106 protein-coding genes, 1 pseudogene and 1 riboswitch (2 of these 108 only partly in view) are annotated in these 115,343 nt (G+C 51.5%); of the genes and pseudogenes, 18 read left to right on the forward strand and 89 right to left on the reverse strand.

Translation table 11 applies throughout. From position 1 onward, the window contains the following. A protein-coding gene (locus tag MKY59_RS26620) for a nucleotidyltransferase-like protein (RefSeq protein ID WP_339274626.1) crosses the window boundary here: on the reverse strand, nucleotides 1-471 show its 5' portion. Its footprint begins 411 nt before the window's first position; the window shows 471 of its 882 coding nt (coding positions 1-471); it begins with the start codon at nucleotides 469-471; its stop codon lies off the left edge, out of view. A 121-nt stretch (nucleotides 472-592) separates the two neighbouring features. On the opposite strand from MKY59_RS26620, the gene MKY59_RS26625 reads away from it, so the two are divergent. Beyond that, entirely contained in the window at nucleotides 593-988 is a 396-nt protein-coding gene (locus MKY59_RS26625) for a DUF2614 family zinc ribbon-containing protein (protein WP_236420578.1), read from the forward strand. Between the two features lie 150 nt (nucleotides 989-1,138). On the opposite strand, the gene MKY59_RS26630 is transcribed toward MKY59_RS26625, so the two are convergent. From MKY59_RS26630 to MKY59_RS26710, 17 genes are all read right to left on the reverse strand, one after another. Further along, complete coding sequence (locus MKY59_RS26630) at nucleotides 1,139-2,872, reverse strand: glycosyl hydrolase family 18 protein (protein WP_339274629.1); 1,734 nt, start codon at nucleotides 2,870-2,872, stop codon at nucleotides 1,139-1,141. Between the two features lie 114 nt (nucleotides 2,873-2,986). After that, nucleotides 2,987-3,412 carry a peroxide-responsive transcriptional repressor PerR gene (gene perR / locus MKY59_RS26635; protein WP_236420576.1) on the reverse strand — a complete coding sequence of 142 codons (426 nt, stop codon included), beginning with the start codon at nucleotides 3,410-3,412 and terminating at the stop codon, nucleotides 2,987-2,989. 166 nt (nucleotides 3,413-3,578) lie between these two features. After that, the gene (locus tag MKY59_RS26640; protein ID WP_339274632.1) at nucleotides 3,579-4,991 is read right to left on the reverse strand and encodes a DUF4097 family beta strand repeat-containing protein; all 1,413 of its coding nucleotides are present in this window, start codon (nucleotides 4,989-4,991) and stop codon (nucleotides 3,579-3,581) included. A gap of 24 nt (nucleotides 4,992-5,015) precedes the next feature. After that, entirely contained in the window at nucleotides 5,016-5,609 is a 594-nt protein-coding gene (locus MKY59_RS26645) for a hypothetical protein (RefSeq protein WP_339274633.1), read from the reverse strand. 153 nt (nucleotides 5,610-5,762) lie between these two features. After that, the gene (locus tag MKY59_RS26650) at nucleotides 5,763-6,473 is read right to left on the reverse strand and encodes an MgtC/SapB family protein (RefSeq protein WP_339274634.1); all 711 of its coding nucleotides are present in this window, start codon (nucleotides 6,471-6,473) and stop codon (nucleotides 5,763-5,765) included. Between the two features lie 30 nt (nucleotides 6,474-6,503). Beyond that, nucleotides 6,504-6,971, reverse strand: a complete 468-nt coding sequence (locus MKY59_RS26655) for a GNAT family N-acetyltransferase (protein WP_236420572.1) — start codon at nucleotides 6,969-6,971, stop codon at nucleotides 6,504-6,506. A gap of 104 nt (nucleotides 6,972-7,075) precedes the next feature. Next, a complete protein-coding gene (gene gatB / locus MKY59_RS26660) occupies nucleotides 7,076-8,515 on the reverse strand; it encodes an Asp-tRNA(Asn)/Glu-tRNA(Gln) amidotransferase subunit GatB (protein ID WP_236420571.1) in 1,440 nt (479 codons plus the stop codon). 26 nt (nucleotides 8,516-8,541) lie between these two features. Further along, the gene (gatA, locus tag MKY59_RS26665; protein ID WP_339274636.1) at nucleotides 8,542-9,999 is read right to left on the reverse strand and encodes an Asp-tRNA(Asn)/Glu-tRNA(Gln) amidotransferase subunit GatA; all 1,458 of its coding nucleotides are present in this window, start codon (nucleotides 9,997-9,999) and stop codon (nucleotides 8,542-8,544) included. A 28-nt stretch (nucleotides 10,000-10,027) separates the two neighbouring features. Further along, entirely contained in the window at nucleotides 10,028-10,315 is a 288-nt protein-coding gene (gene gatC / locus MKY59_RS26670) for an Asp-tRNA(Asn)/Glu-tRNA(Gln) amidotransferase subunit GatC (RefSeq protein WP_236420569.1), read from the reverse strand. A 176-nt stretch (nucleotides 10,316-10,491) separates the two neighbouring features. Beyond that, nucleotides 10,492-10,875, reverse strand: coding sequence for an ATPase (locus tag MKY59_RS26675; protein ID WP_236420568.1), 384 nt, complete (start codon nucleotides 10,873-10,875; stop codon nucleotides 10,492-10,494). Between the two features lie 149 nt (nucleotides 10,876-11,024). Continuing rightward, the gene (locus tag MKY59_RS26680; protein WP_236420567.1) at nucleotides 11,025-11,243 is read right to left on the reverse strand and encodes a sigmaY antisigma factor component; all 219 of its coding nucleotides are present in this window, start codon (nucleotides 11,241-11,243) and stop codon (nucleotides 11,025-11,027) included. Then, on the reverse strand, nucleotides 11,236-11,577 hold the full coding sequence (locus tag MKY59_RS26685) for a YxlC family protein (RefSeq protein ID WP_236420566.1): 342 nt from the start codon (nucleotides 11,575-11,577) through the stop codon (nucleotides 11,236-11,238). The genes MKY59_RS26680 and MKY59_RS26685 overlap by 8 nt, the downstream gene beginning before the upstream one ends. Continuing rightward, nucleotides 11,574-12,107, reverse strand: a complete 534-nt coding sequence (sigY, locus tag MKY59_RS26690; RefSeq protein ID WP_339274637.1) for an RNA polymerase sigma factor SigY — start codon at nucleotides 12,105-12,107, stop codon at nucleotides 11,574-11,576. Before sigY ends, MKY59_RS26685 begins: the two co-directional genes overlap by 4 nt. Nucleotides 12,108-12,219: 112 nt before the next feature. After that, on the reverse strand, nucleotides 12,220-12,345 hold the full coding sequence (locus MKY59_RS26695) for a hypothetical protein (protein WP_339274639.1): 126 nt from the start codon (nucleotides 12,343-12,345) through the stop codon (nucleotides 12,220-12,222). A 460-nt stretch (nucleotides 12,346-12,805) separates the two neighbouring features. Further along, a complete protein-coding gene (locus MKY59_RS26700; RefSeq protein ID WP_339274641.1) occupies nucleotides 12,806-13,438 on the reverse strand; it encodes an MBL fold metallo-hydrolase in 633 nt (210 codons plus the stop codon). Nucleotides 13,439-13,444: 6 nt separating this feature from the next. Next, nucleotides 13,445-14,014 (reverse strand): thioredoxin family protein, encoded by a 570-nt coding sequence (locus tag MKY59_RS26705; protein ID WP_236420562.1) that lies wholly within the window; start codon nucleotides 14,012-14,014, stop codon nucleotides 13,445-13,447. 1 nt (nucleotide 14,015) lies between these two features. Further along, on the reverse strand, nucleotides 14,016-14,630 hold the full coding sequence (locus MKY59_RS26710; RefSeq protein ID WP_236420561.1) for a DedA family protein: 615 nt from the start codon (nucleotides 14,628-14,630) through the stop codon (nucleotides 14,016-14,018). Between the two features lie 161 nt (nucleotides 14,631-14,791). Here MKY59_RS26710 and MKY59_RS26715 point away from each other — a divergent pair, with 161 nt between their 5' ends. Then, nucleotides 14,792-15,139 carry a dehydrogenase gene (locus MKY59_RS26715; RefSeq protein WP_339274643.1) on the forward strand — a complete coding sequence of 116 codons (348 nt, stop codon included), beginning with the start codon at nucleotides 14,792-14,794 and terminating at the stop codon, nucleotides 15,137-15,139. 252 nt (nucleotides 15,140-15,391) lie between these two features. On the opposite strand, the gene MKY59_RS26720 is transcribed toward MKY59_RS26715, so the two are convergent. The 5 genes from MKY59_RS26720 to yyaC form a co-directional block, all read right to left on the reverse strand. Next, nucleotides 15,392-17,725 carry an O-antigen ligase family protein gene (locus MKY59_RS26720; RefSeq protein ID WP_339274644.1) on the reverse strand — a complete coding sequence of 778 codons (2,334 nt, stop codon included), beginning with the start codon at nucleotides 17,723-17,725 and terminating at the stop codon, nucleotides 15,392-15,394. A gap of 187 nt (nucleotides 17,726-17,912) precedes the next feature. Beyond that, the gene (locus MKY59_RS26725; RefSeq protein ID WP_339274646.1) at nucleotides 17,913-19,169 is read right to left on the reverse strand and encodes an SAM-dependent methyltransferase; all 1,257 of its coding nucleotides are present in this window, start codon (nucleotides 19,167-19,169) and stop codon (nucleotides 17,913-17,915) included. A 210-nt stretch (nucleotides 19,170-19,379) separates the two neighbouring features. Beyond that, complete coding sequence (locus MKY59_RS26730) at nucleotides 19,380-20,069, reverse strand: DUF6483 family protein (RefSeq protein WP_339274647.1); 690 nt, start codon at nucleotides 20,067-20,069, stop codon at nucleotides 19,380-19,382. A gap of 153 nt (nucleotides 20,070-20,222) precedes the next feature. After that, the gene (locus tag MKY59_RS26735) at nucleotides 20,223-21,014 is read right to left on the reverse strand and encodes an alpha/beta hydrolase (RefSeq protein ID WP_236420556.1); all 792 of its coding nucleotides are present in this window, start codon (nucleotides 21,012-21,014) and stop codon (nucleotides 20,223-20,225) included. A 107-nt stretch (nucleotides 21,015-21,121) separates the two neighbouring features. Next, complete coding sequence (gene yyaC / locus MKY59_RS26740; protein WP_339274649.1) at nucleotides 21,122-21,664, reverse strand: spore protease YyaC; 543 nt, start codon at nucleotides 21,662-21,664, stop codon at nucleotides 21,122-21,124. Nucleotides 21,665-21,818: 154 nt separating this feature from the next. Here yyaC and MKY59_RS26745 point away from each other — a divergent pair, with 154 nt between their 5' ends. Beyond that, nucleotides 21,819-22,043 (forward strand): DUF1128 domain-containing protein, encoded by a 225-nt coding sequence (locus MKY59_RS26745; RefSeq protein WP_339274650.1) that lies wholly within the window; start codon nucleotides 21,819-21,821, stop codon nucleotides 22,041-22,043. A 165-nt stretch (nucleotides 22,044-22,208) separates the two neighbouring features. Here MKY59_RS26745 and MKY59_RS26750 read toward each other — a convergent pair whose 3' ends face one another. Next, nucleotides 22,209-23,237, reverse strand: coding sequence for an asparaginase (locus MKY59_RS26750; protein ID WP_339274651.1), 1,029 nt, complete (start codon nucleotides 23,235-23,237; stop codon nucleotides 22,209-22,211). Nucleotides 23,238-23,405: 168 nt separating this feature from the next. Between MKY59_RS26750 and MKY59_RS26755 the strand changes: the two genes are divergently transcribed. The 3 genes from MKY59_RS26755 to MKY59_RS26765 all read left to right on the forward strand — a co-directional run bounded on the left by MKY59_RS26755 (nucleotide 23,406) and on the right by MKY59_RS26765 (nucleotide 25,151). After that, nucleotides 23,406-24,089 (forward strand): phosphatase PAP2 family protein, encoded by a 684-nt coding sequence (locus tag MKY59_RS26755; RefSeq protein WP_236420552.1) that lies wholly within the window; start codon nucleotides 23,406-23,408, stop codon nucleotides 24,087-24,089. 179 nt (nucleotides 24,090-24,268) lie between these two features. Continuing rightward, on the forward strand, nucleotides 24,269-24,676 hold the full coding sequence (locus tag MKY59_RS26760; RefSeq protein WP_236420551.1) for a YtxH domain-containing protein: 408 nt from the start codon (nucleotides 24,269-24,271) through the stop codon (nucleotides 24,674-24,676). 103 nt (nucleotides 24,677-24,779) lie between these two features. Beyond that, complete coding sequence (locus MKY59_RS26765) at nucleotides 24,780-25,151, forward strand: DUF5665 domain-containing protein (RefSeq protein WP_236420550.1); 372 nt, start codon at nucleotides 24,780-24,782, stop codon at nucleotides 25,149-25,151. Nucleotides 25,152-25,177: 26 nt separating this feature from the next. Here the strand turns inward: MKY59_RS26765 and MKY59_RS26770 are convergent, their stop codons facing one another. From MKY59_RS26770 to MKY59_RS26820, 11 genes are all read right to left on the reverse strand, one after another. Next, complete coding sequence (locus MKY59_RS26770; RefSeq protein WP_339274653.1) at nucleotides 25,178-26,188, reverse strand: magnesium transporter CorA family protein; 1,011 nt, start codon at nucleotides 26,186-26,188, stop codon at nucleotides 25,178-25,180. 129 nt (nucleotides 26,189-26,317) lie between these two features. Beyond that, nucleotides 26,318-27,088: a sigma-70 family RNA polymerase sigma factor gene (locus tag MKY59_RS26775; protein ID WP_236420548.1), complete on the reverse strand. Its 771-nt coding sequence runs from the start codon at nucleotides 27,086-27,088 to the stop codon at nucleotides 26,318-26,320. Continuing rightward, nucleotides 27,085-27,537 carry an anti-sigma B factor RsbW gene (gene rsbW / locus MKY59_RS26780; protein WP_236420547.1) on the reverse strand — a complete coding sequence of 151 codons (453 nt, stop codon included), beginning with the start codon at nucleotides 27,535-27,537 and terminating at the stop codon, nucleotides 27,085-27,087. Before rsbW ends, MKY59_RS26775 begins: the two co-directional genes overlap by 4 nt. 18 nt (nucleotides 27,538-27,555) lie before the next feature. After that, nucleotides 27,556-27,891, reverse strand: a complete 336-nt coding sequence (locus MKY59_RS26785; RefSeq protein WP_236420546.1) for an STAS domain-containing protein — start codon at nucleotides 27,889-27,891, stop codon at nucleotides 27,556-27,558. Between the two features lie 85 nt (nucleotides 27,892-27,976). Beyond that, a complete protein-coding gene (locus MKY59_RS26790; protein WP_236420592.1) occupies nucleotides 27,977-29,653 on the reverse strand; it encodes a response regulator in 1,677 nt (558 codons plus the stop codon). Nucleotides 29,654-29,670: 17 nt separating this feature from the next. Beyond that, nucleotides 29,671-30,543, reverse strand: a complete 873-nt coding sequence (locus MKY59_RS26795; protein ID WP_236420545.1) for a protein-glutamate O-methyltransferase CheR — start codon at nucleotides 30,541-30,543, stop codon at nucleotides 29,671-29,673. A gap of 73 nt (nucleotides 30,544-30,616) precedes the next feature. Further along, entirely contained in the window at nucleotides 30,617-34,357 is a 3,741-nt protein-coding gene (locus MKY59_RS26800; protein ID WP_339274657.1) for a response regulator, read from the reverse strand. Further along, on the reverse strand, nucleotides 34,354-35,526 hold the full coding sequence (locus MKY59_RS26805) for a fused response regulator/phosphatase (protein ID WP_339274659.1): 1,173 nt from the start codon (nucleotides 35,524-35,526) through the stop codon (nucleotides 34,354-34,356). Before MKY59_RS26805 ends, MKY59_RS26800 begins: the two co-directional genes overlap by 4 nt. A 376-nt stretch (nucleotides 35,527-35,902) precedes the next feature. Continuing rightward, nucleotides 35,903-36,247, reverse strand: a complete 345-nt coding sequence (locus tag MKY59_RS26810) for a general stress protein (RefSeq protein WP_236420542.1) — start codon at nucleotides 36,245-36,247, stop codon at nucleotides 35,903-35,905. Between the two features lie 280 nt (nucleotides 36,248-36,527). Further along, nucleotides 36,528-37,064 (reverse strand): hypothetical protein, encoded by a 537-nt coding sequence (locus MKY59_RS26815; RefSeq protein WP_236420541.1) that lies wholly within the window; start codon nucleotides 37,062-37,064, stop codon nucleotides 36,528-36,530. Nucleotides 37,065-37,127: 63 nt separating this feature from the next. Further along, entirely contained in the window at nucleotides 37,128-37,634 is a 507-nt protein-coding gene (locus MKY59_RS26820) for a DUF948 domain-containing protein (RefSeq protein ID WP_339274662.1), read from the reverse strand. Nucleotides 37,635-37,852: 218 nt separating this feature from the next. Between MKY59_RS26820 and MKY59_RS26825 the strand changes: the two genes are divergently transcribed. Next, on the forward strand, nucleotides 37,853-38,023 hold the full coding sequence (locus MKY59_RS26825; protein ID WP_236420539.1) for a DUF1328 domain-containing protein: 171 nt from the start codon (nucleotides 37,853-37,855) through the stop codon (nucleotides 38,021-38,023). Nucleotides 38,024-38,365: 342 nt separating this feature from the next. Beyond that, nucleotides 38,366-38,878 (forward strand): hypothetical protein, encoded by a 513-nt coding sequence (locus tag MKY59_RS26830; RefSeq protein WP_236420538.1) that lies wholly within the window; start codon nucleotides 38,366-38,368, stop codon nucleotides 38,876-38,878. Nucleotides 38,879-39,010: 132 nt separating this feature from the next. On the opposite strand, the gene MKY59_RS26835 is transcribed toward MKY59_RS26830, so the two are convergent. Continuing rightward, nucleotides 39,011-39,925: a cation diffusion facilitator family transporter gene (locus MKY59_RS26835; protein ID WP_290371494.1), complete on the reverse strand. Its 915-nt coding sequence runs from the start codon at nucleotides 39,923-39,925 to the stop codon at nucleotides 39,011-39,013. A gap of 270 nt (nucleotides 39,926-40,195) precedes the next feature. Here MKY59_RS26835 and MKY59_RS26840 point away from each other — a divergent pair, with 270 nt between their 5' ends. Next, nucleotides 40,196-40,387, forward strand: coding sequence for a hypothetical protein (locus tag MKY59_RS26840; protein WP_236420537.1), 192 nt, complete (start codon nucleotides 40,196-40,198; stop codon nucleotides 40,385-40,387). A gap of 127 nt (nucleotides 40,388-40,514) precedes the next feature. Here MKY59_RS26840 and MKY59_RS26845 read toward each other — a convergent pair whose 3' ends face one another. The 6 genes from MKY59_RS26845 to MKY59_RS26870 form a co-directional block, all read right to left on the reverse strand. Further along, entirely contained in the window at nucleotides 40,515-42,140 is a 1,626-nt protein-coding gene (locus tag MKY59_RS26845) for an ATP-binding cassette domain-containing protein (protein WP_339274664.1), read from the reverse strand. 219 nt (nucleotides 42,141-42,359) lie between these two features. Next, on the reverse strand, nucleotides 42,360-43,457 hold the full coding sequence (locus MKY59_RS26850) for an MBL fold metallo-hydrolase (RefSeq protein ID WP_339274665.1): 1,098 nt from the start codon (nucleotides 43,455-43,457) through the stop codon (nucleotides 42,360-42,362). A 57-nt stretch (nucleotides 43,458-43,514) separates the two neighbouring features. Beyond that, entirely contained in the window at nucleotides 43,515-43,676 is a 162-nt protein-coding gene (locus MKY59_RS26855) for a hypothetical protein (RefSeq protein ID WP_236420534.1), read from the reverse strand. Next, the gene (locus MKY59_RS26860) at nucleotides 43,673-44,707 is read right to left on the reverse strand and encodes a cytochrome d ubiquinol oxidase subunit II (protein ID WP_339274667.1); all 1,035 of its coding nucleotides are present in this window, start codon (nucleotides 44,705-44,707) and stop codon (nucleotides 43,673-43,675) included. Before MKY59_RS26860 ends, MKY59_RS26855 begins: the two co-directional genes overlap by 4 nt. Then, nucleotides 44,704-46,050 carry a cytochrome ubiquinol oxidase subunit I gene (locus MKY59_RS26865; RefSeq protein WP_236420532.1) on the reverse strand — a complete coding sequence of 449 codons (1,347 nt, stop codon included), beginning with the start codon at nucleotides 46,048-46,050 and terminating at the stop codon, nucleotides 44,704-44,706. Before MKY59_RS26865 ends, MKY59_RS26860 begins: the two co-directional genes overlap by 4 nt. 353 nt (nucleotides 46,051-46,403) lie before the next feature. Continuing rightward, nucleotides 46,404-49,250, reverse strand: a complete 2,847-nt coding sequence (locus MKY59_RS26870) for an ATP-binding protein (protein WP_339278484.1) — start codon at nucleotides 49,248-49,250, stop codon at nucleotides 46,404-46,406. A 417-nt stretch (nucleotides 49,251-49,667) separates the two neighbouring features. Here MKY59_RS26870 and MKY59_RS26875 point away from each other — a divergent pair, with 417 nt between their 5' ends. Beyond that, the gene (locus tag MKY59_RS26875; RefSeq protein ID WP_236420531.1) at nucleotides 49,668-50,372 is read left to right on the forward strand and encodes a response regulator transcription factor; all 705 of its coding nucleotides are present in this window, start codon (nucleotides 49,668-49,670) and stop codon (nucleotides 50,370-50,372) included. A 27-nt stretch (nucleotides 50,373-50,399) separates the two neighbouring features. Here MKY59_RS26875 and MKY59_RS26880 read toward each other — a convergent pair whose 3' ends face one another. Continuing rightward, nucleotides 50,400-50,807, reverse strand: a complete 408-nt coding sequence (locus MKY59_RS26880; protein ID WP_339274668.1) for a hypothetical protein — start codon at nucleotides 50,805-50,807, stop codon at nucleotides 50,400-50,402. 207 nt (nucleotides 50,808-51,014) lie between these two features. Between MKY59_RS26880 and MKY59_RS26885 the strand changes: the two genes are divergently transcribed. Both MKY59_RS26885 and MKY59_RS26890 read left to right on the forward strand, forming a co-directional pair. Then, nucleotides 51,015-52,157 (forward strand): virulence factor, encoded by a 1,143-nt coding sequence (locus tag MKY59_RS26885; protein ID WP_339274669.1) that lies wholly within the window; start codon nucleotides 51,015-51,017, stop codon nucleotides 52,155-52,157. Between the two features lie 140 nt (nucleotides 52,158-52,297). Next, nucleotides 52,298-52,513, forward strand: a riboswitch (Lysine riboswitch). 189 nt (nucleotides 52,514-52,702) lie between these two features. Further along, complete coding sequence (locus tag MKY59_RS26890) at nucleotides 52,703-54,100, forward strand: amino acid permease (RefSeq protein WP_236420589.1); 1,398 nt, start codon at nucleotides 52,703-52,705, stop codon at nucleotides 54,098-54,100. Nucleotides 54,101-54,189: 89 nt separating this feature from the next. Here MKY59_RS26890 and MKY59_RS26895 read toward each other — a convergent pair whose 3' ends face one another. The 6 genes from MKY59_RS26895 to xylA all read right to left on the reverse strand — a co-directional run bounded on the left by MKY59_RS26895 (nucleotide 54,190) and on the right by xylA (nucleotide 62,947). Next, on the reverse strand, nucleotides 54,190-55,317 hold the full coding sequence (locus MKY59_RS26895; RefSeq protein WP_236420528.1) for a transglutaminase domain-containing protein: 1,128 nt from the start codon (nucleotides 55,315-55,317) through the stop codon (nucleotides 54,190-54,192). 145 nt (nucleotides 55,318-55,462) lie between these two features. Beyond that, nucleotides 55,463-57,871: a YcdB/YcdC domain-containing protein gene (locus MKY59_RS26900; RefSeq protein WP_339274671.1), complete on the reverse strand. Its 2,409-nt coding sequence runs from the start codon at nucleotides 57,869-57,871 to the stop codon at nucleotides 55,463-55,465. A gap of 180 nt (nucleotides 57,872-58,051) precedes the next feature. Then, nucleotides 58,052-59,017 carry an alpha/beta fold hydrolase gene (locus MKY59_RS26905; protein WP_339274673.1) on the reverse strand — a complete coding sequence of 322 codons (966 nt, stop codon included), beginning with the start codon at nucleotides 59,015-59,017 and terminating at the stop codon, nucleotides 58,052-58,054. Nucleotides 59,018-59,100: 83 nt separating this feature from the next. Next, nucleotides 59,101-59,739: a bifunctional 4-hydroxy-2-oxoglutarate aldolase/2-dehydro-3-deoxy-phosphogluconate aldolase gene (locus tag MKY59_RS26910; protein ID WP_339274675.1), complete on the reverse strand. Its 639-nt coding sequence runs from the start codon at nucleotides 59,737-59,739 to the stop codon at nucleotides 59,101-59,103. 318 nt (nucleotides 59,740-60,057) lie between these two features. After that, complete coding sequence (gene xylB / locus MKY59_RS26915) at nucleotides 60,058-61,551, reverse strand: xylulokinase (protein ID WP_339274677.1); 1,494 nt, start codon at nucleotides 61,549-61,551, stop codon at nucleotides 60,058-60,060. A 79-nt stretch (nucleotides 61,552-61,630) separates the two neighbouring features. Continuing rightward, nucleotides 61,631-62,947, reverse strand: coding sequence for a xylose isomerase (gene xylA, locus MKY59_RS26920; protein WP_236420524.1), 1,317 nt, complete (start codon nucleotides 62,945-62,947; stop codon nucleotides 61,631-61,633). Nucleotides 62,948-63,144: 197 nt separating this feature from the next. Here xylA and MKY59_RS26925 point away from each other — a divergent pair, with 197 nt between their 5' ends. Together MKY59_RS26925 and MKY59_RS26930 are read left to right on the forward strand one after the other, a co-directional pair. Then, a complete protein-coding gene (locus MKY59_RS26925; RefSeq protein ID WP_339274680.1) occupies nucleotides 63,145-64,311 on the forward strand; it encodes an ROK family protein in 1,167 nt (388 codons plus the stop codon). A 145-nt stretch (nucleotides 64,312-64,456) separates the two neighbouring features. Next, a complete protein-coding gene (locus MKY59_RS26930; protein WP_236420522.1) occupies nucleotides 64,457-64,654 on the forward strand; it encodes a hypothetical protein in 198 nt (65 codons plus the stop codon). A gap of 136 nt (nucleotides 64,655-64,790) precedes the next feature. Here MKY59_RS26930 and MKY59_RS26935 read toward each other — a convergent pair whose 3' ends face one another. Next, nucleotides 64,791-65,021 (reverse strand): glutaredoxin family protein, encoded by a 231-nt coding sequence (locus MKY59_RS26935; protein ID WP_236420521.1) that lies wholly within the window; start codon nucleotides 65,019-65,021, stop codon nucleotides 64,791-64,793. 86 nt (nucleotides 65,022-65,107) lie between these two features. Beyond that, complete coding sequence (gene trxB, locus MKY59_RS26940; RefSeq protein WP_236420520.1) at nucleotides 65,108-66,049, reverse strand: thioredoxin-disulfide reductase; 942 nt, start codon at nucleotides 66,047-66,049, stop codon at nucleotides 65,108-65,110. Between the two features lie 260 nt (nucleotides 66,050-66,309). Here trxB and MKY59_RS26945 point away from each other — a divergent pair, with 260 nt between their 5' ends. Continuing rightward, nucleotides 66,310-67,041: a ZIP family metal transporter gene (locus tag MKY59_RS26945; protein ID WP_236420519.1), complete on the forward strand. Its 732-nt coding sequence runs from the start codon at nucleotides 66,310-66,312 to the stop codon at nucleotides 67,039-67,041. Between the two features lie 133 nt (nucleotides 67,042-67,174). On the opposite strand, the gene MKY59_RS26950 is transcribed toward MKY59_RS26945, so the two are convergent. The 26 genes from MKY59_RS26950 to MKY59_RS27075 all read right to left on the reverse strand — a co-directional run bounded on the left by MKY59_RS26950 (nucleotide 67,175) and on the right by MKY59_RS27075 (nucleotide 101,966). Then, nucleotides 67,175-69,121, reverse strand: coding sequence for a heavy metal translocating P-type ATPase (locus MKY59_RS26950; RefSeq protein WP_339274684.1), 1,947 nt, complete (start codon nucleotides 69,119-69,121; stop codon nucleotides 67,175-67,177). 353 nt (nucleotides 69,122-69,474) lie between these two features. Further along, on the reverse strand, nucleotides 69,475-70,782 hold the full coding sequence (locus MKY59_RS26955) for a homocysteine synthase (protein ID WP_339274686.1): 1,308 nt from the start codon (nucleotides 70,780-70,782) through the stop codon (nucleotides 69,475-69,477). A 253-nt stretch (nucleotides 70,783-71,035) separates the two neighbouring features. Then, entirely contained in the window at nucleotides 71,036-71,881 is an 846-nt protein-coding gene (locus MKY59_RS26960) for a sugar phosphate isomerase/epimerase (protein WP_339274687.1), read from the reverse strand. A gap of 45 nt (nucleotides 71,882-71,926) precedes the next feature. Next, complete coding sequence (gene kduD, locus MKY59_RS26965; protein WP_339274689.1) at nucleotides 71,927-72,679, reverse strand: 2-dehydro-3-deoxy-D-gluconate 5-dehydrogenase KduD; 753 nt, start codon at nucleotides 72,677-72,679, stop codon at nucleotides 71,927-71,929. A gap of 97 nt (nucleotides 72,680-72,776) precedes the next feature. Next, the gene (locus MKY59_RS26970) at nucleotides 72,777-73,535 is read right to left on the reverse strand and encodes a DeoR/GlpR family DNA-binding transcription regulator (protein WP_236420515.1); all 759 of its coding nucleotides are present in this window, start codon (nucleotides 73,533-73,535) and stop codon (nucleotides 72,777-72,779) included. Nucleotides 73,536-73,595: 60 nt separating this feature from the next. Continuing rightward, a complete protein-coding gene (kduI, locus tag MKY59_RS26975; RefSeq protein ID WP_236420514.1) occupies nucleotides 73,596-74,435 on the reverse strand; it encodes a 5-dehydro-4-deoxy-D-glucuronate isomerase in 840 nt (279 codons plus the stop codon). Between the two features lie 145 nt (nucleotides 74,436-74,580). Beyond that, a complete protein-coding gene (cyoD, locus tag MKY59_RS26980) occupies nucleotides 74,581-74,910 on the reverse strand; it encodes a cytochrome o ubiquinol oxidase subunit IV (RefSeq protein WP_236420513.1) in 330 nt (109 codons plus the stop codon). Nucleotide 74,911: 1 nt separating this feature from the next. Further along, nucleotides 74,912-75,532 (reverse strand): cytochrome o ubiquinol oxidase subunit III, encoded by a 621-nt coding sequence (gene cyoC / locus MKY59_RS26985; RefSeq protein ID WP_236420512.1) that lies wholly within the window; start codon nucleotides 75,530-75,532, stop codon nucleotides 74,912-74,914. Beyond that, complete coding sequence (locus MKY59_RS26990) at nucleotides 75,532-77,505, reverse strand: cbb3-type cytochrome c oxidase subunit I (protein ID WP_339274691.1); 1,974 nt, start codon at nucleotides 77,503-77,505, stop codon at nucleotides 75,532-75,534. Before MKY59_RS26990 ends, cyoC begins: the two co-directional genes overlap by 1 nt. Before the next feature lie 21 nt (nucleotides 77,506-77,526). Further along, nucleotides 77,527-78,516 (reverse strand): ubiquinol oxidase subunit II, encoded by a 990-nt coding sequence (gene cyoA / locus MKY59_RS26995; RefSeq protein WP_236420510.1) that lies wholly within the window; start codon nucleotides 78,514-78,516, stop codon nucleotides 77,527-77,529. Between the two features lie 365 nt (nucleotides 78,517-78,881). Further along, on the reverse strand, nucleotides 78,882-79,145 hold the full coding sequence (locus MKY59_RS27000; protein WP_339274692.1) for a hypothetical protein: 264 nt from the start codon (nucleotides 79,143-79,145) through the stop codon (nucleotides 78,882-78,884). Between the two features lie 324 nt (nucleotides 79,146-79,469). Beyond that, complete coding sequence (locus tag MKY59_RS27005) at nucleotides 79,470-80,813, reverse strand: GH1 family beta-glucosidase (RefSeq protein ID WP_236420508.1); 1,344 nt, start codon at nucleotides 80,811-80,813, stop codon at nucleotides 79,470-79,472. Next, nucleotides 80,810-83,212: a glycoside hydrolase family 95 protein gene (locus MKY59_RS27010; RefSeq protein ID WP_339274693.1), complete on the reverse strand. Its 2,403-nt coding sequence runs from the start codon at nucleotides 83,210-83,212 to the stop codon at nucleotides 80,810-80,812. Before MKY59_RS27010 ends, MKY59_RS27005 begins: the two co-directional genes overlap by 4 nt. A gap of 287 nt (nucleotides 83,213-83,499) precedes the next feature. Then, on the reverse strand, nucleotides 83,500-85,194 hold the full coding sequence (locus MKY59_RS27015; RefSeq protein WP_236420586.1) for an ABC transporter substrate-binding protein: 1,695 nt from the start codon (nucleotides 85,192-85,194) through the stop codon (nucleotides 83,500-83,502). Between the two features lie 340 nt (nucleotides 85,195-85,534). Next, nucleotides 85,535-87,235, reverse strand: coding sequence for an ABC transporter substrate-binding protein (locus MKY59_RS27020; RefSeq protein ID WP_236420506.1), 1,701 nt, complete (start codon nucleotides 87,233-87,235; stop codon nucleotides 85,535-85,537). 385 nt (nucleotides 87,236-87,620) lie between these two features. After that, entirely contained in the window at nucleotides 87,621-89,306 is a 1,686-nt protein-coding gene (locus MKY59_RS27025) for an ABC transporter substrate-binding protein (RefSeq protein WP_236420505.1), read from the reverse strand. Between the two features lie 219 nt (nucleotides 89,307-89,525). Then, nucleotides 89,526-90,428 (reverse strand): carbohydrate ABC transporter permease, encoded by a 903-nt coding sequence (locus MKY59_RS27030; RefSeq protein WP_236420504.1) that lies wholly within the window; start codon nucleotides 90,426-90,428, stop codon nucleotides 89,526-89,528. Nucleotides 90,429-90,443: 15 nt separating this feature from the next. Beyond that, complete coding sequence (locus MKY59_RS27035) at nucleotides 90,444-91,424, reverse strand: sugar ABC transporter permease (protein ID WP_339274695.1); 981 nt, start codon at nucleotides 91,422-91,424, stop codon at nucleotides 90,444-90,446. Nucleotides 91,425-91,770: 346 nt separating this feature from the next. Beyond that, nucleotides 91,771-94,665, reverse strand: coding sequence for a sugar-binding domain-containing protein (locus MKY59_RS27040; RefSeq protein WP_339274696.1), 2,895 nt, complete (start codon nucleotides 94,663-94,665; stop codon nucleotides 91,771-91,773). Between the two features lie 263 nt (nucleotides 94,666-94,928). Further along, nucleotides 94,929-96,500 (reverse strand): response regulator transcription factor, encoded by a 1,572-nt coding sequence (locus MKY59_RS27045; protein ID WP_236420501.1) that lies wholly within the window; start codon nucleotides 96,498-96,500, stop codon nucleotides 94,929-94,931. Next, a complete protein-coding gene (locus tag MKY59_RS27050) occupies nucleotides 96,493-98,283 on the reverse strand; it encodes a histidine kinase (protein WP_339274697.1) in 1,791 nt (596 codons plus the stop codon). The genes MKY59_RS27045 and MKY59_RS27050 overlap by 8 nt, the downstream gene beginning before the upstream one ends. A gap of 154 nt (nucleotides 98,284-98,437) precedes the next feature. After that, a complete protein-coding gene (locus MKY59_RS27055; protein WP_236420499.1) occupies nucleotides 98,438-98,860 on the reverse strand; it encodes an OsmC family protein in 423 nt (140 codons plus the stop codon). 32 nt (nucleotides 98,861-98,892) lie between these two features. After that, nucleotides 98,893-99,639, reverse strand: coding sequence for an amino acid ABC transporter ATP-binding protein (locus MKY59_RS27060; protein WP_236420498.1), 747 nt, complete (start codon nucleotides 99,637-99,639; stop codon nucleotides 98,893-98,895). Nucleotides 99,640-99,653: 14 nt separating this feature from the next. Continuing rightward, on the reverse strand, nucleotides 99,654-100,298 hold the full coding sequence (locus tag MKY59_RS27065) for an amino acid ABC transporter permease (RefSeq protein ID WP_339274700.1): 645 nt from the start codon (nucleotides 100,296-100,298) through the stop codon (nucleotides 99,654-99,656). Nucleotides 100,299-100,328: 30 nt separating this feature from the next. Further along, complete coding sequence (locus MKY59_RS27070) at nucleotides 100,329-101,165, reverse strand: transporter substrate-binding domain-containing protein (protein WP_339278485.1); 837 nt, start codon at nucleotides 101,163-101,165, stop codon at nucleotides 100,329-100,331. A gap of 168 nt (nucleotides 101,166-101,333) precedes the next feature. After that, the gene (locus tag MKY59_RS27075) at nucleotides 101,334-101,966 is read right to left on the reverse strand and encodes a TetR/AcrR family transcriptional regulator (RefSeq protein ID WP_339274702.1); all 633 of its coding nucleotides are present in this window, start codon (nucleotides 101,964-101,966) and stop codon (nucleotides 101,334-101,336) included. A gap of 189 nt (nucleotides 101,967-102,155) precedes the next feature. Between MKY59_RS27075 and bacA the strand changes: the two genes are divergently transcribed. Continuing rightward, complete coding sequence (gene bacA / locus MKY59_RS27080) at nucleotides 102,156-102,998, forward strand: undecaprenyl-diphosphate phosphatase (RefSeq protein WP_236420495.1); 843 nt, start codon at nucleotides 102,156-102,158, stop codon at nucleotides 102,996-102,998. An 84-nt stretch (nucleotides 102,999-103,082) separates the two neighbouring features. Here bacA and MKY59_RS27085 read toward each other — a convergent pair whose 3' ends face one another. The 5 genes and pseudogenes from MKY59_RS27085 to MKY59_RS27105 form a co-directional block, all read right to left on the reverse strand. Next, nucleotides 103,083-103,265 carry a hypothetical protein gene (locus MKY59_RS27085; RefSeq protein WP_339274704.1) on the reverse strand — a complete coding sequence of 61 codons (183 nt, stop codon included), beginning with the start codon at nucleotides 103,263-103,265 and terminating at the stop codon, nucleotides 103,083-103,085. Between the two features lie 174 nt (nucleotides 103,266-103,439). Then, nucleotides 103,440-103,784: pseudogene (locus tag MKY59_RS27090) on the reverse strand (thioredoxin family protein); the annotation flags it as partial. A gap of 76 nt (nucleotides 103,785-103,860) precedes the next feature. Beyond that, the gene (locus MKY59_RS27095; RefSeq protein ID WP_339274706.1) at nucleotides 103,861-104,769 is read right to left on the reverse strand and encodes an aldo/keto reductase; all 909 of its coding nucleotides are present in this window, start codon (nucleotides 104,767-104,769) and stop codon (nucleotides 103,861-103,863) included. A 419-nt stretch (nucleotides 104,770-105,188) separates the two neighbouring features. Continuing rightward, nucleotides 105,189-105,932, reverse strand: a complete 744-nt coding sequence (gpmA, locus tag MKY59_RS27100; RefSeq protein ID WP_236420491.1) for a 2,3-diphosphoglycerate-dependent phosphoglycerate mutase — start codon at nucleotides 105,930-105,932, stop codon at nucleotides 105,189-105,191. 71 nt (nucleotides 105,933-106,003) lie between these two features. Next, complete coding sequence (locus MKY59_RS27105) at nucleotides 106,004-106,588, reverse strand: DUF420 domain-containing protein (protein WP_236420490.1); 585 nt, start codon at nucleotides 106,586-106,588, stop codon at nucleotides 106,004-106,006. Between the two features lie 376 nt (nucleotides 106,589-106,964). Between MKY59_RS27105 and MKY59_RS27110 the strand changes: the two genes are divergently transcribed. Together MKY59_RS27110 and MKY59_RS27115 are read left to right on the forward strand one after the other, a co-directional pair. Then, complete coding sequence (locus tag MKY59_RS27110; RefSeq protein ID WP_236420489.1) at nucleotides 106,965-108,161, forward strand: cation:proton antiporter; 1,197 nt, start codon at nucleotides 106,965-106,967, stop codon at nucleotides 108,159-108,161. 315 nt (nucleotides 108,162-108,476) lie between these two features. Continuing rightward, nucleotides 108,477-109,130 carry a transcriptional regulator gene (locus MKY59_RS27115; protein WP_339274709.1) on the forward strand — a complete coding sequence of 218 codons (654 nt, stop codon included), beginning with the start codon at nucleotides 108,477-108,479 and terminating at the stop codon, nucleotides 109,128-109,130. Between the two features lie 294 nt (nucleotides 109,131-109,424). On the opposite strand, the gene MKY59_RS27120 is transcribed toward MKY59_RS27115, so the two are convergent. The 7 genes from MKY59_RS27120 to MKY59_RS27150 all read right to left on the reverse strand — a co-directional run. After that, nucleotides 109,425-109,910 (reverse strand): DedA family protein, encoded by a 486-nt coding sequence (locus tag MKY59_RS27120; protein ID WP_339274710.1) that lies wholly within the window; start codon nucleotides 109,908-109,910, stop codon nucleotides 109,425-109,427. A 13-nt stretch (nucleotides 109,911-109,923) separates the two neighbouring features. Continuing rightward, on the reverse strand, nucleotides 109,924-110,478 hold the full coding sequence (pssA, locus tag MKY59_RS27125; RefSeq protein WP_236420487.1) for a CDP-diacylglycerol--serine O-phosphatidyltransferase: 555 nt from the start codon (nucleotides 110,476-110,478) through the stop codon (nucleotides 109,924-109,926). A 19-nt stretch (nucleotides 110,479-110,497) separates the two neighbouring features. Next, nucleotides 110,498-112,261 (reverse strand): HAMP domain-containing sensor histidine kinase, encoded by a 1,764-nt coding sequence (locus tag MKY59_RS27130; RefSeq protein ID WP_236420486.1) that lies wholly within the window; start codon nucleotides 112,259-112,261, stop codon nucleotides 110,498-110,500. After that, nucleotides 112,258-112,938, reverse strand: a complete 681-nt coding sequence (locus tag MKY59_RS27135; protein ID WP_236420485.1) for a response regulator transcription factor — start codon at nucleotides 112,936-112,938, stop codon at nucleotides 112,258-112,260. The genes MKY59_RS27130 and MKY59_RS27135 overlap by 4 nt, the downstream gene beginning before the upstream one ends. A 227-nt stretch (nucleotides 112,939-113,165) precedes the next feature. Next, nucleotides 113,166-113,981: a bifunctional hydroxymethylpyrimidine kinase/phosphomethylpyrimidine kinase gene (gene thiD / locus MKY59_RS27140; RefSeq protein ID WP_236420484.1), complete on the reverse strand. Its 816-nt coding sequence runs from the start codon at nucleotides 113,979-113,981 to the stop codon at nucleotides 113,166-113,168. Nucleotides 113,982-114,086: 105 nt separating this feature from the next. Further along, a complete protein-coding gene (locus tag MKY59_RS27145) occupies nucleotides 114,087-114,785 on the reverse strand; it encodes an ABC transporter permease (protein ID WP_236420483.1) in 699 nt (232 codons plus the stop codon). Further along, nucleotides 114,778-115,343, reverse strand: partial view of an ATP-binding cassette domain-containing protein gene (locus tag MKY59_RS27150; protein ID WP_339274712.1) — the 3' portion only. 358 nt of this gene lie beyond the right edge of the window; 566 of the gene's 924 nt are visible here — the last part of the coding sequence; its start codon lies off the right edge, out of view — the gene reads right to left on this strand; its stop codon occupies nucleotides 114,778-114,780. Before MKY59_RS27150 ends, MKY59_RS27145 begins: the two co-directional genes overlap by 8 nt.

Raw genomic sequence — 115,343 nt, forward strand, 5'->3', positions numbered from 1 at the left:
AGCTTCAAGGACGTTATAATACGCATCAACCACATGACCTTCCTGAATGTACCGTTTGGCTTCAACATACATCCGTAAAAAACAGGCGAACTCATGAAGCAGCTTCTGCTCCTGTAGTTTCGGACCGAAAGCCAATAATTCCTCCCTTAATGCACTCAATGTACCGTCCGATTCCCAAATGATGTCTCCATCAGTCAAACATTTCAGCAGATTGTTGTTCTCTCCCGTAATGATACTGCTTTTAAGTTCATGCAGCCCTGCATATACGATTTGGTAACGAAGATCCCCCGATTTGTAATGGCCGATTCTGGAAGCAATCTCTTCCGTATCGCACACAACCAATACTACCAATTCGAAATCCTGAATCAGGGAGCCGTGGAATCGCTCTCCCGAGCGTGAATAGGCGATGGCCCCCACTGCTGCCGTCCCTTCCGATTGACCGGACAATAAATCCATGTTCTTTAATTCCACGATTCCCTCCATACATTCATGGCGGACTAGCGCCAAGTCAGTTATAATGTAATTCTACATCCAGACTGAAGTTTCCTTCTTTTCCAGGTACGATACTACTCATACGATGGGAGCATTTTTTATGGTTTTTAAAACGGCTAAAATTAATGCTTTTCGCACTTGGGGGCTGCTGCTTACCATGTTAGGCATGGGACTAATGGTACTGGGAACCGCCGGCATCGTATTCTGGGGACATGCAGGCAAAATCGTGGCAGCCGTGGGTCTCGTCATCGGGCTTGTTGCGATGGTTGCGAGCGTGGCCATCTACTTTTGGGCAGGAATGCTCTCCACAAGCGCCGTTCAATTGGAATGTCCCGAATGCGGCAAACTTACCAAAATGCTTGGCAAGACGGATCGGTGCATGTTTTGCCACACCATCCTCACACTCGATCCGGCGAAGGCCAATACTCACCCAGTACTGAAAGCGCCTTCCACAATGAGCTCAGGCAGCCATTCCCACACGGAGCCACACACCTGAGCCGTCCGATTTCCAATCAGCTGACAACTTAGATATGCATACAAAAAGCCCGGCTGTTATGCCGGGCCTTCCTTTTTCTCATGCCGCAACTCTGCCAAGCGGCGCAGTACATCTCGGTTCAGATTAAATGATAAATGATTCCAACAGACTTTATTTCGTATAACCCGCCTTTTGAAGGGTCTCCCAAGCCGATGCATTTGCAAAACTTCGGTTCCATGCAGCCACGCCGCCAAGCTTCAGTTCGGCAATCAAATCCACCCGGGCCTGAAGGGAAACTTGATCCTCGATCCATATTTTCTTGGTTGCATCCTCTTCTTGATACTCCACATAGTTCTGCCCGCTCTCTTTGTCGAGCTTAGGTTTAAGCTTCTTTTCCTTGATCAGTTCCTGCACGGTATCCATGCCAACAGCCTTGGACGAAACTTTAACCTCTCCGTTCTCGTCCTTCTCCTCGGTCCAAATGCGCGTATATAAAGGAACTGCCATAATCAGTTTTTTCGAAGGAACTTCGTCTTCTTCAAGAATGCGTCGCATCGAGGCTTCCGTCCACGGAAGCGAAGCAACTGAACCTGCCTCCGGACTTGCAGCCCAATGCTCGTCATAGGCCATAACGACAATGTAATCCGCGTATGCGCCAAGCGCACGGCGATCCAGGAAGGCAGACCACATTTCGCTATTGGATTTTGGCGTTACGTCGACGGACAGCATCAACCCATAAATTCGAGCCATCGCTTTGATTTCCCTTACGAACTGGGTCACGTTAGGTCCGTCCACCGTCTGCACGTTTTCAAAATCGATGTTGATTCCATCAAGGTGATACGTTTGCGCGTATTCCAACATTTGCTTAATGATATGAGTGCGTGTCTCGTACGTGGCCAGAGCCTTTTTCGTGATCTCGGGGTCAAAGCTGTTGTCCATCAATCCCCATACTTCCATCCCTGACCGGTGAGCCCAGTTGACATAGGTCTTGTCCGCTTTGCTGCTTACGCTGCCTTCGCCATCCGTAATATGGAACCATGTCGGACTGACCACATTAACCCCCTGCATCCTGCCGATCGAGCCAACGTCAGGTTGGCGATTGTACACTGCTTCCCACACCAAATTGACGGGTTTGGTCTTCCACTTTTTCTCCGCCGCCGTCGGAGTTGACTTCGGCTCATCCACCGTCTTTTTCTCCGTTAGCGAAACATGATCATTATCGACATATCCGGCATATCCATTATCCGTTTGTACAAAGCTCTGTTCTGTTCCGGTGCGCCATACGCGCACGCGAACGCCGTTCTGCAGATCCGCAATGATCGGGGATCGCTCTTCATCGCGTTTGTACATCGGAACCGTTTGGTCTGCCTTGGACGACTTTGCATCGATCTTGGCATATTGGATCGTTTCTCCTCCACGCATCAGCAGTACCGCACCAGTGGAGGAATCCTCCTGCACAGCAATGCCGTACACTTCCTTCAATGGTTTTAGCGGAATATACACTTCATTACCTTCCGCCTCCGGAGCAACCGTCAGGGGGTAGTTTTTGTGGTTCAGCTCCGCCTGAGTGCTGCCTTCCTTCATATGCAGAACGCGTTCTGGCGATGCAATGATGATATCTCCCGTGTCCGCTTCGTAACGAATGCCCGGATCCACAGCTTCCTGCAGAACCGTGAGCGGCAGCTTGAGCTGATCTCCCGCACCCGAAGCCTCTTCATCCATCAGCTGCCCTTCGACAAATATAGGCTGCTTCATGCCGACCCAATCCGGATCTTCGTGAAGCTGATTTAACCATAGATTTGTAATCAACCAATATGCGCCTCCAGCGACCAAACAAATCCCCAACAAAACAGGCAAGGCTGAGCCCCGCCTTTTTCGACGTGTATAGCTGTTTCTTCTACTCAAACGTTTACCTCCGTTAGTGTAACTCATTCCTATGTCATGCATGAATCGTCCGTGAACAAACAAAAAACGTGTAGAATCCAATCGAATTCTGCACGTTCATATTGTAATTCATCTCTATTGTGCCCTGCAACTCTTACAAACCCCATATACTTCCAGCCGATGCCCGTGGACTTCAAATCCCGTGCTGGCTTCAGCCTGACGCTCGACACTGTCCAGATATGGATGGCTGAAATCTTCTATCTTGCCGCATTTATCGCAGATGACATGGTAATGATCCGTCACGTTGGCATCAAAGCGACTTGAATTGTCGCCGTATGTCAACTCTCGGACCATGCCCGCTTCCAAAAACATCTTCAAATTATTATATACAGTCGCCACGCTCATACTGGGAAATTGGGGTTCAAGCGCACGGTAAATTTCATCGGCTGTCGGATGCCCCATCGATTCCATCAAATAATTCAATATGGCATGACGCTGGGGTGTAATACGGACACCGGTCGTTTTCAGATGCTCCAACGCATGTTGGACTCGTGTTCCCATAAAACCCACCGCCTTACCTTTCGTTCTCTCAGAGCAGAAACGAATTTCGCCGTTTCCTCATTCAGAGTTGATTCTTGGCCCGTTGAACGGCCACGATCTCTCCAGCCATGTTAACTTGCCTTATTTTCATTGTACGGCGATACCAAGTTTATTGTCAACGCGACGGTTACAGAACTTCGGACGAATCACCTTGGGAATTTTGCCCGTTTTCCCCGTTCGAATGGCCTTCGTTATCCGAGGTATCCTCTCCTCCGAGATCAGGCTCATCTTCTCCCGGCAATGGAAGACTAGGGTTACGATTAATGGCGAGGTCGCTATTGCCCTCGATTTTGACCGTATATTCCCCTTCGCCAAGCTGCCCTTCAATCGTCTTGTTCTGCACCTTGAACGGCAGGTCTGTCCGTAATTCTCCATAGCTGCTTGATCCGCTAAGGCTGTAATCGCCTTGATGAGGCAGCAGAATATTGATGGCCCCCACCGCGCTGTAAACGTCCCAATCCCCGCCGATCTTCGTCGAAACGATATTGATGCTGCCGTTCAGCGATTGCGCTTTGACGCCCAGATTGGCCCCGTCCATCGTGATGTTCCCGTTCCGAGTATCCGCGATAAAGCTGCCCGTTGAATTCGTGATGCTAATGCTCCCGACTTGCGTGGTCAAGTCCACGTCCCCCGTAATGTCGCGGGCCTTCATGTCCCCCCGGTTGCTGTCCAGATCGACATTGCCGATGGCTCCTGCCACGATCACGTCCCCATTCAATGTTTTTCCGGAAATATCGCCTACTGCGTTGTTAATACGAATTCGACCATTCCCCGTTTCGGCCGAAATGGTGCTGATGGCTTCCGCACGGTTCAACAATATCGCCCCGTTGGATGTCCGGATATCCAGATTGAATCTCCGATCTTCCGGAATCGTAACGGTCAAGTTCATTCGCGGCTGGGTCTTTTCGTTCTCTCCATAAGCTTTCCCCGTTGCCGTAATATGAATAACCTGTGTACCTTCCGCCGTGACGAAAGAAGCATCGGCCACCGCCTTGGCCTGTACCTCCGTCGTTTGATCGACCCAAACTACCGTGCGAATTTCGATCGAATCGGTATCGCCCCGCTGCAGCGAAATATCCCCGTTCACGCCTTGAACGACGACATCGGACGTCTCCATGCCTACCGGGACCCGGATGGTCCCTTTATCCTGCATATACCCTGCTGCAGCGCTGTAATCCATGGAAGCCGCTCCCAGGTTCAGGCTGACCCTGTTCCACAAATGCATGTAATGGTCCTGCTCAGTAACGATGAACACCACTGCAGCCAAAAGCAGCGACGACAAAATACCCTTCGCATCCGGCCGAAACCGCATTTTGGCCTTCACTGCATTCTCCGCGCCCGACACGGATCGGCTTCGTCCCCGCATAAGCAAAAACAGCAGTATGTATTCTAAGCCTAAGGCCACCAGCAGCAGCGGCCACCAGTCTACCATGCCGTAGAGATAATCCGTTCCCGATTGTTTATCCATAATCAGCAGTACGCCCACGACAATGAGCAAAGCGGCGGCCGTATAGCGGCCGACCCGAATTTTGCGGTTCATTTCATTCCCTCCTTGCCCTGCCTGCTACAATTTCTTTCTCTGCAGCGTGGTCCAGATCTCGCGCCCAAACAGATTCAGCCCGGTCACGATCATCAATACGGCAAATGCATACCCACCGTACATGCCAATCAAATCTTGAAACCAGCGAGGCCTGCGAAAAAACATGATCATAAGCGCGCCGCCAACGACCAGCAGCAGGCCAAACGATATGCCTTTTTCCCACATCATCAATGCTTCGACTGCGGTTCGCTCCTTACTCCCGGCTTGGTCCAAATCCGGCGGGGCACTTCCCTTGCGCTTGCGTAACATCACCCGATCCGCAGACTGCAGCACGTCAAACACGTTGTAGAAGTAAAGGACGGGAATGAAGAGCGCGAGCAGAATCAGCAGAGGAACATTGATTTGTATGCCGACGGACGAAAAATACACCAGCGCCGACAGGTCGAGCATCACCAGCATCATATACGTCAGTCCCCTTAAATAGAGCCGCAAATACAAATGGCCCAGTCCTGGAACGATTGCACTCATCAGTCCGGCCACAAATTTGTGGGTTCTCACCCGAACCGCTCTTGTCGGCCGTCTTTTAAGCACCATTTTTGCCCGATGCTTTTTCTTCAAACGATCTAGCTCCTTTCGCGATGGAGTGTCCGGTTTCTTTTTTCAAGCGTTTGGTTAGATAGTACCCTAAACCGACATTCGAGTAACTGGCAAAAATATGGATGAATCCCAAAAACCCCTGTGCCCATAAGGCCTGAAGGGGTTCGATTTTATTTATTCCATGGAAACTTTGGTCATATGTTCCCACCGTCTCAGTTTCGTCACCAGCTGCACCGTATCCAAATCATGCGGCATGTAAACATGCAGCACAATTTCGATTTTGCGCTCCACCGATACCACCTCGGAAAAGGCCAGCTCCTGCTCATTGACCGTGATCTTGCGTATTTTGATTTTTTCCTGTTCCAAGAACGAGGAAATCTGCTCGAGGCATCCGGGCTCGGATAAAGTATGGAGCGTAATGACATGCAGCTTGTTTCCCCGAATATACCTGAGCTCCAACTTGTTAAATACCCAAAGGTTCAACAACACCAGAACCGTGGAAATGATGGAGGCAAAAAAGAAGCCCGCTCCCGCAGCCAGCCCGATGGCTGCCACGACCCAAATCGAAGCTGCCGTGGTCAGACCGGTAATGGACTTTCCGGTAAACAGGATCGTTCCCGCTCCCAGAAAACCGACGCCCGTAATCACGGCCGTTGCCAAACGCGCCGGATCGATGCGCACGTTTATTTCATTCGCAAAATCTTTAAAGCCATAAATGGAAAGCATCATAATCAGCGCCGATCCGAGGCAAACTAAAATATGAGTTCGCAGGCCGGCGGCATGATTGGAGCGCTCGCGTTCCAATCCGACGAGGCCGCCCAGCAGCATGGCAAGCAGCAGTCTCAGCAAAATGTGCCATTCGTCAATAATCCAGGGATTGCCCAAAAGCGATAGTCCTCCTCCATGTCATTAATGTCATTCATCTTTATTCCTGTGAAAGGTCTTTAATTCCACGCCTGGGGCAAGCTGTACACGATCCACGGGGACAAAACCAAACTTGCTGTACAGCTGCACCGCAGGTTCATTCAACGTTCCGGTAGATACGATGTAGCGCGGATATTCCGGATACGTTTCAAAAATATGCGCAATCAGGGCAGAGGCGATTCCTTTGCGAAAATAATCCGGATGAACCATCATCCGCGTAATCGTAAGGGCATCTTTTTCCTCCTCGGCCACAGCGATCGCCCCGATCAACTCCCCATCGGAATCCATGTATCCGTAAAAACTCTCCCCGCACTGCTGCAGCGTTTCAAGCGTATCCATTAACGGCGGAATTTCCTTAAATCCGATCATTTCCGCTTCCAGCCGGTAAGCCACATGCTGTAAACGCCATAACTGACCCAACTTGTCCGGGTCATTCAATGATATCGATTCGATGGTCATGTGAAGCTTCTCCTTTCGCATTAACGAGTGAGCGATGCCTGCAATACAAAAAAAGAAGGCTGTCACAGGGACGAGCCTCCTTCTGTTTGACCTCTCCCGAAGGATTAACGGTTCAGTACGTCTGTAAGCAGTTTGTTCGCCAAGCCAGGGTTGGCTTTGCCCTTGCTCTCTTTCATGACCTGTCCGACCAGGAAGCCGATGGCCTTCTGTTTGCCGGCCTTATAGTCCTCTACCGATTGGGGATTATTCGCAACGACCTGTTCCACGATGGCAAGAATAGCACCTTCGTCGCTGATCTGCACGAGCCCTTTCTCTTCAACGATTTGCTGTGGAAGCTTGCCGCTTTCCAGCATTTCCTTGAATACGGTTTTGGCAATTTTGCTGCTGATCGTGCCCTTTTCCAGCAAGCCGATCATTTCTCCGAGCCCTTGGCCCGTAAGCGGGACCTGGGATAACTCCAGATTGTTCGTGTTCAGGTAACCAAGCAGATCGCCCATAATCCAGTTCGAAACGGATTTGGCGTCTTTGGTGTAGTTAAGGCTGTCTTCGAACAAGTCCGCAACCGCTTTGGACGAGGTAATGACCTCAGCATCGTAGCTCGGCAAACCGTAATCTGCCGCATAACGCGCTTTGCGTTGGTCCGGCAATTCAGGAATCGAAGCCCGGATGCGTTCTTTCCACGCTTCGTCGATGTGTATTTTCACCAAATCCGGGTCCGGGAAGTAGCGATAATCATGCGCTTCTTCTTTGCCGCGCATGGTCAGCGTTTTTCCTTGGGCTTCGTCCCAACGGCGAGTCTCCTGCACCACTTCGCCGCCATCGTCCAAAATTTCCGCCTGGCGGTATTCTTCGTACTCCAACCCGCGCTGCACGCCTCGGAAGGAGTTCATGTTTTTCAATTCCGCACGGGTTCCCAATTTTTCCTGACCGTGAGGGCGCAAACTGATGTTGGCGTCGCAACGCATGGACCCCTCTTCCATTTTCACGTCGGACACTTCGCAATATTGCATGATTGCACGCAGTTTCTCCAAATACGCGCGCGCTTCTTCCGGGGAAGAAATTTCAGGCTCGGAAACGATCTCGACGAGCGGGGTTCCCACGCGGTTGAAGTCGACCAACGATGCATAACCGCCGTCCACGTGGGTCAATTTGCCTGCATCTTCTTCCAGATGGAGACGCGTGATGCCGATTCGTTTCGTTTCGCCGTTCACTTCGATATCGATCCACCCGTTCTCGCCGATCGGCTGATCGAATTGGGAAATTTGATACGCCTTCGGCGAATCGGGATAGAAATAGTTTTTGCGGTCGAATTTGCTGACATCGGCAATGGTGCAGTTCAGCGCCATCGCTGCTTTCATCGCATAGTCGACCGCCTGGCGGTTCAGCACAGGCAATACGCCTGGATGTCCGAGACACACCGGACAGGTGTGCGTATTCGGCGGAGCCCCGAATTCCGTGGAGCAGCCGCAAAAAATTTTGGATTGCGTGTGCAATTCTACGTGGACTTCAAGTCCAATGACGGTTTCGTATTTTGATGCGGGCATTTCTCTATTCCTCCGTTCCGGTCAGTCTACAGCTGCGGACGCTGTTTGTGATATTCCGTATGTTGTTCAAACGCATGTGCAACGCGCAAAACGGTCGTTTCGTCAAACGCTTTGCCGATGATCTGCAATCCGACAGGCAGCCCCTCGGAGAAGCCGCATGGGATGCTGACGGCAGGCACGCCAGCCAGGCTGACAGGAATGGTCAAAATGTCGTTGAGGTACATGGTCAACGGGTCGTCCACCTGGGTACCCAGTTTGAACGCCGGCGTAGGAGCCGTAGGTCCGATCACGACGTCGTATTTTTCAAACACGTTGTCGAAATCCTGTTTGATCAGGGTACGCACCTTTTGCGCCTTCAAATAATACGCATCGTAATAGCCGGAGCTGAGCGCATACGTGCCCAACATAATCCGGCGCTTCACTTCCGGACCGAAGCCTTGGCTGCGGGATTGGTGGTACAGGTCCAGCAGGTTGTCCGGATTGTCGGCGCGAACGCCATAGCGAACGCCGTCGAACCGCGCCAGGTTGGAGGAAGCCTCGGAGGAAGCCAGCAAATAATACGTGGCTACCGCATATTCGGTATGAGGCAGCGATACCTCTTCCCAAGTTGCGCCGAGCCCTTCCAGCACCTTCAACGCCTCAAGCACGCGTTCCTTGACGTCAGGGCTTACGCCTTCGCCGATGTATTCTTTCGGCACCGCGATGCGCAAACCTTTAACGTCGCCGGTCAAGGAGCTCAAATAGTCGGGAATGTCCACGTTCGCGGAGGTTGAATCTTTCGGGTCATACCCCGCAATCGCTTGGAGCACATAAGCGGAATCCTCGACGTTTTTGGTGATCGGTCCGATCTGGTCCAGCGATGAAGCAAACGCCACCAGCCCGAAACGGGATACCAGCCCATAGGTAGGCTTCAATCCGACCACGCCGCAATACGATGCAGGCTGACGGATGGAGCCGCCGGTGTCCGACCCCAGCGTAAAGTAGGCTTCTCCCGCAGCCACGGCAGCAGCCGATCCGCCGCTGGAACCGCCGGGCACGCGATCCAGCGCCCACGGATTGCGCACAGGAGCGAAGCTGGAGTTTTCGTTGGAACCTCCCATGGCGAATTCGTCCATGTTCAATTTTCCGAGCGTTACGGTGTCGGCCGCTCTCAATTTTTCGACAACGGTCGCGTCATATACCGGGTCGAAATTGCGCAGGAATTGGCTGGCACACGTCGTGCGCAATCCGTTCGTAACGATGTTGTCCTTGATGCCCACAGGCAAGCCAAACAGCAGACCTCTTTCCCCGCCGCTGACGAGTTGATCGTCCAGCTGGCGTGCACGGGAGCGAGCGCGCTCTTCGTCCAGCGTCAGGTATGCCTTGACCTTTTCGTCATGGGCACCGATGTTTTGATAAGCCTGTTCTACCAGATCGCTGACAGACAACTCTTTCGCGTTCAGCTTGTTATGTATTTCAGGCAACGATTGTTGAAATAAACTCACGTCATTTTTCCTCCTTCCGGTTTATCCGCTATTCCATCACGGCAGGCACTTTGAATTGCCCGTCTTCTTCCTCAGGTGCGTTGTGCATAACCTTCTCGATCGGCAAGCTACCCTGCACCTCATCTTCGCGCATCACATTGCTGACATGCAGAACGTGGGTTGTTGGTTCAATGTTGTCCGTATCCAACTCATTCAGCTTCTCCGCATATTTCAAGATGGCATTCAGCTGTCCTGTCAGCAGCTGTTCTTCTTCTGCCGTCAAGTTAAGCCGGGCCAATCTGGCCACATGCTGAACGTCGTTATTCGAGATACTCATGTTTCGGATGCCTCCTTCATTCGCTCAACTTTCCGGAACCGCCGATGCGGCTCGCCCGTTTAACGGGCTAAAGTCCCGTGATAACTTTTTTCATTATAGGTGAGTTGGTTCGACAATTCAATGCAAATGCCCGGACTTTGGAGCTAATCAAAAAAGAGCCAGCTTTCGCCGGCTCCTTAAATCCATGCACGCAGGTTAACCTGCTTTATAAAATCCGCCTGTGACATCGTTTCCTTCGCGGTTTCTTCTTCCTCTTCCACAGCTTGAACGTCTCCGTTCATCAAATAACGGAACAGCTTCTCGTTGTGTGTCGCAAGGGCGTAATCGATCAACGCTTCACGCTCAACCTTCTCCGCTTCCTGTTTCAGCAGAACTTCTTCCAGATCTACGTCGCCGGAAGGAACGAAAAAGTTCCGGTTCACCTGAGGCACGCGAAGCACGTAGTCAAACGCATTGTCCGGGTTCCGGTCATAAGCGATGATGAATCCATATTCCCCCACAGGAAGATTTTGCTCAAACGTATCCGCGACAATGATTACCTTTTCTCCCAATCGCAGCATCGTCTAACCTCCTGGTAGTCTATCTTTATATATTGTGGTCTGTCTAGTCTACTAGAAAAGAATAGCGATGTCTACGATTAACGGCATGAAACAAATCATTTGTGTAAAATCAATATGCTTCCTTTGTTACCGTGCAAACCATAACCATGTCATCTTTTACGTGTTTTCTCTTTCCGGACAACCACAAACCAGTAAACAACAAGCGGGGTCGGAACCCCCGTAATCCCCCACAATCCCCACAGCCACGGGAAACGTCCCCGTTTCCTTGCATCGGTGAACATCCACGTGCCCTGAAGCAGCAAAACCAAACCAATCAGGCCAAGCCATATTGGCGGCACTTCGTTCAATGAATAATGCAGATCATTCATGACGCATCTCCTTCCGTTGTCGGCGCACAGCCCAGATGATGACGATCCCGATAGCCAAACCCGTTCCGACAGCCTGAATGCCCAGATAGAAAATCGGTGCGGATTGGAACAACATGACCCCGGCAGCAAGTACAAGCAATGCCAAGATCCAGAACATGATCAACTCCAGCCGGTTTGCCCGTTTTCTCATTTGTCGCCGTTCCTTGACCTGAGCTGCCAACGAGGCGATTGAGGGAATATTCGTAGGCTCATATGCATCATCCAATATTTTCAACTGCTGCTGCAGCTGCTGCACCAGTTCGAGCTCTTCCTTTTCACTCGATCCACTGCTCATGATCCCTCCATCTCCTTCCTCAATTGACGAAGTCCGTAAGCTGTACGCGACTTGGCCGTCCCAGACGGAATACCCAGCATATCCCCGATTTCATCGTATCCGTACCCATAATAGTGCTTCAACAGCACGGCGATCCGATGCTCCGGCGATAACCGGGTCATCGCTTCCATGACATCCGTCCACGTCTCGTTACGACTCTCGAACTGCCATCGCAATTGTCTCGCAACCTGGTCTTTGGCCAATTTCAGCCAGTTCTTCTCCCTTTCCCTGCGCCTCGCCTTGTCGATATAAATCCGGGTGGCAATCGTAATCATCCAGGATGAAAAGGCTGACGTACCATCATAACGATGAATGTTTTCCATGCAACGAATCATCGTATCCTGAACCACTTCTTCTGCCGCATGCGGATCCATCGTCACTTTGATGATATATTTGTACACAAAAGCATAGTGGCGCTGCAATAGTGACGCAAGGGCAGCGTCATCGCCTTTTGCGGCTCGGAGCGCTTCCTCCAGTTCCGCTGTTTTCATCCGGCATTTCACCTGCTTCCCGTTCAATCTGAAAGATAATACGATGGACGTACTCCAAACGTTCAAATGAAAAAAACTCCATGCCGCATCAAAATAAAGCGGAAGAAGGTCATCATGCGACAATTTCCCGGGCAATCAGACGGCTATCTCCTGTGCTGCTGCAGCCTGTCGAACCACGGCTGACCGTGCGCTCCTTGATGCAGCAATCGACTTTTCCAAATATTATGTCTGAATTCAAAATGCTCATTCTCTTTCTGAATACACTCAAGGTTATGTAAGGATGTTGTTTCTAAATATGCCTGTCTCTCGATATTTTCCATACGCCTTTGATCGACGGTCTGCCGCTTGCCCTTGAACTCCAACCGTTCTTCTCCATTGGACGACGGAATGAAACGTATGATCTCCACCTCCCGCTCCCTCCCCCTGCTCATTTTTGAATGAATGCAAATGGTTGCTGCCCCGGATACCGACTCTAAGTCTCCCCAAAAATCGCCATAAACAAAAAAAGAACGCAAACCGGGTAAAAACCACAGTCTGCGTGCTTCGCGAGTTAGGGTGCTGCATATTCAAATACTTCAGTGAAGTGATGCCTTAACGCTTGTAACAACTAATAGCTATTCTAATGAAAAACATGTCGTTTGTCCAGACTTTCTTGCCTATTTTGTCCGATTTTTTTCAAACGGAACAAAACAATCCTTTCATCTTGCGGACACGTAAGGATTATGCTGTTTCTCGTATCCGATCGTCGTTTTGGGACCATGGCCGGGAAATACGACAACCTCATCGGGAAGGGTGTACAGCTTGTTCTGGATGGAATCGATCAGGTCCCTCTCACGCCCGCCGGTCAGGTCGGTTCTGCCAACGCCCATTCGGAAGAGCGCGTCTCCGGCAAACAGGTCATTACCGCACAACAGGCTGACACTGCCGGGCGAATGGCCAGGCGTGTGATACACCCGGAACGTATGGCCAATCAGTTTCAATTGCTGGCCTTCAGCCAGTGCGTATTCAGCAGGCTCTGCAGAAATGGGCGGCGTGACCTGCGGCCAATTCAGTGACCCGTTTAATTTCGGAGTCGTCAGCCACTCGCTCTCCAAGTCGTGCAAATAAACCGGGCAGCCCTTCGCTTGGCGAATCTCTTCCACGCCGCCGATATGGTCGAAATGTGCATGCGTCAGCAAAATAGCTTCAATTTCAAGATCCTTGATCGCTTTGACCAAGGGAGCAGGATTCATGCCGGGATCAATGATGACCGCCTTCTGCGGATCTTCTCCCTGCAACAAATAGGCATTGGTCTGGAGCGGACCAAGGTTAAATGTTCGGATGTTTAACATATCGGCTCAGAAACCCGAAATCAGTTCACGCAGCTCACGCAAAATGGCTGGGTGCGACTCCGATCCTTCCCCGTAACGTTTGACCATTTCCTGACGGGCCACGGCCATCTTCTCCTGGTAATCCGCCGCTTCGCGATCCGGATTGTTGCGTTTGAACTCCACCATCACTTCTTGAACATGCTGCGGACGGGGCCCCCACTGTCCGAGCACATGTCCACCAGTATCGGCAAAAATGACCACAGGCACGGATCGGCCGCCCATCGTCAGAAATTCGTCCATCACTTCCGGATGGTTTTCCATAATCAGCACCTCGGTCGGCACGCCGGAAATTTCGAGCGCCCTGAAAACGACCGGAATGTTCCGAACGACGTCACCGCACCAATCAGCGGCCAAAATCAATACACGAAGATCGTCCCGATGGTTGAGACTTTCAAAAAACTCGCGGTCCTCCTCGCTCGGCCATGCAAAATGGTCGTAATTCGCCTGGAATTCGCTTTGATTCTTGGTCATTGCGTCAATGAACTCCTGAGGTGACAGGCCTTTGCCAAACTTGTGAGACAGGTTAGGTTTTGCCATGTTAGACACTTCCTTTCTTTTTGCGTGTATTCATCCATTTGATCAGGAAATAAACAATCATAAGACCCAGGGCAACGAGCAGAATTGGAGTCACATAAGGCGCTGCCGTTTCATCGATATCCTTCCATTTGTCGCCAAGGACCATTCCCAAATATATAAACAGTACGGACCAAGGTATAACAGCCAGCGTGGTGAGCAGGATAAATTTGCCGACCGGCATTTTCGATATGCCTGCCGGAATGGAGATCGCATGTCGTACGACAGGCACAAACCTTGCCGTAAAGATCACGCCCGTACCGTACTTGCGGAACCATTCCTCGGAATGGTCGATGTGTTTTTTCTGAATCAGTATGTATTTGCCATAGCGTTCAAGTACAGGTCTACCGCCATAACGACCGATCCAGTAGATAAACAGCTGTGCCACCACGCCGCCAACCGTGCCAAAAATGACGGCTCCCAGGAAATTGATTTGCCCCTGCGACACGAGGAATCCCCCGTAGGCCAGAACGATTTCGCTCGGGATGACTTCCAGCATCAGCCCCAGCATGATTCCGAAATATCCAAGACCTTGAATCCAGTCGAATAATTGACCGACAATGTTATGAATTACGTCCATCTCGACCCTCTTTCTTTATTCAGTATGGCGGTGCCTCAGACACCATGAACGACTCGTTCCTATCTTATCACAGGGTCGTGTCCTCTTGCCATATTGCCGGCTGCCGGTTGTGTCCCATGAGGAACGATCCGCATATGGTATCGTGAAAGGAGCGTGGAGCGATGCAAGCCAGAACGAAACCCGGACATCCGCCTGTCAAACATCGTACACCCGGCAAGCAGCTGCCTTCCGCAAGAGGAATCCGCAGAGCATGCAGCAAAGAGCTGTACCGGACCGCCAAACGGTTGAAAACATATATCTCTCCCGATCTGATGCAGCAGGCCGAAGAACTCTACTACAAAAAGGTCATCGAGAATTTGCTGTGGATCGGAGAAAACAAGGATAACCGCAAATTGTTATGCGAGTGGTGGAATGAAAACGTCTGCCCGGAGATCGCCGCCCTATGGGAAACGGAGGAGGCGCCGCTGCAGGAAGCCTTTCGCCAGGCATTCGGAGGATATCGCCTATAAGCGATACACACAGCCAAAAAAACAACTTGCGGGTGTGCGAACCGCGCTTCGCATTCCCGCAAGTCAAGAGAGCACTTCGTGATCATGTCTTTGCCGTCAAAAACAAAACTTGCATCGTTGATAGAGTACACCTGCATAATCCTTTAACTTCTATCCGGAGGGAGCTCAGAAAGAAGTAACTGCACCACTCTCGCTAATTTGGAAACGTTCGATCCAGCGTTCTGATGCTCTTTATGGCAACGACGATAATACCTAGCGCTTGTCTGCCATTTTCCAAGTCGAATATTGATTCGCTGTCAGCTGCCGCAGCTGCTCTCCATACATCCGCGCGACTGGTGTCACTGCGAACGAGCGATCGTTTCGTCCTCCTTTTTCCTTCACCTTCTCGACCTGCCATAGATAATGCTCGTACATTCGCACGCCCATGGCCGCAGTGCGTCTTGAACGAGCCTCCAGACCCAGTGCGCGTTCCTGCTTTGCGGCCTGATCCATCCAACGCAAAGCGGATGTCCGAAGCACGGGATCGTACCGGTTGTTTGCAATGGCCCGGGCGAAAAACGAAGCTGCCCTTTCCCCCTCCCCGGAAACAGCGGCGCATCTCCCCAACTCGTAAAGCAGCCGCCAGTCGCCCGAAGCATGGGACAGGCTGTATTGCAGTATATCTTCTGCCTGGCGGACTGGAACGCTTCTGGCCAGCTCCAGGGCAAGATCCGGCATGAACGGGGTAAGGCGCAATGCCGCGAGCAGCGCCTCCCGGCGCATCCCCGCATCGTCTTGGTCCAGTGAAGACCATGCTTGACGATACTGCTGCCCGGCCGAGATATGCCGACCGACAAGCATACCCATACCGCCAAGCCACAGCAGCAAGGCGAGCAAGGACGCGACCGCCGGCAACAACGGCTGGCCTGTGCCTGGTCTTCTGCTAACGCTCCGAGACTGCCCGTTTCTCATATCTGGCGCTGCGCTCTTGCGTTCAGCTGCACTCGCCCAAGCCCCAAGCCAAATAAACAGCATCCAGGGCAGCGCATAACTCCAGTCGAAGTCCATGGCTCCATGCAGGATAAAGACCATAAAGGGCGGCACCCAACGGGCCGCGCTGCCCCGAACGCTGCGCAGGGTAAGGCATATCCAGCCGAACACGAGCAGCAGTCCGATCAAGCCCGTGTCGAGGGCAAGATCCAGGGGACCGCTATGCACCTCGCCGCCCACGTACGGCGAGGTCTGGATGGCGCGATATCCGTCGCGCCACGTCTCTCCGCCGTGGCCGGCCCAAGGGGCCGCGGCCCAGTGTTTCAGGGCATCCCGCCACATTTCCAGGCGGGACAAGCCCGTGCCCGCGCCGGCGGCGAATCGTCCGGCGACGGAGCCTGCGGCCAGCGCTGCGGCGGATGCGCACGCCAGCGCCATGGCCGCCAATGCGGCAGCGCGCGCCCATGCGCCGCTATGCCGCAGGCGGTGCAGCAGCAGCGTGCCCAGCAGCGCTGCCGCCCACGCCCCGGCCAGCGCGAGCAGGCCGGGCAAAGGCGCCGGCGCCAGCTGCGCGGCAGCCAGCTGGCGGTACAGCCAGGCCGCGCACGCGAAGGGCGCGGCCGCGGCCAGCAGCAGCGGCAGGCGGGCACCGCGCCGCTGCAGCCCCCAGGCGGCGACCGCGGCGCAACCGGTCGCCAGCCAGGCGCCGCGCGACTCGCTCAGCAGGAGCGCGAGCAGCGCGGGCATTAGCGGCAGCGCTGCCGCGAGAAGCCGCCCGGCCCGGACAGGCCGGGCGAGCACCGCAGCGGCGGCAGCCAGCCGCTCAAGCGCGTACATGCCGACGACGGCACCGTACGCGTTCGGGTACTGCAGCAGTCCGCCGAGCCGGGCACCGGCGAAGCTTAGTTCGGGGTCAGCGGTGCGCATGACCCCGCCGGGCAGCGGCAGCATGCCGCACACGGCCAACAGGCCGCTTAGCACAAGCACGCCGCCTGCCAGCTGCCAGCCGCAGGCAAACCAGCGCGCGCCGTGCGGCTGTCTGGCCAACATGGCGGCCAGCAGCGCAAAGGCGGCCAGCAGGCTCCAACGGAACAGCTCTTCCATGCTGCCCTGCCTGCTTCCGGGGCCTAACCATGCATGCAGCCCGAACAGCATCGCCAACGCCAGCGGCCAGAGAGAAGTGCGCAGTTCCGCAGAATGCATCCACGCCATGCACTGCTGAGCAAATGCAGTCCATTTCAGCTTGCGTCCAGTCCGCTGTCCGCAGCGTCGCATTTTTATCATGCCTTCGTTCACCGAAGTGGCAGCCATGCAAATGATCGTGCCGGCAAGTATAACGATCAACAGCTCATTCACATCTGCCGAAAAAAACAATCCATGCTTCAGGCAGGCAGCCACCAATATTGCGCAGGTCATCCCTCCCAGCAACCATAGGTTAAAATGCTGCAGCACTTCCCGATCCCGTCCCATAAAGAGCCTTCTTCTCTCACCAGCCCCCGGCTGCATCCCCGTCACCTCCTTTTCTGCCCTCATCCAACGCCTGCTCCAAAACCAAAAAGGCGGAAGCCCTGATACAGGGTCTCCCGCCTTATGTCGATAAGATGTTGCTGCGTCCATAAGACGCGTCTGCTTTAACATGCCAGATGGCCAACAAACGATGCTCATTTTTCGCGATGCAGGACCCTTTTCCCAAGTATGCCCGCATCATCGCCGCGATAGACGATGGCCGATAAGATTCACCGCTTCTCCATCCTCGCCCCGGCTCATTCCAATGAGATTCCAATAGGCCGAATGCCTTGATGGTCTAACAGTGGTCGCAGCTTCCCGCCTCGGGTTTGCGCTTGCCGGATTCCGCGTCTTCCGTAATCTTTTCCGGTTTATTCCCACCGTCACCGGGCAACAAATCGGCGCAGGCACGCTCCAAATACGGGTCTGCATGAATGAAATCGCGGAATGCCGTATACTCGCTCCACAATGCCTCCGTCTGGCCGGCTTGTCCGCGGACGGCGCGAATCAGGATGTTTTTCGGCGTATGTTCCATATCGATGAATTCGAGCAGCTGCGTTTTGTACCCAAGCAGGTCGAGCAGTTTGGCCCGAATGGCATCAGTCGCCAGCGCCGAGAAACGTTCCTTCAGGATGCCATGCGACAGCAGCGGCTCCATAACGGGAGCTTCGATCTGGTTAAACAATTCATGCTGGCAGCAAGGCACCGACAGAATGACTGAAGCGCCCCAGCGAACCGCCTTTTCGAGCGCAGCATCCGTAGCCGTGTCGCAGGCATGGAGCGTGACGACCATATCGACTTCCTGCAGTTCGTCATAGTCGGCAATATCGCCCACCAGAAACTTCAAATCGCCGTAATGCAGACGTTTGGCCAAATCATTGCAATGCTCGATCACGTCCGCTTTCAAGTCGAGGCCGATGATGCGCAGCGACCTGCGCTGCTGAATCGACAGATAATGGTACAGCGCAAAGGTCAGGTACGACTTGCCGCAGCCGAAATCGACGATCGTCAGCGGCCGTCCTTCCGGCAGATGCTGGATCACGTCCTGCACCATTTCGAGAAAACGGTTGATCTGCCGGAACTTGTCGTACTTGCGGGCCAGCACGCGCCCTTCTTCGTTCATGATGCCAAGCTCCACCAGGAACGAAACGGGAATGCCTTCCTCCAGCACATACTGTTTCTTTCGGTTATGCGACAGGTTCGCCGCCGTTTTGGACGGGGATTTGGTCAAAATGGATACCTTATATTTTTTGCTGATCAAAATCTGATAGTCCGCCTCCACCGTGCAGAGCATCCCTTGGCGGAACGTCTCCTCGCACAGTTGAATCATGCGTTCCTCCGCCTCGTCCGGCGTCAAATTTTCATGCAGCACTTTATTGCTATGATGAAATGCGAATTGATAATGCAGCTGATTTTTAATCGACACCGGCTTGACCTGCACTTTGGTAAACGACACGTTGTCTCGTCTGCGCAGCTGGCTCCAGGTCGCCGTGATCAGCGAATTCTGCTCAAAGATGTCATGTATTAGATTTCGCAACGAATCCACGGGGTACATCTCACTTTCGGTTTGGTTTGGTCAACCGTTACCATACCATAATTCCGTTTCCTCTCCAAGTGAAGACCGCTAACAGCCCGCCATGGCAAAGCATTCCGTTTCATCAAGGATGCTCAGGGCGCCATGAACGGTTGTATAGCTCGGGTCGGCCCGTTTCAAGCTCGCTTGATCCAACTTGGGCAGTCGTTCATTTCTCCCGCATAACCTTCCTTACTTGTGCAGCTCGGCGAGTCCCTCTTCCACTTCGTCCCGCGGCAAACCTCCGTTCGCCAATTGTTCATCCTCAAGCTGAATCAAGCGCTCATAAAATGCGATCACGTCGCCGCGATAATCCTGCGGCAGTTGTTCCTGGGAACGAAGAATGCGATACCAGCTGTTCTCGGCCAGATCAAACTTTCCCTGATGTTCCCGATATAATGCCAGCTGTTTTTCCGTCTTTGGCGGAAGTGCATATTCCTTCGTTTGCTCCAGAATGGCCTCAACCCGTTCAGGTGCGTCCAGCAGCTTCTTGTCCGCACCATGATTCAAGGCATACAGATAAAAATGGAGAACTTTCATGAAACGGATCCATTTTTCATCCTCCGCATCCCGCCGCTCCTGATCATCGATGCCCTCCACTTTGGCCTTTTCCCCGAAAATATGGGCTTCTTCTTCGATCAGCCGTGCCGCTTGTTGCAAATTATCGACTTCTATGACACCGCGAAAGCGGAACATTTCGATCACGTCATCCACCGGAAGGGAATTCAGCAGCGAAGAGTTCATGCCAAACTGCCTCCGCAGCAATTCATCCAGTTCGGTCAATGCCTCCGTATGTTTGCGCTGTTGTCTAAGCGTAAATGCTTTGCCGATTGCCTCGGTCATTTCCTCCATCATACGGAGCAGATAGTCTTTCCTGAACATCGCGCAGCCCCCTCGTCCATCCCTTGTTCATAATCCGAACCCGACAGGATCGGTCCTTGGTCATTATTGTAATTCATGATTTGCCAAAAAGCCAAAGCCCCCGCAAACCCTTCAAGGGGCTGCGGGGGCTAAGCCAAGCAAATACTTGCTATTTTATCGGGAAAGCCCTGACATAAATTGTTTAATGACCTGAATCAATGATTCGGGGGCTTCGTACATGCTCATGTGCCCGGCTTCGGCAATGACGTGCTGAACGATATTCGGCTTATCGCTCGTAAACATCCGCTCGGGCGGAACGACGGCATCCTTCTCGCCGGCGACCAGCAATACCGGAAGCGACGCAGCCGACAGCACATCCCTTCGGTCCGGACGCTCCCTCATCGCCATCGCGGCTCCGGCTGCGCCTTGGGGAGGGGTTCGATAACCGATTTCTTTAACGCGCTGAACTTTTTCCGCAAACGACTTGACGTGCTCTGGCGCAAACAGACCGGGAACAAGCCCGTCCACGAAGCTTACAATCCCGTCGTTCCGAATCGTCGAGACGGCGCGCAGCCGCTTCTCTTTGGCCTCTTCCCCGTCCGGATATGCGGTGGAATGAACCAGCCCGAAGGCTTGCAGCCTCTCCGGATGCTGCTCGGCAATGGCCAAGGTGACATAACCGCCCATGGAATGGCCCAGCAGGACCGCTTTCTCAATATGCAGCTCGTCCATCAGGCCAAGTACATCGTTACCCATTTGTTCAATCGTATAGGGCCCTTCGGGAGCATCGGTTGCGCCATGTCCACGAAGATCGGGTACAATACAACGATATTGGCGTGCCAGCTCGGGCACCACTTCTTCCCAATAGGATGAGCTGCCGCAGAAGCCGTGCAGCAAAATAAGAGCCTCGCCTTCTCCCTGATCGGCATAACTTATCTTTGTCCCATGACATATCACTTGTTCCAATGTTCGTTCCTCTCCTTCTGCGCGTATCGTTTATGACATCCATTATAACCCATTTCCATGCATTCAAGCTGTTAATCATGAACCCCCTGAAGGAACGGATGAAACAGCTAACGCCGTCTCGCAGCATCGGCTGCCGCTTCGGCAATCGTTTGGGCCATGCCCATGACCAGGTGAAGCGAAGTCATCTGCAGAATCGAATAGGGCCTGGGACCATTCGCATTGACGACGGCCGCAATGCTGTATTGCCCAACCGGTGGCAGCTTTCCGCCAACCGACTCGGCCGGAAGCAGCGGTTGATCCGAAAGAAAATAGGTATTTATCGCCTCTCTTGGTCCCAAGCAGGCGTCAATCGCAACGATGGCATGATTGGCCGGAATCAGAGCCAGTCTTTTTTCCAGCGTATCGGCATCACAAGGAGATTCCAACGTTCCCACGACATGAGCCATCCCGCGTTCGGCGAGATAGGTTCCGGTCAACGGCCCGAGAGCATCCCCTGTGGAACGATCGGTTCCGATGCACGCAAAAGTGACCTCATCCGGTGGATGCTGCTTATAAATATCGCTGAAAAAGAAGAACAGCTCGTTCCCGGGCACTCCCTTGCGGGGATTCCGGCCCTGTCCGCGAATCCATTCCCTTTTATACGTAGGCAATACGCTTCTCTCCTTTGCACATGCATGTTCCGTGATGTTTGTTCTGCCATCCATTGTAACCGAAGCCCAGATTCGCCGCAAAAGCATTGGCCTCCTTCAGCACGTCATGATACAATGACAAGAGCTTTCGATACGGAAGGGATGAACAATAACGATGGATCTGACGCAAGCGAATGCAGAAAATATCGAATATATGATTGAAGCGATCAAAAACAAACTGCGGATGGCCAGCGGAGCTGCCATGCAGGCCTCTGCCTTCCCGCTGGACAAGTATGAGGATTTGTTTGACCTGTACGAAATGGTCATGGGCAAGGAGCATTTGAGCATCTCCGAAGTGGAGGCCGTTGCGTCCGAGCTCGGAAAACTCCGCAAAGCCTGATCGTAACGTACCATTTTCTAACACGATCACAAAATGAGGACCTGTTCGCCCCCTTCGGGCAAACAGGTCCTCTTGGCATGCAGCGGGGTGCTCAAAAGCAGGAGCATGCTGCTACAGTCAGCAATCGTTGGACGTTCGTCCGGTGTTTCAATCCTACCCGCCAAATCAGCTTTTGATTCCCGCCTTATTCAGGCCAGTCAGCACAAACTCGGCTTCCGCTCTGCCAACGATAGTCCCGGCGTCATTGCGGATGTCTAATGGGTATGCTTCTGACAGACGGTCGAGCAGCTTTGTGTTGGCATAGCCGATTTGCCGCAGGATGGACTGGACAATCCATGCCCATTCTTCCTCGGAGCCGTCCAGCACCTTAAACGTGATGCCCAGTCTCTCCTTCTTAAGCGCAAAGCCAAATACGCCTTTGAATCCGCCCTTGGCTACGATGTTCTCGTCTTCCAGCAGTACCGAATCCACGCGATCGGTTCCACCCACCATCAATGGATGCTGGTGCATGGCCGACGTGATGGTTTCCACGGCGCGCCGGGTCGCTTCATCCTTGATCAGGTCGGGACAGGCCAGCTTCAAGTATGCTTGGCCGAGTGCCGACAGCGGCAGCGAAAATACCGGAAAGCCGCAGCCATCCGTCCCCAATTTGATGTCATGCTGTTCAATGCCGGCCAACTCGGACAGCGTCTGCAAAATTTCGCGCTGCACAGGATGTTCGGGCTCGGCATAGGTGCCCAGATCCACTTGTTTCATCTGGCTGTACCCCAGAATTCCCAAATGCTTGCCTGAGCAATTATGCAAAATCCGCCGTTTTTCTCCCTGATTCCGCAACCATTGATTCCGGCTCTCTTCATTCAATGGATAGCTTGGGGCGCAAATCAGGCATTCCTCGCCCAGACCGATTTTGTGCGACAATTGCCCCAACACCTGGATGTGTTCAGGCTCTGAGCGATGGGAAGATGCCATGATGGCGATCTCGCGGGCAGTCAGCCCATAGTGTTCGGCCATTCCCGCCCGGATTCCCGGAATCGCCTGAAACGGCTTCGCCGACGAACGGGTAAATGCTCTGAAATGAGGATCGCCCGCCGAGTAAACGACCCGGCCATTCTCATCCGTGATGCTTATGTGTCCATAATGGGCGCATTCCATGACGCCGGCCCGATATTCTTTAATCAACAAAGCACTCTCCATGCGAGTCTCTCCTTTATGCTTTCGTTTCATCTCTGCTTTGCGTCTAAACGCCGCATGGGATATCTTTAGATAGTATAGTACAAATGCGCCGTTTTTACAGTTTTTTTGCGATACCGCACCCCGGTGCCGGGTAACATTTCTCCATTCGACATCAAAGGAGGCGTCACCATGCTCCGCAAAATGTATGCATTTCCGTCAGGCTCTTCGTTTCCGCTGCTTCTATGGGGCGTTTACGCCATTGCTGCCAGCTCGCTGTCCGTCATCTTGATCGCCGCGATCGGAGCCTTGTTGGGAACCGAAACCATTATGAGCTGGGACAATCGCATCCAGCAGCTTTTGTACTTGCATTCGGAATCCCGCCTGCGGCTGCTTCCAACGATTTCGTTGATCAGTTCCCTTGGTTCATTCAAGATCACGACCGTGATCGCAATCGTGTTATTTCTGCTGTTCTTTGGAAAACGCACAGCCCGGTTCCTCATTTATGGATATGCGGTGTTAGGCAGCTTTGCGATGATGTGGATTTTAAATACGGGGCTCAAGTCCATATTTCGGAAAGACAGGCCGGAGCTTGAACATCTGTCGACCGTAACCGGATTCAGCTTTCCGAGCGGACATGCCATGATCGCCATGGGATTTTACGGCATGCTGTTCATCATCTGGGCCATTGAACGCCAGAGGCAGTCCAAAAGCATCCTCCTGCCCATCGCCTGCGGAACGACCTTCATTGCATTGCTTGGATGTAGCCGGATTATGCTGGGTGTTCATTTTCCGACAGACATCATGGCCGGTTATGCTGCCGGACTGGCATGGATGTTGTGCATGACGCAAGGGATCAAGCGGTCACTGTCCTAATCCATTTCGCGGAGGAAGCCTATTTCAGGTAAAGGAGACTCCCTCCGGCTGTTTCATCCCGCCTTCCCCGTGTTTATATACGAGTAAGCCAACGTTGATAGACGATTCGTTGCAATGTCAGACAAGATTGGTTCGTCCCTTTAACGTTATCGTTCAATTTCGAAGAAGGAGTGATTGACATGAATAAAGCTGAAGAACAATATCCTGTACAGAGCGGTTCGACCTTTGCCAAAGGTTTGTTCATCGGGGGCCTGTTGGGCGCGGCGGCTGCGCTCCTGTTCGCGCCAAAACCAGGACGCGAGCTGCGCGGCGAACTCAGTGAAAAAGTCGGCATCGTGACCGACCGTACGAAGGAAGTTGCCGCGGTTGTCAGCGACAAGGCAACCGAGCTGGCCAAAACCGTTTCTTCCAAAACGTCGGACTTGGCCAAAACGGTCAGCCAAGGACGCGACGAGGTCATGGACTCCGTTCGCAAGGCTTCTGCCGACGTTGCCGAGGAAGCAACCAAAGCTACCAGCCAGGTGGCAGCCGCTGCGGAGGATGCGAAGGAAGATACGCGCAAGGAGCTTAATTCGACCAGCATGTAATAATCCTGGAACGAAAGCTACCTCAGCCAGCTGGACTCCAGCTGGCTTATTTTCGTTGCGGAATGCGAAGAAACGATTCGTTGTAGGATGAGGAGGATTAGCGATGAACAAAGTTACGATTAACGGAAAGGCTCCTCGCCATCAGGAGCCAGGCAACGCGCCACGGCTGTATGACACGGCAGATCACCCCTTTGAGCTGAGACATGAAGTCAAGAAGCTGAACACACGGCTGGACCAAATTGCGGACAGTCTCGAAAAGTCCCAGATCAAAGATATCATTGAAAACTACTCCAATCCGAAAAAACGCATCATCACCAATTTTACCGCCGGTTTATCCCGGGGGCTCGGGCTTACGCTCGGCACGTTTGTGTTTCTGGGTCTGCTTGGCTTGATCCTGAGCCAGTTTGTGAACATGCCGATTATCGGGCAATACATTGCCGATCTGCTCAGTTACATCGACGATTACAAAAAGTAATTGCAAACCTCCTGCTCCTCCCGACCTTAACGGCGTTTATCGGTATCCTCCGCCGTGGGCCGGGAGGATTCCCCTTTCAGCAAATCTCCCGTCCATCCTCTCATCATCATCCATCCGTACATCCCTGCCATGCTGGCCAAAATGAGCGCAATGATCAGAACGACTCCCCAAGTTTTATCGATGAAAGGCAAATTTTCAAAGTTCATGCCCCACACAGCTCCCGCTACGGTTGCCGGCGTGCAAACCGAAGTCACGATCGTCAGCGTTTTCATAATTTCATTTCCACGTATGCCTGAAGCCGCATTGTCGATGGAAATCAAGGTGTCTATCTCCTTTTCGTAATGCTTGAACAGGCCATCCATTCGTTCGACCCGGTATGCCAATTGGCGAAAGAATCGACTCTCTTCCAGTTCCTCCAGAAAGGCCTCCCTGGATGCAGCGATCAACTCCGCAAAAGGGATAAAATGGTTGCTCCAATATAGCAGCTCAAAACGGGCAGCAAGGATCTGGTCCATTAAAGTTCGGTTGTTGCGCGATTCCATTTTGCGTTCCAACCCGCGCAGGTTCATTTCGAATTGATCCATCCCGACATGGTAATAATGCAGGATCGCCCTGAACAAAATGAACATGCCTTCCCGTGCATCCTTGGCTTGCTGCAGCATCGCTGCACGTTCGCCGGTGCACATGATTCCCCTGGTGTTATCGTCCAAATTGAGCGTAAACAGCCTGCCCCGATCCATATAAAAATACATTTGGTACTCCTGACGCTCGCTGGCTCTCTCATTCTTGACCGCATACAACAACGATCCGAAAATGACCGGTACTGTTCCATTCATGAAACGGACGGACAAATAGTTGGATTTTACTTCGGGAATTTTGCGCAGCCAGTGCTGCATCTCGGGATATATTTCAATGAGATCGTCCAATGCATCCCGCAAGCCGTCCTCGTCTGTAGCAACCCAATCCCACCACTCCCAGTTGTTCGAAAAAAATTGCCTGTCCCGCCTGAATTCCGGCTTTGCCTTCTCTTTGCTCATACAATCACTCCCGTATCGCATTCCTGTTCGTTCATCGGTTTGCAGCTCCAAAAAGGACACGCTTCCATGATGCGGAATGACGTGTCCTTTTTTATAGCCTCCATCTCGCCAACTGTGCAAACGCTCTGGTCACAGCGGTGTGTTGGACATGATTTGTTTTAATTTTTCGGTCGCCCTCTTCTGGATCCGAGAGACGCTCATCTGGGATACACCCAGCTTCTGCGCAATGGCCCGCTGCGACTGTCCATCCTGGAATGCCAATATCAATACTTTCTGCTCCTGCTCTTTCAGTTGTCCCAGTGCCTGCTGCAGGTCCATGCGTTTCTCCACGGAATCGAAGTCATTGGCATCCGTGCTGATCAGTTCGCCCAACGTTGCCGCGCTCTCGTCTTGGGACAACGGGGAATCGAGAGATACATAGTGGTAACATTCCCGGCCTGCCAACACTTCGATGGTTTCCTCGGGAGACAAATCGAGATACTCCGCAATTTCCTCCACGCTTGGCGATCGCTCCATCTTGACGGTCAACTCATCGATCGCATGTTGGACCAAGGCACCTTTCTCCTTAATCCGCCTTGGAACCTGGATGTACCACGACTTGTCCCGCAAATAGTTTTTCATGTGCCCGATCATGCTCTTCATGGCATACGGTTCGAAAGGCACGCCCAAATTGATATCGTATTGCTGCAGCAACCGAATTAAAGCCATTTGTCCCGTCTGATACAGATCCTCATACAGATCAGGGCGGTTTCGCGCGATTTTTCCGGCCGCCATTTTGACCATCGGTTCGTATTTGCGGACAAGGACGGTTGCGATCTCGTTATCCTTGGTCTGCTGATATTCCCAGATCAAACCGACGGATTCAGACATGGACTCTGGAGGAGTCACTTTTTCGCTCATACTTTCTCCTCACTTCTTGCAAGGCGTTTGACAAGGATGACCTTGGTGCCTTTCCCCGCTTCGCTTTCCACGCTTACGTCATCCATTAGGGCCTGCATCAAATAAAAGCCGAGGCCCCCTACCTGAGCATCCTCCAGATGCGTGTTGTGAAGGCCTGCGCGCGAAACAGCCGGGTTTACGTGAGTAAAGCTTTCTCCTTCGTCTTTGACCGTGATGGCCAGCTTTTCCTGATCCACTTCAAACACAACTTCGACCATGCCGCCCTCATGCGCGTAGGCATACAATACGGAATTGTTGCACGCCTCGGATACGGCTACCTTCATATCTTCAATATCCTCGTAAGAGAAACCCATTTTGGACGCCACGCCATAAAGATTCAACCTTACGATATCAACATACTCAGCCGTCGCAGGCAAATTTAAAGTAATTCTCTGAACTTCTGCATTCATTCCTTTTTCGATCCTTTCCTATTGGAGATTCTTCTGGGAAACAAAGAACTTGGCAATGCCCGTCATATCGAACAGCTTCTGAATCTGCGTCGGAACGTCCCGTACCTCGAAACAACCTTTGCCGTGCCGTGCCTTCAATACCGATAACAGGATACCGATCCCCGTACTGTCGATGTAGTTCAAATCTTTCATGTTGATGATCAAGTCCTGATCCTGGTTCACGACCAGCGGTTCCATCACCAGGCGAAATTCAGGAGCAACCGACAAATCCAGTTCACCCGTCAAATAAACGGTGCATACGCCATCCTGTATCTCGGTTCTTGCATTAAATTTCTCGTTTTTATTTGTATTCATTAGACATCTCTCTCCTGATTAATGGTTTCCTTACCTAATAACCGAATTGCGGCCGGATGAAACAACCTGTCCAATGGAAAACAATTCAATTCGCTTGGTTCATCGCCGATGCGGCTGTTTCGATCTTCAAACGTTGTTCCTGAAATCGGGACAGCTTCGTTCTCACGCTCCCCAGTTTGACAGGCTTGCTGATATAATCGTCCATGCCGGCATTGAAACAGCGCTGCTGAACTCCTTCCATCACGTTGGCCGTCATGGCAATGATGATCGGCTGTTTATCCCGTGGCACCGTTTCCCGGATCCTTCGGGTGCATTCCAGCCCGTCCATAACAGGCATCTGCAGATCCATGAATACGTAGTCGTATCGGGGAGAAGCCTGAATCATGTCCAGCGCCTTTTGCCCATTCTCGGCCACTTCGGATCGCAGGCCTATTTTACTGAGCATAACGGACATCAACTTCAAATTGATCGGATGGTCGTCGACGATGAGCACAGCGGGATGCATCTCATCCTTTCGTACATCTTCCATCCTGTCTTCGCCGCCTGCCACGAACGATTCGTCTTCTTCATAACGACGCGCGCTAATCGTGAATACGAACGTAGCTCCCCGTTTCTCGGCCGTGTCCAGATAGCGGATGCTGCCGCCCATCATTTCTACCAGCGTTTTGCAAATGGCAAGGCCAAGTCCCGTCCCCCCATATTTGCGCGTCATAGACGTATCCAGCTGCGAAAAAGGTTGGAAGAGCAGCTCGGCCTTATTCGGTGCTATGCCGATTCCGGTATCCTTCACCGCAAACTCCAGCGTAATCCCTTGGTCTGACTCTTCATTGACTGACACGATGAGGTAAATGCCGCCTTGATCGGTGAATTTGACCGCATTGGCGATGAGATTCATCAACACCTGGCGAAGCCGGGCCATATCGCCTTGAATCAGTTTGGGTACGGCGTCGTCTATGAAGTAATCCAGCTCCAGATTTTTTTTGCCGGCTTCCGCAGTGAAAAATTCAAACACTTCGCGCACGCAGGAAAGCAGCTCGAACGGGTGCTCCTCCAGCTCCATTTTGCCGGAATCCATTTTCGTAAAATCAAGAATGTCATTGATGACGGTGACGAGGGTGTCGGCGCTGCGCCGTATAATCCCCGCATATTCCTTCTGATCTTCCTTCAACTCGGTTTCCATCAACAGATCCACCATGCCAATGACTCCGTTCATGGGGGTGCGAATTTCATGGCTCATCATCGCGAGGAATTCCGTTTTGGCTTTCGCGGCGATTTCAGCCTCCTCTTTGGCGCGAACCAGCTCTTGGTTCATTTGTTCGAGTTCCATCGTTTTCTGGTGCAGCAGCATCGTCTGTGTTTTCAACCTTTTGTTCGAAATGAACATTTCTACGAATCCGTCAATTTTGGACTTCAAAATTTGCGGGATGAACGGCTTCACCATGTAATCGATCGCTCCGGCAGAGTACCCTGCAAACAGATGCTCGGCTTCCCTGCTGTTGGCGGAAATGAAAATAATCGGCACATCCTTGGATTTATCCCTGGCTTTAATCAGCCGGGCCGTCTCGATCCCGTCCATCCCAGGCATCTGCACATCGAGCACGATGACCGCGAATTCGTCCTTTAGCAAGCAGCGAAGGGCTTCTTCTCCGGAAGTTGCCTTAACCAGGCTATACCGCTCCGACTCCAGAACCGCCTCCAGCGCGAGCAAATTCTCGGGGCGGTCATCTACCAATAAGATATGGATTGGTTCTTTGAGCCCCATCGTCAAAACCTAACCCCCTATTTTATCTTCCGATATATTTTTTCTGTTCGGTCCAACGGCTCGTAGGCCTCGCTGAATTCCGTGAAATGCACGGACTCCTTGGAACCCAAAACAAGAATGCCGAAATGGCTCAGGCTTTCGTGAAACAACCCGTGCACGCGATTCCGCAATTCATCGTTGAAGTAGATCATGACGTTCCGGCAAAAAATGACGTTAAACTCGTTAAACGAGCGGTCCGTCGCCAAGTTGTGTTCGGCGAATATGATGTTTTTCCGCAAGAACGGGTGGAACATGACCGAATTGTATTTGGCCGTATAATACTCGGAGAAAACCCCTGTCCCGCCGGCCTCCAAATAATTCGTCGTATACAGCTTCATTTTTTCAATCCCGTATACTCCTTCCTTAGCCTGCTGCAAGGAGCGGTCGTTCATGTCCGTAGCATAAATTCTGGCCTTGTCGTACAGCCCTTCCTCATGCAGCATGATGGCCATGGAATATACTTCTTCTCCCGTCGAACACCCCGCATGCCATATCCGGATATATGGATACGTGCGCAGCACGGGAATGATCTGTTCGCGGAACAGCCGGAACAATGACGGGTCTCGAAACATTTCGGTTACAGGAATGGACAGGGTATGGACGAACCGATCGAACGAGGAACGGTCATGGAGAATGCGTTCCTGCAACCCCGATATCGTTCCGACGCCCTCGGCATGGGCATAATGCCATATTCTTCGTTTGAGGGATGGCAGCGCGTAATTTCTGAAATCGTATCCGTACAATCGGTGCATCCCTTCCAGCAGCAGCTGGATTTCGATCAGTTCCCGCTCTTCTTCCTGAGGCATATTTGAAGGGCCCGTTTCCTTCTCCCTTGATTCCCACGATGTCATAATTTTTCTCCACTTCTATGTTTATGGTTGCACGTCATGGTACTGTTGTTTCTTCATTACCCCGTCCTGAGGCCTACGAATACAACCATACCCGCATTAATGACAATAATTGATCGGTCTGGATCGGTTTTTTCACATAATCGGAAGCCCCTGCCTCGATGCATTTGCCGCGGTCGTCCTTCATGGCTTTGGCCGTAAGGGCAATGATCGGCAGCTTCTCGAATCTCGGCATCTGGCGGATTCGCGTCATCGCTTCATAGCCGTCCATTTCCGGCATCATCATGTCCATCAGGACCAGGTCGATGTCTGGATTGGCTTCCAGAATGTCCAAGGCCTCCCGTCCGTTTTCGGCGAAAATGACCTCCATCCGATAGCCTTCGAGAACGCTGGAAAGCGCGAACACATTGCGGATATCGTCATCGACCAGCAATATTTTTTTGCCTTCGAACAATGTCTCCTTGTTATGCAGCTTCTGCAGAATCTTGCGTTTGTCTTCCGGCAGATTGGCCTCGACCCGATGCAAGAACAGCGTTGTCTCATCCAACAGCCGTTCCGGCGATTTCACGTCCTTGATAATAATCGATTCGGCGTATTTGCGAAGTCTCGTCTCTTCTTTGGTATCCAGATCTTTTCCCGTATAAATAATGATCGGCAGGTCATTCAGACCTTCATCGTCCCGAATTCGATCCAGCAGCTCAAAGCCGGTCATGTCGGTCAGCATCAAATCAAGCACCATGCAGTCGTACCGTTGACCATGGAGTTCATTCAACGCATCCTGCCCGGTGGAAACGGCCGTGATCGCTACATCGTCATGACCGATCAGCTCGATGATTGACTTCCGCTGCACCTCGTCGTCCTCAACGATCAGCAATCGTTTCAATTGTTGTTCCGTATAGGATTCAATATGGGAAAAAGCTTTATCCAGCGCTTCCTTGCTCGAAGGTTTTCGCAGGTAAGCAATGGCTCCCATCATTAAACCTTGTTTGACATCATCGATGACGGAAATGACATGTACCGGAATATGTCTTGTTGCGGAATTGCTTTTCAGCTCTCCCAGAATGGACCAGCCGTCCATAATCGGCAATTGAATGTCCAGAATGATGGCGTCCGGCAAATAGTGACGGGCCATTTCGAGCCCTTTGTCCCCCTGCAGCGCGACGATCGCCTTGAATCCGCGTCCTCTCGCCATCTCCATCAAAATATGAGCAAATTTCACATCATCCTCGATGATCAGCAATACCTTGTCGCCTGCCGTGATATGCTGTTGATCATCGTCGATGGCCGCCTCGGCTGGCGGGTGTGGAACGTTCCTGCTGATGACAGGGCTTCCTTGTGTCCCCATCAGGCGGTTGTCCACGTTGTTCATCGCGGAGGTCCGGTTCTCGAAAAGCCTTGTTTCGCTTTCCCCCGCCTCCTGTAACGCACTCTCGGCGGAAGGCGCTGCCTCAGCCAATGCCCGATGATCAATCGACTCTGCGTTGTTGTCGGGAAGATACAGCGTAAAGGCGCTGCCCACGCCTTCCGCAGATTCCACCTTGATGGCTCCGCCCAGCAAACGCGCCAGTTCCCGGCTGATGGATAACCCCAGTCCCGTGCCGCCGTATTTGCGGCTTGTAGTGCCGTCCACTTGCTGGAAAGCCTCGAAGATCAGATCGGTCTTGTCCGGCGCGATGCCGATCCCTGTATCCTGCACGGTGAAGCTGACGTAATCTTGGTTCGCGTTCAAATATTCCGGAATTTCTCCGGCTTTCAGTTTTTTGGCGATCAGACTGACTTGGCCGCGATTGGTGAACTTGAAGGCATTCGACAGCAGATTCCGCAAAATTTGTTTCACGCGATGGCCGTCCGTATAAATCCAATCCGGCAGATTGGCGTCGAATTCGACGTTCAATCCGAGTTCCTTTTTGCTCGCGACCGGCCCGAAATTTTGTTTGGTGAACAGGGCCAAATCCTCCATGTGGACGGTCTCGTAGTTGATATCCATTTTGCCGGCATCCACTTTGGACAGATCCAGTATTTCATCGATCATCTTGAGCAAGTCCGCACCGGACATGTATATCGTATGTGCATATTCCCGCTGCTTTTCGGTCAGATTGCCGTCCTTGTTCTCGGACAACAACTGCGACAAGATGAGCAAACTGTTTAACGGGGTGCGAAGCTCGTGCGACATGTTTGCCAAAAACTCGGATTTGTACTTGCTTGTCATCGACAATTGCATCGCTTGCTGCTCCAGCTGCACCTTGGTCTGTTCGATCTCGTCGTTCTTCTCTTCGACTTCCCGAACCTGCTCTTCCAGCGCGCGCGTCTTGGCAATCAGTTCGGTATTAAAGTGTTCCAGCTCTTCCTGCTGCCGCTGCAGCAGCTCCTCCGAACGTTTCAGCGCGGCCGCCTGTTCCTCCAGGTTTTCGTTCGATCGGCGCAATTCCTCTTGCTGGGTCTGCAATTCCTCGGATTGCACCTGCAGTTCCTCGGTCAACGCCTGGGACTCGCGCAGCAGTTCTTCGACCCGCAGCCGTCTGCGAACGTTATTCAGGATAACTCCCAGATTGGAAACGAGCTGCGTGAACAGATTTTTTTGAAGGTCGCTAAAACCGTTAAAGGAAGCCAGTTCCACCACCCCGATCAATTCATCCTCAAACACGATGGGATGGATCATGATGCTTGTTGCCTGGGAATGGCCGGTCGCCGACGTGATGCGCACGTAATCCCCCGGGGCTTCTTCAAGCTGGATCGGCCGTTCGTCCAAAGCTACCTGACCAATGAGCCCTTCGCCGATCCGGTACGCTTTTTTGCCTGCTTCGCTCGTTTCTTCAAGCGCATAGACTCCGTAACGCCGGATTTCGTCGGGATGTTTCTCCTCGTCTATCAAATAAACGGCACCTGCCTGGGCACCGAGAACCGGGGCGAATTCGCTGATAAACATCTGCGAGATCTGGCGGATGGATCCGATGCCGCGCAGCAGCTCGGGAACCCTCGCGATGTTTGAGTTCGTCCAGTTCAAATCCTTCTGGGCCTGTAAATAGGCTTTCTCCACTTCCAGCTTCTCTTCCAGATCGCCCGATACGGCCTTGAGCACTTCGGCGACCTGGCCGATCTCGTCGCTGGATTTCACCCGAATGCGCCGGACCGTCCGGTAATGCCCCTTGCCCAAACTGGCGATCATCATATTAACGGTATTGAGGCCTTTGGTTATGCTGGGCAGCACCCAAAGGATAACTCCCAGAGCCAGCAGCAAACCGGCAATCGTAATCCCCGACGTGATCTGGACCGCGCGGGTATACTGTTCATTGGCCTGCGTAATTTGCGTATCAATCTCCTGATCCTGGTACCGGGAGAGGGCATTCATGCTGTCCATTGCTTCTTGCTGGACCTGCAGCCCGGTCGTATTGCGATATTGGTTCGCTTCCTCCACGCGTCCTTGGGACAACAGGTTGATCTGCCTTTCGGCGTACTTCTCGAACGCGTTCCAAGCCTCCTCCACCCGGTCGACCAGTTGGTGCTCATACGCACTGCCTGCCCGTTCACGCACTTGCGCAAGAAACCGTTCGGCGTCCTCCACCATTCCACCCAGCTGATTGTTGGCCGTACTAACCGAATTGCTAGGGTTGAGCAGCAAATTCGCCAGCACTTTGGCCACTTCGTTCACTTCGCCTCTTATCCCGGTCGAATACCTTACTTTCAGATAACGCTCTTGGTACATCTGGTCCAACTGCTGGTTGCTGTTGTGCAGCCGTTCATAACTGACAAACGTCAACACGATCAATATGGCCATCAGAGCGGTGAATCCGATCAGCAATTTGTTCCTGATTTTCATTCTGTCTCCGCTCCTTTATTTTTCAATGTGATCCATACCAGGCATTTGTCGTCGTCCCGCTCGGGCGGAGCTTCGGTTTCGAAAAACAAGGATTGCATTGCCGGCTCATCCCATTGGTGCGCACCCTTTAGGCGGGTTTTGAGAAACTCAAGCTGTGTGTCCTGGTCTCCCTGTACCGTCTCCAGCAGCCCGTCCGTATATAAAGCGATATGCCCTTCCCCCTCGTAATGGACCGTCTGCGGGTCAATTTCCATCTTGTCGAACAAGCCCACAGGGCAGCACACGCTGTCGAACGTATCCACAGTCCCGTCTTCCTGGAAAAAAAGCGCCGGCGGATGCCCTGCATTCACGTAATCGATCCGCTTCATCCGCGTATCTACGACCAGATAGATCGCGGTAAAATAGTACTGCACAAGCTGTTTTTCCAAATGCAGTTGATTGAATCTTCGGTTCAGCTCTTGAATGACTTTTTCCGGATCCACATACGTGGTTACGGTATCTTTTAACACGGATGCGATAAACATCGTAAACAGGGACGATGAGATGCCGTGCCCCATCATGTCCAGAAGCAGCACGCCGTAACGTCCTTCTCCCAACGGGTACCAGGAGTACAAATCTCCCGCCAGCTCGAACGAAGGTTTGTAGATCGCATTGACGTGAAATAAAGGATCTTCGATGGCAGGGCTCAAAACAGCATTCTGGACCATCGCTGCCAGCTTCAGCTCATCCTGAATTCGCTGATCGCGCTCCTTGTGCCAGTCCTTCTCCTGCTTCAACCGCAGCGCAAGCCGGATGCGGGCCATCAATTCGACTTTGTTAATAGGCTTGGTTACATAGTCGGACGCCCCGGCGTCAAGCGCTTCGGCCAGCTTTTTGGAATCGCCGATCGCGGTGACCATAATAATCGGAATATCTTTCAGATTATCGTATTTTTGCATGATCCGGCATGCCTCGATGCCATCGATCTCGGGCATCATCATATCCAGCAAAATCAGGTCGATATCCGATGGTTTGGAACGAATCTCGCCTCTCTCTTCGCCAATTCCCAGCACGTCGAACATTTCCATGGCGGAACTTGCGGCAACGACGTCACGATAATTCTCTTTTTTCAAAATCTCTCGAATGATGATGATATTTGTCGGATTGTCGTCAACAATAAGTATGCTCATTAGGATCTCCTTATCTGTGGCGTTCCGTATTTGTCGTTTCGAATCAGGTTATGCAAAGGTCCAAAACATGCATGATTCCACATTTTTCGGGATGGTCAACATAACATTTCCTACTATAACCATAAGCCAAAATGAAGGAAAGTGCATGGAGTGAAACGTTGCCAATCAACATTTTCCAGTCAAAAGAGTGCTTCTATGGAGCAGCTCTTCTCTCTCTATTAATGATATTTTGCGCTATCATGGGCCGCAACCCATATACTCGCAAAAACATAGCTAAGGAATGAGGATACCCCCATTCCTTAGCTATGTTTTTGATAAAGTCCGCTGCAATACCGCTAACAAACTTATGTTTACGTATCGATGCGGCAGAGCGATCCTACTCTTCCTTTTTAGCGATGACGAGCACCTTGCCTTTGTCCAGCTCGCTCTCGTAGAAGTCGGCCTCTGCTTGGGTGAAGCCCATCGACTCGATTTTCGCTCGCAGTTCATCGCCCCGGGATCTGAACAGATTGGCAATGGAGTCAAACAGACCTTCTTGCTTCATGCCGATTTCTTTGGCGTCCGCCGTATCGGCAATGCGGTCCGTGCGGTCCTCTTCATGGGCGAGAACGAAGATTTGATCAGCAAGGTAGCCGGCGCGCTGCAGTTCTTTCACTGCTTCTACCGCTTGAACTCCGTTTTCCACCACTTTGGCATATGCTTTTGCGTTGGTTGAATTCATCGTTTCCACTCTCCTCTGAACATCTTCATTTTCGGCCTCTAAGTTGAACCAATGATTTTTACACGGAGTTACTACGTGGTCAGAACCATCTTCCAATCGCTGTTATCCCCAGATTTTTTGAATCCCCTTATTTAAGGGGAACATCCGGTGATAAATGCGAACGCTTTGCTTCTCCAGATTCTTTCTGCCCTCTCCGTTAACGTGTAAATGTCTAGTTCAACATATATAGTATATAAACATGCCATCTTGTATTGAAACATATCATTCGATTCCAAAAAAATCAGGTAACGGATTCATCAAATAAATCAATGCCCAGGATGCGTTCTGTTCCGGGAGCCATATACACTTTTAACGCCCGGTCTCCCCGCACAAACACCTCGCCGTCCTGCGCCTTGGAATAGGGCTGCCCCAGAGCATTCCGAATGGAGTCGATATCCATGTCAATCCATTGTTGATTTAGCATGAAGCGCTTCATGCGGCCTTCGACATGGATGTATTGAATGACATCCTCGTCCTGGCACACCCCGATGCGGGCATCCTCAAAATCAAATTCCGGGCAACCCAGATAAGGATCGTCCAAGCGTTTCAGCGGTTGTCCCTTTCGGGCCATGACGTCGGCCAGTCCGTGATCCAGCGAGATGCCGTTCAACGTCCTGAACGACCCGAACTGCCCGGACCTTTCATCCGCAACGGTAACAACCTCTGTCACCTGCGGCTCCACTGCCGTCCATGACGTTTCGGGGGCAACCGGAAGAGCTGCCACCTGAACGGAAAAGGGAGAAATCACGCCAAACATCAGAAGCATCAGTTTCATCATTATTCTCACCCTCCATCGGTTTCGCTGGTTCACCGTCCTGACGAGTTACCCGAAATCAAAAATTTATTTTCTTATGCGCTGCCATATGCTTGCTGCAAGGTCGACGTATTTGAGCCACTCCTTACCGCCCTTTGCCCCTTGGTTATATGTAGCATCATAACTGTTCACCGTCCGGTCGACAGGCGTTGATGGCTGCTGGGCGGGATGCACGACGGACTTTTGTTCCCGTTCCTTCTCTGCGCGCTTGGTTTGAAACCGCGAAATCATCGTGGTCGACACCTGCTTTGCCGCAGCACTGACTTCATTCAATACGTCTCCCAGGTTTTGCACCGACTCCATGACCGGATCGATCTGCTTCATTTTGTGCTGTACGTCCGCAGTGATGTCATTGGCATGCCTTACCGTTTGTTTTACCTCGTAGCTCAACTCATCAATCGTTGTTCGTACCTCTTGCAGCGTTTGCGAGACATTGTCAAGCGAAGCCTGAGCGGACTTCAATGTACGAATCAGAAAAAACACAAGCACAGCAAATGCCACGGCAATGATCGCCACGCTAATTTGGTAGATCATAATCCAACCTCTCTTTCCTAATTGCATATCGATTTGTTAATGCTTTAGTTACCCGGCCGTTTCTGCGGCGAAACAATGGCATACGGCCGTTTCGTATCACACCTGCCGCTGCTCGCGTCGTGTGATTCAAGCGCTCCGGGCCCGGTTAAAGACAACTACACAAGGGCGGGGAGAGACTAAACGGCCCTTCCCATTCCAAAATGAAAGGATGATGACTTATGCTGAAATGGTCGGTCGTTTTTCTGATTATTGCTCTGATTGCAGGCATTTTCGGTTTCTTCGGCATCGTTGAAGCTGCAGCTTCCATTGCCAAGGTCCTGTTCTTCGTTTTCGTGGTGTTGTTCATCATTTCCCTGATTACGGGACGAAGCGGCATGCGACGAAGCTAAACGGAATACCCGTTTCACTCGCTGTTCATTGTACGCACAAGGCCTGCCATGCTTGGAAAAGCGGCAGGCTTTTGCTGTGCTGCTTCATATGTATTTCCCTCCTTTTCGCTCTATTCCGCTGCCGCTGACCCCATTTGCAAATAGGACCTTTTTGTCATAGCCATCCCGGTTTTATGCCTCTCTGGTACGATAAAGATTCGGACCCACTTCTACCCAAATTTGACCAAAATGACTCTAGAGAATAAAAGAAAGTATTGCTAAAATTGTGATTCACAGGTGACCTTGCTTGGTTACTTTTATCACAGACAACATACTACATATCTAACCGAGGAGGAGTAACAAATGAAAAAAATCGTAAGTTTCGCTGCTGCCCTGACGCTGATGGGTTCCATGGCTGCCGCTGCGGGTGCCGAGGAAGCGGTTACCGGCACAACGACTCCGACAAGTTCCGAAGCAACGACTTCCCCTGCGATTGAGGTGAATGCCCCTGTCGTGGAAACGATCCAAGGCACCGTCGAAACGGCTCCGGGCTCACAAACCGCTTCCGAAGAAAGCGAGGGTGTAACCGGCCAAACTGCGGAGGGTACAACAACGGAAGCATCCACGTCTACGACAGACAAAATGTTCGACGAACCACTTGTTAAACCCGGCGACGAGGTTCAAGCGCCTACGATGCTGCTGAAGCTTCTGGAGCGCACATGGTTCTATGACGCCCCTAATGGCAAGCCGATCGGAGCGTTGGGCACCCAAATTGTCGACACCACAGGCGAAGTCGTGAATGGGTTCGACGGCGGCGAATGGGTTCAGATTTACACATGGAAAGGAAAAGGCTGGATTCACGTCTCCATTCAATAGTATCGTATTATCGTTGGAACGATAAGTCAAAAAGAGGATAGCCGCATTCGCGGCTATCCTCTTTTTCATCATGTATGCGCACCCCATGAAAAAGGGGTTTCAGTTATAGTAAACATCGCTTTGGAATGTCGGTTAGGTTCCCTGGGGAAGATTGTCCATTTTGGGTTCTACATGCACGTGAACATGCATGATATTATGCTTGTGTTTCAGACGTTCCTCGACCCGGTCACAGATTTGATGGCCTTCGATCAAACTGAGCCCGCCGTCCACTTCAATGACGACATCCACGAGCACATGGCTTCCATGAACGCGCGCCTTGACGTCCTTGATCAATTCCACGCCTGGCACGCGCGATACCGTCGTGCGAAGGTCTGTGAGCTGGTCTTGATCGAATCCGTCGGTCAGGCTATGCGTCGCATCCCTGAAAATATCCCATGCGGTTTTGCATATCATTAAACCAACCACGATGGCGGCGACCTTATCGAGCCAAGGCAAGCCGAATTGCGCGCCGACGATGCCCACGGCGGCCCCGATGCTGACCAGGGCGTCCGAGCGATTATCCTGGGCGGCAGCCAAGAGCGCCTGGCTGTTGATTTGCCGGGATAACCGGTAGTTGTAGCGATACACGCCCATCATCACCAGCGCACACACTGCCGCCACTCCGGCGGCCCACAGATTAGGCGCGGTGAACTCCCCCTGATACCAGGATCGAACCGCTTCGAAGAGTACTTGCAGGCCGACCATGGCCATGATGAAGGAAGCAATCAGTGCGGCAACCGTTTCTGCGCGAAAATGACCGTAAGCATGGTCGGAATCGGGCGGCTTTTGGGATATGCGCAATCCGATCAATACAGCCACGGAGGCCACGATATCGGTAAGGTTGTTGAAACCGTCCGCGAGCAAGGCGCTGGAAGCAAATATATATCCACAGATCAGCTTGAAAGTGGACAGCACGAGATAAGCAGCGATGCTAACCCAGGCTCCCCGCTCTCCCTTGCGTATTTCGTCATAAGCGTTCAACTTCAACGACACTCCTTTAACTTTCATAATACGTTGTTCCATGTTATCAAACGAAACTCGTGTGGGTCTACAGAAACAGTGTTGCCAAGCCGCAGTGCTGTAGGGATACCGAAAAAAAGTTGCAAAGCGTCATGGCTGTAAGCTTTGAGAAACAAAGTTTCATTAAGGAAAAATGGACACGTTCCGAATGATCACGCATTTTAACAGGTTGCCCTTGTACAGGCTTCGCAAAACGTATAAAATGGGAGCATCCCGTCCTTATTCGGACGGCTTATTGCAAGACCGGGAGGGATTCACATGAGCGACAATACGAACGAACCGCGCAAGATCAGTTTGCAGGATGCCATACGCCAAAAGCTGGCACAAAAAAAGGAGCAGGCCAAGAACGGCAATCAGGCCGGAGCTTACTTCGAGGGCGGAACCAAAACATTGAAAAGCCAAAACAACAAAAAGCCGAACAATCAACGCCGCCGGACAGGCGGGTCCTAGCCTCAAAATTCACAATGAACGTTGCTTTTATGGCAAACAAAAAGAAGCGCCATTCTCCTTTCGGAGATTTGGCGCTTCTTTTATTATAAGGCAGAACAGAAATCAATTCCGTTGAAAGACCGATTGTTTACGCTTCGGCAGGGTACAGCTTTTGACGAAGCTCTTTGATTTCATCGCTTTCCAGATACTCGTCATAGCTCATTTGACGGTCAATAATGCCATTCGGCGTAATTTCGATAATGCGGTTCGCGATCGTCTGAATGAACTGATGGTCATGGGACGTAAACAGCATCGTGCCGTCGAAATCGATCAATCCGTTGTTCAATGCCGTGATCGATTCGAGATCCAAGTGGTTCGTAGGCTCATCAAGAATCAGCACGTTTGCGCCGGTTTGCATCATTTTCGCCAACATGCAGCGAACTTTCTCGCCCCCAGACAATACGTTTGCTTTTTTCAGCGCCTCTTCGCCGGAGAACAGCATGCGACCAAGGAAACCGCGCAGATACGTTTCATCCTGATCCTTCGAATACTGACGCAGCCAGTCCACCAAGCTCAATTCCACGCCATCGAAATACTTGGAGTTGTCTTTCGGGAAATAGGCTTGGGAAGTCGTAACGCCCCATGTATACTCGCCGCTGTCCGCTTCCGTTTCGCCCATCAAGATATCGAAAAGAAGGGACTTCGGAAGGCCGTTGGGTCCAACAAACGCAATTTTGTCGCCTTTGTTCACTACAAAGCTTACATCGTTCAACAATGGCTCGCCTTCCACCGCTTTGCTGATGCGATCGACGGTGAGCAGCTGCTTCCCGGCTTCGCGTTCCGGCTTGAAGTTGATGAACGGATATTTACGGTTCGACGGACGGATGTCGTCCAGCGTAATTTTATCGAGCTGTTTCTTCCGGGAAGTGGCCTGCTTCGATTTCGAAGCGTTCGCGGAGAAACGCTGGATGAATGCCTGCAATTCCTTGATTTTTTCTTCTTTCTTCTTGTTCGCGTCGCGTTGCAGGGCGATCGCCAACTGGCTGGACTCGTACCAGAAGTCATAGTTTCCTACGTACAACTGGATTTTGCCGAAATCGATATCCGCGATATGCGTACACACTTTGTTCAGGAAGTGACGATCGTGGGATACGACGATAACGGTGCCTTCATAATCCATCAGGAAGTTCTCGAGCCATTGGATGGACTCCAGATCCAAGTGGTTGGTAGGCTCATCGAGCAACAGGTTGTTCGGACGGCCGAACAGCGCCTGAGCCAGCAGGACACGGACTTTTTCGTTACCGCTCAGCTCTGCCATTTTTTTGTCATGCATGTCGCGGTCAATGCCAAGGCCAATCAGGAGTGCAGCCGCATCCGGCTCGGCATCCCAGCCGTTCAATTCTGCGAATTCACCTTCCAGTTCACCCGCACGCAAGCCGTCTTCCTCAGTGAAGTCCGCTTTGGCGTAAAGCGCATCTTTTTCCTTCATGATGGAGTACAGACGGCTATGACCCATGATTACCGTTTCAAGAACCGGGTACTCATCGTATTCGAAGTGGTTTTGCTTCAATACGGCCATGCGCTCGCCTGGGGTGATGTGCACCTCTCCCTGGTTTGCTTCGATTTCGCCTGACAAAATTTTGAGGAACGTTGATTTGCCGGCCCCGTTGGCGCCGATCAGGCCATAGCAGTTGCCTGGCGTGAATTTGATGTTCACGTCTTCAAAAAGTGCACGTTTTCCGTAGCGGAGCGTGATGCCGCTTGTACTGATCATTAAGCATTACCATCCTTTTTATTTGTTAATCTGCATATTGCATGAATAGCAGCTCGTATACTTATGGATTCAATGACCCTAAGCCTATTCCGGCACCATATTATAACACAAAAAAACGGCTAATTCGAAGATTGGCCGCTTTTTTACGCATTAAATATTTGGCATGGGACTGTTTCCGGTTCAGATGAACCATAAATCCATGTTGATGTGGAAAGAAAATCAGGTTTGCTCGTCCTCGCCATGGCGAATGCGCAGCGTCTCGCCGTGACCGAGAACCTGAATGCGCTCGGCGGCGATGCCAAGGCGCTGCCGTTCGGCTTCCAGGCGATCCAGCGCCTCCCGCGGCGTATCGTCTGCCAGCCTGAACGTGCCGTAATGCATCGGCACCATCAGTTCGGAACCCGTTTCAACGAACCCCTGCAGCGCTTCTTCCGGCGTCACGTGCTGGGACGTCATGAACCATTCGGGTTCATAGGCCCCGATCGGCATAAGAGTGATGTCGATGTCGAAACGTTCTCCGATCGTTCGAAAACCGGGGAAAAATCCGGTATCCCCGACGAAATAAACGGTGGGCGGAGATACGGAAAAGTGGTGGGCCGCTCCGCCTTCCGGTTTGCGAATGCCGCCTTTATTCCGGTGCTCTCTTGAACCCGATCCCGCTGACGTTCGAGGGCTCCCCTCATTCGAAGCTTTAGCAATCGCGCTTTCCGCTGCTGCAGGCGAAACCGTCGCAGCGCTCTCCAGAACATACCCGCCCCAATGGGAAGTATTCGTGTCGAACAACGTGCGGCGCGTCCAGTGCTGGGCAGGCACAAACGTAATTTTCACGCCGCCGACGGACAGATGCTCCCACCATTTCAGTTCGTGGCAGCGGTGAAACCCCTTGCGCACCATTTTTCTTTTGAGTCCGTCCGGCACGATCAGCAGCGTTTTGGCGGACACCAGTTTGCGCAAGGATGCCAAATGCAGGTGATCATAATGAGAATGGGAGATCAGCACCACATCCAGCGGCGGAATGTCCCGGATCGGAATGCCCGGAGGTCCAAGCCGACGCTGGAACCCCATCTTTTCGGCCCAAACCGGATCGGTGACGATGTTCAGACCGTTATATTGAATGAAAAAGGTGGAATGCCCCACCCACGTCACCGTTGTCTCTTCCCGGTTGGCATGCAGGAAATCCAAGTCAGGCGGGTGATGCGGCACCTTGAACGTATAATCCTTCGACTTTCTGCGCCGTTCCTCCCTCCACTGCCTGAATTCCTTCAACGTTTTGTCTGTGCTTACATTATCCAGATTGTTATAGCGGATTTTAGGCATGAAAGGACCTCCTCCCTTCACCTATTTTAACCCATATTTCGCCGAATTGAAAAAAGGCTAGTCCTTCGGATTGCCGCTTGCCGCCATATAGATGAACAAAAAAGCGATCGCTGCGACGATAATAAGCGGCGGAGCGTACATGATCGTGAACGTTTCGAAAAAACTTAATCCCGTTACGCCCGGAATGCCGGATACGCCTTCTGCATACATCGTATTCATCCTTTCTTTTTCCCCGTTCGGCCTCGCACGTAATCGGCATCGAACAGGAACAGTCTCATGATCAGCACCAGCGACGGAATCAGCACCAACAGCCCCAGACTGAACGCGGTAATCAGCGCGATTCCCATCGTGCGGTTCGTGAAGCTGTCGTAAATGTTAACGTACGGATACAGGATGTAGGGCAAATGCGAGCGGCCATACCCGTACCAGGCAAAAGCAAACTGCAGCATGACAGCTACGAAGCACCACCCCATGTACTTGCGTTTCCATACGAGTGATACCGCAATGACGAAGCAGACGAAGGAGGCAATAAACATCCATGAAATGCCCAGCATGTTCTGAAAATGCTGCGGGTTCTGCTTGTTGATTTGCAAAAACGCCAGAAAGCTGGCAAAGATGGTAGGCAGGCTCCATAGCAAGGCATATTCCCTCAATACTTCAAACGCTGTCTCATCTTCCGCTCTCTTGGCGTAGTAGGACAGGAACATGGCGGAAATATAAAGCACGCTCACCAATGCCAACAGCACGACAGACCATGTGTAAGGATTGGTCAAAAATTCGCCCCAGCTAAACAAAACCCTCTCTCCCGACTGCTCGATAATCCCCCCTTCGGAGATCGCCAAAATGGTGGAGAACACGGCGGGAATCAGCAGCCCTGTCGCCCCATACAAGGCCATGTATATCCGGCTGTTCTGGCCGTTGTTTCCATAGGTGTTATAGGCGTAATATACGCCGCGAATCGCAAGCAGCACGATGGCAAGCGAGCCGGGCACCAGCAGCGCAGTTCCATAGTAAAACGCGCTGTCCGGATAAAATCCGACCAATCCGACCACGAAAAAGATGAGAAAGACGTTCGTCACTTCCCACACCGGCGAGAGATAGCGCTGTATGATGTTGTGGATTTTATTCTCATGCCCGGAGAGTACACTGTAAAAGCTGAAGAACCCTGCGCCAAAATCGATCGACGCAACGATCAGGTATCCGAACAGAAACGTCCACAAAATCGCAATGCCCGCAATTTCAAAGCTCAATGCACGATCCCTCCCTCAAGCCCGAGCGACTCCAGCTCCTTCTCCGCTTCCTTGTTGCGGAACAGCTTGCTGAGGACACGGATGCAAGAGAAACAAAGGACCAGATACAGCAAAATGAACAGAACAAGCATCCAGCCTACGGAAGTGGACGTCGTGGCAGCCTCGGATACCTTCATGTATCCGCGCAAAATCCACGGTTGGCGTCCAACCTCCGCGAACATCCAGCCGAGCTCGATCGCAATCATCGCCAGCGGTCCCAGAAACACGATGCCCATGAGCAGCCATTTCGGATACGGTTTGCGTCCCGGAAGCCAGCGCCGAAACACGTACAGGACAGGAATCAGGAAAATGATCACTCCTGTCGTCACCTTCAAATCGAACATATAGTGAATCGAGAGCGGCGGCCTCAGATCGGCCGGATACTCCTCAAGCCCCTTCACTTCGGTATCCGGCCGATTTCCGGCAAGGATGCTTAGCGCGTAGGGAATTTCAAGCGCATACTTGACTTCGTTGTTCTCGTCCAATATGCCTCCATATACGAGCGGTGCTTCTTTCATCGTTTTGAAATGCCATTCGGCCGCGGCCAGCTTCTCCGGTTGGTATTTGGCCAGAAATTTGCCGGAGGAATCCCCGAGCATAATAGTGCTGACGGCAAATACAAGTGCGCTGACGGTCGTCAGTTTCAATGCCTTTTTATAATAAACATGGCCCCTGCCCCGCAGCATGCTGAAAGCGGCGATGCCTGCAAGCAAACCCGCGCTGAGCGTATAGGAGGATGCAAGCACATGGGTTACCTTGGTTGGCGTAGCGGGATTCAGCATGGCCGCTATAGGATGAATGTCCTTCATGATGCCATCGATCAGGGTGAAGCCCTGCGGCTGGTTCATGAACGAATTGACGGTAGTGATAAAAATGGCCGATGCCGACGAACCGAGCGCAACCGGGATGAGCAGCAGCATGTGCGTGTATTTATTTTTGAAACGATCCCAGGTGTACAGGTATATGCCAAGGAATATCGCCTCTATGAAAAAGGCGAACGTCTCCATGAACAGCGGCAGGGCAATCGCCTGTCCCGCCACCCGCATGAACATGGGCCATAACAAGCTGAGCTGCAATCCAATCGAGGTGCCGGTTACTACGCCGACCGCTACGGTGATGACAAAGCCTCGCGCCCACCTGCGGGCAAGCAGGGTGTAGTGCACGTCGTTCTTGCGCAATCCGCGCCACTCCGCAAGAGCGATCATGAGCGGCACGCCAACGCCGATCGATGCAAAGATAATATGTACAAACAGGGTTAATCCGGTCAATATCCGGCTTAGCAGAACAGGGTCCAGCGTTGTCATCAGGGTGACACTCCTCACTGTTAGTCAATGATAGGTTCCGGGCATCGCCCTTCTTCCTTCGAACAACTAATAATTCATGATGCGAATGATGCTCTTCACCACGGCGTAAAGTACGACGACCGCGGCAACCAGACAAACGATCACAAGCGTTTTCTCTTCTTTGCGAAACATATCACGCCTCCTCCCTTTAACGGATGCGAATGTCGTTTACCTATACCGTTTGCAAAAGATTCCTTTTTTATCCGCTTTTATCCGCGAATGTGAAAACTGACACAAAGAAGCCTTAACCGCTACTTGAATGCGATGCATCCAGTAGGGGTTAAGGCTTTATTATCCCGTCAGCCGTCAATTATTCATACGAGCGCCTCTTGTTTGGGAAGCCGGACCTTGAACGTGCTCCCCTTGCCTGGCGCAGACATCACCGTCAGCTTCCCATGGTGATCTTCCACGATTTTACGCGAAATATATAACCCCAGACCCGTTCCGCCAATCTGGCGATGGTCCGAATTGTCCACCCGGTAAAACTTCGTAAACAGCATGTCCTGCACCTCTTCGGCAATGCCGATGCCGTAATCCCTTACATCGATGCATAACCACTTCTTCTCTTCCCATAACGTAATATCGATGCGATCGGCACCAGGCGAGTATTTGACCGCATTGCCAACGAGGTTGTGCAGCACCTGTGCCATCCGGTTCTGATCAGCATAAGCGAAGAAGTCCCCGTTAAAGGCATGCACATATATGCGTTGTACTGATTTGATGTTCCACTGTTCGGCCACGCCCTCCACCAGTTCCAGCATAGGAACATAGGTCATGTGGTAGGTCAAGCTTCCGTTATCCAATCGTTGGATATCCAGCACGTCATCCAGCAAACTGCTGAGCCGGGCCCCCTCGGACGTAATTTTCCCTAAAAATTCAAGGCGCTGCGAGGCGGGAAGATCATACAGCATCATCAGTTCCACATACCCCATAATAGTGGCGACTGGCGTGCGAAGTTCATGTGAAACAACGCTGATCAGCTCGTGCTTCATGCGGTTAAGATGTTCTTCTTCCGTCCTGTCCCGGAACACCAGCAGGAAGCCATGGTTTCTGCCGGGTACGTCAATCTGTTTCATATATAGAGAAAAAACACTTTTGGACGCATTATCCAGAACAAATTCGGTTTCCGCAAAAGCCTGCTCGCCTTTCAGAAACGCGCGCGTCTGATCGAGCAGGTTGAAATTATCCGTGAGCACGGACCGCTCAATGGACAGGGCCAGATCTTCGATGGAGCGTCCAAGGAAATCCCCCAAACCGAACATCTCCTCAATGCGGCGATTGACGATCGTGATCGTTCCAGACCGGTCGGACATGACCAAGCCTTCGCGGACCGATTCAATGAACTGCTCGCTGATGTCGCGCTGTTCCTGAATGGCCTGTTTCTCGCGCACCAATTCGGCGTTCAGCTGTTCCAGCGCAAGCGCATCGCGCACGCGATCCTCTTCAGCTCTTGTTCGCTCGGTAATATCCTTGATAAACAGATTGTATAATGACTCTTTGTTGCCTAAGCGAATCTCGACAATTTTGTATTCGATCGGAAAAACGGATCCGTCGCGCCTGATGCCGTAAATTTCCTCGATGTGGGTATGCCGCTTGCCTGTATTAAACTCGCGACGTTCAAGCTTTTGCTTGATTTCATCGCAAGTGGCTCCCTGAAACAGGGAAGGGGCATTTTTCTGATATACCACGTCTTCCCTCCGCAGCCCGAACATGCGCTCGGCCTCGGGATTGAACTCAATGATTTTTCCGCATGCATCGACAGCAATGATGGCCTCGATGGATGAATCTACGATGGCCCGCTTGATTTCTTCGCTGTTTCTCAGTTCCTTGGTACGCTCCCTTACACGGTCCTCCAGCGTTATCTTGTCCTGGCGAATCTGCTCGAACTGCTCAAGCAGCACGTCGGACATTTTGCGCAAGTTGCCGATCAAAATCTGGACTTCCGTTACATGGCTTATCGGCCATTTCATTTCCCCTTGTCGAATCAGCAGTCTGGAGAGTGCACTCGTCATAAGCGTAATCCGTTTCAATGGGCTTACGACTTTTTTGCTGATCGGCGCGGCAATGATCATGGATACCAAAATAATGACCAACAGGGATTGGATCGTGGTCAGATAGATTGATGCAATATGAGGATAAAACTTGGAAGGGCTTGACAGTACGATAAGACGATACCCCTCGGCCGGCGCCTGCCATTTCTCATTGATGAAAACCGCCTGCCTCCAGTAATCCAAAATATCGCTGGATGCCACGGCATCCGAGAGTAACAAGGGGTCGCCCCCTGCCTGCAAAACGCGTTCCTGCTTCGCTGGCAATGCTGCACCAACCGGGTAAAGCTCGGAGGACGAACCCACCACACGATCGTCTGATCCCAAAATGATGATGCCGACATCCATAAATTCGCTATATTGCCTCAGGGTTGATTGCAATTGTCCCGAAGGAACCACTGGAACCCCCACTTTCTTGTCAATCAGATCGGTAGCATGTCTTAGGCTGGTCACAATGGCATCCCGAATTTGATCCAGCTGTCTGCGGCTATCCGCCGACAGCAGTACAAGTGAAACGGATACAACAAAGGCAACCACGTATTTAAACGCGATTCTGTGAAGAGGAATCGCGCCCGCACGCTTCATTGGATGCTCGCTGTGCGTAATCCAGAAGTCGACGACGATTCCCGCCAATAGCGCATTCACCATACCGACCAGAGCGGCATGGATATACGCAAATCTCAAATCATCCATTTCCATACCAAAGACAAAGTGGCCGAGACCGACAATCGGCAAAAACAATACTAGCCAAAACGTGGCGTTGGCCGTCATCATGCTGCCGTTTTTCCAACGCTTCTGCCACCCCAGCATCCAGATGAATTCCAAAGCATGGATTGCTGCACCGACCCAAATGCTGTAAGGCATGTCTAAGAGGAGACATTTTAAACCGAAAATGCCCACCAAAGCCATGCCGCCATACTTTCCGCCATGCAGGCGCAAGGCAACAAGCACTGCCGCACCGCCGAGCATCAATTGAACGCCGTAGAACATCGTGATGGCGTATACGCTGCCCAATGTACCCAGCACAACAAGCACCATCGTGGCGATCCAAGGAATGCGCAGCCGCGACAGCGTCCAATCCAGCACCGTTTTTCCGATTTTTGTACGAATCATAGGCAATGTTTGGCCCAACCTATCATTTTACGTCTATTTTTTAGCAACTTCGTTTCCTCCCCATGCAAACAAACTGTTTCATTAACGCCCTATTTGACGAAAATACGTTAGGCTTCCGAATTGCGCTTGATTTGTCGAGTGTTTTTCGGAGTTCCCTTTTCTTCTCCAAATCGTTCTGATCCATTATACTGTAAATATGACATGGCATAGTTTTGGTAAATGTTGATGGATTTGCAAAAACTTCATACATGATAAAATGTTGAATTTGCGGTGCGTGGAATTGGGACAAGTCATCATATATACATGTACATGGGATGACCAAAACCGATCCGTACTCCATGCTTCGGCAATCTCTAACAAACTACATCCATTGGATTCCGTGTTTCTTTATAAATTTCCACCAGGAGTGTGACCTCTATGTCTATCAAAGTACTTCTTATAGAAGATGAAAAAAATCTTGCCGACATGATTGCTTTCTTTCTTGAGGAGGAAGGATACATTACAGAACGGGTTCATCATGCCCGCGAGGCACTTCAGCTTTTCCCCCGATTCCAGCCGGATATCGTCGTGACGGATCTGATGCTGCCCGAAACGGACGGAAATGCGCTGGTGGATGCGTTTCGTCAGCATTCGACCGTTCCGATTCTCATGATTTCGGCCAGCACGATGCTGAATGACCGTCTCAAGGCGCTTCATAACGGTGCCGATGACTTCCTGTGCAAACCGTTCAGCCTTAAAGAGCTGGATGCGCGGATCAAGGCACTCTTGCGCAGGTCTGCTCTCTCTTATTCGGGGAAAACGGTTCAAGACAGCAAGGAAGACACGCCAACGAATGCCGGTCATGTCAGTGTGAACGAGTATAGCCGAACGCTGTTTGTGGACGGAGAAGAAATCGAGGTTACGCACATCGAGTTTGAAATCATGAAAGAGCTGTATAAAAATCCTGGCAAAGTATTTACCCGCAACGAGCTGATGGACCGGATCAAAGGTTCGGAACGGGCATATCTGGACCGAACCATTGATGTCCACATTTCAAGCCTGCGCAAAAAAATCGAGCCTGATCCCAAAAAGCCCCGTTACATCAAAACGGTGTGGGGCACGGGATACAAATATGTCATATAGCCCGTTTGTTGAAAGAGCCTGTTTGATTCATTTCGCTCTGGCATTCCCATGTTCTTGCGAAAGGTTCTGTCTGTTTACGGATTCAAGCCATTTCCGCATCTCTGACGCCATTTGCTGAGGATGTTGCACGTCCCAAAGAAACATTTTCATCGGTCCCACACCCGTGATTTGCTGAAGATGGCGCTTGCGAATCATGGATTGAAAATCCGTAACGATCAACAATGGAACGTCCGGCATGAAAGCCCTGATCGCATTGGATGCCGAAACGGCCTGACCCGACTCCTGATAATCAATGATACAATAACGAGTCGTGTCCCACCCGGAGTCAGGGCTCTCATGCGAGTCCTCTCCTTCCATCCAGTTCTCAAGCTGTTCCATGATGTCGTCAAACGCAATACCGCGACTTTCGTCGGAGAGCACTGTAATGGATCCCATCGATTCATAACCTCCCGTAAAGATATTACACTATTGTGTCATGGTTGGTTTAAAAATGTTTGTGCATGATCATGAAAGAAGTGTTAACAAAATTCGCAATCTTCACATATTTCGCAGTTTGCACCCATTCATGTAAAATAGAGATATCCCTTTTTTGGGACAGGCATTTTTAAATCATTACCACACGGTACAGGAGGTTTATACCCTATGAATATTGTGTCTGTTGAACCGACACCAAGTCCGAATACAATGATGCTTCGTCTGGACGAACGTCTGGAGGACGGTATCCGCCGAACGTACACGCTAGATAATGAGCGCTCGGCGCCTGCCTTCATCCGGCAAATGCTTCACATTCCCGGCGTGAAAAGCGTTTTTCATACAACTGATTTCGTGGCCCTGGACCGTAAAGGCAATGCCGATTGGGCCGCCATTCTGGGCGAAGTGCAGAGCCGTCTTGGCCAGGAAGGGCTTGATCTGGAATGGATCGAATCCGAAGACGCAACCGGCGAACATTATGGCGAGGCCCAGGTATTTGTACAGTTTTTCCGGGGAGTCCCTATGCAAATTCGCGTAAAAGCCGGTGCGAAGGAGGAGCGCATCTCGCTCTCTGACCGTTTCGTGCAAGCCGTGACCGAAGTAGCCAGTGCCACACTGATCAAAGAACGAAAATTGACGGACTATGGCGTTCGTTACGGCGAGCTGCCGGATATTGCCCGTGAAGTGGAACAGGAGATTGAAGCGGCATATCCGCCGGAACGGCTGAACCAAGTCATTAAACAAGCGATCGAGCATGGCACCAAAACGGAGGAGTTCGTTGAACGTCGCCGGCAGCTCGAGGGCGCAGAACTTGAACAAGCGCTGCGCGACGAAAACTGGAACGTTCGTTATGCTGCATTGGACGGCATGGAACCTACACCGGAGCGGCTTCCACTTATCGCACAGGCACTTGAGGACAGCAAAATGCAGATTCGCCGCCTGGCTGTCGTATATCTCGGCGATATTCGCACCCCTGAAGCCATGGAACTGCTGTACAAGGCGCTGAAAGACAGCTCCCCGGCAGTTCGCCGCACGGCGGGAGACACGTTATCCGATATCGGCGACCCTGCGGCGACTCCGGCCATGACGGCCACCCTTACCGACAGCAGCAAGCTGGTCCGATGGCGCGCCGCCCGTTTCCTGTATGAAGTGGGTACGGAGGAAGCGGAAGAGGCACTGCGCAAAGCTGCCGATGATCCGGAATTCGAAGTCAGCCTGCAAGCCAAAATGGCACTGGAGCGCATCGAATCGGGAGAACAGGCCGCAGGCACCGTATGGCAGCAAATGGCCGGACGCCACCGGAAAACCGAATAGTTTGTGCCCATTCCAACTTTTGTTATTGCGCTCGAAATCGATGAGCGTTATACTGAATGTCTGTTTGGATTATAGAACATCGTCTGTCATGTTCTGTTGTCAATAATTGCATACACATGTAGATACGCCTCATCCATGAATGGTGAGGTAGAGGTCGCGGATGCAATCAGTAAGCTGAGCGAGGCGTCAGGAAACCGCCGATGAACTCAGCCGAAAGGTGCATCCGCCGAAGCTTGCCGGACGTTTCCGTTCGAGATCCGGCAGAGCTGGGGCTGTCGCCGAAAGGCACAGAACTGTCACGGAACGATTATTATGCCGCATTGGCATGAATTGTTCCGTGTTGAGCTATCTTAAACATCAGGGACAAGGTGGATTTTGGACGATATAAGACCGCCGGCTCAGAGCCTGTGGTCTTTTTTCATGTATTTGCGCCATTGATTCAGTTCATTATCAGTACGCGAAATGAAGGAGTGTTTTCATTGCAAGACCGCGACAAACAAGGTGCGGCCGGTTCTTCCTTGAAGAAAGGGTTGCGCGCAAGACATATGACCATGATCGCCCTTGGGGGCTCTATCGGTACGGGGCTGTTCCTGGCCAGCGGTACAGCGATCTCAACTGCAGGACCTGGCGGAGCGTTAGTCGCGTACGCGGCTGTGGGCATCATGGTGTATTTCCTGATGACCAGTCTGGGAGAACTCGCCACGTTTATGCCGGATTCCGGCTCATTCAATACGTATGCTGCCAAGTTCGTCGATCCCGCCCTCGGCTTTGCCATGGGATGGAACTTCTGGTACAACTGGGCGGTCACGATCGCTGCGGAGCTCGCAGCGGCGACGGTGCTCATTAAATATTGGTTCCCGGACAGCAATTCCATGCTGTGGAGCCTGTTGTTTCTCGTCCTGATCTTCGCACTTAACGTTTTATCGGTCAAAGGTTACGGAGAATCCGAGTACTGGTTTGCCATCATCAAGGTTGCCACGGTTATCATTTTCCTAACGGTAGGCGTGCTTATGATTTTCGGCATTCTGGGCGGAGAAGCGGTCGGATTTTCCAACTTCACCGTAGGAGATGCTCCATTTAGCGGCGGTTTCTTTGCCGTTTTGGGGGTGTTCATGGCTGCCGGCTTTTCCTTCCAAGGCACGGAACTGATCGGGGTTGCCGCCGGAGAGAGCGACAATCCGCGCCAAAACGTGCCCCGCGCCATTCGCCAGGTATTCTGGCGCATCTTGATATTTTATATTTTGGCAATCACCGTGATCAGCCTGATCATTCCGTACACACATCCCAATCTGCTCAAAAGCGATCTGGAAAACATCGGAGTCAGCCCGTTCACGCTTGTGTTCGAAAAAGCAGGCCTTGCCATCGCCGCTTCGGTGATGAACGCCGTTATATTGACCTCCGTGTTGTCGGCAGGCAACTCGGGCATGTATGCTTCGAGTCGAGTGCTTTATGCCTTGGCACGGGATGGCAAAGCCCCGAAGTTTCTAGGCCGGTTGAACAAAAGAGGCATTCCGATGAATGCCCTCCTGGTTACGACCGCGGTCGGAATGCTCGCTTTTCTCGCTTCGCTGTTCGGAGACGGCATCGTGTACACTTGGCTGCTTAACGCATCGGGCATGTGCGGGTTCATAACGTGGCTGGGTATCGCCATCAGCCATTACCGCTTCCGGCGGGCTTATGTGGCTCAAGGCAGAGACTTGAATGACCTGCCATATCGTGCGCGCTGGTTCCCGTTCGGTCCGATTTTTGCGTTTGTGCTGTGCATCATCGTCATTCTGGGACAGAACTACCAGGCCTTTACGGGTGATCGGATCGACTGGAACGGAGCGCTCGTGGCTTACCTGAGCTTGCCGCTTTTCCTGATCCTATGGCTGGGGTATAAATGGATCAAGAAAACCAAAGTGGTTCCGCTTCAGGAATGTGACTTCACTTCCAACGATTAAGATCATCGTAGCGCAGCTTGAACGGCTGCTCTAATAAAATACAGGCAGCATCCTCTCTGACTGGAGAGAATGCTGCCTGTTTATTTTGCTTATAAAGTCCAATTGATTCTGACGCGCAGATCGGCCGTATCCTCCATCTTGGAAATATAGTAGGAGATCGTCTTCATCCCGAGCTGGTACAGATCCTGCAAATCCTCCACTAACCCTTCCTCGGTTCCCTTATACCTGAACGTCAGCGTAGTACTGCCCTCTTTCAACACGTTTTGAACTTTCTCCAATAAAGCCTTATCGCTGCTGATGGCGTCCTTCTCATCATACAAGGAGTACTCCAGGGAGTGGTACAGCTTCCGGTATGTTTCCGCTTTCCCCCCGTCCGATTGCGCCAGATTAAACAAGGCTTGGCGATAGGGTTCGGGCGCAGCCGGGTAATTGTTGTTGTTCGTCCAAATATGATCCCGCGCCATCTCATCATCGCTAAGCAAATAGTATCGATGGCTCACCTTCCCTTTGCGATCCGGCGTGGGATCGTCCCAAGTCGTGTCCAGATGGTACCACTTCCCGTCCAAATTCACCAGATTCCAGGCATGAAGCTGCTCACCGGCCGTGCCTTCCACGATCCGATTTTCAATGCCCGCTTGTTCAAGCATCCGATAAGCCAACAGCGTATATCCCTGACATACCGTACTGCCGGTAACGAGTCCGTCATATGCCGTATATTTTTGCAGCGTTGTATCGTACGAAAGGTGGAGCACGATCCAGTCGTGAATGGCCTTTACTTTCTCATGGTCCGTCATGCCCGGTTCAATGATCCGATCCAGCACCTCGGTCGCTTTCCTGTTAACGTATTCCGTTTGCTCCTTCGTCTCCCGATACGTCAGTTTGACATGAACGTTTGCTGTGATGTTTGAGCCTTTGTAGTTAAATGCATAGCTTTTGACGGTATATTGGATGTAGGGATCGCTTTTCATGGCTGCATCGATGGAGATCTGCAACTGCTGTTTGAGGTCCTTCACATTGCCCCGGTACGTAAAATCAAGCTCTTCCGTTCGCTCAGCCATCGCGTCAAGCAACGTCTGCTGCAAATTCGAATTCGTGGTCGTGATTGACGTTTCCGATGCGGCAACCAACTGGTTTAAATCAACCGTGCGCGGAAGGGCTACGGCAATCAGGCAGCCTGCCAGCAGAATGGTAATGATGCGTCCTCCATTTTTGCCCATGAAAGGATACCACCTCTCTTCGCCAATATCTATTGACTCATTGTATCATAAAAGCCGTCCATTGCCGGGTTCTAGTTTTGTCGAAAAACAGGAAAGGGACCTCCCCCCGGAAGGTCCCATAACCATATTGAAATTACAGCAAAATTCAGTACAGGCGGCTGCCGTCCATAAACGTATCCGTCTTACCTTGAAGCTTGGCCAACCGCTCCAGCACCTGAGCCGCTTCGGCCACCGTAACCTTGCGAGCAGGCATGAAACGGCCCTCGATGGAAGGCAACAGCCCTAATTTCAGACTGAGGGACGCTGCCCCCTTATTGGTAATGGATCCCGCATCGGCAATGTTCGGAAGGTCTGACGGCAAGGTATAAAATCCGGCCAGCTTCTCATAGCGCAAAATGCGTACGAGCAGAACAGCCAGTTCCTCCCGCGTCAGCTCCTCGTCGGGTTTCAAGCTGATTTCCGGATCTGAACCCGCAATCCAGCGTTGGTCGATCAGTACACGTATGGCTTGATAATATGGACTTTCCGGCGTGACATCCGCAAATAGATTGCTTCCATCTCCGCTATGATAAATATCGAGATTCGGCTGAAGCGCTCGCGCCAAAACCGTGAACCATTCCCCGCGCGTAATCACACGGTCCGGCATCACCCGGCCCTGATCATCCGGAATGGTCACTCCATGCTGCAGCATATTCCGGATCGAAGCCTCTGCCGCGTGTCCCTCGATATCACTCGCTTCTGCCTTCCCTGTGGAAGCATCGCTGCCGTACTGTTTCTTCCACTCACCCGTATTGGCATCCAAAACATCCATCAGAGGGGAGATGGATGTTTCACTGCTGGAAGGAACATAAGCAAGTTTGACCCCGAAAGGTACGGACTCTGCTCCTCCCAAAGAGTATCCTCCATATCGGGAGAAAGCCAGAACTAAATGGAGTTGCTCAAGGTAGCTTGCCTTGGCCTTTTCATAAGAAATGGCCGGCTTCGTGTCTGTCGGCAATTGCTCCGGAGCAGCCAGCGCTCTGGTGTAGAATTCGCTGATCGTCCCATCCTCCAGAACCTGCAATTGGACCATATCATCCTGCACGACAATGTCTCCTACGTAGCGCTGGAAAACGAAGGTTGTCGCTCCCTCCAGTTCAAGCACCTGAGACAACTTGAATTCTTTTGCGGCATTCGGAACAAGCTCGATGACCTTATTCATCGCCAGCTGCTCGGCTGCCTCCTGATCCATCGTCTTGCCCGCCGCTTCCTCTGCCTGCTGTTCTTCCTTGATGCCCGTCATGTTACGCTGGTATACGTTGTAGCTATAAATCTGTCCCGTTGCAGCATCCACCTGTGCAGAAATGTCCCGCATGAACATATAAGACGCACTCGCATTACGATTGCTCCAGCTCAAGCTCCACACCTGACCGTTTGGATTCATATATTGGCTTTTATTTAGTTGGCTGTACTCCAGCTGGTAATTTTCAGGAATGTCAAAATGTTCTCTAACCCGTTCCTCCGCCTGCTTGGCAGTCAATTTCTCCCCGCTGTGGGCGGCAAAAGCATTGGCGCTGCCTTTCAAAGGCCGGTCTTTACGGGTCGATTCCTTGGTCGATGCCTTGCCTGTCATAGCATTGATGTGCTCGAGCGTACTCGCATCCATCGGAGTAAGGGTCATCCCTGCGGGAACATAGCCCAGAACGTATTTTTGCCCTGCGCGGGAAGAATACCGTTCTTTCGGAATGTATGCAAGCTGTACGTCAAATTGTTTCTCAAACTGCCGTCTCGCTTCTTCGGCGGTTGCTCCCGGTTTCGAAGACGGGTATTCCTTGCCGAGCGTTGATCTGGAAAATCCGGTAACGCTGCCCCGACTGTCCACGCTGACGTTGGCCGTCTCGGCATCGGACAGCAAACCGTCGCGTTTCAACTGGTAACTGTAATGATATTCGGTTCTACCGAACAGCGCTTGCGGCGAGGCAGAAACGTAGCTCTCCTGAACGGGGACGTAATCTGTTTCTTTCAGCCCTGGAATGGCTTTGTACAGAAACTGTTCAGCCAACTTGTCCGCCTCGTCCGAAGTCAGGTCGTTCCCCGGTTCGCCATGCTGTCTGCTTAACAGCTCCGAAGGCAGATGGGCGCTGAGTACTTCGCCTGTCACGGCGTGCACGGTAGCACTGAAGCCCAGCGTATGATTACCCTCCGTAACCGAAAAGCCGATTTCCCATGTCTTGTACTCCGGCTGGGGGTATACGTGGCTTGAACCGAATTGCACGGATGCAATGGTTGCCCTTTTCAACACAGGGAATAGCTCAAGTATATGGTTTCTGGCCTGTTCCGAGGAAATCTTGGCTCCTTCAGGCACTTCATTGCTCGTTGAATCGGAACCTACCGTCGCCTGTACGGCAACGTCTGTAACTGGTTCCGCTTTAGCTGCATACACGCTGCCGGCAAATCCCGGAGCTTGCGTCGCCAATAGCCATGCCGCCATCGTTGCGGCAGCTGCTTTGGCCGTCCCCCTTCTCAAACGGTCGTTCAAAAACAATGCTGGACCTCTCCCTTCAATTTCAGGCAAGTACAGGACATGCCTCCCTAAAAACTCGCACGAATATTGACAGTCTACTCTATGATACCATAAGCTTCCTTTTAGAAGGTCGTTTTCCCAAAAAGTTTACAAATGTTCATTTTCTGAGAACGCTCTGCACAACAAAAAAACGCCAACCAGCCAGGTTGGCGTCTATCGCTCGGCCTCATACTATGTAAATGCAGGCCGTTCCGAAGCCCCACATTCCATCTCCTGTGGGTTAACTGGATCTGAAGCAGACTCCTTTTGAACCCGGACATGGCTTTGAATAAACGGTATTACCGCTGCCCAAAATGCGGGATCTTCTTCAGAGCAACTGTGCCCGTCACTGTTAACCCAGAGATGCTCGACGGGTGGATCGGCTTTGGAAAGAAAGTATTCCAGCTCGCTTGGCGGAATAAAACGGTCCCCCTTGGAATGCACCATAAGGATCGGCAGCTGCATCATTCTGCGCCGTTCGTTCAGCAACAAAATCGGATCGTGCTGACGGTAGGTTTTGAGAGATTCGCCGAGCCGCCAAAACCAGATTCGGGGAATCACCTGAGCGAGCGGAAACTGGGGCAACCTCCGCCTGCGCAGCTCTGAGCTGACGATGACCTCGAACTGGGCAGGCATGGAATCCGTAATGACTGCCGCCACCGGAATTCCTTCCGTGAGGGCCATGATCGTTCCAAGGCCTCCCAGCGAATGTCCCAGCACTCCGATGGCTTGGGGATCAATTTCCGTTCTGGCGGAGGCATACCGCACTGCAGCCAGCAGATCATCCCTGAACAAATAAGCCGACGCGGCCTTGACCGGATCGCTGGCACCATGGCTTCTTACGTCGTACATGAGCAGCGCATACCCCGCTTCCCAAATCGGCCGGGCGTAGCGCAGCACCCGCGATCTGTTGGAACCCCAGCCATGGGCAATAATAACCAATGGCCAAGGTTGAGGCACCGAAGCATCTGCCGGTATAAACCATCCATGCACGTTGCCGTCGCCGCTCTTAAAGGTGACGTCTTCGAACGGCATGGGTGGTTTCAGCGTAATGGGTATTTTCTTCGGCGTCTGGCTTTTCACCGCTGCTCTCCATAACCCTCCCGCAGTGACCGCAGCAACCGCGATCATTCCGCCAATCATCGTTTTGGCCTTCATGGGCACACTCCTCTCCGGCTATTGCTTACGTTCAGCATACGAAAGTATCATCATCGCTCTTTAAAGCAAAGCATCATTTTATGTCAATCCTCTCGATCGCCCGACGCTGCCCGGACAAAGGCTTTGGCCTGTTTCGCGATCTGCTCGCTGTTCCCGGCGGTCAAAGCCTGCTTGGGAAGCAATGCACTGCCAAGTCCAACCGCGGCCGCACCTGCTTCATAATACTGGGCGATATTGTCCAGATTGGCTCCGCCTGTCGCTAACAGTGGAATATGATTCAAAGGAGCTTTGACCTCTTTCAGGTAAGAGAGCCCCAAACTGGCCATCGGAAACAGCTTCACGACCCGGGCTCCTGCTTCGTGCGCCGCGACGATTTCGGTGGGCGTCATGGCGCCAGGCCAAATGTCTATCCCTTGTTCTACAGCATATTCAATGACGGAGAGATCGACATTGGGAGACACCAGAAATTGCGCTCCCGCCGCCACTGCCTCTTTGGCCATCTGCACATTAAGCACCGTGCCGGCGCCGATGTAAGCCTGTCCTTCATGGCGTGCTCGCCAGTCGGCAATGATGTGCTGCGCACCTGGCGTGTTCAAGGTAACCTCCATCAAGCGGATTCCGCCATCGGCCATTCCTTTTCCAGCGGTTACCGCTTCTTCACGGCTGATGCCGCGCACGATCGCTACAAGCCTGGATTCAATCAATACCTCTGATAAATTCATCATATCTACCCCTTAGTATGTAAATTTGGCACCAGAATTCATGCATGCTTCGAAAATCCGGTGATAAGTTATTGCTTCCGACGCCGCTTTCTTTCAGAAAAGCTTTTAGCGAACACTTCGCTTCTTCAGATTGGTTCTGCCTCTCCGTTAACATATATTTGTTCATTACGGCTTGTATAGATTCATTGTAAAACATCTGCTTGCCCTATTGGAAATTTTTCGTCAAACCGCGGCATTGGCAAAATGCAAAAAGGCATCCGCCAATGCGGAAGCCTGCTGCATGAATCTCTTCATTTAGTATAATAGCGAAGCCACGAATCAACGATATTGCGCCAAACGATCATTCAGACTGCGGGTTTGGCCGTATACTTCCTGATACAGCGCAAACAATTCATCGTATACCGCAACCGTCTCCGAATTCGGCTCATACGACTTCGCAGGACGGATAAATGCTGCCGCGCATTCCTGCAACGATGGGAACCAGCCGCAGCCGTAAGCCGCAAGCATCGCTGCACCCATTGCCGGGCCCTGCTCGCTTTCCAGCTTCACCACTTTGGCGTTGAATACGTCAGCCTGCATTTGCAGCCAAGCTTCGTTCTTCGCGCCGCCGCCGATGGAGATGACTTCTTTGACGTCTTTGCCTGCGCCACGCAAAATGTCGATCGACTCGCGCAGCGAGAACGTAATGCCCTCCAGCACCGCGCGTCCGAAATGCTCCAGCTTGTGTCCTGCGTCCATGCCGATGAAGCTGCCGCGAATGTTGGCATCCGGATGCGGCGTGCGCTCTCCGACGATGTACGGCGTGAACAACAGCCCGTTGCTTCCGGCCGGAATGGCATCAATGCCCTGCAGCAACAGATCAAAGGACTTATCCGCAGCAAATGTATCTTTAAACCAAGAAAGGCTGTAACCTGCAGCCAGCGTCACGCCCATAATATAGAAAGCATCTTTCTCGCCGTGATTGAAAAAGTGGACTTTGCCCTCGAAATCGAGATCCTTGCGCTCCTCGTAGGAAAGCACTACCCCGGACGTACCGATGCTGCACATGGTCTGTCCTTCGCTCAGAATGCCTGCGCCAATGGCACCGCATGCGTTGTCCGCGCCGCCGCCGAACACTTTCGTGCTCGCTTGCAGACCCGTCTGGTCGGCGATTTCCGGCAGCAATGTGCCCACTTCCTCGAACGACTCAACCAGTCGCGGACAGAGCGAGAACGGCAAATCAAAAGCGTCCGCGATCTCTTTGCTCCACTGTTTGCCCGCAACGTCCAGCAAAAGCGTACCTGCTGCATCCGAGTAATCCATGGCGTAATCGCCGGTGAGGCGATAACGAACGTAATCCTTTGGCAGCAGGAACAGCGCTGCCTGCTTCAGCAGCTCCGGCTCATTCTCTTGCACCCACAAAATTTTCGGCAGCGTAAAACCTTCCAAGGCACGGTTGCGTGCAATGCTTAACAATTGTCCGCCCAGCACCTTTTCGATGCGGCGGCATTGCGCCGTCGTGCGCGTATCGTTCCACAGGATGGCATTGCGCAGCGGCTTGCCTTCGCGATCCACCAAGACGAGGCCATGCATCTGTCCGGAGAAGCTCAGTCCTTCGATTTCGGATGGGTGAACACCGGAGACTTCAAGCAGCTTACGCAGGGACACAATGGTTTGCTCTACCCAATCCTCCGGATTTTGCTCACTGTATCCGGCTTTTGGCTGGTACAGCGGATATGCCTCGGAAGCTTCAAACGCCACTTTTCCTTCACGGTTGACCAGCACGGTTTTGACCGCACTTGTCCCCAGATCGACACCAATTACATAACTCATTACGATATGCTCCTCTCTAATCCAAAAACCGTCCCCGCCTTCCCAGGGGAAAGTCGGGGACGGTCCGAATGTCCTGTAATTAGTCAGCCAAGATGTACTGGTTCAGTTTTGCTCTCAGCAATTCTTGACGTCCGGATTGGTTTTTGCGTGGGCTTTCGTTGTTCAATGCATATTCAGCCAGGGAAGCAAGCGTAGCTTTGCCTGCGACAACGTCAGCACCGATGCCTTCTTTGAAGCTGCTGTAACGCTGCTCGATGAAGTCGTCGAATACACGATCCTCGATCAATTTTGCAGCGACTTTCAGACCTTTGGCATACGTGTCCATACCAGCGATATGTGCCAGGAACAGATCTTCAGGCTCGAAGGAACCACGGCGAACTTTTGCATCGAAGTTGACGCCGCCACGGCCAAGACCGCCGTTTTTCAGCACTTCATACATGGTCAGCGTAGCATCGTACATATCAACCGGGAACTCGTCTGTATCCCAACCGATCAACAGGTCGCCTTGGTTCGCGTCCAGGGAACCGAGCATGCCGTTGATGCGTGCAACGCGGATTTCATGATCGAACGTATGGCCTGCCAGTGTAGCATGGTTCGCTTCAAGGTTCAGTTTGAAATGTTTGTCCAAACCGTATTTTTGCAGGAACGCAATGGATGTTGCCGCATCAAAGTCGTATTGGTGTTTCGTTGGCTCTTTTGGTTTAGGCTCGATCAGGAATTGGGCGTCAAAGCCGATTTCCTTCGCGTAATCTACAGCCATGTGGAACATGCGGGCGATGTTGTCTTGCTCCAGCTGCATGTCTGTATTGAGCAATGTGTCGTATCCTTCACGACCGCCCCAGAATACGTAGTTTTCCGCGCCAAGGCGTTTACCGACTTCCAGGCCTTTTTTGATTTGTGCCGCAGCGTGAGCGTACACGTCAGCGTTGCATGTGGAAGCCGCGCCGAACATGAAACGTGGGTTGGAGAACATGTTCGCCGTGTTCCAGAGCAGTTTCTTGCCGCTGGACTTCATGTGCTCTTCGAGCAAATCAACGATGGTGTCGATGTTGCTGTAGAATTCGCGCAGCGTTGCGCCTTCCGGAGCGATATCCACATCATGGAAGCAGTAGTAAGGCAGGTTCATTTTTTCCATGAATTCGAAAGCCGCTTCTACGCGAACTTTCGCTTTGTCCAGACCGGAATAGCTATCCCAGGAACGTACAGCTGTTTCTGCGCCGAACGGGTCGCTGCCGCCTGCAGTCAATGTATGCCAATATGCCATGCCGAAACGGAAATGCTCTTCCATCGTTTTGCCGGCTACAACTTCTTGAGGGTTATAGTGTTTAAACGCAAACGGGTTCGTGGAATCTTTGCCTTCAAATGCAATTTTATTAACGGATTCAAAATAGGCCATGTAAAATGCCTCCTCGGTAGTTTTAAAGAAATCGTTTACACCGATATCCTACCACATCGTATTCACTTTGTCTATTGGTTAAACAAAGTAAAAATAAAAATGTTTTTTCGTTGGAAGTTTGCGCTATAATAGTCGAATAGCTTGCGCTCGGATGTTATGTTAACCCCTTTATCCAAAGAATAGGAGTGCCTTTACATATGAAAATTACCGGAGACCAGATGCTGGTCAAAAAAATAAACAAGTCCATCGTGCTGGACACGATTCGGCGGAATGCCCCTCTCTCCCGCGCCCGGGTATCCGAAGTGACAGGCCTTAACAAAGCAACGGTATCCAACCTCGTCGCTGAACTGATTCAGGATGAACTGGTGCAGGAAATCGGTCCCGGCGAGTCCAGCGGAGGCCGCAAACCATTAATGCTGTTATTTCGGGCTACCGCCGGATATGCCGTGGGCCTGGAATTGAGCGTCTCGCATTTGAAGGGTGTGCTTACCGATCTGGAAGGAAACGTCGTCGCCGAATCTACGGCGAAGCTGGAAGCCCATGATGTGCCTGCCGTCTTCGGTCAGCTGAAGCTGGCTGCATCGGAGCTGATTCAAGCTGCTCCCGCCTCGCCCCACGGCGTCATCGGGATCGGAATCGGCGTGCCGGGTATGGTCGACGAGGACGGCACCGTTCTGTTCGCGCCCAATCTTGGTTGGGAAGGCGTTCCGCTCCGTTCCATGCTGGAAGAAGCGTTCAACGTGCCGGTCACGATCGACAACGAAGCCAATGCCGGCGCTCATGGCGAACTGAATTTCGGAGCGGGCGTCGGTGTGCGTCACCTGATCTATATCAGCGCAGGCATCGGGATCGGGTCAGGCATTATGGTCGATGGCGAACTATACAAAGGCGCTTGGGGATATGCTGGCGAAACCGGCCACATGTCCATCGAAGCGGAAGGCCGTGCCTGCTCTTGTGGAAACCGCGGTTGCTGGGAGCTATATGCTTCGGAAAAAGCCTACGATCACCCCGAGCAGAAACTTAACCTGCCTGCCCATACGACGCGAGAACTGATCGAGTACGCCAAACTGGGGAACAGCTCCGTGCTGGCTCTCTATGAAGGAATCGGACGCAAGCTTGGCATCGGCATTACCAACATCGTCAACAGTTTCAACCCGGAACGGATCATCATCGGCGGCCCGTTGTCCGAAGCCGGTCCCTGGATCGAATCTTCCTTGAAACAGGTGGTGGAGGAGCGCACGCTGCCGTACCACCGCCGCAGCCTGCAAATCGAATGGGCCGGGCTTGGCAGCCGTTCGACCCGGATCGGAGCCGCGTATTCGGCAATATCCCAATTTTTAGGAAAAATAAAAGTGTCTGTGTAATACAGGATGAAAATTGACAACATTTCGCCCCATTTTCTCCCTTTTTGCCAGAGAATTAGACGAGTATAATGGGAATATGTGATTTTTGTCATGGCAACATCATCGTTGCTGTGTTATACCCCTAACGAAACGGAGTTGAACACCTGTGACCTACGTGGATACATCAGATATCTCGGCGCAAATGTTTGTCACCGTACTCCTGTTCCTGATCGTCATCGCGCCTCTGTTCAGCCTTGGCATCCTGCGCTTGTTCCAGAGCAAAAAGAAGGCTGGTTTCATGTACATGCTGTCAGGCGTAGCGGTATACGTTGTGTTTCAGACCTTTATGAGCGTTGTATTTTAGCCTTTGCAAGCGAACATCCCGTAATATACACAAAGAACCGTACCATCGATGGTACGGTTCTTCCATATACAAACGGCTCGCGCGGGCCGGAAAGTTTCATGGTTCGCTTGTCGATCCAATCCCGTTATGGGGAGGATTAAGCGTCCAGCACTTTTGCGAATTGCGTTTTGTTCATGCCCAGGATGCGGTGCTCGCCGATCACTGTCAGAGGTACTGCACGCACGCCCATATCCCATACTTGTTGCGCGAATTCATCGTTGGTTTCGATGTTGCGCTCTTCGTAAGAGATGCCTTTCTCAGCCAAAAACGTTTTAACCGATTTGCAGTTCGGGCAGTTGGTCGATGTATATACAATTACGTTTTCCATGTTCTCGTCACCTCATATTGTTTTTTGGGTTTTCAATGTGTATCCCATTGGAGACCGGTGTTACCGGCCTCCGAGGGGTTTTATCATTATTTGGTTACTGCAGCGTGCTCCAGACTTTCAATAAATTTCTCCACGTCCATGGCTGCCATACATCCGCTGCCTGCTGCGGTGATCGCTTGTTTGTAACGAGTATCCTGCACGTCTCCGCAAGCGAATACACCCGGAATGTTCGTTTCGGAAGTGCCTGGAGTCGTCAGGATGTATCCATGATCATCCGTAGTCACTTGTCCATTAAGGAAACCGGTGTTAGGCGTATGGCCGATAGCCACGAACACGCCGCTCGCCGTAATGATTTCCTCTTCGCCTGTTTCGTTGTTGCGGACTTTCAATCCGGTCACACCCGCGTCTCCGGCAATGACCTCCAGTGGCGTGCGGTTCAATGCCCAGTCCACTTTTTCGTTGCTGCGTGCACGATCCTGCATGATTTTGGAAGCGCGCAGTTCGTCACGACGGTGTACCAACGTTACTTTGGACGCAAAACGTGTCAGGAAGTTCGCTTCCTCCAGCGCGGAGTCCCCGCCGCCGACAACGATGATTTCTTTGTTGCGGAAGAAGAATCCATCGCAAGTGGCACATGTGCTGACGCCGCGGCCCACGTTGTTTTCCTCGCCAGGAATGCCGAGATATTTCGCGGAAGCGCCTGTGGACAACACGACTGTTTCGGATACCAGTTCACCCATGCCTTCAACGGTCAGTTTGAATGGACGCTCGCTCAGGTCGATGCTGTTTACCCAGCCTGTGCGGAATTCCGCACCGAAGCGCTCTGCTTGTTTACGCATGTTGTCCATCAGTTCAGGTCCCATGATGCCTTCAGGGAAGCCCGGGAAGTTCTCCACTTCGGTTGTCGTTGTCAACTGGCCGCCTGGCTGCGGGCCTTCGATGACGAGTGGGTTCAGGTTGGCGCGTGCCAGGTAAATTGCTGCTGTCAGCCCCGCAGGGCCTGTTCCGATAATAATGGATTTATACATGTATAGTTCCTCCCCTGTCTTCTGCAAAAAGGTCATGCTCCATAAGGCATCAAATGTAAATGACTCAGCATACACTAAAGCGGAAAGTCCACCGTCATGTCCACTAAACCGGCCTATAGGATAACCAATGCCCTATGCAGAAATGGAAATGTAATTTATAATCATTCTAATCTGTTGTTCATTATGATCTGTTTTCTGAAAGGTGTCAATGCTCGGCAGCGATTATGAAGAAGTCTTCATCAGGAGGGAATAATGAAAGCATGAACGATGCACTCATAGGCAGCATTATCTCGGCCATGTCCACGGGCCTTGGTGCCGTACCCATTTTGTTTATGCGCAAAGTCACGCACCGTCTGCGCGATATTTTGCTTGCATACGCGGCAGGCATCATGACCTCGGCTTCTATGTACAATCTCATTCCGGAAGCGCTTGGCCAATCGAACTTATTCGTATTAACGCTTGGCGTATTGCTTGGCAGCATGGTGCTGTTAGTGTTGGAGATGAAGATCCCGCACGTCGATCTGGAAAATCCGGAGAAAATGCCTTTCAAGATCGAAGCGAAGGCTTTCATGATCATCGCGGCCATCACGATGCACAATTTGCCGGAAGGCCTCTCGGTCGGCGTCAGTTACGCCAGCACGGATGGGAACCTCGGCAACTTGATCGCCTTTTCCATCGGTTTGCAGAATGCGCCGGAAGGGTTTCTGGTTGCCCTCTTTCTCGTAAACCAGAATATCGGGCGTTTCAAAGCCCTCGGCATCGCTACGTTAACCGGTGCGGTGGAGATTGTGACCAGCATGATCGGATACAGTCTCAGCAGCCTGGTTGCGGGCCTGGTTCCTTACGGTCTGGCGTTTGCGGCCGGCGCGATGATGTTCATCGTTTACAAGGAGCTCATTCCCGAAAGCCATGGCGATGGCAATGCCCGCGTTGCGACCGTCTCCTTTTTGCTCGGACTGATTACGATGATTGGATTGACCGAGTTGTTCTAAGCAGGGGCGGAGAACCCCTGAACGTATGTTTAAGAACCCGGACGGACGGCGAACACGCCGCAGCCTTCCGGGTTCTTTTTTTGTTCACATATGAAGATTGCATGAAATAAATGGAGGTAAATCAAACCACCTCTCAACGCAGCAGGCGCAGCCCGTTCAAAATGACCAAAATGGTGCTGCCCTCATGCCCGACAACGCCAAACGGCAGTGCCACGTTCTGCAGAAAATTGGCTCCGATCAGAACCGCAATGACCGAAATCGCAAAAGCCATGTTTTGTTTCATCGTGCGCTGCGCACGGCGCGATTGTCGGATCGCCCAGGCGATCTCCTCGATGTTGTCGTTCATCAGCACCACGTCGGCCACGTCCAGTGCCGTGCCGCTTCCCGACATGCCCATGCCCATACCAACCGTGGCCGCCGCCAATGCAGGGGCATCGTTAACGCCGTCCCCCACCATCAGCACTGCCCCGTAACGTTCACGAAGCTCCTTCACCTGTGCAACCTTGTCTTCGGGAAGCAAGCACGCATGGACATCGCATACCCCTGTCTCCCGTGCAATGACCGCGGCCGTTTCAGGACGGTCCCCCGTCAGCATCACCACTCGGACACCCATCGCTTCAAGTTTGCGTACTGCGACGGCAGCCTGTGGCCGAACCTCATCCCGCATGGCGATCAGACCCGCGGGTTGACCATCCGCATTCACCACGGATATCGTTTTTCCCTGCTGCTGCAGCCGGTGGATGGCATCCTTCCAACCGGAAAGATCCGGAAGGTCATTCGCCTCAAGTTTGCCTACGCTCCAGTTCACTCCATTTACGCAGCCCTCAATGCCTGAGCCAGTCAAAGCCTGCACCTGCCCGGCATCCGGCAAGGCTAGCCCTTCCATCATGGCATGATCTACAATCGCGCGCGCCAAGGGGTGCATCGACTGATTTTCGATCGCAGCCGCCGCTGCAAGCACCTCATCACGTTCATAGCCATCCGCAATCAGCATATCCGTAACTTGCGGCGTCCCCATCGTCAGCGTACCTGTTTTGTCGAAAGCAACGACACGGGTTTGAGCCAGGTTTTCGACGTGTGCACCGCCCTTGAACAGAATGCCTCTGCGCGCACTGCTCGACATCGTTGATAACATGACGGGCATAATGGAGGATACCAAAGCGCAGGGCGATGCAACGACCAGGAAAACCATCGCTTTGTAAAACGCCTCTCCCCACGACCAGCCTAACAGGATCGGCGCCCCGCCAATGACCAGCAGCGTGGCCGCGACGACAACGCGGGCGTAGATTCCCTCAAAGCGTTCAATGAACCGTTGGGACGCCGGAACATCAGCCTGCGCTTCCTCTATCAATTTGATGATTTTACCGAATACCGAGCCTTCTGCCGACCGGGTAACTTCTATATATAAGGCTCCTTCCCCGTTCACCGTACCCGCATACACTTCGTCTCCATGGGATTTATCCACGGGCATCGGCTCCCCGGTAATGGATGCCTGATGTACGAACGAGCTTCCGCGGCAGACGACCCCATCCGCCGGAATAAGTTCGCCCGGCTTGACGAGCAGCAAGTCTCCCTGTTCAAGTTCATCAATGGTTACGCGGTTCAACTGACCGTCTTCCATGCGCAGAGCCGTCTCCGGTTTGAGTGCCAACAAGGATGAAATATCCTTGTGGCTGCGTTCCGTCGCGTAGCTTTCCAATGCACCGCTCAGGGCAAATATGAAGATGAGCATAGCCCCTTCGTTCCAATAACCAATCGCGGCCGCGCCAAGCGACGCAGCAATCATAAGCAAATTGACGTCCAAGTCCCGCTCCTTGACCAGTGTTTCTACGCCTTCCTTCGCTTTGGTCCATCCCCCCATGACATAAGCCGCGATATATAAAACCACGGACAGCACGCTTGACCACGAGGATATTCCCCACGCGAAGAGCATTAACAACCCGCTGCCAAGTGCAGCCTGCATTTCCTTATTTCGAAGCATGGCCCGGAAGTTCGGCCGACGGCCCCGGTTCGGTCCGGTAGAATTTGCCGGTCTACGTTCGTTTGCTTTGGTTTGTAAAGGCTGATGTACAGCTTGCATAAGGATCACGTTCCTTTCGTATGAAAAAATGTGTCGCCGTATTGAGAATGAGAGCCATTGTTACTACCCCTAAAATGACACATGCTGCTGCGGGAATCCCGCAGCAGCATGCTGGTCAAAATGAGAATGATAATCATTTTTGTACTTATGCAATTATTTTTACTCAATACAACTTTTCTATATTATATGCCTGATCTTCCCCATTTGTAAACGGGTCCCCATGCAAAAACTCCAACATCTGCCTGCGCAGACCAAAAACCGCCATCCAGCGGATGACGGTTCCATATGCAAAAACGTTGAAGTTGCAAACACCATGCCAGCTTCATATCAAGGATTGCCCTGCGTTATCCCTGTTACGCGCCAACGCTCGCCCCCTGGCTTGCCTTGATGGCTTGTTCCAGGTCATGCAGAATATCCTGAATGTTCTCGGTTCCGATAGAAAGGCGGATCAGTTCCGGATTGACCCCGGCGGCCCGCTGCTCCTCCTCGCTTAGTTGCTGGTGTGTCGTGCTCGCCGGGTGAATGATCAACGACTTGGAATCGCCGACATTCGCCAGGTGAGAGAACAGCTTGACGTTTTCGATCAGCTTGCGGCCTGCTTCAAGGCCGCCCTTGATACCAAATGTGAGGATCGCGCCCTGTCCTTTCGGCAAATATTTTTGCGCGAGTTCATAGGATGGGTGACTTGGCAAACCGGCATAGCTCACCCACTGCACGTCCTCATGTTTCTCCAGATATTCGGCTACCGCCAAAGCATTGCTGCTGTGGCGTTCCACCCGCAGGTGCAGCGTCTCCAGTCCCTGCAGCAGCAACCAGGAGTTAAACGGAGAAATGGTCGCTCCAAGGTCGCGAAGCAGTTGTACGCGGGCTTTGATAATGTATGCAATCGGCCCAACCGCTTCCGTGTACACGACCCCGTGGTAGCTCGGGTCCGGCTCGGTCAGCCCCGGGAACTTGCCGCTGGCTTTCCAATCGAATTTCCCGCTGTCTACGATCACGCCGCCGATGGAGGTACCGTGCCCGCCGATGAATTTGGTCGCCGAATGCACCACGATATCGGCTCCGTGTTCGATCGGACGAAGCAGATACGGACTCGGGAACGTATTATCAACGATCAGCGGAATTTGATGTTCATGCGCAATGGCGGCCACGGCTTCGATATCAAGCACATTGCCTTGCGGATTGCCAATCGTCTCGGCATACAGCGCTTTGGTTTTGTCCGTAATGGCTGCTCGGAAATTTTCAGGATCGCTCGAATCCACGAATTTCACGTTCAATCCAAGCTTCGGCAGCGTGGTGGAGAACAGATTATACGTGCCTCCGTACAAGCTGGCGGAAGACACGATCTCGTCCCCGGCCCCGGCGATGTTCAGCAGCGAAAATGTGATGGCTGCCTGACCAGAGGCAGTAGCCAATGCCCCAGCGCCTCCTTCCAACGCGGCAATGCGTTGCTCAAATACGTCGGTGGTCGGATTCATCAGACGTGTATAGATATTGCCAAACTCTTTCAGGCCAAACAGGTTGGCGGCATGGTCCGTATCCCGAAATCCATACGATGTTGTTTGATAAAGGGGTACTGCGCGTGCATTGGTGGTCGGGTCAATCTGCTGACCGGCATGAATGGCCAATGTTTCGAATGAAAGTTCACGTTCGTTTGACATATAATCGAAATCCTCCCTTGGCATAAGGCTTGAGATCCATGGTGTCTTCGCGTGTTGTCGCCTGTTTTTTCATATTCTCTCACAAGATGTGGCATTTGGAAAGAGATATTTCCGATTTTTCCGATGAGAAATATATTTTTTCAATTATTGACGCTACACATTGATCATGGACATACCATTCCATAGCTACCAAAAAAGCCTTTGCAGAAGCAAAGGCTTTCGGTGGCTTCATATGGGCAACGAATCGGAACCACTATACATGTACGCCGCCCCATACTTCCCGTAAATGCTTGGCAGCCGGAACGGCCTGCTCTGCCGTCACGCCCTCGAGGGAAATGTCGATGTGCGGCTTATAGGTTTTCAGCAATTCGAAGAACAAAGGATAATCCAGAATGCCTTCGCCAGGCACCGGATTGAATTTTTCGCCTTGTGCATTGAAGGCCACGTCTTTGGCGTGGATCACGATAATGCGCTGATAGAGCGTCTCCATGACTTCTTTCAGAAATCCTGCCTGATCGGCTGCATGCTCCTGTTTAATCAGATTGCATGGGTCGAATAACATGCCAAGATTGGAAGACGGGATCTCCTCGAAAAGTCGAACCATATGCTCCCGCGTATGCAGCGTGTGTGTGGATACAGGCTCGATCGCGGCATGCACGCCCCATTTCTCCGCTTCCTCAGTCAGTTCTTCCAACGTTGCTTTCAATATTCCCCACGCATGCTCTTCATAATGATCGGGATGTGTGGTTTGGTACGTATCCAGACCCCCGGTCTCCGTAGCTACCATGCTGCAGCCGAAATCGCGCGCATAGCGCAAATGCTCCTTGAAACGGTCAATGTCCGCTCTCCGGCGAACCGGATCGGGATCGATCGGGTTAATGTAACAGCCGAGAACCGCAATCTTGACGCCCCGCCGGTCGAATTGTTCCCCGATTTCGTTCGCCAGCCCCGGGCTCAGCTTGCCGTTAGCCGAATCAACGTCGGACAGCGCCTTGGCGAGCGCCAGCTGCACGGAGTTGAAGCCATGGTCCGCTACGGTTTGTGCAAGCTGCGCTGTCGGCAGCTTTCCGAACGTATGCGCAAGTATGCCGAGCTTCATCGTATCGTCCTCCTCATGCATCAGAATCATTGCCAAACGTACGGACTAGCGGGCCATCCAGCCTCCGTCAACGTTAAGCATATGTCCATTCAAGTAATCCGAGGCTGCGGAAGCAAGGAATACGACCGGACCTTTCAAATCCTCCGGCGTTCCCCAGCGGCCGGCCGGAATACGTGCCGTAATGTCGTTGTAGCGCTGCTCATCGGCGCGAATCTGGCTTGTATTGTCCGTCACCATGTATCCAGGCGCAATCGCGTTAACCTGCACGCCTTTGCCTGCCCATTCATTCGCAAATGCTTTGGTCAGGCCCGCTACGCCATGTTTGCTTGCCGTGTATCCCGGCACGTTGATTCCGCCCTGATAGGACAGCATCGACGCGATGTTGATGATTTTCCCGCTGCCGCGTTCCATCATATGTCTGCCTGCCAATTGGCTCAGGAAAAAGACCGTGTTCAGGTTCAAACCAATAACATCATGCCAGTCCTGCTTGGCATGGTCCGCAGCCGGCGTCCGGCGAATGATACCGGCATTGTTGACCAAAATGTCGATCTTGCCTTGAAAGGACAATGCCTTTTCGAAAACATCCGCAAGCTCGTCCTCACGGCTCAAATCGGCTTTAAGCAAATAAGCCTTACGTCCAAGCGCCTCTATGGCGCGGGCTGTCTCCTCGGACGACGAATAGGAGGCCAGCACGACGTCCGCTCCCGCTTCGGCAAGCCCGATCGCCATCCCTTGTCCTAAACCTCCTGTAGTACCGGTAACCATTGCCACTTTTCCATTCAAATCAAATGGGTTCATGATGGATTCCTCCGCATGTTATAAGATGCAAATCAAATGGTTGAACGTTCTAGCTGCAGGCGAACATGCCGCGCAGCAGCTTCGAACAAAGAGATCGTCAACTGCCATTGTCCACGCGGACGCCGCTCTGCTCATACAAGGCCGCCGTATCGGCATCCAGCCGGCTGTCGGTGATGATGCAATCCAGTTCCGAGCAATGCGCAAACGTGCGCAAGGCGAACTGCCCGAATTTGTGATGGTCAACGACGCCATAGACCTGCTGGGAAGCCGAGATCATCGCTTTCTTTAACGGAACCAGATCTCCCGTATAGATGGACAGGCCAAACTCCGGATGAACTGCCGTTGTGGAAATAAACGCTTTATGAATGTTAAGCCCCGATATAAAAGCCGCCGTATCGTCCCCCACCAGCATGTTTCTGACCCGGGCCCCGCCCGGAACGACAAGACGAATCTGTTCCTTCTTGGTGAGCTCGGCAATGATGAACAGATCGTTCGTGATGACCGTCAGCGGCTGGTTGTCCAACCGCTTGGCCATTTCGAGCGTTGTGCTCCCCCCATCGAGAGCGATGATATCGCCCATCTGGATATAACCAAGCGCCCGCTCGGCAATCTCCGATTTTTCCGGTTGGTGCTTTTCGTTTACGCTGCGCATGTTGAGAATGCCATACTGGTCATTCTGGGCCAACATGGCACCCCCGTGCACCCGCACAAGCAAGCCCATGCTCTCCAGTTTGTCCAGGTCTTCCCGCACCGTTTTGCCGGTCACCTGCAGCAGGTCGCTCAGATCGCTAACGGTCACTTCCTGGCGCTCCAGCAGTGCTTCCATAATTTTTTCATGTCTTTTCAGTGAGTTCATATCGATCAACTTCCTATGCAAACATAATAATTTCGGATTCGGGCCGAAGCGGAAGCTGTCCTATTTCAGATCTTTCATCGCCACGCCGTCCATGTCTTCGAACGTTTGGTTCTCGCCGGCCATCGCCCAACAGAACGTATAGCTGCTCGTACCGACGCCGCTGTGAATGGACCAGCTTGGAGAAATGATCGCCTGACGGTCCCGTACGACCAAATGCCGCGTCTCTTGCGGTTCTCCCATCATGTGGAATACCACCGCGTCTTCCGGCAGGTTAAAGTACAAGTATACTTCAGAACGGCGATTGTGGGTATGCGCAGGCATCGTGTTCCACATGTTGCCCTTGTCGAGTTCCGTAATGCCCATCACCAGCTGACAGCTTTTGATCCCGCCTTCTCCTTGGTGGATGTAGCGGTAGATTGTGCGTTCGTTGGAACTCTCGATGCTGCCCAGATGGTTCGGCTGAGCCTGCTCTTGCGTCGCTTTTGTGGTCGGATACGTATGGTGTGCAGGCGTGGACACAAAGTAGAACTGCGCCGCATCTTCTTGCCCGTTGCTTTTGAACACGACTTCCTTAACGCCCCGGCCGATGTACAAGCATTCCTTCGCTCCGATCTCATAACCCTGGCCATCCGCCGTAACCGTGCCATGTCCACCTACGTTGATGATACCGATCTCGCGGCGTTCCAGGAAAAAGTCTGTACCAATATCCTTCAGGTTAACTTCAAGCGTAATATCTTTTGATTTCGGGACAGCGCTTCCAACAATATAACGATCAACATGAGAATACACCGTAACGAGCTCATCGACAGCAAACAGCTGCTCCATCAGAAACTCTTCTCTCAATCTGGACGTGTCGTATTGCTTTACTTCATTCGGATGAGCTGCATAACGATTTTGCATGAAAACCATTCCCTTCATCTCATTAATAAGTTCGTATATGTTCATTTTAGTTCATTTTGTATCGTTTGTGTACCTTTTTTTGAATGTTGAAATAAAAAAAGAAACCCTGCCTCCTCTTTCGAGGTAGACAGGGTTTCTGCATTCATTAATGCGCTACAACGTTGTTCAGCATGATCCAAACGGATCCGACCACGATCGTCAGCATGATCAGCAATCCGAAGATCAGACCCATGACGTTCCAACGAGGCGACTTCTCTTCACGGATATGCATGAAGAAGAAGAGCTGCACGATGAATTGAAGTGCTGCCGTTACCAGTACGACAACCAACGTTCCGGTTTTGCCCATCATGTCGTTGAGTACAACCACCAATGGGATGATTGTCAGGACGATGGACAGGATAAAACCGATGACATAAGACTTGAGCGAACCATGTTGCTCATGTCCATGGGCATCATGCGAGTTGTGCTGTGCCATCTTACATCACCCCCATCAGGTAGACGACCGACAGGAGGAAAATCCATACGACGTCCAAAAAGTGCCAGTACAAGCTGATCACGTTGACTTTACCGCGCGTAACGTCGGTAATGCCGCGTTTCTTCAGCTGGAACATCAAACCGATCATCCAGATCAGACCAAGCGAAACGTGAAGTCCGTGCGTACCCACAAGGGTAAAGAACGCGCCGGAAGCTGCGCTAGTCGTGTAGTTGAAACCTTCGTGGATCATTTCGATAAACTCGGTAACCTCAAGCGCGATAAACCCTGCGCCGAGAAGAGCCGTAACGACCAACCAGCTGATCAACTGTTTCACTTTGCCTTGGTTCATGGCCAGAACGGCCAAACCGCTGGTAAATGAACTTGTTAACAAGATAAACGTTTCGGCGATAACCCCTGGCATTTTGATCAATTCTTCCAGCGTAGGACCGCCTGCCGTATTGTGGCGCAAAACGATGAACGTTGCGAACAATACGGAGAACAGGATTACGTCGGAAATCAGGAAGAACCAGAAACCGAGTACTTTCAATTCTTGCGGGTCATGGTGACCGTGATCATGACCATGTGCATGGTCATGACCTTTCTTAGCGGCTGCTTGAGCCATTATACCGACCCCCTTAACGACGCCTCTTCGGTACGCTTAATTTCATCGACCGGAATGTAATAGTCCGTATCGTAGGAGAATGAACGGGCAATCATGCAGATTCCGACGCCTGCGAGTCCAAGGATCGCCATCCACAACCATCCGAATACAAAACCGAAACCGGCGATGAACCAGAATACGGATTTGATGAAAGGAATGGCAGAGTTTTTAGGCATATGAATCGGCTCAAGCTTAGGCGCTGGCGGATTGATGCCTTTGCCGCGGCGTTGCTTCTCTTCCCACCATTCGTCCAGATCATTCACTTGCGGAGTTACCGCAAAGTTATATTCAGGCGCTGGCGATGGAATCGACCATTCGAGCGTACGGCCATCCCATGGATCGCCGGAAGCTTTGAGCGATTTGTATTTGCGAATGCCGTCTGCGATTTGAGCAACCTGGAACAGGAAGCCGATACCCATCAGGAACGCTCCGATGGTGGATACGAAGTTCAGTTCCCACCAGCCAGTGTCCCAGCCATACGTGCTCAGACGACGTGTCATCCCCATCAGACCGACAGCGTACTGCGGCATGAAGCAGATATAGAAACCAATGTTCCAGAACCAGAATGCCCATTTGCCCAGTTTCTCTTCGAGTTTGAAACCGAACATTTTTGGCCACCAGTAGTACAGACCTGCGAAGTATCCGAATACTACACCACCGATCAACACTTGGTGGAAGTGGGCAATCAAGAAGTAACTGTTATGGAACTGGAAGTCAGCAGGAGCAACGGACAAGAGAACCCCAGTCATACCGCCGACGATAAAGCACGGAATAAATGCGATGGTCCACAACATCGGGGTAGCCATCTTGATTCTTCCTTTGTACAGCGTGAAGAGCCAGTTGAAGATCTTGACCCCCGTTGGGATCGCAATAAGCATTGTTGTCACTGCGAAGAACGCGTTGACATCGGCGCCCGAACCCATCGTGAAGAAGTGATGCGCCCACGTAAAGAAGGACAGGAACGCGATAATCAACATGGCGAATACCATGGATTTGTATCCAAACAGTTTTTTCTTCGCAAAGGTGCTTACGACCTCGGAGAATACACCGAATGCCGGCAGGACCACGATGTATACCTCAGGGTGACCCCACATCCAGATCAAGTTGATGTACATCATCGGGTTGCCGCCCAGATCAAGCGTGAAGAAGTGCGCCCCGCCGAAGCGGTCCAGGAAGAGCAGCGCAAGGGTCACGGTCAGGATCGGGAAAGCAAACAGGATGATGATACATGTGGAGAATACCGACCATGTAAACATCGGCATTTTCATCCAAGTCATGCCTGGCGCACGCATTTTGATGATGGTAACCAAGAAGTTGATACCGGTCGCCAGGGAACCGATACCGGATATCTGTATACCCCATATATAGAAGTTCTGTCCTACCCCCGGACTATGTGAAAGCTCCGATAGAGGCGGATAACTTAGCCATCCTGCGTCCGGCGAACCGCCGATAACGAAGGACAGGTTGAACAGCATTGCTCCCAGGAAGAACAACCAGAAGCTGAGTGCGTTCAGGAACGGAAATGCAACGTCCCTTGCCCCGATCTGGAGCGGAACGATGACGTTAAACAAACCAAACATAAATGGCATCGCCATGAAGAGGATCATGATCGTACCATGTGTTGTAAAGACTTGGTTATAGTGCTCGGGATGCAAGAAATCCATGTTTGGCATAGCCAGCTGAAGGCGCATCATCAATGCGTCCACGCCACCGCGGAACAACATGATGATCGAAGCAAGGATATACATGATACCGATCTTTTTATGATCGACAGTTGTTAACCAGTTACGCCAGAGCCAGCCCCATTTTTTGAAATAAGTCAGCACCGCAACAATCGAGATCGTCGTAATACCGATCGCTACGTCCGCACCATAGATCAGCGGGTCGCCGGTTACGAAGAACTCGGATGCAAACTCCTTAATTCTGTCTAACATTGGGGGCCTCCTTTCGAATCATTAGTTAGCACTTTTGCCCGGTGTAAGGGACGTATTCATGCTTTCGTGGTTCATTTTAGTCGTATTATCGCCGGCGCCTGCAGCTTCGTCCGAACTTCCATGATTGTGGGCGCCAGAGCCTTCGACGACATATTTGGTTACGATGTCCTGGAACAATCCTTCTGGGAAGGAGGAATAGTAAGCCACATTGCTTGTTCCCGGTGTTGCCAGAGCATTGTATCCTTCTTGAGTGAGCGGCTGGGATTGCTGCTTCACTTCATTTACCCATTTGTCAAAATCTTCGTCTGAAGTCGCATTGACGTCAAAACGCATCTTGCCAAAATGTTCGCCGGTGAAGTTGGCGCCGGAGCCCCAGTACTTCCCTTCATGGTCGGCCTGCAAATACAGGGTCATCGCCATGCCCGACATCGTGTAAATCTGTCCGCCCAATTGCGGAATCCAGAACGAGTTCATCGGTGAATCCGCAGTGAGTTCGAATTTCACAGGTCGATCTGTCGGAATATTCACGGTGTTCACCGTAGCAATCCCCTGCTCCGGATACATGAACAACCATTTCCAATCCAAGGAAGATACCTGAATCGTAACGGGCGCTTTTTCCGAAGCCAGCGGCTTGGAAGGCTCAAGATCATACGTGTAACGAACGGTTACGATGGCAAGCAAACCAATGATAACGATTGGAATGGTCCACCAAATGACCTCGGCTTTCGTGCTATGAGCCCAGTTCGGCTCATAAGCGTTTTTGTTGTCCGGTCTCTCGCGGTAACGCCATACGATTACAGCAGACATAATCAGTACAGGAACGATAACGATCGCACAAAGAATGGTCGAAATCACGATCAGATCCCGCTGAGATGCACCGATAGGTCCCTTCGGATCCAGAACAACGTACTGTCCGCCTGCCAGCATTGGCCAAACGATCAGTGCAATTGTAACCAACGTCAGGACAATCGGAATGATGACCCGGGTAAGCAACCTAGGTTTCTTGTTCATCTTGATCCCCTCTCCTTAAATTCGCTAATACTAAAAAATTAGTATACTACTCTCTTCCTTCTAAAGATATCAGAAATGAGCAGGTTTTTTGTTCTTGTTAACAAATTTGTCGATTTTACACCCCAAATGTGTGAATTTTTTCTCACAAATCGCTTGCATGCTTGATATTTCCTTACAGTAAGACTTCACATCCGAAGTTAAAAATACGCCACGGGTGAGTCATTCTTGGTCAGGACGAGCCCATACAAAAATAAAACCCTTTGCAGTCCCGTTGAATCATTCAACGGATCCGCAAAGGGCTATTTGGGCTGGGATTCCGGAGACTCATCCAGCCTTATTATGTTCAAATCATTGAAGAATTATAATCAATCGGCACCTTCATCTTCTTTTCGTGAGTGAACCAAACCAATCGATTTGGCAATAACGTAAATGAACACACTGCCTACAAGAAAACCGATCCCTACCATCAAGCCAAGGTTGCGGTCGTTAAATTCGTTCAAGTTGATCAGGCACATGACTACTCCCGCAATCAATGCCACCCAGGCCAAAACGGTCATCGTCAACACTGCGCGCCGCATGTTTCTGTCTTTGCGCTCCAACTGGCTTACCATTGCTGTCTTCGATGCCATAGTAAACACTTCCTTTTCCATTTTTGTAAGTGCTTCCTTTTCATCAATATACCACATCAATATGAGTTTTAGTCATAAAATGTTCAAATTATTTTCGTTTTTTGGACACTTTATTTCTTGTCGAACTATTGACAAATAAGATAGCCCCTGAAATATTTATAACCCAAAAACCATCTCTTCATAACAACTTACGTTCCCTGGTCCTTGTCCAATTATGGAAAAGCGCTGAGCAAGCATGCCAAAAAAGGCAGAACCGCGGACGAACCGGATCCTGCCTCATGGCGAGACATGTGCTGTATAACATCCATTAACGCAATTCCAGCATTAACGGATTTCCAGCCAATTGTTTTTGATTACGTTCTGGTACCAGTAGTAGCTCTCTTTGGGCGTGCGTTTCAATGTGCGGTAATCCACATGGATGAGCCCGAAACGCATGCGATACCCTTCTGCCCACTCAAAATTGTCCATAAGCGACCACGCCATGTACCCTTTGAGGTTGATCCCGTCGCTGATGATCCGGTGAATCTGGGCCAAATGCTGCTCATAATACGAGATGCGGCGCTCGTCGTTGACGATGCCATTCTCGGGCTGATCGTTGATGCATGCACCGTTCTCGGTGATATACACTTCCACGTTTCCGTATTTTTGCAAATAGTGCATGAACTCGTACAAGCCGCGCGATTCGATCGGCCAGCCAATATCGGTACGCGTCAGACCCATGTTGAGTTCTTCCGATTGCAGCACGCCTGCTTCAGGGTTATACCGATTGATGCCCATGGTGTAATAATTAATGCCCAGCAGGTCAATCGGCTGCGAAATGATCTCCATGTCCCCATCCTGGATCGGTACCGTCGCCCCGGCTTGCTCGAACCAATCAACCATGAATTGCGGGTAGGAGCCTTTATAGATCGGGTCAAGGAACCAGTCCGTGTTCAGCGCGATAGAGCGATCGCAGGCAGCCTGGTCTTCCGGCGTTTTGCTGTAAGGCTCGGCCCAGCATACGTTCGGAGCGATCCCGATTTTGCCTGTCGTGCCGAGACGACGGAACGATTGGACGGCTTTGCCGTGCGCAACGAGCAGGCCGTGGGCAACGTTCAGCGACGTTTGCAGGTCTTTGTTGCCCGGTGCGTGCACGCCCAGCAGATTGGACAGGAACGCGATGCACCATGGCTCGTTGAACGTCAGCCAGAAGTTGATTTTGCCGGAGAACTCTTTGAAGATGACTTCCGCATATTTCACGAAAGCATCTACCGTTCTGCGGTTGCCCCAACCGCCGATGTCTTCGAGAACTTGCGGCAAATCCCAGTGATAGAGGGTGCAGAACGGTTCGATTCCCGCTTCAAGCAATTTATCGACGAACCGATGGTAGAAATCCAGCCCTTCACGGTTGATCTCTCCATCCCCGTCCGGAATGATGCGCGGCCAAGCGATGGAGAACCGATACGTATTGATGCCCAGTTTCTTCATCAGTTCGATGTCTTCTTCATAACGATGGTAACCGTCGCATGCGATATCCCCGTTATCCCCGTTGAATACTTTACCCGGTGTACGCGCAAACGTATCCCAGATGGATACACCGCGTCCTCCCTCTTGTGCTGCGCCCTCTACTTGGTACGAAGCCGTAGCCGTCCCCCAGCGAAAGTCTTTCGGAAATTGAAAAATGGTCATTGTACTCTCTCCCTGTCTTCGGCTGACACGCGGATCGTTTGTCCCGCGCCCACCATTATATTCAATACATAATCTCCTTGCGGCGATTGCTCCGCTTGTACTTCCTGCTGACCTTCCGCCAAAAGAGGTACTGCGCAGCGGATCGTCAACGTACCGCTGCGATCAGCCTGGATGTTGGCCACAACCAAACGGCCATCGGCCCATTTCATGTCCACGGTAAAGCTGCCTCTCGCACGCAGGCCGCTGACGCTGCCTTCTTTCCAGGCTTCCGGGAGCGAAGGCAACAGATGCAGCTCGCCCAAGTGACTCTGCAGCAGCATCTCCGCAATACCGGCCGTGCCGCCGAAGTTGCCGTCAATCTGAAACGGCGGATGATCGTCGAACAGGTTCGGATGCGTCGATCTGGACAGCAGCGTGCGCACGAACCGATATGAATTGTCGGCATCCAGCAAACGTGCATGCAGATTGATCAGCCAAGCGCAGCTCCAGCCCGTATGCCCGCCCCCTTGGGAGATGCGTCGCTCCAGCGTAACGCGGGCCGCTTCCACCAGTTCGGGCGTACTGAGCCGATTGATCTGGTCTCCGGGGTACAAGCCATACAGATGGGATACATGGCGATGTCCCGGTTCGGACTCAGGGAAATCCTTGAACCATTCCTGCAGCTGGCCTTCTTTGCCGATCAGGAACGGATACAGCTTGCTGCGGGCCTCACGAAGCTCCGTCACCAGCTCGTCATCCACGCCAAGCACGCCCGCTGCCTCGATGCAGCGATCGAACAACTCGCGAATCAGCGTCATGTCCATCGTGGACGCCATCGATACGCTGCGGGCCGTTCCGTCCTCTGCCACAAACTTGTTTTCAGGCGACGTGGACGGCGACGTCACCAAATATCCGTCCGGACCTTCCACCAGCCAATCCAGGCAGAACAAAGCGGCCTCCTTCATGATGGGATAAGCTTTCTCCGCCAGAAACGCCTCATCCCTCGTAAAGCTGTAGCGCTCCCAAAGATGCGCCGTCATCCATACGCCGCCCATCGGCCAGAATGCCCAGCTGGCATCCCCTCCGGTTGGCGTCGATTGCCGCCAGATGTCCACGTTATGATGCGTCGTCCAACCTCGTGCACCGTAAAGGATACGCGCAGCTCTGCGCCCGGTATGGCTAAGATCCTCGAGCATGGCAAACAAGGGGTCATGGCATTCGCTCAGGTTGCACACCTCTGCTGGCCAATAGTTCATTTCGACATTGATATTGGTCGTATAATCGCTGAACCATGGTGGCTCCACCTGATGGTTCCATATGCCTTGCAGGTTGGCAGACTGCGTGCCAGGACGGGAACTGCCCATGAGCAGGTATCTTCCGTACTGGAAATACAAAGCCTCCAGCCCCGGATCGGCGGCGCCCCCTTGATACGCTGCCAAACGTTCGTCGGTTGGCAGCTCCGCATTGGCGGACGAGCCAAGGTCAATCGACATACGTGCGAACAACGAGCCATGGTCTGACACGTGCCGCTCACGAAGCTGCTCCAACCCGGTTTGGAGAGCCTGTCGCAGGATGGCATCGCATGTTTGTTCCAGTTCTGCGGCTTCCTTAACCGGCATCACATCATAGCCGGCAAATGCTGTTGCCGCAGTCAAGCACAACAGCACTCGGTCAGCGCCCTGAATGAGCAATGTGCCTTCGTCAGCGGAGATCACGGCTTTTTCGCCCAACGCTTGGACAGACAGTTTGGCGGCATATGCTATTCCGCGATCTTCTTCATAAACGACCGATTCCGGATGATCGCGGAAATAGTTCGACTCTACATGGCTCGGACATCGGCTGTACATCACGACGCTGTCACCGCTGGCCTGCACGGTATAGGGATGCGGGCTGTCCAACGTCAGACTGACGTTGACGGCCCCTGCACGATCCGCGGACAGGGACAGTACGATGACATCATCAGGCGCACTTGCATATATTTCGCGTGTATAGCGAATTCCTTCATATTGATAGCGGGTTGCGGCAATTCCCGTTTTCAGGTCGAGCTCGCGTTCGAAATGCTCAAGTTCAGCACGTTCCAATCCATTCTGCCGGAGCAATAAATGGCCCATGGGTTGATAGGCTTCCACGTCGTGCCCCAACATTTCGCGATTCAGCAAATCTTCGGCTTCGCTGTACTGTCCGGCCGCGATCAATTCACGCGTGCGTTTCAAATATCTCTGGCTGCTGTAGTTCACCGTATCACGCGGGAATCCAGACCACAGCGTATCTTCATTTAATTGGATGCGTTCTTCCGCCGCACCGCCGTAAACCATGCCGCCAAGGCGACCGTTCCCGATCGGCAGCGCTTCTTCCCATTTTGCCGCCGGTTGACGATACCACAAGCGATTCATGCCTGTTGTTCCATTCGTTTGGCCCATATTCTGACTCCTGTTCATTGAGTATCGTTCTAAATATAAAACGTTTTCGTAATATCCAAAAAAATATAAAACTCACTTTTCCATAAGTCTTTTTTTGCTTTCATCCTACCGTCTCTGATACCGATCACCTGAAAGTGCTTACACCTGAAAATTATATTGGATTTCGAAAAAAGCGTCAATGGAAAGCATCACAACCGAAGCAAAATATATAATAACGAAAAAAGAGGCTCCATTGCTGGAACCCCTCTCCGATTCATCATGTATCTTTACGTATATGGCTGAACGTATTATTGTACGTCTTTGCCCGTCCACAACGACACGCGGTCTTTGACCCAAGTCGTATATTGTTTTTCCATCTCTACCGCGCCTGCTTTGTCCAGCTCGGCAAGGAAATCGTCATACACTTTGTCGAAGTTCTCCGGCGTTGTCAGAACAGCTTCTGGAATCCGTTTGCGTACGATGTCCTGTGTTTTTTGGAAAGTGACGTTATAGTCTGTATCAGAAGGAACCGGCATGTTGTATGCTGCTCCCCATTCTTTCAATGGAAGGTCTTCTTCCGCAGGGAAGAATTCTTTCCATGTCGTAATGCCGTAAGCTTTCAATGTTTCTTTCTCTGCCGGCGTGTAACCTGCCACGATCTGCTCAGGGAAGTTCGTAGTGTAATAGTTACCCGTAGAGTCTTTCACGCCATCGCCGTATCTTGCGCTGAAAATGTTGTACATGCCGATTCCTGTTTCTTTGGAGAAGGCAGAGTTGTCATTCGTTTTGCGGTCCTGGATTTCGTCAGGAATGACGCGTTTCCCATCTTCCACTTTATAGTGCTCGCCTTCGATACCCCAGTTTCTGAGCACTTGTCCTTCATCCGAAGCAAGCCAGTCCATGAACTTGATGATGCGAACCGGATCTTCGGCGGAAGTTGTAATCCCGATACCGTAACCGTCAAAACCGGTTGGCTGGAACGAATGGTCGACGATCTGGTCGTTCAGGGATACGGAGAAGTGAGCATAAGTGCTGTCGTCTTTACCCGCAGCTTTCAGCGCGTTCTCAGCCTCTTGATAGTTCCACTCTTGGTCGATCAGACCAAGTACGCGGCCGCTGGCGATTTTGGATTTGTATTGGTCGTCTTTTTGCACGAAGGTGTCTTTATCAAGCAGTCCTTCATTGTACATTTTGTTCAACCAACGGAAATATTCTTTCTCTTCCGGACGTTTGTAGTGAAGCATCGCTTCGTACGTTTCCGGATTGATGTAGTACTCGCCGTCATCCGGTGCTCCCGTAGCTTGGAAAGCCGGGTTCGTTACGGTGATCATGATTTTCCAGTCGTCGGCGTTCAGCGTCAGCGGAATCGTCGGCTGTCCGTCGATCGTCGGATGTTTTTCTTTATATGCTTTCAGCACGTTTTCGAAATCTTCAAGCGTTTTCACTTCAGGATATCCGAGCTCCTTCAGCACTTTCTGCTGAATCTCGAATCCACCTGTTGCGTCAAACGTCACATTATCTACACCCATGTTGGTTGGGATCGTATAAATCGCTGGATCTTCCTTGCTGTATTTCAGACGGTTCATCTGATCACCATAGATTTTCTTCAGGTTGGGAGCATGCTCCTCGATCAGATCCGTCAGGTCAAGCATTGCACCGGCATCAACGAGCTTGGACAAGTTTCCTTTCGGGAAAATAATGTCCGGGTAGTCGCCGCTCGCTGCCATCAGGGAAATTTTTTGCTCGCCGCCATTGTTGACGTCGAATTCGGCTTCAATGGTAACGCCCGTTTTTTCGGTAATCTTCTTGCCTACGGCATCCTGCATTTTGTTCCAGACCGGATTCGGATCGGCGCCAAAGAACGAAATCGTGATCGGCTCTGTTCCGGATGATTCACCGGATGAAGCGGATTCCTTGCTTCCCGAATTTCCGCAACCAGCAGTAACGAGCAACGCACTTGCAAGCAGCAGCATTGCAAAAGTCTTGGGTGTATTACCTTTCATTTTGCCTTTCATTGTCTAGTTCCCCCTATTTATGAAGGTTTTATCTGTATAACAGGCCAAGCCTGAAAATACCAAAGCATTTGGATCAACGATTCAAAGCAAATGAATGCGCTTTAAATTATGCGTGATACAGGTGTAACTGCCTCGACCCATCCGGGACAGGAAACTTCGCACTACACATAAGATAAAACGTTTTCGAAATTTACTTTAAAACGCTTACTGAAAGTGCTTACACGTAGATTATATGCTATATTTCGCCATCGGTCAATAGAAAAAAAGGGCTTCCAACGGAAACCCTTTTTTCAAGAAATTCAGCAGCTTATTTTCGCTGTCCCTTCTTTTATTGAACGTCTTTGCCGGTCCACAGCGATACGCGGTCTTTGATCCAACCGGTGTATTGTTTTTCCATCTCCACCGCGCCTGCTTTGTCCAGCTCGGCCAGCATGTCGTCATACACTTTGTCGAAGTTTTCCGGTTTGGCAAGAATGGCTTCCGGGATCCGTTTGCGAACGATATCCTGCGTTTTTTGGAAAGCTACATTATAATCCGTATCGGAAGGAACCGGCATGTTGTATGCTGCTCCCCAATCCTTCATAGGCAGTTCATCTTCCGATGGGAAAAATTCCTTCCATGTCGTGATGCCATACGCTTTCAATGTTTCTTTCTCTGCCGGCGTGTAGCCCGCTACGATTTGCTCAGGGAAGTTCGTGGTGTAATAGTTGCCTGTAGAATCCTTCACGCCATCGCCATATCTTGCACTGAAGATGTTGTACATACCGATCCCTGTTTCTTTGGTGAACGCCGAGTTGTCATTCGTTTTGCGGTCCTGAATGTCGTCAGGAATGATGCGTTTGCCGTTTTCCACTTTGTAATGCTCGCCTTCAATCCCCCAGTTTCTCAGCACTTGCCCTTCATCCGAAGCAAGCCAATCCATGAACTTGATAATGCGAACCGGGTCTTTGGCGGAAGTCGTGATTCCGATGCCGTAACCGTCAAAGCCGGTTGGCTGGAAGGTATGATCCACGATCTGGTCATTCAAGGATACCGAGAAGTGTGCATACGTGCTGTCATCCTTACCGGCTGATTTGAGAGCGTTCTCAGCTTCTCCATAGTTCCATTCCTGGTCGATCAGACCAAGAACGCGCCCGCTGGCGATTTTGGCCTTATACTGGTCATCCTTCTGTACAAAGGTATCTTTATCAAGCAGTCCTTCATTATACATTTTGTTCAGCCAGCGGAAATATTCTTTTTCCTCCGGACGTTTGTAGTGAAGCATCGCTTCATACGTTTCCGGGTTGATATAATATTCCCCGTCATCCGGCCCGCCTGTTGCTTGGAAAGCCGGGTTTGTAACCGTAATCATGATCTTCCAGTCGTCGGCATTCAATGTCAGCGGAATCGTCGGTTGGCCATCGATCGTTGGATGTTTCTCATAATAAGCTCTTAATACGTTTTCGTAATCCTCAAGCGTTTTTACTTCAGGGTAGCCCAGCTCTTTCAGCACTTTTTGCTGGATTTCGAATCCGCCCGTGGCATCAAACGCTACATTGTCTACACCCATGTTGGTCGGGATGGTATAGATCGCCTGGTCTTCCTTGCTGTATTTCAAGCGGTTCATTTGGTCGCCGTAAATTTTCTTCAGGTTGGGAGCGTGCTCCTCAATCAAATCGGTCAGGTCAATCATTGCGCCTGCATCAACGAGTTTGGACAGGTTTCCTTTAGGATAAATGATATCAGGGTAATCACCACTGGCAGCCATCAAAGGTATTTTCTGATCTCCGCCATTATTCACGTCATACTCGGCTTCAATGGTCACGCCTGTTTTTTCGGTGATCTTCTTGCCTACCGCATCCTGCATCTTGTTCCAGTTTGGACTTGCATCTGCGCCGAAGAACGTAAACGTTACCGGACTTGTCGTATCATCCGTTTCACCAGGCTTTTCCGAGGCCGTACTTCCTCCTGTGCTTCCGCATCCTGCCGTAATGGCAAGCGCGCTTGCGAGAAGAAGCATTGCGAACGTTTTTGGTGTTTTCCCCTTCATGTGTAATCCCCCTTATGGATATAATGAAGCTTTATAGTGTATAACAGGCTGGCCTGTAGATACCATGGACTGGCGAACAATCTTTCACTTTTTTGCTTAAATGCAATTAAAAGCGTTTTCTTGAATGAATTCGACGATTCATCCTCGCCTCAATTCAAGTACAAGTTGCCATCAAAAAGACGTTTACATCGGTACAAGGATCCATGCTCAACTGAAATGTAAGTGCTTTCATACCTGAATAATAATACCTTGCATAACCCCTTGTCAATAACCAATTTCAAAAAATGAAAACGGTTTTGGGAAAACGTTTTAGGCACAAAAAAAAGACCCAAATCAATGGGTCCTTTCTTTTTTAAACTTGACTTGCCGCTCAAACGAAAAGATCTTACTGGCCATTCCACAGTTTTACGCGGTTTTGAATAAGCTCTGTATATTGTTGTTCCATTTTCGTAGCTCCTGCTGTCTCCAAATCAGCCAGCATCGTATCATACACACTGTCAAACTTGTCGACCGGACTCAGGATCGCTTCCGGAATGCGTTTGCGGATAATGTCCTGTGTCTTCTGGTAGATGACGTTATAATCCGAGTCGCCAGGAGTCGGCAAGTTGTAGGCTGCGCCCCACGCTTTAACCGGGAACTCATCCTCTTTCGGGAACAGATCCTTCCAGGTTGTTGCACCGTAAGCCTTGAGGGTTTCTTTCTCGGCATCGGAATAAGACGCTACGATTTGTTCAGGGAAGTTCGTTGTATAGTAGTTGCCTGTCGAATCCTTCACGCCATCGCCGTAGTGACCCGTCATGTTGGTGTACAGACCGATCCCTGTTTCCTTCTGGAAAGCCGCTGCATTGTTTACTTTTTGGTCCAATACATCTGCAGGGATAACGCGTTTCCCGTCCTTCACTTCATAGTGTTTACCTTCAACTCCCCAGTTTATCAATACTTGGCCTTCCTCGGACGCCAAATAATCAAAGAACTTGATCGTACGTACCGGATCGGGATTCGAAGTGGTGATTCCTACACCCCAGCCAGATACAAAGCCCGGATCTTGGAAAGAATGGTCCTTGATGTCGCTGGACAGCGTTACAGGGAAGTGGGAATATGTTGCTTCATCCTTTCCTGCCGCCTTAAGCGCGTTCTTGGCATCAGCATAGCCCCAATCCTGATCGATTACGCCAAGTACGCGGCCGCTGGCGATTTTCGATTTGTACTGGTCCGTTTTTTGCACAAAGCTGTCTTGATCAAGCAATCCCTCATTGTACATTTTGTTCAACCAACGGAAGTATTCTCTTTCCTCCGGACGTTTGTAATGAAGCATCGCTTCATACGTTTCCGGGTTGATGTAATATTCTCCATCATCCGGAGCGCCTGTGGACAAGAAAGCCGGATTCGTTACGGTAATCATGATTCTCCAGTCGTCCGCATCCAGCGACAGCGGGATGGTTGGCTGACCATCAATGGTTGGATGTTTTTCTTTGTAAGCTTTCAACACATTCTCAAAATCCTCAAGTGTCTTCACTTCAGGGTAACCGAGCTCTTTCAGTACACGGTGTTGAATACCGAAACCGCCGCCTGCGTCAAAATATTGCTGATCTACCGCGTAATACGACGGCAGCACATAAATGGCCTGGTCTTCGTTGCTGTATTTCAGCCGGTCCATGTAATCACCATACAGCTTTTTCAAATTAGGAGCATATTGATCGATCAGATCCGTCAGATCTATCATTGCACCGGCATCCACAAGCTTGCTGAGTTCACCTTTCGGTGAAACAATGTCGGGATAGTCTCCGCTTGCTGCCATCAAAGAAATTTTGTCCTGGCCGCCGCTTACCGCGAATTCTCCGTTAAGGGTAACCCCGGTTTTCTCTGTGATCACCTGGCCTACTTCGTCTTTCATACTGTTCCAGTTGGAACTTGGGTCAACGCTGAAAAAACTGAACGTAATTGGAGACGTATCCCCGCTTGTGTCCTCGTATGCTCCATTGCTGCTGTCACCGGCTCCGCCACCGCAGCCTGCGAGTAAAGACATCGCAAGCACGGGAGCCAGTGCGGCTTTCATTTTGAAATTCGCCATGATGGTAATTCCTCCCTAATCCATATGTCTATCTTGTGCGGGACTTTTTTGTCCCTGTCTATAGCTTCATGGATGCCGTCGCCGCAGCCCTATACGGTGAAACGCCAACCGAGGTTGGCATTTCGGGCATCCCGAGCTTTTTTATTATACTGTTTCTCTTTACAGTTATCTTTATCTCTGTATTTTCTGTGACTTTCTTATATCTGTGTTGACCAAGTCTTATGATTTTACAGCACCCAGCGTCATACCGCCCACAAAGTATCTTTGCAGGAACGGATACACAATCAGGATTGGAACCGTAACGACGATTGTAATCGCCATTTTGATGGACTCAGGAGAAACCTGTGCCATCTGCTGTGCCAAGTCGTTGACATTACGCCCTGCACCAGAGCCTTGTTGGGTACTTTGCAGTACCTTCATCAGCTCGTACTGGAGCGTAGTGAGATGCGCTTTCGAACCGTTGTACAGGTACGTATCGAGCCATGAGTTCCATTGCCCTACAGCCAGGAACAATGCGATCGTTGCCAGTACCGGCTTACAGAGCGGCAGGATGATTTTGTAGTAGATCGTGAAGTCATTCGCACCGTCCAGCTTCGCGGATTCCTGCAAGGCGTACGGCAGGCCGTCGATGAAGGAACGGATAACGAAGACGTTGAACGCACTGATCATGCCCGGCAATACGTAAACCCAGAACGTGCCGATCAGGTGCAGGTCGCGCATCAGGATGTATATCGGAATCAGACCGCCAGTGAAATACATCGTAATCGCCAGCGTAGTAGAAACGAATTTTCTCAATTTGAAGTCAGGTCTGCTGAGCGTAAAGGCAATCATCGAAGAACTGATCAAACCGAGCAATGTACCTACAATCGTACGGAGAATAGAGATTTGCAAACCTTGAAGCAAGCTGTCATATTGAAAAATCGTTTTATAGTTTTCCAGCGTAAATTCCCGAGGCCATAAGTAAATTCCGCCACGCACCGTGTCCATCGAATCGTTCAATGAGATCGCGAGTACGTTCAGGAACGGATACAGCGTTACGATCAGCACCAGGGCCAGCACGAGAACATTGAATAGATCGAACAGTTTATCGCCACGAGTTGCATTGAATGATTTGTTCGCCATATGGTCTCCCCCTCCCTACATGATGCTTTCTTTCGTGAATTTTTTGAACAATCCGTTCGCCGTGAACAAGAGAATGATACTTACGACGGAGTTGAATATCCCGATTGCCGTACCGTATGAGAATCGTCCCAAGTTCAAACCATAGTTCAGCGCATATAGATCAAGGACTTCCATATAGTCGGTGACGAGGCTGTTGCCCAGCAGCATCTGTTTCTCGAACCCGTTGCTGACCAAGTGACCGATGGACATGATGAACAATACGGAAATGGTTGTCCGGATACCAGGCAGCGTAATGTGCCACATTTGTCTCCAGCGGTTTGCACCGTCAACCCGGGAAGCTTCGTACAGCTCTTGGTCGATCCCCGTGATGGCCGCCAAGTAAATGATCGCGTTCCAGCCGCTTTCTTTCCACATGTCTGAAGCGGTTACAATGTACCAAAACAGGTTGCCTTTCGCCATGAACTGGATGGGTTGATCGATTAAATGCAGGCCCATCAAAATGTCGTTGACAATACCGCCGTCCGTCGAGAGCATTTTGGTAATAATCCCTGCAACAACGACCCAGGATACAAAGTGAGGCAAGTATGATACCGTTTGCACCGTACGTTTAAAGAATTTGCCTTTAAGTTCGTTCAGCAAGATCGCAAGGAAAATCGGCACAACGAAACCGACAATCAGTCCCATAAAACTCATTGCCAGCGTATTTCTAAGTACCAGATAGAATCGTTCGTCACTGAACAGCTCTGCAAAATGCTTGAAACCAACCCACTGCTGTTCCGAGAAACTTCTGGCCGGTTTATAATTTTGGAAAGCCATCGTCCATCCCCATAGTGGCAGATAGTTGAATACAAAAACCCAAACTACGAATGGCAATGACATGAGATAAAGAAACTTTTGTTGCTTGATACTCTCCCAAATTGCATTCCGCCGATTTGTGGGCGGTTTGGGGTCACTGCTCTTTTTCGCGGAAGCGGATTGTTTTGTCAGCGTTTCCATCTCCGTTCCCCCTCCTCTAATTTATAGATTAATCATACCTGATAGAGCGTTTTCAAAATACCAGCTTGATTTTAGAGAAAATCATATAAAAATTAGATATGGACCAGGTCAATGAGACATTTTGCATGCAAAATCAGTCATTATTCAGCCTTTTAATTTAATAAAATGAAACATTTTGGTAATTATAATTCGAAATGGAAAATAACGAAAACGTTTTTGGAAATCGTTTACCCGTGCTAAATCAAACGCACGTATTCATGTATTTCTCTCCACATTTCATTAGGAAGCCCTTCCCGTCTCTATATAAGCAGAAACAAAAAAAGAAGCCTTTGCAGGCTCCTTCAATCTATAACGCGAAACGAATGGGCTGCAGCTTCACCAGACCTAGCAGCTGCCCTGCCGAAATGGACGATTCCGGCCTAAATTCGTCCCCCAGCAGATAAGCAAGCATTTCTTGAAACAGAAAGCTCGCTTCCGGACGTTTCATCATCGCAATATCGGAAAAAGGAAATGTCGATAAGAGCAGTTTGCCCTTGCCTACGTTGGCCTCAAAAGCGTAGGCCAGCCGTTTCGCCCTGTGAAAGTGATCGATCACTTCAATTAAAGGCTGTACCCCTGCCAATGTGTCCAAACAGATCGCTGGCGTGCCCTGAATGAGATGATACCAATGCCAGTCGGACGCTTGATCATGGGGAAACCTTCCCAGCAATGGCAATCGATCAGGCAGGCATAGTCCCATGGTTGCGCCATGCTGGGTGGCAAACATAAGATAGTTCCAGAAGACGGGCAGGTATTTGGTCTCTACCGCATCATACAAACCCTCGGCATTCGTCTGGAGCCAAACACTTCCCCCATTGACCAAAACATCGAGTACATTGGGGGTCAAAGATGGCGTAATGATCAGGCCGGTACGATCTTCACGCAGCAAATGATGCCCGTTCAGATCATCCAACTTTCCTTCGTGAGCCCCCAGCAGGTAAGGCTGCAATTCGCTGATACTGTTCCAGATCCGGTGGCTCTGTTCATGGACCTGATACCGCGGGAATGACCACCCGTGCCAAACATTTGCAGCTATTACCTCTCCACGGGTTGACCTGATCTCCGCTTCGATGCAAAATCCGGTTGCCCCCTCCCGCGGGGCATTTACGTTCAACGTTCCCAGAGATCGGACAGATCCGCAAGCCACGTCATCGCAGCTCCATCCTCCTTCGCTTATCGTTTCGCCATCGCGGACCAAACGCCACTGCACCGATACGTTCTGAAGGGGCTCCGTTCCGTAATGCGATACGCTGACCTGGGCTTGAATGGCCTCCCCGCCAAAGAAGGTGCGCTGATCGCAGCCCAGCAGCAGAACGGTTCCGGCATTGCACCGCCGGAATTCCTCGGGCTCAATCATGCCTTTGCTCTCCCAGAACACATCCAGGATGCCTGTCGTGGCATGTCCCTGCCCGGGAAAATCGCGAATATCAAGCAGCTGCAAGCCTGCTGCATCCGACGTCCGGCGCACCCGCTCCATGGCCTCCTTGAGCGAACGGACCAAATGCCGGCCGCTTGCCTGCTGATAACGCTCCAGAATGTCGCCCTTCATCCCTTGGCGAGATAGCGATTCTTCAATCGGCTCCAGCCAGCTTGGCCGAAGAACGCCCGTGTATTTACCCTTCTCTTGAGGACGCACGTACATGGTGAACTGCGCGTGTTCATGCCCGATGACCGGACGATCGGACAGCCGGGTCACCGCACGGTAATCAAGCGTGGTGTCAGGTACAGCAGACCATTCCGACTCCAACGGCGGGTGCCAATTCAACGACTGGATATAAAAATCCGCCATTCTGCCTTGGGCCGGCAATTGCCCGAACCCCGTGTTGTCCGTGTACAGCCGCGTTGAATCCATGCTGCGGGCATGCTCTACAAGCTCGTTCAGCTCGGGATGGCCATTCGGCCCGATGAGCTCGTTGCCCAGCGAAAAGAGCACGAACGATGGATGCTTCTGCAAAGCGTCAAGCAGCCCGTCCAGTTCGCGCTTCAGAAAAGAGAGGACATCTTTCGGAGCGGCCTGTTCCCGATTCTCGAACCATCTCGACCAATGCGGGAGCTCGGCCTGCACCAGCATCCCCTCTTCATCCGCGGCTTGCCAGAACGGTTCCGGCGCGCTCCAGCCGTGCAAACGAACATGATTGAATCCGTATGACTTGGCCGTCCGGAACTGTGAAATGTATTGCTCCTTGTCCCATACCGGATACCCTGTAAGCGGGAAAATGCAGCAGTCCACGTACCCTCGCAGGAACACAGGCTGTCCGTTCAAAAGAAACCGGGTTCCGCTCGCCTCGAAGGAGCGCATACCAAAGTTCAGTTCAACCCGGTCCAACTCCTGTTCTCCGCTCTGCAAGCGAACAATCGCCTTATACAACTGTGGAGAAACATCCGACCATAGGGCCACCTTTTTTTCCCGCCCCAGATCCAGCTCCCATGGCTGAAGCTGAACAGAACTACCAGCAAGCTCCGCCCGGTCATTCGCTTTTAAGATATCCGTGGTCACATCATGTACTTTTTCCGTTAGCCATGTGCCATCAGGATGCTGAACCCGCACATGCAGCTTAAGTTCATCAAACACTTGCCGATGAGGAAGGTTCAATGAACCACGGAGCGCCATCGTACCTCGTTCGGGATCCTGGTCTGCCTTCAGGCTCTCGATATGGTACGGCGGCATCGCATCCAGCCATATTCCTCCCGTCACGCCGCCCCACGCCGTTGCAGTATGCAGGGAATGAATATGACTGCCGCCAAGCGGATATTTCATCGTGTTGTCTACGCGCAGCACCACTTCGTTAGAGGTCCCTTGTTTGACCAGTGAAGTAATGTCCCACGCATGCTTGCAAACGAGGCTTTCCTGCAGGCCTGCATGCTGGCCATTGATCCAGAGATCGGTCGTCCAGCGAACCCCGTGAACCCTAAGCACATAATGCATGCCAGGATCAGCCGGGATATGTACCTCGCGCGAATACCAAGCCGCTCCCTCATATTCCCGAACCTTGGTCCATGTGTCGATTCTCTGGTACGTTGGCGCTTCGCCATACCCCTGTTCCTCCCATGAACCCGGAACTTGAATCTCTCCCCAATCCAGGTCAGGTAAAGCCAATGTCTGTTCTGGAGTCTGTTCGCCAGAATCGGGATCCAACGCAAATTGCCATATGCCATTCAAATCCATCGTTTGCCGGGCCGTCCTCACTTCCAAAAAGGTCATCAATGTTCTCCTCCTCGCTCAAGGCCTTCAAAGTACATCCAGTTTACGTTGCTTCTTCCAAGATCGCCATTGCTTATCCATTGTTCTCGATGGACGATTTCATGAAAATCCGTCGTTCCCCCATTTCATGTACCAAGACCAAAAACCACCAACCCTTTTATGGCTGGCGGTTTTCATGGTTTATATAGATCATGACCAAGATAACCGAAAACGTTTTATTTTATGAAGACGAAGGTGGATCGTCCGGAGAATTCGACAACAGATTATTCTCCTCCGGACTCCCCGGATTGACCTTTGGATTGCGAACGTGCCTGTTTATAGGCCGAAGGTGACTCACCCACGTATTTCTTGAATTTTCCGTGGAAATAGTCCACATTGGCATAACCGACTCTGGCTGCCACCTGATGGACCTTCAGCCCTTCGTCGAGCAATTCCTTAGCCTTTTCCATCCGCACCTTGTCCAAAAACGCATTGAAATACTCTCCCGTGTGGTTTTTGAACAATTTCCCCAAATAGCTGCTGTTATAATTAAATACTTCGGCTAACACTTCCAGCTTGAGATTCTCTCCGGGATTACGCCGGATGAAATCAATCATCTGCTTCAGCACCGTATCTTTGCTGCCGCCGCCCATACGCCCGATCAATCCGGTAAGATGGCCTTCCGCCATGATTTTCAGATCGGACAAGGTTTGCTGATGGTATACTTCCGTAATCAACATGGAATGCTCCTGCATAATCGGCTGCATATGCTCGTTCGCTGCAGCAAGCTTGTTCAGGGCAAGGGAAAAAATTTGCGAAAACGCCGTTTTGATGGCCTGTTCTGACCGGTGATAGGGAACGATGCGCTCCTCCATCTCCGACAATACGCGCATAACCGATTCGCTGCTGCGAATGTCGAGCGCGTAGTAGAGCTTGTCTGCCAGCTCAGACTCGTCGGGCGCGCTCATTTCTTCCGCAGGCAAAGACGTGCCCCGGTTCAACTCGTCGCTCCACAGCATCACCCTTTTCTCCGCAAACAGAAAACGGTCGTTCAGCACCGCATTGGCTTGCTCGTAGGACAACGCCATGTCATGGACGGAATGCACGGGTTGGCCGGCGGCCGCATACATGCGGATCTCCCACTCTCCAAGCAATTGGCTCCATTCTTCGTACAGCCCCTTGGCCGCTTCCTCGGTCGTCAGCGGTTCCCTGCACAGCAATCCCAGACCGGAATGGAAGGAAAAAACGATCCCCCTGTCCTTGTGGTCAAAGGCATCCACCAGTTTCCGTTTCACTGCATTGCTCCGCTGCACGTCCGGAGCCGCATGCAATTCGAACAGCACGATCTGGTACATCGGCCACCGCAGCCCGAGCGTGTCCGCTTCCCCGCGGCCCTCGAGATGATCGAACAGCAATGCTTCGATTTGATGTTCACGGTACGCCGTATCTTCGCCGACATGCCGGGTCAACGCTTCGCGCTCACGTTCAAACACCCCTGCAATACGCTGCAATTCGGCAATCATCTCTTCTTCGTCAACCGGTTTAAGCAGGTAACCGTCTACGCCGAAGCTGATTGCTTTCTTGGCATAATCGAAATCCGCATAACCGCTCAGGATCAAGAAATGCGATTCGGGATACTGCTTGCGGATCTCTTCAATGACGTCTAGTCCGGTCATGCCGGGCATGCGGATGTCGATGATCGTCAGATCGGGGCGGAGCTCCGGAAAAAGCGAGATGGCTTCCCTCCCGCTGCCGGCCGTGCCCGCAATTTCAAACCCGTATTGTTCCCAATCGATAATGGTGGTGAGTCCTTCGCGTATGCTCGGTTCGTCATCCACCAAAAACACTCTATACATGCTCGTCCCCTCCTGCAGGCAAGGTAAACGTAATTTCGGTCCCTTCCCCATACTCGCTTGAAATCTGTAATCCATGCTCTTCACCATAGGTCAGCGTCAGCCGCTGATGCACGTTCCTCAAACCGATTCTGCTCTTCTCCTGTTCCTCCGGCCCGCTGACGAATTGCAACACCTCAGCCAACCGTTCTTCCGTGATTCCGGCACCATCATCGCGTACGCGGACCTGAACCATGCCCCGTACCGGGCGAATGTCTACTTCGACATGAACCGTGCCTTCCTTATTTTCCAGGCCATGCACGATGGCGTTTTCAACCAAAGGCTGAATGATCAATGGCGGAATGTACATCTTTTCCAAGCCCGCATCGACGTGAATCCGGAACGCCAGGCGGTCAACGTACCTGAATTTCTGAATCTCCAGGTAAGAGCGCACCATTTCAAGCTCGGCCTGAAGGGTTGTTTTGCCGCTTCCGATCTCTAGGCTTTTCCGCATCAGCTTGCCCAACAGCCGAACGATATTGGCAATCTCCGCTTCGCCTTGAATATGCGCTTTCATGCGAATCGACTCCAGCGCGTTGAATAAAAAGTGCGGATTGATCTGGCTTGCCATCATTTTAAGTTTAATCTCTTTTTGGGCAATTTCCAATTGGTTGTTCTGCTCCGTGGTCTCCACGACCTGAACCATCAGTTCGTTGATGCTCTTCACCATGTAGTTGAACTGGCGGGACAGCTGTCCGATTTCGTCATTGCCGTCGATGCGCGAGGTCACATTCAAATCGCCCAGCGCAAGCTTGTTTAATTGTTTGCTCAGCCGCAAAAGCCGATTCGAAGTCAGAAACGAAATAATGTATACCAATAACAGGGCAATCATAAGCACAAGGATAATGAAAATAAGGCCGATCATGCTGATCATATTCGCATCTTTCACAATGTCCTTCGTTTCGAAAACCGAAATGATCTTGAGGCTGTTTATGCTCGAACCCGGCCGGAGCTCGTCAATGACGATATTGGACGGTTCACCCCGAAAGTCGGCTTCCAGCGTTCCCTTCGCCTGGTTCTGCAAATCGACGCCGAAATCGAGCTCATTGAGCGTTTTGCCGACCCAATTCGTATTTTTGGCTGCGATGACATATCCCTGCTCATCCGTAATCAACGTTTCGAAAGGCTCCTGCCGTAACAGCTCATTAAGCTCGTCCTGATTGATTTCGATCATCAGCACCCCTCGCGAACGATATTCGGGAAAAGGTACTTTTCGAACCAGGCTGAGCTTGTGCACCGGATTGTCTCCCTTGTCGGGAATGTAAAACCAGCCGATGCTGGTGGAGGTCAACGCCTTTTTGTACCAATAACTCTCCCTGGTCTGCTCATCCACCGGAATAAACTCCAGATTGTTGATCAACGTCGGGTTGGTGGAATAGAAACGAATGCCCGCCACTTCGCGGTAAAGGCGCTTGTATTCCTGAAAATCCTTGTAGGCCAGATAGGCGCTGGTCAGTTCGACCACGCTCTCATAACGTTTGTTCACGATTTCCTTCAGGTCCTCGTTAAACATAAGAATGTTGGAAATGTCCGTAGGCACGCGCAGCAGCGTCGTCGTTTGGGTCTTCACTTTCTCCACGTTATTTATCGTCTGCTCGATGGCATTGTTCAATGCCTGCTGCCGGAAATAGGCCGTCACCGCCAGTCCGATAATTAAAACGGGAACCATCACGACAAGCACGTACGATATAAGCAATTTATGCTTCAATTTGAGATTGTTGGAGATCCGTATCAGCCTTCTCAGCATATTCTGCACCTTCTTCGTTGGTCTAAGCGCTTACAAATAAGGTACAGGATCACGGCCATCCTGCCCTTCTGAACTATCATACCATATCCTGAAAGCAAAGAGGCCGCCACTACCATGGCGACCTCGTTATGCATTTATTTATTGCCCCTATACATTATGGGCGCGGCGTTTCCACGCCGTTCAAAATGAGGATGGGATGAATGTCCGCGCTGAGGGACGCGGAGACCGCGCAATATTTTTCTTCGGCCATTTGGATCGCTTTCCAAATCCGGTAGTCCGGAATATCTCCATCCACGCGGAAAATCAGGTCGATCGACGTAAACCCTTTGGGCATGCCTTCACTGCGCGTGCCTTGTGCTTCGATCTCGATGGATGAAATTTTGTCGAGGAAGGCATCCAGAATCATCGTGATGTCGATGCCCATGCAGCCGCCCAGGCCCGCAAGCAGCAATTCCATAGGGGTGGCTCCTTTTCCGTCGCCGCCGTATGCAGCCGTGGCATCCAAACCTACGGGGTAACCTGAAGGTCCTTCAGAGACGAAGGCGCGTTTGCCTTTCCATACCGTTGTTACGTTCATGTTGTTGTCCTTCTTTCCCTATCATAATAAATTCAAAATTCCGTCATCTGTTGTAAAAATCGGCGCGTGCGCTCCTGCTGCGGACGTTCGAAGAAATCCTTTGGGTTCGCTTCTTCCACAATGACGCCATCGGCCATGAACACGATTTTGTTCGCGACGTTGCGGGCGAACTTCAATTCATGAGTCACGACAAGCATCGTCATGCCTTCCTGCGCCAGCTCCTTCATGACGGATAACACTTCGCCGACAAGCTCGGGGTCAAGCGCCGAGGTCGGTTCGTCGAACAGCATGACTTCCGGCTCCATCGCCAGCGCCCTGGCAATCGCCACGCGCTGCTGCTGCCCGCCGGACAATCGCGAAGGATAGGCATCCTGCTTCTCAAGCAGGCCTACCCGATCCAGCAGCATGCGCGCACGGGCGGCCGCTTCGTCGCGTTTCACTTTTTTCACCGTGACGAGCCCTTCCATGACGTTGCCAAGCACAGTTTTATGCGGGTACAGATTGAATTGCTGAAACACCATGCCTGTACGGCGCCGGATATCCTGCACGCGGGCGCGCTGGGTTTTCGGCGCATCCTTGCTGTCCACAACGATGCCGCTGACTTCGATCCGCCCGCCGGTCGGCTGTTCAAGGCCGTTGATGCAGCGCAGCAATGTGCTCTTGCCCGAGCCGCTCGGCCCCAGCAGCACGACGATGTCTTTGGCATTGACATGCATGTTAATATTTTTGAGCACTTCATTTTGATTAAAGTGCTTGCTTAATCCCGTTATGTTAATCACCGGTACTCCCCCATTCAGTAAGCCCGGGCCAACCGGCGCTCCACCTGTTCCAAGATGGCCGAGAAACCGATGCTCATTATCCAATAAATTACGCCGATCGCCAAATAGAACGGCATGTTCACATAGTACTGCGATACGAGCAGCTGCGCGGAGCGAAGCAATTCGGTGACGCCGATGGCGGCCACGAGCGACGTTTCCTTCAGCATGCCGATGAAGGTATTCCCCATCGGCGGGATCGCGATGCGGACCGCCTGCGGAAACACGATCCTCCACATCGTTTGGGATCTCGACATGCCGGTAGCATAAGCCGCCTCGCTTTGCCCTTTAGGGACAGCCTGAATGGCACCCCGGAACGTTTCAGACAGGAAGGCCCCCGCGTTCAGACTGATAGCAAGACAAGCCGCCGTAATTGATCCCAGCGTGACGCCGTAATCCACCAACCCGTAATATATGACGAATAATTGCACCAGCAGCGGGGTTCCCCGCATGATGGATACATAGAAGCGGGCGATCAGCCTGAGCCACACCGGACCTTTCAAGCGGGCGATGGCTACTAATATCCCGATAAAGAAGGCAAAGAACATCGATATTACCGTGACGTACAGCGTGTAATACGCCCCCTTCAGAAAGAAGGGGATATTTTCAAATACCAGTTCCATGGATCAAACTTCCCTTCGTCCTGCATGTTTTTACTTCGCAGGCTCTTCCCCGAACCATTTTTTGAAAATGGTCTTGTACGTGCCGTCATCCTTCATGGCTTTCAGAGCTTCGTTCACTGCAGCTACCAGTTCCGGATTGTTTTTGCGGACCGCGATGCCGGCCTGATCGCTTTTAATCGCTTCCCCTACCGCTTTGATCTGGAATCCGTTCTCGTCCACGATCGGTTTGAGGGCGTACATGTTGTTGATGGTTGCATCGATTCGGCCTGCATCAAGATCCTTCAAGGAAGTGATGACGTCATCGTAGGTTTTGATCGTGAAGTCTCCGACTTTCGGCAGCACTTCATTGCGCAGATACGATTCATCGTTGGTGCCAAGTCCGACCCCGATCGTTTTCCCTTTGAAATCCTCCAGCTTGGCGATGTCGTTGTTCGTCTTTTTCACAATGATTTTAACTTCGTTCGTAATGTATGGATCGCTGAAATCCAGCGCTTTCTTGCGTTCATCCGTAATCGTCATCTGGCTGACGATGGCATCCAGCTTTTTGGATTGCAGGCTTGGGATCAGTCCAGAGAATTCCTGGGAAACAAACTCGACCTTAACGCCGATGCTTTTGGCTACCTCGCGCGCGATATCCGCGTCGAAACCGTCCATTTCCTTTTTATCGTTCAAGAAGTTGTACGGAGGGTATGTACCCATCATGCCTACCTTCATGACACCGGCCGATTTGATCTGCTCCAGTTCATTGGCGGCTTTGGCCTCGTTGCCGGTTCCGCTGTTGGACGTTTTGCTGCCACATGCGCTAAGTACAAGCACGGTCAACAGCAGCAGGGTCGTCGTCAGTGTCCAGCCTTTGCGATGTTTGATTCCATCGGATTTCGTACGAATATTCATGGGATTAACTTCCTCTCATTCATGTTGTTAATGATCTTGGGCCAAGTTCATTTGGCCATTAAAGGTGACGGGACGGGACATTAGCATTATTCCCCTTGCCCGGCTGAATCATGTAAACCTTGGAACGTTGCATACGTCCCGCTATGAACCGAGCAAACCGTAGAACTCAAAACTTGCCGCCTCGGAAGCTAGAGCTTCCGGGCTAATTTGCCCTACATCTGTGTGCAGTTCATCGGAGCCGAATAACCACCGTGTAATCATGCCTTCAATCATGCTTACAAGCAGCGCCGCCCTGACGGGAACATTCATCGTCTTTGGCAGCATGCCAAGTTCGATCGCACGTTCCATATTGTGTCGAAATGCCTTTTCCACCGCTCCACGTGTATCTTCCACAAGATGGCTGACCGATTCTTCTCTCACAATGCCGCGCAAGAGCAGTTCCATGAAATAACGATTTTCTGCGGCAAACGTAAACAAATCGATGAACAGACGTTCGGATGCCTTCACCATGTCTTCGATGCTTCCCGCATCCTTGCGGTATCCTTGACCTATGGCCTCTAGCAGTTTCTCCCGCCCGGTCAGAACGATCTCCTCTGCGATGGCTGCCTTGCTCTTGAAATGCCAATAGAACGTTCCTTGAGCGACGCCGGCTTCGCGCACAATATCCGATATTTTGGTCTGTTGGTATCCCTGTACGGCAAAACGCTCCGTGGCAATTCGAATAATCTGGTCGCGGCGTTCTTCGCCCGGTTCCATTGGGTTGACTTTGGACATTTGAAATCCTCCCGATTGATCAGTCAGTCAATAGTAATATCCTATTGGATAACTGGGTTTTTGTCAATATGGTTTTAATTTCATAATTTCCTGCATATGTTGAAGTTAGAGGCGTTTCTGATCATAATAGATGTTAGTCTGGTTCAGCATGCGATTTCTGGACTGGCATTGTCAAGCAGGACAGGCTTTATGCCGTCGTCTGCATTTCAAGGAGGAAGAGCATTGGATATTTTATCATCGATTATTATGGGCATTATCGAAGGTTTGACTGAGTTTTTGCCCGTGTCCTCGACCGGACACATGATTCTGACTGCCCACCTGTTGGGCTTATCGGAGGACAACGAGTCAGTCAAAACGTTTGAGGTGGTGGTTCAACTCGGGGCCGTGCTTGCTGTAGTGGTGTTATATTGGAACAAATTCATCGATATGTTCCGCTTTACCGGGGGCAAGCGAAGTTATGGCAATCGTCTGAATCTCCTCCACATCTTCTTGGCAATGGTTCCTGCGGTGGTGATCGGTCTGGTCTTCCGGGATTGGATCAAGGCTCACCTGTTTGGACCGCAAACGGTCTTGTACAGCCTTGTTATCGGCGGGATCCTGATGATCGTGGCAGAGCTTTGGAGCAAACGCAGCCGCCGAATTACGACGCATGACGTCGATGATATTACCTATACCCAGGCATTTGTTGTAGGCCTATTTCAAATTTTGGCCCTGTGGCCGGGCTTTTCCCGCTCCGGATCGACCATCTCGGGCGGTTTGTTCGCCGGGATAAGCCGGGTCGCCGCAGCCGAATTCACCTTTCTCGTATCCGTGCCGATTATGTTCGGTGCCACAGGTTATGATCTATACAAGAGTATGGACCATTTGGCCACGACGGATTTCCCGGTGTTTGCCGTTGGTTTTATCGCCGCATTCATCGTAGCCATGCTGGCCATCAAAACGTTCCTTTCCGTTCTGAAGCGTTTGAGCCTTTCCGTATTCGCGGCGTATCGCTTCGTGCTTGCAGCAGTCTTTTTCTTCATCTTGATGTAACGCAAATGGCGGCCTTCGTTCCTTTCGGAACGCGGCCGCTATTTCATTGTTCTCCTATAGCTACAAATATATGTATACGACAAATTACGACCACTTCTTGGCTTGAACTTCCTTTCTCGACTTGCGGTACTCCAACCTTCGAAGCAGATTAAAGCGGTTCCGCTTCCTCTCCTCCAACATTTGCCTCATGCCTCGAATCAACAAACGGTATCTCAGATCGTCTTCATGGCTCAACTGATGCATTTCTTGAAAAAAAACTTTATTCATCATTGTCTCTCCCACTCCACAATTCTGTCTATACTCTATTCATTATATAGATACGTACTAAACAAAATCTCAACATAGCTCGTTTCTTGTCGAGAACTGCCTTTTTGAGTCGGAAAATAAAAAAACAAAAACCGCCTGAATGTAACTTTCAGGCGGTTTTTGTTGTCGCATGATTTATACTTTGGATTCCAGTGTCTCCAAATACTCGGAAATTTGTGCCGGGGTTTTTGCCCATTTGCTGTGAAGGTGAGCAAGCTTTTGTCCATCCTTGAACACCAGCAGGCTCGGGATGCCCCGTACGCCGTTTTCTTCAGCGATCGGCTGGAATTTCTCCGCATCCATGGCATAGAACGTTTTGTCTGCATGCTGGTCGATGACGTCACCGATAAAACGGTCGAGGTTTTTGCAATCCGGGCACCAGGTCGTGTCGAATTTGATGACGGTCAGGCCGTCTCCTTGAATCAATTCCTGATATTGTTGTTCGCTTTGAATACGTTCCATAGGTTCTTCACTCCTTGATCGGTTTTTCTGATTTTAGGGTGCTGCCTTCTCATTGTACCTCTTTTGGTTACAATTGAAAACAGGCCTGCGTTGATCATCGATGCTGCGTGTACCGATTCGCCGGACGAATCGCTTGAATATCTTCGATTTCGGCCGACGTAAGCGGTGCTGCATCCGCTGCCGCAATGTTGTGCAGCAGCTGTTCCCTTGAACTTGCACCCGGCACGACTGCAGCAACTGCCGGGTGAGCCAGCGCATACCGTATGGCCGTCTGGGCCATGCTCCGCTGTTCGCTTACAAACCGGGCGAGTCCTTCGCGAATGGCGAGCAGCTCTGCTGGCGTGTAGTCCAAGTACCCTTTTTCCACTTTGGTTGCCCCAGAATCGGCAAGCACGCCGCTGGCAACCGGACCGCGCGCAATCACGCTGATCCCGTTCTGCTTCAGCAGGGGCATTACTTCTTCTTCGGCACGGCGGTCTGCCACGCTGTACTGATTCATTACGCTCGCAATGGATGCTCTGCGCACATATTCCCGAATCACGTTGGGACGTATGGAGGAGATGCCGTAATAACGGATTACGCCTTCCTGCTTCAACTCCTCGAACGCCTCGATCGTCTCTTCGATCGGATCGTCGAGGGTTCCTCCGTGCAGTTGATACAAATCGATATAATCCGTCTTCAAACGCTTCAAGCTCTCATGAACCGCAGACTTGATATAAGCCTTGGACGGATCCCAAACCCAACCTTCTTTCCCGGGGTGACGCCGATTGCCTACCTTGGTAGCGACGATAACCCGATCGCGGCGGCCCTGGATGGCCTGTCCCACGATTTCTTCGTTCCGCCCGGCATCGTACAAATCCGCCGTATCCAGCAGGTTAACCCCACGATCCAACGCTTCATGGATAAGAGCCACCGCAGGCCCCATCTCGGTTCCGAGCGACATGCAGCCCAGGCCGATTTCTCCAACCATCAGCTCTGATGAACCCAATCGGTTTTGCTTCATTATGGTTCTTCCCTCCCATACGTTGCCTCATTTTGCACCATTCGATCCCATTCGATTTCTATAGAAACCCGCATTAATCAATTACACAAGGCCACTGCGAGTGCAGTACCATCTTCCGATCGCTGTTATCCCCAGATTTTTTTGAATCCCCTTACTACGGGGAAAATCCGGTGATAAGCCTATGCTTCCGATGCAGCTTTCTTTCAGAAAGCTTTTAGGCGACCGCTTCGCTTCTCCAGATTGGTTCTGCCTCTCCGTTAACGTGTGTATGTTTTTTGCGGTTTATATAGCGGGATACTTTATTGCTCTACAGGTATCCATTGTAACATTGTTCATTGCAAAAATCGCTTCATTCGAAACGAAAAAGCAGCCTGTCCGACGAATTGTCGGGCAAGCTGCGGTTATGTGTTCGTTTTCCATCAATCCGTTGGCGTGGCTGCATGGGTCATTTCTTCGTGTTTATAAGTGGAGCCGTCCGCAGTCAGGTAGAAATGACCTGTCGGATGAAGATCATCATCAAGCTCATATACGAGCGGAATGCCTGTCGGAATGTTCAAATCCATGACGTCCGCTTCCGACATTTGATCCAGATGCATGACCAAGGAGCGGAGCGTATTGCCGTGAGCGGAAACCAGCACTCTTTTGCCCGATGCCACTGCCGGTTTAATCTCATTTTCCCAATAGTCCAGTACCCGCTTGGACGTGTCCATCAGGTTTTCGGTACGCGGAATGGTGCAGCCCAGCCGGGAGTATTTGTCCTGATCCTGCAAATAACGCTCATCGTTACCATCCAAGGGCGGCGGGGAAACATGAACGGAACGTCTCCATTCCCGAACCTGATCTTCCCCGTATTTGAGCGCGGTTTCCTGTTTGTTGAGCCCTTGGAGAGCGCCATAATGACGCTCGTTGAGCTTCCACGTTTTGGTGATCGGAATCCACATCCGGTCCATCTCGTCCAGCGCGATATCCAGCGTTCGGATGGAACGTTTCAACACAGAGGCATACGCGCAATCGAAATCAAAGCCCTGCTGCTTCAAAATCCTTCCCGCCTTGCGGGCCTCACCGTAACCATCCTCGGTCAAATCCACATCGGTCCAGCCTGTAAACCGGTTTTCGACGTTCCACATGCTCTGTCCATGACGAATCAAAACGATCCGGTGCATCGTCGCGTTCCCTCCTTCCGAGCCTCATCTTTCATTGACTTAAACTTTTGGTGTGGCAATGTATCTCTCCATCAATAGTAAGGTGCCATCATCAGGTAAACAACGACTCCCGTGGAACTGACGTACAGCCAGATCGGCATCGTCCAACGGGCAATTTTGCGGTGCTTCTGCAATTGGTTCGTCCAGCCCCACACCAGCGTAAAGAGTGCAAGCGGAACGATAATGGCCGCAAGGACGCTGTGCGTGATCAGAATGAAGAAATAAATGGAACGAATGATACCCTCTCCACCATATTTGGACGTCTCTGGAGAGAGATAGTGGAAGCTCAGATACGTCACCAGGAATAATAACGTGGTCGAAAACGCGGCCAGAATAAAACGTTTGTGCAGCTTCACGTTCCGCTTGATGATGGCGATCAGCGCCGCAAGCAAGAAAATGAAGGTGAAACTGTTAAACACCGCATTGAAGCGCGGCAGCACCGTAATATCGAAGTTGATGTCACCCTTGTAACCGATCGACGGCGCAAAAAACAGCAATAAAATAATGACATTGGCAAGAATGGAAATCGTGATAATGATGCCTGCAAAGTTTTTGTTCGTTGTCGGGGCCGGGGTATTGGCCTTCTTGCTCGGGTCCCCTTGATCATATTTGCCCAATGGAAAATCCTCCTCATATGCTACATCTATGCTCTATGTCATTATATCTTGCCAATTGTCGACTGTTAAGTGACAACACTTCGAACAAACCAGGCGGTATCCAGCATTTAATCTGCCCTTTTCTAGCGAATTCCATCCAAAGGTGCACTGGCCGTTTTGCCTTTAGCATCGTTATATGGTATAATTGAATAAATCACATATGAGCGTTAGAACTGGAGGAGCCTGTCACCAAGGGCTTCTCTTTGTCTTTTTCAGGGCATGTAGAGGCACTCACTTGAGCGTCGTTTTACATGCTTTTTTTATTTGAGAGAAACGCGCAATGAATGCATGTCCTTGGTACAGGTTATTTTAATAACGCTGCAGGAAGGAGAATTTCATGGAATTCATTTTGGTATTGGCCCTTATTTTAATATTCACCAAACTTGCCGGCGATTTATCGGTGCGTCTTGGCCAGCCCTCTGTGTTGGGAAAATTGATCGTTGGCGTGATTCTTGGGCCTGCATTGCTTGGCTGGGTAGAGAACAGCGATTTCATTCATTACATGGCCGAAATCGGCGTTCTGCTGCTGATGTTCATTGCCGGTCTTGAAACAGACCTCGAACAGCTGAAGAAAAACTGGAAGGCCGCCTTTGCCGTTGCGGTTGGAGGCGTGATCCTTCCGTTCATCGGAGGTTATGGCTCCGCTCTTGCTTTCGGCATGACGCAAGCGCATGCCTTGTTCTTCGGCTTGCTCTTCTGCGCCACGTCGGTCAGCATTTCGGTGCAAACGTTGAAGGATATGAATCAGCTCGGCTCTCGCGAAGGAACGACGATACTCGGTGCGGCCGTGGTGGACGATGTGCTTGTTGTTGTTTTGCTTGCCGTCATGATGAGCCTATTGGGGACTGGGACAGGTGCCGAAGAGGTATCCATCGCGTTATTGATCGGCAAAAAGCTTTTGTTTTTCGTGGTGGTCATCGCCGCAAGCGTCTTCCTTGTCCCGCGCGTCATGAAATGGATGGCGCCGCTGCGCGTCACCGAAACCGTCATTACGGCAGGTTTGATTATTTGTTTCGGTTTTTCTTACTTTGCCGAATGGATGGGCGTAGCCGGAATCATCGGTGCATTTGCGGCAGGTATTGCCATCTCGCAAACCGGCTTCAAACAAGAGGTAGAGCATAAAATCGAGCCCATTGCCTACAGTATCTTCGTGCCCGTATTCTTTGTCAGCATTGGGCTTAACGTTACTTTTGAAGGTGTAGGTTCACAAATCGGCCTGATCGTCGTCATCAGCCTCGTCGCCATCGTCACGAAGCTGCTCGGGGGCGGTGCAGGCGCCTTATTAACCGGATTCGATCGGAAGTCGGCGCTGGCCATCGGTTCAGGCATGATTTCCCGGGGAGAGGTTGCCCTGATTATCGCATCGACGGGGCTTGCCTCCGGACTGCTGGACAGCCAGTATTTCACAAGCGTCGTCATTATGGTGATTGTGACCACTCTGGTAACTCCGCCGCTGTTGAAATTGACGTTTGCGAGGAAAATAGGGACGGATCGGATTGAAGAAGACGTTAAACAGTCCGGTGTTCACGGATAACTTTTAAGCGACTGCTTCGCTTCTTCCCCCCCGTATTAAGCATTCGCAATTGGACTCTGCTGAGAGACGATGTTATTGTCAATATGCTTTGTTACAGCTATACTGGATCTATCATATGATCCGGTCGTGAAGCACACGCCGCTTTGACATATATCCTTACCTTCATGGGTGAGGTGATTGTCGGAGCGGCTTTTTGCGTTCATGTTTATTGGCACGAGCGCTCGATGGTGCAGAACGCCGCAACCGTAGACGGTAGATGAGAGTGGAGTAGAACATCATACGATCCAAACCATATGAAGGAGTTGAACAAGTTCAATGGCCATTGGTTTTGAGGAAACCTATGAGAAATGGTTACAATCGTTGTTGGCCGGAGAGACCAACCCGAGAAGGAGGACAAGAATTGAAAACGGTCTGGAACATGACACGTTGGAGTTTTTACGCAATGTCTGGTTTCCGGCTGTTGGAAGCTTCAGACACTTGCAGCCTGAAGGGGAGGTACGCGACTTTCACAACGGTTATCGATATCTCGATTTGGCCTACCTGCCCGGTAACGGTGTCAAAGGGGGCATCGAAATCCAGGGAAATGGACCTCATGCCCGCGATCTGGACGTTCGCCGTTTTAAGGATTTATGCTGGAGGCATTGTCTGCTCACACTAGATGGTTGGACCTTTCTACCGATTGCGTATCTCTCCATTAAGGACGAACCTAAACGGTGCCAACAGCTGGTGCTGGCGTTTATCGGCAAATTTGCAGCGACCGAGGTACCCTTGGCGCTGAATTGGGTCGAAGCAGAAACCGTGCGGTTTGCCAGACGTTTGCTGCGTCCCTTTACGCCGGCTGAGTTGGCTGCCCATTTGAGAGTGACCGACCAGCATGCGCGCCGAATTCTGCACAGTATGGTGGATCAACAGGTTCTGGAAGTAGCCAACGGCCAGGAAAGGTACCGTACCTATATGTTACGAACCTGAGACACCTTATTCCCTGCTTCTCGTGCAGGCTCATTTTCTAACGAACTTTAGACACGTTATTTGGGAGTTAAATGTATTTCTCTGGCCCAATACTCCAAATAGCGACGCTCAGGTTCGTTAGAAGTATTAGCGCCCCTAAAACATATAATTAAGACGCCTCATGTTCGTTAGGGTTTGGGTAGCTGATTCGCGTTCACACGGGTAGGTTTATATCAACTATAAACCGAAAACAAAAAAGACCACTCCGTATAAAAAGAGGTCTTTGTCCTTGCCGTATACATCAGCTTGTCCATATCAAGTAATGACGCCTACGTAAAATCCGATCGAAATAAACACCACGCACCATATGAACGCACCAATGCCGGATACGACAACATATCTTCCAAAGGCCATACGGCTTATTCCCGAGAAGCAGCACATCAAATGGCGAATGCCGGGAATGAAGTATCCAAGAATGATCGACCAGTATCCATATTTCTGAAACCAGGTCTCTACCCTGATCAAACGTTTGGGGTTAACGCCGATCCATTTGCCGTACTTTTCCACCAAGGGCCTGCCTGCTTTTTTGCCGATGGTGTAGCTGAGCAGCCCGCCGGTAAAGGCCCCTCCAAAGCTGACAACGATGGATGCGGAATAATTCAAGACCGAGATCGAGGCGAGATAACCGACAAAGGTCATCATCACCTCATCCGGGATTGGCATGCCGATGACGCCAAGGGCCAGCAGTCCGTAAATGGCAAAGTAGCCGTACTGGCCGATAAACTCTTTTGCTAACTCCATACTGTGTCGCTCCTTACCTCTTGCTTCGATTCCACGAGATCCTTCTCTCTTGCGGGGCTAACACCTGTTTCAATGATGGAAAACGAATTTGGCTAACCATTAGTGCGGATAAAACGACAATAACCAGGTAAGCGACACCATGCGTAAAATACGGACTCCAGAGGGCGAAAAAGGACATCAACCCGCCCGCAAACGTAATCGGCATGCCGACAAAACCGTTCGTTGCCGTCTTCTGGCAATTGTAACGCGCCAAACGAAGCGCACCGCATACCGGGAACAATGCCGTCAGTGCCATGCCCAGCACACCCACGCTGCCCATGGAATTCAAATATAAAATCAGCACCGGGGCTGTCCCGAAGGATACGACATCCGCCAGAGAATCCAGCGCTTTGCCGAAGTCGCCCTCACAATGCAGTTTACGTGCGGCAAAACCGTCAAACAGGTCAAAAAACATCGCAACCCAAATCATCGTAACCGCCAGCGCGAATTCGCCATGAATGGCCATGATGATCGCCAGCATGCCCGAAGCCAGATTGCCCAGCGTTAAAATGGACGGTAAAGCTTTCATAGACTAACTCCCTTTCGTACTAATCATTAGGAAAAATAATATAAAAACGAACTCCATCAGGCGTGTTTTCCACGCCGTAGCTGCATCCGTGCAGGTCAAGAATTTGCTTCGCAATGGCCAGACCCAGACCGGTCCCGCCCATTTTGCGATTGCGGGAGCGCTCCACGCGGTAGAACCTCTCCCAAATATATTGGCGATCGGCTTCCGAAATGCTTTCTCCTTTGTTCTCGATGGAAATGCGCACCCGGCCTTCAAGCCTGTTGATTTCAATCATAATATCGGTTTTCGGCACGGCATGGCGGATCGCGTTCATCAACATGTTGTATATGACTTGCTCCAGTTTGCCGCGATCCCCTTCCACCGTCTGTTCCGTTGTGGCAGCCAGCACCACGTCCAAATGTTTTTCTTTCAGCTGCGGGCCAAGCCGCCCGGCAATATCTTCAACCATGTCCACAAGGTCGACCGCTCCCATCGTTAACTTGATCGCTTGCGATTCCAGCCGAACGAGATCAAGCATCTCTTCCACCATCGTCTCCATCTTGGCGGCCTCATCGGCGATGATTTCGATGTAGCGTTCTTTTTTGCTTTCGCTCACACCATCCTTAAGGCCTTCAGAATACCCTTTGATGATGCTAAGCGGCGTTTTGAGCTCATGGGACGCATCGGCGAAAAACTCCCGCTGCCGCTTTTCGATACGCTGCTTCATTTCCATGTCCGATCGCATTTGGCTGTTGGCCTGCCGCAGTTCCTTAAGCGTCTGGTCCAGCGTTGTCGATAACGCGTTCAGACTATCGGACAGGCTGCCGATTTCATCGTTGCGCCGGATGGGCGACCGTACGGTGAAATCCAGCGTGGACATTTTTTTGGCCACATGGTTCAGCGAAAGCAGCGGTTTCGTAACAATCCGGGATAATAACAGGGACAGGAACACAATCAACACGACGGCTGCAATTCCGAAATAGGCATAGAACAACTGCGTTGCTTCGCCGGCCTCTCTCATTTCCTGCAAAGAGGTCAACGAAAACAACAATTGGTTTGGGGAACCGTTGCTGCTGTGCACGGCAGCGATGGTGATAACATTGCGCACGCCGCTCCAGCTGTCGGTCCATTCCTCACTGATCATTTTCCCATCTGCCAGGCTGAGCTGATCTTCCGTCGACAAGGGAAAGCGACTGTCCAGTGCCTGCACCAGCAAACCCTGCCGCTGGCTCCAGGTGGACAGATTCGGAAGAACCACTTCCGTAATGACGCCTTTCCAATCTTGAACGGGCTCCCCCAATTCCTGAAAATCCTCAATCCCCCACACGGTGGAACTGTCATCCCTGATCTTGAAAGGATAGACCATCGTATCGTCCTGGGCGGCACTCGCCGGACCCGTCACGGTCAACGGCTTCCCGAATCTCAGGTGCGTGGCAATCCATCCGGCATTTTCGCTGTTGATGAACAACGACAAAGATACTTTGATCTTGCTTCCGTCCTCCAGTTGCAGGGTAACGTGAAAAGGATCATTTACCAGTTTGCCGGTCTTCGTCAGGATGACGAGATGCGACTGGCTTTGTCGCATGAATCTCCCCGTTTCCTTTGCCAGCTGCATGTCGCTCCATCCGCCCGCTGCATATTGGCGTTCGAAGTTGGCGAGTTTTTTCTTGACGCTGCTGATCTTCTGATGCTGATAAAAATCGGGAAACCAGGCCAGTTGGGCAACCATCGTCGTTCCGTATAAAAGAATAAGAAAGCCCGCCATGATCAGAAACAGCTTGATCGTAATGCCGTTGCGTCTCATACCTCCGCCTCGAACCGGTATCCGGTGCCGATGACGGTCCGGATGCATCTCGCTTCGTCCCCAAGCTTGCTGCGCAGCTTCTTGATATGGGTATCCACCACCCGGGAATCACCGTCGAAATCGAATCCCCATACCCGATTTAATATGGCGTCACGGGATAACACGATGCCTTGATTGCGTGCCATGTAGAGCAGCAATTCATATTCTTTGGGCGCAAGCTCGATCTCCGCCCCGTTCTTCTCCAGCCTTCTTGCCCATGGGTCCAACACGGCTTCGCCGAAACGAATGACGCCCTGCTCCCTGCTGAGCGCGCCTTCCACCCGTTTCATTAGCGTCTCTGCCCGTGCGACCAGCACGCGTGGGCTAAAAGGTTTAGTCACATAATCGTCCACGCCAAGATGGAAGCCATGAATTTTGTCATCATCCTCTGACTTTGCCGTCAGCATGATAATAGGTACGGTCGATTTGGAACGAATATGCCCGCATAACGTCCAACCGTCCATTTCCGGCATCAGTACGTCGAGAATGACAAGGTCCACCTGGTGAAGTTCAAACAATTCCGAAGCTTCAACGCCGTTCTCCGCTTCGATCACGTTCCATTGTTCTTTTATGAAATAATCGGCCACAATCTCGCGAATGCGGCTCTCGTCTTCCACCAGAAGCACTGTTCTGACCATGACCGACTCTCCTTTTATCTTTCTTTCATTAACATAACGAGTCCATGTGTCGTTCATGTGTCCTCTCCAATGAAGGAAGGTATAATGATGTATACGAATAATACATGTAAGAAGTTACTAATTTAACCAAGACTCCGCACAAAAAAAGGTTGTCAACGAGCCAGCCTGCCCATTGACAACCACCACATTCGATCCCTTTTTCTCAGGTTTGCTTCTAATTACGGCGTCTATCCGTTCTGTTTATCCAAACGGTGCGCCATATGCAACGTCGGGCCGACAAAACGATTCAGCGGGAATCCTCCGGCAATCGCTTTGGTTACGAAGGCTTTTCCTTCGCGAACGGCGTCCTTCACGGACAATCCGCGTGCCAGGCCTGCGGTTATTGCCGCAGAAGTGGTGCAGCCCGCGCCATGCGTATAACCGGAGCCCACGACGTCGGCTTCAAACCATTCGTAGTTTTTACCGTCATAGAGAAGGTCCATCGCTTTTCCCGGATTGATCACGCCTCTGTCCTTAATCAGGACGTGCTTTGCTCCGTGATCGTGAATGGCGGCGGCAGCCTCCTCCATTTTCTCTTTGGAACGGATCGGACCACTCTTGGCCAATTGCGAAGCTTCGAACAGGTTCGGCGTCACCAGATCGGCGCCAGGCAGCAAAAATTCGATCATGGCTTCCGTATTTTCGGGTTGCAGCACTTCATCCGTGCCTTTGCACACCATAACAGGATCAATGACGATCTGCGGCAAACCGCTGCGGCGAACGTGTTTGGCCACAAGCTCGATAATATCGACGGAACCGAGCATGCCCGTTTTCATGGCATCAAAGCCGATGCCGTCCAGGACCGTGCGAAGCTGCGCTTCCACCACATTCAGCTCCACCGGGAAAACCTGGTGATCCCATGTCTCGGGTTCCATAGCTACAACCGTCGTCAGCACGGTCATGCCGTAAACGCCAAGCTCCTGGAATGTTTTTAAATCAGCTTGTATTCCTGCACCTCCGCTCGTATCCGAGCCGGCAATAGTCAATGTTTTTGGAATTGTCATGATAGTCGCATTCTCCTTCGTGGTTCAGTTGACCTTATCCTATCCCTTGTAAGAGCGGATGTCAATGGCCTCAGAAGCCCGCTGGAGAAGGGGTTTCCCCGGATTTCAATGCACGTCCTTCATCTCCAGGCGATGCATGGACATCGAGGCAATCCACAGCCCAACGAGGCCAAGCGCAACAGGAATCACGATGATCGTATTGATGGATACGGAAGGACCGTTAACGCCCGAGCACACGACGAAAACAAGCAGGACGGAAGCAACAATCGTCGATGTCGCCGAATGTTTGCGCATGCCGAAAAATAAAGGAATGAGGGCCATTGCCGCGGCCGAAAGCGAACTGATTGTGTATTTTACCAACAGCAGACCGATCTCTTCCATAGTTACCGAGTCGCCGATAAATGGATAATAATGATTGACCGTCATCAAGGCAGCCCCCATCAGCAGGTCGGTAAACAGGATCATGGCAAACGTGAAGGCAAAAACGATGATCAATTTGGCGGCAATCAGCTTATGGCGTTTAATCGGATAAGTAAACATCACGCTCATCGTTTTATTTTTGTATTCACTGATGATCATCCTGGACAGCAAAGCCCCCGCAAAAACGATATACACTGCCCTCGAAAACGTATCAATTAGGATGAAGGAAACAGCATGCGTTGAAAACGCGTAGTCTTCTGCTCCCCAATCCACAATTCCAATCATGATTAAAAAAGCGAGAATGATCGAATTCGCAATGGCTGCGTACATAAAGTTCCGGGAGAACCGATGTTTGCGCCATTCCAGTGAAATCAATTTAAGCAACGTCATCATCCCCCTTTACCAAGTTGATGAAGTGCTCCTCCAAAGAGTGTGCCCGTTTGAAGACCGATTCAATCGCCACGTCATGCCGGACTAACCCGGTTGTCAGGTCTGCCGGGGACAGGCCCGGATCGTACACGCGCAAAGTGCGCTCATTCAACAGCTTGTAATTGTTCAGCTTCAACTCGTGTTCCATCACGTAAGCCGCCCTGCTGGCATCGACGACCTGCAATTCAATGTACTCCCCATGCGTGGTGCGAATTTCCTCCATCGACACTTCCTCGATCAGCCGCCCGCGTCGAATGACGCCGACCGTGTCTGCCATCTGTTCGATCTCGCCGAGGATGTGGCTGGAGATGATCAGCGTAATCCGGTATTCCGAACGAAGCATCTTGAACAACTCGCGCAGTTCCTTGATGCCGATCGGATCAAGACCGTTGATCGGTTCGTCCAGAATAAGGAGTTCAGGTGTGGTGATCAGCGCTCTCGCTATGCCTAACCGTTGTTTCATGCCCAGCGAGAAATCCCGGACCGGCTTATTACCCGTATCTTTCAGGCCCA

Source organism: Paenibacillus sp. FSL W8-0426 (assembly GCF_037969725.1).
In the GTDB taxonomy this organism is placed as follows: Bacteria; Bacillota; Bacilli; order Paenibacillales; family Paenibacillaceae; genus Paenibacillus; species Paenibacillus hubeiensis.

Coding starts and splice junctions, on each gene's coding strand:
- MKY59_RS26625 (WP_236420578.1), top strand. CDS start 593: ATGGTTTTTAAAACGGCTAAAATTAATGCTTTTCGCACTTGGGGGCTG.
- perR (WP_236420576.1), bottom strand. CDS start 3,412: ATGGGAACACGAGTCCAACATGCGTTGGAGCATCTGAAAACGACCGGT.
- MKY59_RS26640 (WP_339274632.1), bottom strand. CDS start 4,991: ATGAACCGCAAAATTCGGGTCGGCCGCTATACGGCCGCCGCTTTGCTC.
- MKY59_RS26655 (WP_236420572.1), bottom strand. CDS start 6,971: ATGACCATCGAATCGATATCATTGAATGACCCGGACAAGTTGGGTCAG.
- gatB (WP_236420571.1), bottom strand. CDS start 8,515: ATGCCCGCATCAAAATACGAAACCGTCATTGGACTTGAAGTCCACGTA.
- gatC (WP_236420569.1), bottom strand. CDS start 10,315: ATGAGTATCTCGAATAACGACGTTCAGCATGTGGCCAGATTGGCCCGG.
- MKY59_RS26675 (WP_236420568.1), bottom strand. CDS start 10,875: ATGCTGCGATTGGGAGAAAAGGTAATCATTGTCGCGGATACGTTTGAG.
- MKY59_RS26680 (WP_236420567.1), bottom strand. CDS start 11,243: ATGAATGATCTGCATTATTCATTGAACGAAGTGCCGCCAATATGGCTT.
- MKY59_RS26685 (WP_236420566.1), bottom strand. CDS start 11,577: ATGAGCAGTGGATCGAGTGAAAAGGAAGAGCTCGAACTGGTGCAGCAG.
- sigY (WP_339274637.1), bottom strand. CDS start 12,107: ATGAAAACAGCGGAACTGGAGGAAGCGCTCCGAGCCGCAAAAGGCGAT.
- MKY59_RS26700 (WP_339274641.1), bottom strand. CDS start 13,438: ATGTTAAACATCCGAACATTTAACCTTGGTCCGCTCCAGACCAATGCC.
- MKY59_RS26705 (WP_236420562.1), bottom strand. CDS start 14,014: ATGGCAAAACCTAACCTGTCTCACAAGTTTGGCAAAGGCCTGTCACCT.
- MKY59_RS26710 (WP_236420561.1), bottom strand. CDS start 14,630: ATGGACGTAATTCATAACATTGTCGGTCAATTATTCGACTGGATTCAA.
- MKY59_RS26715 (WP_339274643.1), top strand. CDS start 14,792: ATGCAAGCCAGAACGAAACCCGGACATCCGCCTGTCAAACATCGTACA.
- MKY59_RS26720 (WP_339274644.1), bottom strand. CDS start 17,725: ATGGACGCAGCAACATCTTATCGACATAAGGCGGGAGACCCTGTATCA.
- MKY59_RS26725 (WP_339274646.1), bottom strand. CDS start 19,169: ATGTACCCCGTGGATTCGTTGCGAAATCTAATACATGACATCTTTGAG.
- MKY59_RS26730 (WP_339274647.1), bottom strand. CDS start 20,069: ATGTTCAGGAAAGACTATCTGCTCCGTATGATGGAGGAAATGACCGAG.
- MKY59_RS26745 (WP_339274650.1), top strand. CDS start 21,819: ATGGATCTGACGCAAGCGAATGCAGAAAATATCGAATATATGATTGAA.
- MKY59_RS26750 (WP_339274651.1), bottom strand. CDS start 23,237: ATGGAGAGTGCTTTGTTGATTAAAGAATATCGGGCCGGCGTCATGGAA.
- MKY59_RS26755 (WP_236420552.1), top strand. CDS start 23,406: ATGCTCCGCAAAATGTATGCATTTCCGTCAGGCTCTTCGTTTCCGCTG.
- MKY59_RS26760 (WP_236420551.1), top strand. CDS start 24,269: ATGAATAAAGCTGAAGAACAATATCCTGTACAGAGCGGTTCGACCTTT.
- MKY59_RS26765 (WP_236420550.1), top strand. CDS start 24,780: ATGAACAAAGTTACGATTAACGGAAAGGCTCCTCGCCATCAGGAGCCA.
- MKY59_RS26770 (WP_339274653.1), bottom strand. CDS start 26,188: ATGAGCAAAGAGAAGGCAAAGCCGGAATTCAGGCGGGACAGGCAATTT.
- MKY59_RS26775 (WP_236420548.1), bottom strand. CDS start 27,088: ATGAGCGAAAAAGTGACTCCTCCAGAGTCCATGTCTGAATCCGTCGGT.
- rsbW (WP_236420547.1), bottom strand. CDS start 27,537: ATGAATGCAGAAGTTCAGAGAATTACTTTAAATTTGCCTGCGACGGCT.
- MKY59_RS26785 (WP_236420546.1), bottom strand. CDS start 27,891: ATGAATACAAATAAAAACGAGAAATTTAATGCAAGAACCGAGATACAG.
- MKY59_RS26790 (WP_236420592.1), bottom strand. CDS start 29,653: ATGGGGCTCAAAGAACCAATCCATATCTTATTGGTAGATGACCGCCCC.
- MKY59_RS26795 (WP_236420545.1), bottom strand. CDS start 30,543: ATGACATCGTGGGAATCAAGGGAGAAGGAAACGGGCCCTTCAAATATG.
- MKY59_RS26800 (WP_339274657.1), bottom strand. CDS start 34,357: ATGAAAATCAGGAACAAATTGCTGATCGGATTCACCGCTCTGATGGCC.
- MKY59_RS26805 (WP_339274659.1), bottom strand. CDS start 35,526: ATGAGCATACTTATTGTTGACGACAATCCGACAAATATCATCATCATT.
- MKY59_RS26810 (WP_236420542.1), bottom strand. CDS start 36,247: ATGAATTCAACCAACGCAAAAGCATATGCCAAAGTGGTGGAAAACGGA.
- MKY59_RS26815 (WP_236420541.1), bottom strand. CDS start 37,064: ATGATGAAACTGATGCTTCTGATGTTTGGCGTGATTTCTCCCTTTTCC.
- MKY59_RS26820 (WP_339274662.1), bottom strand. CDS start 37,634: ATGATCTACCAAATTAGCGTGGCGATCATTGCCGTGGCATTTGCTGTG.
- MKY59_RS26825 (WP_236420539.1), top strand. CDS start 37,853: ATGCTGAAATGGTCGGTCGTTTTTCTGATTATTGCTCTGATTGCAGGC.
- MKY59_RS26830 (WP_236420538.1), top strand. CDS start 38,366: ATGAAAAAAATCGTAAGTTTCGCTGCTGCCCTGACGCTGATGGGTTCC.
- MKY59_RS26835 (WP_290371494.1), bottom strand. CDS start 39,925: ATGAAAGTTAAAGGAGTGTCGTTGAAGTTGAACGCTTATGACGAAATA.
- MKY59_RS26840 (WP_236420537.1), top strand. CDS start 40,196: ATGAGCGACAATACGAACGAACCGCGCAAGATCAGTTTGCAGGATGCC.
- MKY59_RS26845 (WP_339274664.1), bottom strand. CDS start 42,140: ATGATCAGTACAAGCGGCATCACGCTCCGCTACGGAAAACGTGCACTT.
- MKY59_RS26850 (WP_339274665.1), bottom strand. CDS start 43,457: ATGCCTAAAATCCGCTATAACAATCTGGATAATGTAAGCACAGACAAA.
- MKY59_RS26855 (WP_236420534.1), bottom strand. CDS start 43,676: ATGAATACGATGTATGCAGAAGGCGTATCCGGCATTCCGGGCGTAACG.
- MKY59_RS26865 (WP_236420532.1), bottom strand. CDS start 46,050: ATGACAACGCTGGACCCTGTTCTGCTAAGCCGGATATTGACCGGATTA.
- MKY59_RS26870 (WP_339278484.1), bottom strand. CDS start 49,250: ATGATTCGTACAAAAATCGGAAAAACGGTGCTGGATTGGACGCTGTCG.
- MKY59_RS26875 (WP_236420531.1), top strand. CDS start 49,668: ATGTCTATCAAAGTACTTCTTATAGAAGATGAAAAAAATCTTGCCGAC.
- MKY59_RS26880 (WP_339274668.1), bottom strand. CDS start 50,807: ATGGGATCCATTACAGTGCTCTCCGACGAAAGTCGCGGTATTGCGTTT.
- MKY59_RS26885 (WP_339274669.1), top strand. CDS start 51,015: ATGAATATTGTGTCTGTTGAACCGACACCAAGTCCGAATACAATGATG.
- MKY59_RS26890 (WP_236420589.1), top strand. CDS start 52,703: ATGACCATGATCGCCCTTGGGGGCTCTATCGGTACGGGGCTGTTCCTG.
- MKY59_RS26895 (WP_236420528.1), bottom strand. CDS start 55,317: ATGGGCAAAAATGGAGGACGCATCATTACCATTCTGCTGGCAGGCTGC.
- MKY59_RS26905 (WP_339274673.1), bottom strand. CDS start 59,017: ATGAAGGCCAAAACGATGATTGGCGGAATGATCGCGGTTGCTGCGGTC.
- MKY59_RS26910 (WP_339274675.1), bottom strand. CDS start 59,739: ATGAATTTATCAGAGGTATTGATTGAATCCAGGCTTGTAGCGATCGTG.
- xylB (WP_339274677.1), bottom strand. CDS start 61,551: ATGAGTTATGTAATTGGTGTCGATCTGGGGACAAGTGCGGTCAAAACC.
- xylA (WP_236420524.1), bottom strand. CDS start 62,947: ATGGCCTATTTTGAATCCGTTAATAAAATTGCATTTGAAGGCAAAGAT.
- MKY59_RS26925 (WP_339274680.1), top strand. CDS start 63,145: ATGAAAATTACCGGAGACCAGATGCTGGTCAAAAAAATAAACAAGTCC.
- MKY59_RS26935 (WP_236420521.1), bottom strand. CDS start 65,021: ATGGAAAACGTAATTGTATATACATCGACCAACTGCCCGAACTGCAAA.
- trxB (WP_236420520.1), bottom strand. CDS start 66,049: ATGTATAAATCCATTATTATCGGAACAGGCCCTGCGGGGCTGACAGCA.
- MKY59_RS26945 (WP_236420519.1), top strand. CDS start 66,310: ATGAACGATGCACTCATAGGCAGCATTATCTCGGCCATGTCCACGGGC.
- MKY59_RS26950 (WP_339274684.1), bottom strand. CDS start 69,121: ATGCAAGCTGTACATCAGCCTTTACAAACCAAAGCAAACGAACGTAGA.
- MKY59_RS26955 (WP_339274686.1), bottom strand. CDS start 70,782: ATGTCAAACGAACGTGAACTTTCATTCGAAACATTGGCCATTCATGCC.
- MKY59_RS26960 (WP_339274687.1), bottom strand. CDS start 71,881: ATGAAGCTCGGCATACTTGCGCATACGTTCGGAAAGCTGCCGACAGCG.
- kduD (WP_339274689.1), bottom strand. CDS start 72,679: ATGAACCCATTTGATTTGAATGGAAAAGTGGCAATGGTTACCGGTACT.
- MKY59_RS26970 (WP_236420515.1), bottom strand. CDS start 73,535: ATGAACTCACTGAAAAGACATGAAAAAATTATGGAAGCACTGCTGGAG.
- kduI (WP_236420514.1), bottom strand. CDS start 74,435: ATGCAAAATCGTTATGCAGCTCATCCGAATGAAGTAAAGCAATACGAC.
- cyoD (WP_236420513.1), bottom strand. CDS start 74,910: ATGGCACAGCACAACTCGCATGATGCCCATGGACATGAGCAACATGGT.
- cyoC (WP_236420512.1), bottom strand. CDS start 75,532: ATGGCTCAAGCAGCCGCTAAGAAAGGTCATGACCATGCACATGGTCAT.
- MKY59_RS26990 (WP_339274691.1), bottom strand. CDS start 77,505: ATGTTAGACAGAATTAAGGAGTTTGCATCCGAGTTCTTCGTAACCGGC.
- cyoA (WP_236420510.1), bottom strand. CDS start 78,516: ATGAACAAGAAACCTAGGTTGCTTACCCGGGTCATCATTCCGATTGTC.
- MKY59_RS27000 (WP_339274692.1), bottom strand. CDS start 79,145: ATGGCATCGAAGACAGCAATGGTAAGCCAGTTGGAGCGCAAAGACAGA.
- MKY59_RS27005 (WP_236420508.1), bottom strand. CDS start 80,813: ATGACCATTTTTCAATTTCCGAAAGACTTTCGCTGGGGGACGGCTACG.
- MKY59_RS27010 (WP_339274693.1), bottom strand. CDS start 83,212: ATGGGCCAAACGAATGGAACAACAGGCATGAATCGCTTGTGGTATCGT.
- MKY59_RS27015 (WP_236420586.1), bottom strand. CDS start 85,194: ATGAAAGGTAATACACCCAAGACTTTTGCAATGCTGCTGCTTGCAAGT.
- MKY59_RS27020 (WP_236420506.1), bottom strand. CDS start 87,235: ATGAAGGGGAAAACACCAAAAACGTTCGCAATGCTTCTTCTCGCAAGC.
- MKY59_RS27025 (WP_236420505.1), bottom strand. CDS start 89,306: ATGGCGAATTTCAAAATGAAAGCCGCACTGGCTCCCGTGCTTGCGATG.
- MKY59_RS27030 (WP_236420504.1), bottom strand. CDS start 90,428: ATGGCGAACAAATCATTCAATGCAACTCGTGGCGATAAACTGTTCGAT.
- MKY59_RS27035 (WP_339274695.1), bottom strand. CDS start 91,424: ATGGAAACGCTGACAAAACAATCCGCTTCCGCGAAAAAGAGCAGTGAC.
- MKY59_RS27040 (WP_339274696.1), bottom strand. CDS start 94,665: ATGACCTTTTTGGAAGTGAGGACGGCCCGGCAAACGATGGATTTGAAT.
- MKY59_RS27045 (WP_236420501.1), bottom strand. CDS start 96,500: ATGTATAGAGTGTTTTTGGTGGATGACGAACCGAGCATACGCGAAGGA.
- MKY59_RS27050 (WP_339274697.1), bottom strand. CDS start 98,283: ATGCTGAGAAGGCTGATACGGATCTCCAACAATCTCAAATTGAAGCAT.
- MKY59_RS27055 (WP_236420499.1), bottom strand. CDS start 98,860: ATGAACGTAACAACGGTATGGAAAGGCAAACGCGCCTTCGTCTCTGAA.
- MKY59_RS27065 (WP_339274700.1), bottom strand. CDS start 100,298: ATGGAACTGGTATTTGAAAATATCCCCTTCTTTCTGAAGGGGGCGTAT.
- MKY59_RS27075 (WP_339274702.1), bottom strand. CDS start 101,966: ATGTCCAAAGTCAACCCAATGGAACCGGGCGAAGAACGCCGCGACCAG.
- bacA (WP_236420495.1), top strand. CDS start 102,156: ATGCCGTCGTCTGCATTTCAAGGAGGAAGAGCATTGGATATTTTATCA.
- MKY59_RS27085 (WP_339274704.1), bottom strand. CDS start 103,265: ATGAATAAAGTTTTTTTTCAAGAAATGCATCAGTTGAGCCATGAAGAC.
- MKY59_RS27095 (WP_339274706.1), bottom strand. CDS start 104,769: ATGAAGCAAAACCGATTGGGTTCATCAGAGCTGATGGTTGGAGAAATC.
- gpmA (WP_236420491.1), bottom strand. CDS start 105,932: ATGCACCGGATCGTTTTGATTCGTCATGGACAGAGCATGTGGAACGTC.
- MKY59_RS27110 (WP_236420489.1), top strand. CDS start 106,965: ATGGAATTCATTTTGGTATTGGCCCTTATTTTAATATTCACCAAACTT.
- MKY59_RS27115 (WP_339274709.1), top strand. CDS start 108,477: ATGGCCATTGGTTTTGAGGAAACCTATGAGAAATGGTTACAATCGTTG.
- MKY59_RS27120 (WP_339274710.1), bottom strand. CDS start 109,910: ATGGAGTTAGCAAAAGAGTTTATCGGCCAGTACGGCTACTTTGCCATT.
- pssA (WP_236420487.1), bottom strand. CDS start 110,478: ATGAAAGCTTTACCGTCCATTTTAACGCTGGGCAATCTGGCTTCGGGC.
- MKY59_RS27130 (WP_236420486.1), bottom strand. CDS start 112,261: ATGAGACGCAACGGCATTACGATCAAGCTGTTTCTGATCATGGCGGGC.
- MKY59_RS27135 (WP_236420485.1), bottom strand. CDS start 112,938: ATGGTCAGAACAGTGCTTCTGGTGGAAGACGAGAGCCGCATTCGCGAG.
- thiD (WP_236420484.1), bottom strand. CDS start 113,981: ATGACAATTCCAAAAACATTGACTATTGCCGGCTCGGATACGAGCGGA.